Below are 115,343 nucleotides of genomic sequence, written 5' to 3' on the forward strand. Positions count from 1 at the left end.
AGCGCCTGCCTGCCGGCGAGGCAGGATCTTAATTCTTTATCGGACACTAATAATTTATAATAGAACATATGGCGTTGTTGCTATTGAATATCTGCTGCTGAGATGATTTGAATTCCTAAATATTCCATCTTCTTTTTTAATTCTTTAAATCCTTCTAAATCTAAAGGTTGGGAGGCATCTTCAATAAAAAAACAGGCGAACCCTTCTTTAAAGGCGTCATGAGTGGAAAAATACACACAAATATCGGCGGCAAGTCCACACAAAAATAATTGAGACACTCCTTTCTCTTTTAAATAGCCCGACAATCCCGTGGATTTTAAGTGGCCATTGTCATAAAAACCACTATAACTATCGATATTCTTATCCGTACCTTTTCTAAAAATAGCTTCCCATTTTGTAGTATTAAGATCGGGATGAAACTCAGCGCCTCCCGTACCTTGTACGCAGTGATCAGGCCATAAGGTTTGTGGTTTTCCATATAGCTCAATCTCTTCAAAGGTTGATTTTCCAGCATGATTGGAAGCTAAACTGATATGATCTTGAGGGTGCCAATCTTGCGTTGCAACCACCAAATCAAACTTAGATTGAATGCTATTAATCACCGGAACGATCTTACTGCCTTCAGGCACCGGAAGCGATCCTCCTGGCATAAAATCATTTTGTACATCAATAATAAGAAGGGTTTTCATCTCTGTTTAGAATTTGTGTTTTAAGACTAGTTTATCACGTTCTTGTTTCAACTGAGAACTGAGACCTATTTTATAAATATGCGGATTTTGAAATCTTTTGTACTCTTCGGGAAGTTTCTCTAACCGCGATTTTGAATATTCAGCAATTTCGGTCACCGTTCGAGGCGGGCTGACCTTCTTACCGCTTGTCATAACATCTTGAAGCAACGCTTCGTAATCAAAACCCCTTAAGCTCATACTTTTTGTAGCATCAAACGGATGCTCCATGTGCTCTACGGCATCTTCAGTAAACATAGCCACAGCATCTGCACCGTAGAACATCCCTTGTTTGTCCAACATCCGGTAGACCTGTTTTTTATAAGGCAACGACACTTTAATGATGTTTTCAGAGAGTTTTATGCGTGGGTCGCCATTAAATTCAGATAATTTATACACGCCACCCAATGCGGCATCAGGTTTACCTGTTACTAAATTGGTTCCTACTCCAAAAATATCAATTGGAGCACCTTGGTCTTTAAGACTTTTTATAACAAATTCATCCAATTGATTTGAGGCCACAATTTTAACATAACCCAAATTAGCATCATCCAAAATTTTTCTGGTTTGTTTTGCCAAATAGGCCAAATCGCCACTGTCCAATCGAACCCCCATCAACTGCTCTCCCGCGTTTTCCATTTCTTTGGCCACGATAATAGCATTTTGCAGGCCGCTTCTTAGTGTATTATAGGTGTCTATCAGAAGTACACAATTTTTTGGTCGCACCTTGGCAAAATCTCGGAAAGCCTGTAACTCATCACCATAACTTTGTATAAATGAATGCGCCATGGTACCAGAAACAGGAATATTAAAATCTTCGCCTGCCTTAACGTTACTTGTCCCATCAAAACCTCCAATAACTGCCGCTCTTGACGCATAATACCCTCCCGTTGCATGGGCTCTTCTCAGACCCATATCCAATAGCGTAGCCTCTTTAGCACTGCGTCTTACCCTGTTGGCCTTTGTAGCAATGAGTGTTTGAAAGTTTAAAAGATTGAGAAGCATTGTTTCAATGATTTGTGCTTCTATAATATTAGCCTCAACTTGTAAAATAGGACGGTTAGGAAATACCACATCACCTTCCTTACTGGATCGAATATTCCCGTTAAAGCGGAAATCTCTTAGATACTCTAAAAATTCTTTTTCAAAGCCCTGTTGTTCTAAAAAGACCAAATCAGAAGCTGAGAACTCGAGTGTTTCAAGAATATCCAGCACATCTTCTAGTCCTGCAAAAATGGCATATCCCCCATTAAATGGATTACTTCGGTAGTAATAATCGAAGACCGCTCGTCCGTCAGGTTTCGTCTTAAAATACACTTGGGCCATGGTAAGTTGATAAAGGTCTGTATAAGCTGCTGTAATCTTCAAGAGTGTCTCAGTTTTAGTTAATACTATCGAATTGTAAATATATCCAAAAATTAATTGTGAACATGGGCTCAGGCGTTCAAATACGTTGTCCAGAATCAGGAATGCCAGCTATCAAGAATTGGTAGTATATTCAGCATCGAATACCATAAGGCTCCGAAATATAGAAGTTTCTTTAGAGCTTCATTTCAAGTTTAACAATTTTTTTCAATCAAGGTATGGTTGCCCTAAAATTGGTTTTAAAAATCTAAAAAACGACAACACAGAGATTCCTTTCTGTGGAACTGCGTATTTTAGAATCATTCTAAATGATTCCCTAGTGCCAATTTAAAATGTTCCAATTCTCCGTTCACACCAAGGCCTTCATACCATACACGTTGATTTTTAAACAGTTACAATGCCTTTTAATCGTCCATAGCTATAGACTCTTAAATATTTCTTAATATTCAGAACAATGGATTAATTTTTAAAGTCATATCTTTTATTAAAATATGACAATTGTCAGTTTCCAACACTGATCTATGTTTTATTTTTAACCTACAATTCACAAGGAATATGAAGTTTAACTATAAAATACTTCCAGAAAAAGGCTCGTCGTGGCGCACGTTTGCCGTTTTTGCGATTGCCGCTGTAATAGGTATGGGGTTCTTCTTAGTACGGGAAGCTGAAGTGGTTTCTTACTTATCAGATAATCCTCAGGCCTGTGTAAATTGTCATGTTATGACGCCCGTGTATAACAGTTGGATGCATAGCTCACACAGAGAATGGGTGTCTTGCAATGGCTGCCATGTACCTCAAGACAATGTGTTCAATTCTTATTACTTTAAGGCTAAAGATGGTTTATACCACTCGGCGGTTTTTACTGCCAGACTTGAACCAGATGTGATTACCATGCGTGAAGCCTCAGAAGAAGTGGTTCAAAACAATTGTATTAGATGCCACGTACAACAGGTTACAGAAGTAAAATATGATGGTTGGATTGATAACCATAAAGAAAACCGTACTGACAGAGCCTGTTGGTCTTGTCATAAAGAAGTACCGCACGGTCGCATACACGGCTTGTCAACAGTAAAGTATAATATTGCCCCATTACCAACCGATCAGGATGAAACGGTAATACCGGAATGGTTGGCCAAAGAAATTGAAGCACAATAAACCGCAACAACTATGAAAAATAAAGTTCTCTTCGTCGTCACAATTATAGTCGTCTTTTTATTAGGACTACTGGCATCAAGTATTATTAATCGAAAAAGTGAGGCCAAATACAAGTATGTGCCTAACGTTTTAATTGGTGAAAATGAACCAAGAAATGCAGAATGGGGTAAAAACTACCCAAGAGAATATCAATCTTATCTTCAAACTGCTGACACCTCGGTTACCACTTACCAAGGCGGCTCTTCCATGCGCGATATGCTAGAGGAAGATCCCAGATTGGTCGTGCTCTGGGCAGGATACGGCTTTTCAAAAGACTATTCTCAAGGACGTGGACATTATTACGCCATCGATGATATTCATAATTCATTACGCACTGGTGGACCTGAAGAGAAAGAAGACGGTCCGATGCCGGCCACCTGCTGGACCTGTAAAGGACCAGATGTACCACGGTTGATGGAGGAAAAAGGTGTTGCCGAATTTTACAGTGGTACCTGGGCAGAAAACGTCTCCGAGGTGGTCAACCCTATAGGTTGTGCAGATTGTCATGACCCAAATAATATGAAGCTACGTATTACCAGACCAGCTTTAGTTGAAGCTTTTCAGGCAATGGGAAAAGACATTACTCAAGCCACGCATCAAGAAATGCGTTCTTTGGTTTGTGCACAATGCCATGTGGAATATTATTTTGACAAGAACAAACCAGGTAGTGAAGGCACACAGTACCTCACGTTTCCTTGGGAAAACGGATTCACATCTGAAGACATGGAAAAATATTATGACGATATTGAATTTTCAGATTGGACCCACACTATCAGTAAGGCGCCAATGCTAAAAGCACAGCATCCAGATTACGAAACGTACCTGACTGGCGTACATGCTGATCGTGGGGTGTCTTGTGCAGATTGCCATATGCCATATAAGAGTGAAGGCGGACAAAAATTTACCGATCACCACTTACAATCGCCTTTAAATAATGTAGCCAATTCTTGTCAGGTATGCCACAGAGAGGAATCTGATAAGCTTATCGAGAATGTCTATGACAGACAGCGTAAAGCCACTGAAAACCGAATTAAGTTGGAGGATCTTTTGGTAAAAGCCCATATTGAAGCCGGAAAAGCTTGGGAATTGGGTGCTACCGAGGCACAAATGAAAGACATTTTAATGAGCATTAGACATGCACAATGGCGTTGGGATTACACAGCAGCATCTCATGGTGCTTCATTCCACTCTCCGGTAGAAGTGGGTAGAGTGTTGGGTAGCGGACTTGCAGAAGCGCAAGAAGCACGTGTAAAGTTGGTACGTTTGTTAGCGAACTTGGGATATACTGATGCGGTACCAATGCCAGACATTTCTTCTAAAGAAAAAGCTCAAAAATTTATTGGTCTCGACATGGAGAAATTAATAAATGAAAAAGAGAAGTTCAAAACCAATGCCATGCCAAAATGGCTTGAAGAGGCTAAAGCTCGGGAAGGTAAAATGGACTCAAAAAAAGTAGTTAGCAACAACAACTAATAGTGTGTATCGAACACAGTTAAAACCAAATTAACGGCCTACTTAAGCTGGATTACACCCTATGAAATCTATTTACCGCCTATTTTCGTCATCTGTATTAGCCCTAATTTTACTTTTAATCTTTGCGGTAGCCATGGCTACCGCAACTTTTGTGGAAAATGATTTTGGCACAGATACCGCCTGGATAAAAATATATGATGCGCTCTGGTTTGAATTGGTCATGGTTGGCCTGGCGCTTTCATTTTTAGCAAACACCTTTAAGTACAATTTATGGCGCAAAGAAAAATGGGCTGTACTTCTCTTTCACCTCTCATTTATCATCATTATAATTGGTGCTGGAATTACAAGATATGATTCCTACGGAGGGATTATGCGTATTAGGGAAGGCGAAAGTTCAAATACTATAATTTCAGATAAAAACTATCTACAAGTTCATATTTCCAACGGTTCGAAAACGAGGCACCTAGAAAAGAAAAAGGAATTTTCTCCTTTAAACGATAATAATTTCTCTATAGAAACAGATTTAGAAGGCACGCCCATTACAATTTCCTTAAAAGAGTTTGTGGCTGACGCCTTACCTGAAATTGTTGACGATGGCAAGAAAGGCTCCCCGTTATTACAAATGGTCACTACCTCGGGGAACGGTAGGGAAACCCTTTTTTTAAGTAAAGGTGAAATAGAAGCTATTGGCCCGCACAAACATAAAATAGGATTTGAAGCTCAAGAAGAAGGGATCATCAATATAATTGAAGACAACGGAACGTTTAAAATATTCTCGCCTCACCAACTTGATTTCTTTGTGATGGCCGATCAGAAAGCGGGTGTATTGAAGGGAGATTCGCTTCAACCAATGCTCCTTAAAACCTTATATAGACAAGGCGACTTATCTTTTGTGCCCATATCATTCCACGAGAATGGCAGCATGAAATTAGTCAGTACTTCTGAAAAACCCCATGATAATGATCCTACAAAAGATGATGCCGTAGTGCTTAATGTGACCGTTGGCGATAAAACAGAAGAGGTGATGCTACTTTATCGGAAAGGTTTTTTACCAACTACACATGCCATTACTGTAGATAACATCAATCTGAGTTTTTCTTATGGTGCCATGCCTATAGAAATTCCGTTTGCGGTAAAATTAAATGACTTTCAACTGGAACGTTATCCCGGATCTGAGAGTCCCTCTTCCTATGCCAGCGAAGTTATGGTTTTAGATGGCGAAACGAAGATGCCATTTCGTATCTATATGAATAACGTTTTAGATTATGGCGGCTTCAGATTCTATCAAGCGAGCTATGACACGGACGAAAAAGGCACCCTACTGGCCGTTAATCACGATGTATTAGGCACTGTTACCACCTATATTGGTTATTTTCTCTTGATGGTTGGGATGTTTTTTACCCTCTTCGGAAAAAGTACGCGCTTTACAATAATCAGTAAAAAGCTAAAGAAAATTAAACAACACACCGCGTTATTTATTTTGGGAGTATTGAGTTCTATTGGAACGTTTGCCCAACGACCAATGCAAAATGATTCGATTCCTTCAGTAACTGAATTGGTGATCAATCAACATATAGACAAACAACACTCTGACTTGTTTGGGCGTATTTTAGTTCAGGATATTGATGGAAGGATCAAGCCCATCAACACCCTAGCTTCTGAGTTTTTAAGAAAAATTTACGGCAAAACCACCTATAGCTATCCATCAGAAGAAGGTAAACTAAGTATGGACGCCAATCAGGCATTTTTAGCCATGCATGTGTCTCCTGGAGCTTGGCAGAAAATACCAGTCATTAAAATAGACGCCATAAAGGGTGGCAACTATTTTAAACCTCTCAAAATCACCGAAGATGGCTATATTTCTTTCGATCATTTAATTAATCCTGATGGCGATTATGTACTGGCAAAATTAGCTGAGGATGCCCACGCTAAAAAACCGGCGGAGCAAAATGAATTTGACAAAGAAGTCATCAAAGTTGATGAACGCTTTAATATTTTATTCAATATTTTCTCTGGTAATTATTTGAAAATTTTTCCAAACAGTTTAGATGAAAAAGATACTTGGTTTAGCTATACCCATCACTTTGATGATTTTCCCCCAGAGGATGGTCTATTTGTACAGAATATTACCCGAACGTATTTTAATGATATCGCTTCCAAAAACTGGGCCAGTGCCAATGACAAACTGAGTTACATTGACACCTACCAAAGTACACTGGGCAAAGATATTATTCCAACAGAACGGCGCGTGGAAGCGGAACTGTGGTATAACCAAATGAATCTTAATTTCTGGTTGTTCCAAACCTTTTTCACCATTGGTCTCATCATGTTGGTGTTGGCGCTTTCAAAGATATTCGTTCAGAAGAAATTTATAGATATCCTATGGAATATACTCATAGTAGTGGTATTGATCAGTTTCTTGATCTTTACAGGAAATATTCTACTCCGTTGGTATATTGCGCAGCACCCACCCTGGAGCAACGGTTATGAAATGATGGTTTTTGTGGCATGGGTGCTAATGTTGTGTGGATTATTAACGTTCAGAAAATCTGATTTTTCTTTACCCTTAGCCACGCTGTTTTCCGGGTCGCTCCTCTTTGTAAGTTATTTAGATTGGTTAAATCCGGAAATCACCAACCTTATGCCCGTATTAAAGTCGTCATTTTGGCTAAAGGTACATGTGGCAACCATTGTGAGTAGTTATGCGCCCTTGGCGTTATCTGCAGTATTGGGATTTATGGCTTTGGTTTTAATGATTATAAAAACAAAAAGCACAGCCTATAAAATTGATATTCGGATAAAAGAACTCACGTATATCAATGAGATTTCAATGACCATAGGATTGTTTGTGTTAACCATAGGCACCTTTTTAGGAGGGGTCTGGGCCAACGAATCTTGGGGCCGCTATTGGGCATGGGATCCTAAAGAAACTTGGGCATTAATTTCAATTATTGTATATGCCATTGTGCTGCATTTAAGGCTTGTACCCGCACTTAACAGTCGCTTTACACTCAACGTTGCCAGTGTGTTTGCGTTTGCCTCCATAATTATGACGTCTTTTGGAGTCAACTATTACCTGACGGGCCTACACAGTTATGCCGCTGGTGATCCTGTACCGGTACCAAACTTTATTTATATCCTAACGGCTATTGTAGTGGTTGTAGCCCTCATTGCCCTAATACGAGTTGAGAAATTCAAAAAGCGAACTCGCTAAAATGGTACTGGGAAGTTTCTGAATGGGCACTTACATTATAAAACATTAGTGTCCGGTAAAAATATATATTAATTAACAAACTCCTTTAGATCAAGAGACATTAGGAGATTTTCGAAATGACACCTTACTTTTTAAAATCTTTTTCTACCGAGAGTGATTGGATGATTTGAATTTAAATGATCGTTGTTTGTCAGTTAGTTGCAAGCAAGTCTTTATTCTTGATTCTAACAGCGCAGCGATCTTGATTCTTTATCGGACAACAATGATTATAAAACAAAAAAAGACCTTAGTTGACATTTTAGGAAATGTGCTACTAAGGTCTTTTTTACTGTAAAATTAAGCTTCTGTTAAGCTTCGTTTTGTTTTTCTATACACATAGTTAGGATAAATGCTGCGTTTCGCAAAACGGTTTAGTTTATCGCTATTGATCATTTTAATATACACTTGTTTGGTCACCCCAAAATACTCGTAAGTGGTGCCATCTTGAAATGTGATTTCTAGCAATAGCCCTTTGTGCGTATAATCGGCAATACCTGAATTGGTAATCGTTTCAGTATAATTGTCCAAATTAGCGGCAATAGTTTCAGGTGCAATACTCACTAAAAAATGGTAACCATCAATAATTTTGCGACTTTGAGATTCGGCTTCTTCCTGTAAAGCATCACCATTTTGAAATTTATCAGGATGCCATTCCTTAACCAAATCACGGTAACTCTTTTTTAAAGTCTTTAATTCAACTTCAGTTTCTACTCCAAAGAGTTTTTTGTATTCATTTATGCGCTTCATTTCAATTTTTATTTGAGGGCGCAAAAGTACGTGATATTATGGTAGGATTTACTGAAAACTGCAAATAGTTGTCTTACAGGCAAAACGCCGTCTCGTTTAAATAAAGAGTTTTTTGAAACCAACTATCCTCGAGGCAGAGCCATAGAGGTATTTCGCTGGTTTCATTTTGACCTGAAAAAGGTCAAAAACCAAAATACTGTATTTAGATTCCCGTTTTCACGGGAACGACTCCCGATATTATCGGGATCAACGGAAACCCCGAGGCAGAGCCTCGAGGAATTCTTTACGAGTAAAAAATCAGTTGTTCCTAGATTAACATTTCTGTCCACAGCAACGTATTGACCTATAGAGCTTCTTCCTGACCTTCCTCTTAGATCAGTCGCGCAGCAGGAAACTATTACTGCATTATCACCTCGCTAAATTTTGCATTGACCACAATAGACTTGCCACTTGCCACATCTCCGGTTGAGAAGCTAGATATGGTGGCGTTTTTATTTTTAGGATGCTTCAATTTAGACCTACTACCTTTATAGTAGAGATTGAAGTCTGTTTTTGGGAGTACCAATAGAGCGTCACTATTTTCGAGACTAATATTCAAATTGGTAAAGGTATCAGCAATCTTGTTGATTTCTAGAGTCCCAAAACTTCCTTCTATAATGGCATTCCCAGAAATAGTGTTCATACTAATATTTGAAGAATTGGCGCTTAAAACCATCCTATTGATGTGTTCTATTTGAGCTTTGTCCACATAGTTCAAATTCAATTCGCCCAGACTCCACTGGTTGATCAATACTGGAGAATAAGAAACATTGATGGAAGTCTGCCTTCCATCAATGTGTTCTGCTGTGAGTGCCGCATGTGAAATATCAGCTTTTAAATTCGTTATGACCGAGCTTAATTTAAGTTCGCCATGCCGGACGTTCAATTTTAATTGTGCCTTTTTGGGCATCTTAATCTGAATGGTCCTTTTGACCTTGGTCCCAGCTTTGCTCTCAATAGATTTGACAATAACCGCCTTACGTTTTTCCAAAACCTCTTGCCTATCCTTTAATTGCCCCTGTCTGTGTTGTTGCATTTCCTGACGCGCCTCAGTCTCAACTTGCATCTTTTCAACATCTTCTTGCATTGACTTAGAGTGTTCCTGCATTATTTTGGCTTGGTCCTCCATGCGTTTTCCGTACGCTTCACCAAACTTCTCACCCCATTCTGCCCATTTCTGTCCAAAATCCTTACCCCATTTTTCTTCAAAGTTTTTACCCCATGCCTCCATCTTTTTTTCATAATCCTTGCCAAATTGTTTGCCATAGGCCTCTCCCCATTTCTCCATGTTTTTGGAATAGGTAGAGAAATCAGTTTTTCCAAATTCACGCGCCCAACCTTTCATTTTCTCTTTGTAGGCTTTTCCGTAGTTTTCCTCATAGGTCTTGCTCCATTTTTCTAAATAAGCTTCACCATCTTTTTTATAGGCTTCATAATCAAAGATGACAGTACCAATACCATCGGGCAATTTTGGCAACTCAGGTAATTTTGGCATTTTTGGGAGATTTGGCAACTCTGGCATTTCTGGCATTTCTGGTAATTGAGGCAGTTCAGCCATTTCCCATTCAAAGTTTCTCAAAACATCAAAAGCAGACGTATCAAAATCAATGGGCCAACTATGTGTTCCTCCTTTTGACGTGATTGTTACTTCATCGCCAGAACCACTGATATCAATATTCCAATTTTTCAAGGCTTTTTGAAGTTCTTCCTTAGATAATTTTTCGCCTTCAATAAACGCGACCACTTCAACTTCTGGTTTATTCCAGGTATCAATTTCAATATTAACATGACTGGTGTTTAAATTGATTATCACCTCTTTATTCGCCTTCACGTTTTTGGATAACTTTTGTAGTTTCTCTTGACCACTACCGTTGACCGTGTTTAAGACCAGTATCAGCAGTGCTATTAATTTTATATGTTTCATATTTTTCTTCTTTTTAATGGTTTTCAGGATGGCTTTTTAAGTGATATTTGCCTCATCAGGATACGTTTTTAATTCTTTTAATTGATCTTTAAAACGATACAGCAAATTGAGTCTTAACTTTAAATTATCAATAAGCGCGTTGACCGTTGGCTCACTAGGTCCCATTTCAGTCAACTCTTCAGACAAACGCAAATATTCTTTGTTCAACTCTTCCAGACGGACAATATAACTATCAAACAGTGCTTTGTTTTCTGGTGTCAATTTTACGTTGGCCAATTCTAAATTGATGTTGGCCATATAATAGTCTTCCACCTTCTTTAAACCGGGCGAAACATCACCCAAAGATTTTATGGCAACTGTAGTATTTGGTGTATCATTAACGGCTTCAGGCTTTTGAAAGAATTGAAACGCACCAAACGTCAACCCCAACAACACCACAATACTGGCTGCAATTTGCATAAAACGGAAACCTTTATTATGCGCATTGGGCATCGCTCCACGCTTCTCAATGGGAAGCTCCTGCTCCAGTTTTCTTAAAAACCGTGCCTCATGACCGGCAGGCATGCGTTTAACATCCTTATTTTGGTCATTTTCAAATAATTCTCTAACGTTCTTTGGCATTGCTTAAGGGTATTAATGATTCTTGTAATTTTAGTTTGGCTCTTGACAACTGCGTACGGGACGCCACTTCTGATATGTTCAAAATCTCTGCTATTTCCTGATGGTCATAACCCTCAATTAAATACAGCACAACTACCAATCGGTACTTTTCTGGCAGTTGGTCTATGGCCTGCTTAACCTTCTCAATGGTTATAGTGTCTTCTATCAACCATTCTTCATCTACCGGCTCAACCACTTTGAGGTGCGCCTCTTCCAAATCTTGCCAATAGTGCTTTTTGGATTTTAGCACATCGATACTTTTATTGATAACGATACGCTTTAACCAAGCTCCAAAAGTCACTTCGCCCTGGTATTGGTGCAACTTGACAAAGGCATTTATAAAAGCTTCCTGTACAACATCTTCAGCTTCCATGGTATTGCCCAAAAATTTATGGGCAACCACATACATACCATCACAATAACAATTGTAAAGTTGTAACTGTGCTTTTCTATTGTTCTGTTTGCATTTTTCAATAAGTTCCGTTTGAAACATGCTTGGTTAGCTTTTGGTTAGTGGTGGTATTCATCTTAAAGACGAGACAAATTATAAGATGTTGCAGAATTTAATCATTTTTTTAAAAAATTATATCAACTTTCCATAAAACAGCGTTAAGAGCTTTATAGAGCAAGCTTTTTGAATTATATTTAACCCAGGTTTAAAATTTAGTATATGAATAGGTTTTTAAAACGCCTTTTAATCATCCTCGCCGTAGTGGCTGTAGCATTGTTTTTATATTCTCATTTTGTGGAAGACATTTTCTCAAAACGACTGAGTCCAAAAGACGCTGTCAAGTTTGAGTTAAATGACACCACATTGGAAGTAATGTATAACCGCCCATTTAAAAAAGGGCGTGAAATTTTTGGCGCTCTAGTGCCTTATGACAAGGTTTGGCGTACCGGTGCCAATGAGGCCACAACGTTTACGACCAATAAAAACTTGTTGGTTGATGGACAAGCTTTGCCAGTGGGAACTTACACCCTGTGGACGGTTCCTAGGGACAGTGTTTGGATTGTCTATTTTAACACCAAAGAGTATCCATGGGGTGTAGATGAGCAAATGCAGCCGATGCGGGAGCCTAGATATGATCTTTTAGAAATTGAAGTACCTGTCATTGCTTTAGAAAATACTGTTGAGCAGTTTACAATTGCTTTTGACAATACCACTGATAATTTAAAATTGACGATGGCATGGGATCACACTAAAGTAGAAGTCCCTATGGAAGTCAGCAAAGTGCAACCAGAATAGCTCAGGACAACTAAATCTAGATTAATTTTTAATCTTTAATTTGAAAAACAGAATAGCTTGACCAATCCGCGTAAATCTTCGGCACTAAAAGAACATGAAGGGGTTTCTGAACCTGAGACCACCAACAAGCGCGCTATTCAAGCTATAAAAACCAAGCGCCAAAGCCAACCCTCAGCCGCTGATTTGGTAAAGGGTATTTTAGCTAAAAATCTTACGGCTTTAAGTAGAGCGATCACTCTGGTAGAAAGTACCAATCCGCAGCATCTTAAAAAAGCCAATACCATCATTCAAGCCTGCTTGCCGTATGCAAACAAATCGGTACGCATTGGTATCACTGGTGTTCCAGGTGTTGGAAAAAGTACATTTATTGAAACTTTTGGTACGTTTTTAACCTCACAAGGAAAAAAAGTGGCTGTTTTGGCTGTAGACCCAAGTAGTACGTTGAGCCATGGTTCTATTTTAGGCGATAAAACCCGGATGGAAGATTTAGTTAAAGACGATAACGCGTTTATCCGACCGTCTCCTTCTGGCACCTCTTTAGGTGGTGTAGCGCGTAAAAGTAGAGAAACCATTATTTTATGTGAAGCCGCTGGTTTTGATACCATCTTGATAGAAACGGTTGGCGTTGGCCAGAGTGAAACGGCAGTGCACAGTATGGTAGACTTCTTTTTGTTGCTTAAATTGACCGGTGCCGGCGATGAATTGCAGGGCATTAAACGCGGTATTATGGAAATGGCGGACGCGATTGTGATTAATAAAGCAGATGGCGACAATCTGAAAAATGCGAAAACTGCTAAAGTTGAATTTAACAGGGCACTCCACCTCTACCCGCCCAAAGAATCCGGTTGGCAACCTAAGGTTTTGCTCGCAAGTGCCTTACAGAACGAAGGCATTCCTGAGGTTTGGCAATTGATTGAAGACTATTTAGATTTATCAAAAACAACCCATTTTTTCGACCATAAACGAAACGAACAGAACAAGTTCTGGTTACTTCAAACCATTGAAGACCGTTTAAAATCGGATTTCTACAATAATCCAGCCATCAAAGCAGAATTGCAAATTCAGTTGCAGCATATTGAAAATGGCACAACCTCGCCGTTCGCTGCCGCAGAAGTCTTATTGGGACTGAAATAAATACTTTTATTCTTTCATATTCAAATTCAAGTTCATATTCAATTTCAATTTCATCCTCCCACGTTAAATACATTGTAAATTTCAACATGCAGCTCCTATAGTTAATTGGAAATGATTAACTTTTCAACAATTAACAAATAACTTCCAGAAGCCCTATGAAATTATTCACCAAAATAAAGTCTGTTATCCAATTGATGAAAGAGGTCGATTTTGAAGACCTGAGCAAAATTTCAGAAAAGATAGACTTACCTAAAATAATGAAAACGGTTGGCGAATTGGATGACAAGCAGCTTGACGGACTCATGAAAATGTTGTCAGAAAAAAGCAAAAAGGGACAGCACCAACTCCCTCCTATTGACGGCGATTTTTATGATTTGGATTTAAAATTGACCCAAGAACAACGCGCCATTCAAATGAAAGTCCGCAATTTTATGGAGGATGAAATAGAACCGATTGCCAATGCATATTGGAATAAAGCACAATTCCCAATGGAGATTATTCCCAAATTGGCTGCCCTCAATATTTGCGGGGTCGCCTATAAAGGTTATGGCTGCCCAGACCTACCATTCCTTATGGAGGGGATTATAGCAGAAGAATTGGCACGTGTAGATGTGTCGATCTCCACATTTTTTGGCGTGCACAGTGGATTGGCTATGGGCTCTATTTACCTGTGCGGAAGCGAAGAACAAAAACAGCAGTGGCTTCCAAAAATGCAAAAAATGGAACTGATAGGTGCTTTTGGTCTGACAGAACCCAATGTGGGGAGTGCTGTTGCCGGTGGCATGGAAACTACCTGCCGGATGGAAGGCGATGTATGGGTATTGAATGGGCAGAAAAAATGGATAGGAAATGCCACGTTTGCTGATGTGACCATTATCTGGGCACGGGAAGAAACCACCAATAAAGTAAAAGGATTCTTAGTGCGTAAAGACACCCCAGGGTTTACAACGGAGAAAATGGAAGATAAGATGGCCCTGAGAACCGTTCAAAATGCTATTATTACACTTAACGATTGTAAAATTGAAGAAAAAGACCGACTTCAAAACGCCAATTCCTTTAGAGACACCGCTAAAGTATTACGCATGACCAGAGCAGGCGTAGCTTGGCAAGCCGTTGGTTGTGCCAGAGGCGCCTATGAAAACGCTTTGAAATACACCAAAAAAAGAGAACAGTTTGGAAAGCCTATTGCGTCATTTCAGCTGGTCCAAAATCATTTAGTGGAAATGCTCTCCAATTTAACAGCAATGAAAACCATGGTTTATAGACTTTCGGAATTACAGGATCAAGGTCTGTTAACCGACGAACACGCATCTTTAGCAAAGGTCTTTTGTTCCTTAAGAACAAGAGATGTGGTGAGTCAGGCGCGTGAAGTGATGGGCGGAAACGGTATTTTACTAGAGTACAACGTCGCGCGCTTTGTTGCAGATGCAGAGGCCATTTACTCATATGAGGGGACTAAGGAAATCAATACTTTAATTGTGGGTCGCGCGATTACGGGATATAGTGCTTTTGTATAAAAATTTAGGTTTCTAAATTCTCTAGCACCATGTTTTGGTCACTTTAATTTTCAGAAAAAAGCATAGTCAATCACGTATTTATCACGCTACCTCGCATAAAAATCCGTCAGGTCGACATTCATAGTATTGATGTTCAACTTGACGGATTTTTTTTATTACAGAAACTAAAGATGCTGCTCTTTCTGAACTAGTACATAGACACTATGCTATGGTCTTTTTAGGAGTGTTCGCATTGAACTTATCAATCAGGAAACCATTCAGCTTATAAAATAGTGTTCCTGTAATCACACCAAATATGGTGCCCAATAACACATCTAACGGATAATGCACGCCAATATAAATACGGCTATAGCCCATTAAGAGCGCCCAGACGATGAGAAAGTATAGCATATACTTAAATCGTTTCTTTAAGGTAAGTCCAATAAAGAAAGCCGCTGCCATAGTGTTGGAAGCATGGCCCGAGAAGAAGCCATATTGACCACCACAATTGGCTTTAACAAGACGCATCCCATCAATCAATTCCGCTAAATGGCAAGGTCTTAATCTATGAAATCCGTCTTTGAAAAGATTGGTCACCTGATCTGTTACCAAAATCATCAACGCCACCAGTACCATAGTAATGATAATTGCCTTGATCTTCATTTGTCTAGAAATTAAATAAAGCAATATGGCATAAAAGGGAATCCAGTTAAATTTGGAGGTATAAGCCAACCAAAACGGATCCCAGGTTGGCGTTCCCAAACTGTTGAGAAATATAAACACTTCAGTGTCTAACTGTAAAATTTGATCAATCATTAGGCATTGTATCTTTCAATTTCACGATCGTAGAAGTCTGTAGCCTGCTGAATCAAATTCTCGGTTTCAGACTTAATTTCCTTTTCGTCCTGATCATCAAACTCTTCCATCCACTCCACCTCATCGTCTTCAAGATTCAATATAAAACGAGGAAAATCAGTATGTATGATGTAAATGGCATCTGGGAAATCTGTATTATCGCCGAGGATGAATTTTGGTAGTTCCATATAAAAATCGTCTTTGTTTTAATTTATGCGTTATCAAAATAATAGAAGTAATAACTTCAAATATACAACTTATGTCGGTACTCTAGAAACGTATTGGCAGCTCTTGCCCTTAACCCTTTCTGCCTTTAGTTTTAAACTATTTAAGGCACCATGGCTACTTCCGATTTAATCAACTTTTTAGTCAAATAATTAAATCTAAAAAACAACAAAATGGCAGCACTTGTAAGGCCGGCAATCAAACCGAGCCAGATGCCCAAACTGCCCCACATGTCTTCCTTACCAAAATAATAACTAACCGGAAACCCAATTCCCCAATAGGAAATAAACGTAATAACGGTAGGGATTTTCACATCCTGTAGACCTCTTAGAGCTCCTAAAGCTACAACCTGCAAACTATCGCTAATCTGAAAAATAGCTGCTGCCAATAGCAAAGTAGAGGCTATAGTAACTACTTCTCTTGTATCCACAGCATTTAACGGATCATCTAAATTGACGTAAATAGTTGGAAGCACTTTATGCAAGAGGATGAATAATAACGCAGAAACCACAGCAAGGATAACGCCTAGAAAAAAGATGGACATAGCAATACGTCGCAATTCAGTAAAATTTTGAAGCCCTTTTTGGTTGCCTACTCTAATCATAGCGGCAACACTCAATCCTGTAGCCACCATAAAGGTCATGGAGGATAAATTTAAAGCAATCTGGTTTGCTGCTTGCGGATTTTGTCCCAATGTTCCACTCAACCAAATGGCTGATGTAAAAATAGCGACTTCAAAAAACATTTGCATCGCACTTGGAAATCCGATATGGATGATTTTTTTGAGCATGGTCGATTCCAATACAAAAATCTTGATATTGGTAACATAGGCTTTCGATCTGTCTCTCGCTCTTAAAAGCCACCATAAGAAAAAGACCATAACGACCCTAGAAATCAATGTTCCTAAGGCTGCCCCAACAAGGCCCATTTCAGGGAATCCAAATTTACCAAATATTAAAAGATAGTTTAATACCACATTAATGACATTGGCCAAAATAGTGGCATACATTGGATATTTTGTTAAGGACAGACCATCACTGAACTGTTTAATAGCTTGAAAGATAATTAGCGGAATTAATGAAAACCCCACTAAATCTAAGTACGGAATTGCCAACTCCACCACATCTTCAGGCTGGTCCATAATATACATTAAGGGTTTGGCCATTAAAAGCATGAGGAATAAAAAGATGCCTAATACGGTGCATAGAAATAAGCCGTGTTTAAATGCCGATTTCCCTTTTGCAAAATTCTTTTCAGTATCGGCCTCGGCCACTAAGGGCGTGATGGCTGTAGAAAACCCAATTCCTAAGGACATGGCTATAAAAACAAAACTGTTTCCTAAAGACACGGCTGCAAGCTCTGTAGCCCCCAGCTGACCCACCATGATATTATCTACCAGACTCACAAAAGTATGACCAAGCATCCCTAGCATAACCGGAGCTGCCAAGTTTAAGTTGTACTTAAATTCTTTAGTATATTGCGATAAAACCACGTTGAAATTTTAAAAGTGCAAAGGTAGTGGATTGCCCAAGTTTATGAATCATTTTCCGATTTAATTTCAACAAAAACACACCGGATAAGTTATCGTTATCAACTTGCGATAAAGGGCAAATGAACAACCTCGACCCAAGGGTACGAGGTATCAAGTAGAAGTTCCTTTTTTATTTCGACGCAGAGCGTCGGGGAATAAAACCCAAGGATCCCGCTAAAAAGCGGGATTAGTTCAACTAACAATTTTTAATTCATTGCTTCGCAACTTTTAAAAATTGAGTTTCACTAATTTAAATCTGATTTAAAGAATACCTCTTTAAAACAACGTGCTTACCTGTTGTTTTGCCGTTTCGTATTCTGCCAGCATATCGTGGACAATCTCGGCAACGGGTTTGATATCATGGATCAGTCCAGCAATCTGACCAATTTCCAATTCGCCTTCTTCCAAATCGCCTTCAAACATGCCCCGTTTTGCTCGTGCCCTTCCCAATAGGCCTTTTAAATCATCAATACTGGGCGCCGTTTTATACAGCTCTACAATATCATTATAAAACTTATTTTTAATCAACCGTACGGGCGCCAATTCTTTAAGAGTCAATTGGGTTGCGCCCTCTTTAGCATTGACAACCTCATCTTTAAACGCTTGATGTGCGGAACTCTCTTTACTCGCAACAAACCTGCTGCCAACCTGAACACCGTCGGCCCCTAATATCATGGCGGCCAACATGCCCTGCCCAGTAGCAATTCCTCCAGCGGCAATTAGCGGAATGTCTAAAGCCTCTCGTACCATAGGAATTAATGCTAAGGTAGTACTCTCTTCTCTACCATTATGCCCTCCGGCTTCAAAACCTTCTGCCACAACAGCAGCGACACCTGCCTCTTGTGCTTTTAAAGCAAACTTTACACTGCTCACCACATGCACTACGGTTACCCCACGTTCTTTAAGCCATGCGGTCCATGTTTTGGGATTTCCTGCAGATGTGAAGACTATTTTAACCTCTTCCTCTACAATAATATCCATGATTTCCTCAATATTCGGGTACAACATAGGCACATTGACCCCAAACGGTTTGTCGGTGGCCTGTTTACATTTTTGAATGTGTTCGCGCAGCACATCAGGATACATTGATCCTGCACCGATAAGTCCTAAAATACCTGCATTACTTGAAGCAGACGCTAATTTCCATCCACTGTTCCAGATCATTCCTGCTTGAATAATTGGGTATTGGATATTGAAAAGGGTTGTAATTTTATTTGACATTTAGAATTTTATAAATTGAAAATTGAAAGCTGTGGTCTTTGAATCGATCTTAAGCAGATATATTCCTGAAACCAACGCTGAGACATCTATTTTTGAGTAGGCATCTTTATACATCTGCTCGATTATTTTTTTGCCAAGAACATCATAAACACGAAGTGTACGATCTTCATTGCTAGACGGTAATTTCAGGTGAAGTTCGTGCGCAACAGGATTGGGGTACACTTTAAACGTATTGAATTTGGCGTTCTTGGTTGACAACGTCAAAGCTAAAGCTGCCTCAAAATCAGGAATACCAAACCCCAATAAATAATCTGGTGTATCATATTGAGATGCAGACATCCGAACGTATTGTTTAATTTGTTCTGCACTTGCTGTAGGCATTGCCTGCCATAAGCTGGCTATGGCACCCGCCACAATGGGGGCACTAAAAGAGGTGCCATTATTATTGACAATAGAATCCGTTTCATCAATAACAAAAGATCCTAACCCTTGGGCGACGACGTCTGGTTTCTGGGTGGGCTGAAAATTACTTCCACGCGAACTGAATGACGCATAAAGACCATCCCCATTTACCGCACCAACTGTAAATACACCTTTGGCATCTGCAGGGGCGGTGACAATTCCCCATGGTGTGTTTCCAGAATTACCGGCCGAATTCACCACTAAAATTCCTTTCTGGGATGCAATAGTAGCGCCTCTGCTGATAAACGTCGTAGTCCCATCCATTTCTGACGGTGTATAATTGTAGTTGGGGTTGTCAAAAGTATTATACCCCAAAGAGGAAGTGATGATATGCACCCCTAAGCTATCTGCCCGTTCAGCGGCTTCAACCCAGTAGCTTTCTTCAATGGGATTTTCAATTTCTGACTCCTCTGTTCGGAATAGATAATAGGAGGCATCAGGAGCCGTACCCACAAATTTATTTTCTATATATCCAGCCATCGTACTCAACACACGGGTTCCGTGGGAGCTGCCTGAATAGTCATAAATAGCTGAAGTTCTATTGACAAAATCATAACCATCCAACAAGTTTTGGTCAGTTCTCAATCTCTCAAAAGAAGCCATTGTGGCTACGTTTGGAAAGCCAGAATCAAACACTGCTATTATAATGCCATGACCTGTAAAATCTTCAATGTGAAGCGCACCTACATGAATCATATCTGTTTGATTTTGGGCACTTCCATATTCAAAATCTTCTAAATTTGCTTCAATAGTAAACTTGTTATCTTGCAGAGTTGGTCTTGATAAATCGGGAAGGTTCTTATCAGCAAAATCGATCGTTCGCACAAACTCCAAATTAAAAAGCGACTTAATAGCGGCAACACCTCCTCTAACATGAAGGGCGTTCATCCATTTGGATTTAGCAAATACAGTTATATTATTTACCGTTTTTACTGCGGAAATATAAGTAGGGTTGACCGGTACATCTCGGGCATCAATGCTAATACTGTGAAGTTTTTTCCTGTCAATGGCTGATTGGGAAAGTATGAAAATCGGATTTTCAAGAGAAGTTTCAACGTTTTCCTTATCCGCAAAATAAACCCAAGCATCTTGTTGACAAAAGGCAGCCTGAGAAATGCAGCATAAGAAGAACAGAATGAATTTCATGAAATACAGCAAGAATTTAGTAAAATCAGTACTGCAATTTAAGAAATAACTCCCGAACCTACTAATTCATCATCAAGATACCAAGCTGCGAATTGCCCTTCTGTAATGGCCGATTGCAACTCTTCAAAAACCACATATAGTCCATTTTCTAGCTGATGTAAAATGGCCTTTTGAAGGGGTTGGCGGTATCTGATTCGTGCGTTGACCTTCATAGTTTGACCCACTTCTAATTTTAAATCCTCACGGATCCAATGCACCTCATCATTAGACACAAAAAGTGCTCTTTTAAGCAATCCGGGATGCTCTTTACCTTGACCGGTATAAATGACGTTCTCTTCAACATCAGTATCAATGACAAACAAGGGTTCAGCCGTACCTCCAACGGCAAGCCCTTTACGCTGACCTTTAGTAAAATAATGGGCACCTTGATGTGTCCCAACAATTTTACCGTCAGTAACATTATAATCGATTTTACGCGTCAGATAGGCTAATTTTTCTTTCTCAGAAGTGAATTCAGGTTGTGAGTCCTGATACAACACTTGCTCTGCTGGGATTTCTACAATGACGCCTTCTTTTGGCTGTAACTTTTGTTGTAAAAATTCAGGCAATCGCACTTTACCAATAAAGCAAAGCCCTTGGGAATCTTTTTTATCTGCAGTAACCAAATCGAGATCAGCAGCGATTTTGCGCACTTCTGGCTTTGTCAATTCGCCAATGGGGAACAGTGCTTTTGACAATTGATCTTGGGATAATTGACACAAGAAATAGGATTGATCTTTGTTAGTGTCTACTCCTGCGAGTAGTTGAAAAACATCTTGACCATCTTTTTGAAGCACGCCTTTACGGCAATAATGGCCCGTAGCCACATAATCGGCACCCAAGTGGAGCGCAATTTTCATAAACACATCAAACTTGATTTCTCTATTACAAAGCACATCCGGATTTGGCGTTCTCCCCTTTTGATATTCATCAAACATATAATCGACAATGCGCTCCTTGTATTGCTCGCTTAAATCGACCGTTTGAAAGGGAATGCCTAATTTATCGGCCACCAGCATAGCATCATTACTATCATCCAACCACGGGCATTCATCAGAAATGGTCACCGAATCATCATGCCAATTTTTCATAAACAGACCAATGACCTCATACCCTTGCTCTTTTAACAAATACGCGGCAACACTTGAATCTACACCTCCCGAAAGTCCTACGATTACTCTTTTCATTTTGCAAAATTACGAAGATTATTGGGAATGAAAATGAAAATGAAGTTGAAGTTGAGTTGATTGCCCGACCGTAGCTTTAGCGAAGGCAGGAATTTACCTGCCCGTAGTGACCTGCTGATTTGGATGTTTTTTTTGCAGACTGATTGTTTATTAAATAGTGGTGTCTGAAATCCTAAGAATAATAGGAACAAAGGATACCTATTTACGAACCAAGGTCCCGCAGATCTCGCCAATTTACGCAGATTTCTAATTGTATAGAAACTACAACTTGAAACAAAACAAACAATAGAAACAACAGAAACCTATTTACAAGCTTAACTCCCACAGATGTCGCCAATCTACGCAGATCTCTAATGTATAGCGACTCCAACTTGAAACAAAAAAAACAATAGAAACAACAGAAACAACAGAAACAACAGAAACCTATTGAAAAACTAAGTCCCCCGCAGATGTCGCCAATTTACGCAGATCTCTAATGTATAGCGACTCCAACTTGAAACAACAGAAACAACAGAAACAATAAAAACAATAAAAACAATTTACTAAAGACTGAAAACTGCCAACTAAAAAACCCCCATTTCCCCTACTGTTTCATCGGATTCTTACTATAAACTGTATAATCCTTTTCTTCGGTCAAGATGCCATTGTCGTAAAATTTCCAAATGCCGTATTTTTGATCTTTTCTATAAGCGCCTTCAGCAAGTAGTTGCCCATCGCCATTATAATATTTTGACATGCCATCGAGCCTATCATCTTTATAGGTAAACTCTTTAATGACCACACCTTTATCAGAAAATATTTTGGAGATGCCCTCTATTCTTCCGTTGTTGTAAGTGGAATGTTCGGCCATTTGCCCGGTTTCGTAATACACCATTCTTTCGCCTTCAAGTTGTCCATTGGTGTTGTAATGTTCAACGGTCATGACCGCTTTAGTCTTATTATGATAATACACCCACTTCCCTACAAAAAGCGTATCGACCATATGGCCCTCACTAATTAATTTTCCCTTTGATGAAAAAAACTTGACACTAATATCACCGTTATCAAGATTAAATTCTCTGGTAGCGCTCAGCACACTTTTATTTTTATCGAGCTTGTAAAACTTAAATTGGCCTACTTCTTTCCCGTGTTGAAAGGTGCCTTCATATCTTGGTTGATCTAAACCTTCATAATTCTTTTTCCATATGCCATGGCGCTCTCCTTTAGCATCATATTGGTTGACCTTCTCTTGGGCATGGACAGCAGTTAAAAACAGGGTTAAAACTACCGTAAAAAGTATATTTTGATTACTCATTATATGTTTTCATTAAAGAGGTTCAGTCACGTTATGTCGAACAAATAAACTCAAAAAATTGAAACTTATTTCAAAAACTTATAACATTTTGCAATGCCTGGTATTTAGGATTGGGTTTCAACTTATTAGGGATGGTTTTTATGACCTCTCATTAGAAGTTAAAAAAAATGCCTCTAAAGACTTTAGAGACATTTTTTAGTGTACTTAAAAAGCTAATCTAACGCTTTCCTTGTTTTTTCTGTTGTTGTTCAGCTTGTTCCATCATTTCTTTCATTTTCTTTTGGAACTTACTTTCTTTTTTAGGTTTTGCTTTACTCACCTGAATACGTGCATGGATTTTATCTTCGTCTAAGATAAAATTTTTGATCACCAACATGATTCCGATACTAATTAAGTTAGAAATAAAGTAATACAAACTCAATCCAGAAGCATAGTTATTAAAAAAGAATAACATCATTATAGGAGAGAAGTAAATCATATACTTCATCATTTTTGCCATATCTGGCATCCCTTCTTGAGTTGGTTGTGACGCCATTTGTTGCCCTGTGGTCATCTTCATGTAAAAGAAAATTGCTATGGACGCCAATATTGGGAACAAACTTACGTGGTCTCCATAAAACGGAATCTTGAACGGTAAATTGGCTATGGTATCATAAGACGATAAATCATCTGCCCAAAGGAAACTTTTTTGACGAATATCAAAGGCCGATGGGAAGAACTGGAAGAGTGCATAAAACACTGGTAACTGAATCAGCGCCGGCAAGCATCCACTGAGCGGACTCGCGCCTGCCTTAGATTGTAAGGCCATGGTTTCTTGCTGAACTTTCAGCTTGTTGTCTTTATACTTTTCACGAATAGCATCCAATTCTGGTTTAATAATTTTAAGCTTCGCTTGAGACAGGAACTGTTTGTACTGTACAAATGACAGACACAATTTGATTAACACCGTCATGACCACAATCGCGATTCCGTAAGGCATAAAAGACCCTAAAAATGCAAATAATGGGATAAATAAGTAACGGTTAATCCAGCCAAAAATACCCCAACCCAATGGCAGTATTTCATCTAGATTCCTGTCATATGCATTTAAAATTTTATAATCACTTGGACCATAATACAAATCCATGTTTCTATTCAATTCACCACCTTGCAGTGCCAATGGCAGTTTAGTAGTAAACGCTTTGGTGAAAACCGTATCTATATCTTCGTCTTGAACTAAATTTTTAGAAGTAAACAAGCCTTCCTTAAACGGTTGATCTGCTAAAAGAATTGAGGTAAAGAAATGCTGTTTATTAGCCACCCAGGTTACATCTTCGGCGGTATCATCAGTAAAATCCTGTTGCCCTAAATAATCGTCTTTTCCGCCTTCATATTCAAAAAGCAGCTCCGTATATCTATTTTCATAGCTGATACTTTTAGCGTGACGATAGGTTTTGATATTCCAATCTAAATTGACTTGTTGAGAACTGTTGATCACATCAGATAACCCTTGTGAGCGTACATTAAACGCAAACATGTAATCATTTGGCTTCAACTCATAACGGTACTCTAAAAACTTGCTTTCAGAAACTTTAAGCTTCATCGAAACCACTGTGTTTTCGCCATTTTGGGTTATTGTTGGCTCAAAATATAGGTCTTTGGTATTTAGATTTCTATTGTCTGTTGTAGAAAATGAGATATTAAAGTTGGCATTGCCATCTTTAATAATATAGATTGGCACAGAATCAGAAGTCACAAACTTTTTAAGTTTTACTTCAGATAAGTACCCTCCCTTATTACTGAACTTTAACTGGAATAAATCGGTTTCAACCAAGGTTTCAGTATCAGTAGCAGAAGGCAAGGTAGACGCATAGGCAAAAGCACCCAATCTATTTTTTAAAGCCTCTAATTTAAGAGAATCTAATGCTGTGGTATTGGAGTAATCCTCAGCCTTGGTGACAAATGTATCCTTCTCGACCTTTTGCTGTTTCTCTGCGGCTATCTGAGCTTGTTTGGCTTGCTCTTCAGCTGCAATTTCCTCAGGAGTTGGTTTGTTCTGCCACAGCATGAACAACAATATTCCGAAAATAAGAACAAATCCTACAATAGAATTGAAATCAAATTTTTTTTCTTCCATTTAATTTGTGTTCAGACCTGACGGGTTGGTAAAACTTTAAAGGCCTTTTTTAAGTTGGTAATTAATTTTGTTTTTTGATAAGATTTTTTATCACAAAAATGCATCCAAGATTACTTTTGTGCCATACTGACACGATTTTCATCTTGCTTATAATTAACTGCTGCCTTTACAAAAGCCACAAATAATGGATGCGGATTGGCAACGGTACTCTTATATTCTGGATGGTACTGTACACCTACAAACCAATTATGCGATGGAATTTCTACAATTTCCACCAAGCCGGTGTCAGGGTTTAATCCCGTTGCTTTCATTCCAGCCTCTTCAATTTGCTGTTTATAGGCGTTGTTAAATTCGTAACGATGGCGATGGCGCTCCATGATATCAGATTTCTGATACACCTCTTTAGCGATGCTGCCGTCTTCTAAATGACAGGCCCAAGCCCCAAGACGCATAGTGCCACCTTTCTCTGTGATGTTTTTTTGCGATTCCATTAAGTCAATAACAGGATCAGACGTATGCGGATTCATTTCTGTTGAATTGGCATTTTTTAATCCCAATACATTACGCGCGTACTCTATAACAGCCATTTGCATCCCTAAACAAATGCCCAAAAACGGAATATTATGTTCTCTTACGTACTTAACCGCTTCAATCTTTCCATCAATACCGCGTTCACCAAATCCTGGAGCCACGAGCACACCATCTAAATGTGCTAATTTTTGTGATGCATTTTCTATGGTTAGGTGTTCAGAATGGATAGGCTCTACAATTACTTTAACTTCATTCTCCGCCCCTGCATGTATAAACGATTCTAATATAGATTTGTAGGAATCCTGTAGCTCAACGTATTTTCCAATCAATCCTATAGTAACTTCACTCTTAGGATTTTTATGGCGTTTTAAAAATTGGTTCCACTGGGTTAAATCTGGAGCATCACTTTGAAGGTCCAATTTTTTAAGAACGACTTTGTCCAAACCTTGCTCTAACATTAAATTAGGCACATCATAAATTGTAGAGGCATCAATAGATTGAATGACAGCTTCTTCGCGAACATTACAAAACAATGCCAATTTACGACGCAGATCCAGTGGCAACTCGTGTTCTGTGCGACACACCAAAATATCTGCCATTACCCCGCTTTCCATCAATGTTTTCACACTGTGCTGGGTGGGTTTTGTTTTCAATTCTCCTGCTGCAGATAAATACGGCACTAGGGTTAAATGGATCACGATGGCATTATGCTCGCCCAAATCCCATTTTAACTGACGTACCGCTTCTATATATGGTAAAGACTCAATATCTCCAACGGTTCCTCCTATTTCAGTAATGACAATATCAAAATCGCCAGACTTTCCAAGAATTTGCACTCTGTGCTTAATTTCGTCCGTAATATGAGGAATAACCTGAACGGTTTTACCCAAAAACTCTCCACGGCGCTCCTTTTCAATAACACTTTGATAGATGCGCCCAGTAGTAACGTTGTTGGATTGACTGGTAGTTACATTCAAGAAACGCTCATAGTGGCCCAAATCCAAATCTGTTTCAGCACCATCATCCGTCACGTAGCATTCCCCATGTTCATAAGGATTCATTGTACCTGGATCAACGTTAATGTATGGATCTAATTTTTGAATTGTTGTTCTGTAGCCTTGAGCTTGAAGTAATTTTGCCAAAGAAGCTGCTATAATGCCCTTCCCTAAGGAAGACGTTACTCCTCCTGTGACGAATATGTATTTTGTAGTAGTTGTCATGTTGCGCTGTTAAACGCAGGCAAATTTACAAAATTTAAATAGTTATTGTAGCATCTAATTTTAGTTATTTATGAAGACAGACAATAGCCATCACAACACCTTAAACTACTCACAAACAACCATTTAAAAACACCTCGTTATTTTACTAAACTATTACAATTCAAATTTTTAAAAACAAAAAACCTGCTCCTCAGCCAAAACTGTTGAAGCAGGTCATTTTTTGATTGGTTTAATATTAGTCTATCTTTTTAGCATCTGTCTTGATCTTCAGATTATCAAAATCGCCACCATTGACCACGGTCCAATTCTCATAGTTTTTAAAGTATTTTTTAATAACCTTATTCACATCTTCAACCGTTAGTTTTTTAACTTGGTTTTCAACATTTTTCTGAAACATCATGTCTCGGTCATAATACAAGTTGTTGTTGATGACTCTTGCCAACTCATTATCCTTTGCTCTCGATACATTTTGCTCCTGAACCCAACCGTTGACGGCATTTTTAAGCTCTTCTTCAGTAATGCCTTCAGTAATATAATGGGCTATTTCTTCTTTAAAACCTTGCTGTACCTTAGCTGCATTTTCTGGAGCATAAATGGCATAAATGTACATGGACGAATTTTTATCTTCCTGATTATCATCCACTCCAACATTACCCCCAGCACCATAGCTTACCCCGTCCTTTTGACGTAGGCGTCCTGCAATACGAGAGTTTAGAAACCCACCACCAAAAATTTCTCCAGCTATTTGTAAAGCGGCATAGTCTTCGTCATACTGGCTGCCTTCAAAGGAAATCACCCCTAAAGTGAAGGCATTCTTTTTATCTGGGGTTATGATTTTTTCATTGGCAGGCTTGCTGTTCTGAAATTTATCACTGATTTCAGTATACGATTTATCCGATTTGAAATCGGCATACGTATTATCAATATAGGTTTTAACAGCCTCCTCATCCATATTACCAATAGCCACCAAGGATGCACTGTTGTTAACACCATAAAAATCGTTATGGTAGGCTTTTAAATCTGCGACATTTATAGATTTTATAGCCTCAATTTCTTCCTCTAGTGTTCTATTATATAAAGGATGACCTTTTTTATAGCGATTATTGAGTAACCTTACCTGTCTCGATACAACAGATTGTGGTTCCGTTTTACTTTCTTCTAGACTTGCCAGGTCTTGTGTCTTCAACTTTTCCAACTCTGTGGCATCAAACGTCGGGTTTTTCAACATATCTGTCATTAAAGCAAGAGTTTCCATCAGGTTGTCTTCTGTGCTATTTATAGAAGCAGTAACACGTCCGTTAGAACCGTTAAAGAATACTGACGATTTTAAGGCGCTCAACTTATCTTCAATATCTTGTCTGGACATGGTGGTGGTGCCTTTATTGAGCATTCTGGCCGTATATCTTGCTGTAAGCCCCTTATTCATCAATTGATCCACATTTCCTGTACGCAAATTAAAGGTGAGGTTGACTGTTTTACCACGGTTATCTTTTTTGATAAGACCATACTCAATGCCACTACTCTCCAATGTTCCAGAGTTTAAGGTGTTTTGAATATTTTCATAGGACACATCAAAAGCTTCACCAGCATCTAAAGCTTCTTTACCTTTATAATTGGCTACCAAGGTTTCTAAGTTTTCAGTATGCGGAATCCCGATGCGCACAGGATTTTTTGTTGGCACAAAATTCCCAACCGTTCTATTGGAAGGAATCATATACTTTTTAACAGCCTCATTGACCTTATTAACCGTCATATCTTCAATACGGTCTCTAAAAATAAATGCCAATCGCCAATCGCCAGCCCCAATAAACTCACTCATATAAGTGCCCAAATACGAGGAATTCCGAAACACCTGATCCATTTGCTTCAACATATTTGCCTTGGCTCGATTCAATTCGGCTTCGGTAATTGGTGCATCTGCCAGGCTATCTAAGGTGGTCAATAAAGTTGTTTCTGCTTCAGCCAACGACTTATCAGATGGCACATCTACATTAATATATAAAAAAGAAGGTTCTTTGGTAAACGGTGTAAAAGACCAAATACCAGACGCTTTTTTGCCATCTACCAGGGCTTTATACAATCTGCCGGAAGGCTCATCCGTCAACACTTGTTCAGCAATCGTCAATGCAGCCGCATCCTCATGAGACCCTGCAGGTACATGATACAATGCAGATACAATTTGCAAGTCGCCCACACGATTTAAGGTCACGCGTTTTTCGCCATCTTGTTCCGGCTCAATCGTTGGTACATCTTTTAATTTTTCTTCTGGATTTTTAATCGGTCCAAATTTCTTCTCTATTAAAGCTAAGGTTTTTTCAGTATCAAATTTTCCCGTCACCATTAAAATAGCATTGTCAGGTCGGTAATACTTTTTATAAAATGCCTGTAAATTTTCAATAGGCACCCGTTCAATATCAGATTTATTTCCAATAGTAGATTGGCCGTAGTTGTGCCATAGATAGGCAGAACTGATCACTTTTTGCATCAAAACACGGGTAGGTGAATTTTCGCCACTCTCAAACTCATTTCGAACGACTGAAAATTCAGATTCCAAGTCCTTTTTCGCAATAAAGGAATTAACCATTCGATCCGATTCCAAGTCTAACGCCCAATCCAAATTTTCATCTGTAGCATTAAACGTTTCGAAATAATTGGTACGATCATACCATGTGGTTCCATTGGGGCGTGCACCGTGAGAGGATAGTTCTTCTGGAATATTGGGATGGTTTGGTGTGCCTTTAAACACCATGTGCTCCAACAAATGCGCCATGCCTTTTTCGCCATAGCCTTCATGACGACTACCCACCATATAGGTTATGTTTACAGTAATAGTTTGTGCAGAATTATCAGGAAACAAAAGTACTTTTAAACCGTTGTCCAAACTGTATTCTGTAATACCTTCTACGCTTGCACCTTTTTTAAGTTGCGCCTCTGCGCTGATGGAAAGGGCAAGACAAAACAATATTGTTACTGCAATTTTGAATAATGGATTATTTTTTTTCATAACAGGATTGTAATTGATTGACTTTAAAGGTATAATAAAAAAAACAAACCTCTATTTGGTGAATCAAAAAATTTAGTCCTAATGTATTCTATAAGAAATGTGATCAATTGATCAAGTATTAAGAATAATTTGACTTTTTAAAATGACCATCGTAAGATTTAATCCGTAATTTTAAATTCACTTTTTTACTAAAAACAGCATCATGTATACTCAAAAAATGCTCCGGGACGGCGCTTTAAACGGAAAAACGATAGTTGTCACCGGTGGCGGCAGTGGATTAGGAAAGGCCATGTCTAAATACTTTCTGGAATTGGGCGCCAATGTTGTCATTACCTCACGCAATCTTGACAAGCTCAAGGCTACGGCTGAAGCGTTGGAACAGGAAACTAAAGGCACCTGTTTGCCCCTGCAATGTGACGTCAGGAATTACAACGAAGTTGAGGCCATGCTCAAAGGCGCAGTGGAAAACTTTGGAAAAGTGGATGTACTCCTCAATAATGCTGCGGGAAATTTCATTTCTCCTACGGAGCGACTTTCTGCCAATGCGTTCGACACTATTATTGATATTGTATTAAAAGGCACCAAGAACTGCACTTTAGCTTTTGGAAAACATTGGATTGACACCAAACAGACCAACACCTCTGTACTCAATATTGTTACTACGTATGCCTGGACGGGTTCCGCTTATGTGGTGCCAAGCGCCACCGCCAAGGCAGGTGTGTTGGCCATGACACGCAGTCTGGCGGTAGAATGGGCCAAATACGGGATGCGTTTTAATGCCATTGCACCGGGGCCGTTCCCCACCAAAGGTGCTTGGGACCGACTTTTACCGGGAGATTTAAAGGACAAGTTTGATATGGCGAAAAAAGTGCCTTTAAACCGCGTGGGAGACCACCAGGAGTTGGCCAATTTGGCAGCGTATTTGGTGTCTGATTTTTCGGCTTATGTGAATGGCGAAGTGATTACCATTGACGGTGGCGAATGGCTTAAAGGCGCAGGACAATTTAATTTATTAGAAGCAATACCTGAAGAAATATGGGATCAGTTGGAAGCCATGATTAGAGCAAAAAAAAGTAAAAGTTAAAAAGTTATAACAGAAACACAATTAAGTTTAACAGCCTAAAACACACGGAACCACCCTATAATCGCTCTTTGTTTTCAGCACATCACCCCCACTAACATACTGATCATAAAGCAAGAGCATATTTATTGTGGAGGAGAGACAATCTTTAAGTTTGCGCCCCGTTTGTTAACAAGTAACATTTTTTAAACTCGCAAATAATTGTATTTTTACCGAGACTAAAACCAGATCATTTAATGGGTAAAATCATTGCAATAGCCAATCAAAAAGGAGGCGTTGGTAAAACAACGACGTCAGTAAATTTAGCTGCTTCCTTAGGTGCATTAGAAAAAAAAGTATTATTAATAGATGCAGATCCACAGGCCAACGCATCATCTGGCTTAGGGATTGATGTAGAAGGTGTCGAAGTTGGTTCTTATCAACTTATTGAACATTCTGCAACGGCAGAAGATTGTATCATTCCTACAAACGCGCCTCATGTGGATATTATTCCGGCGCACATTGATTTGGTCGCTATTGAGATTGAATTGGTTGATAAGGATGAACGGGAGTATATGCTCAAAAAAGCCATCCATCACCTCAAAGAGAAATATGATTATATTTTAATTGACTGTGCGCCTTCTTTAGGGCTTTTGACCTTGAATGCGCTTACTGCAGCCGACTCGGTTATCATCCCGATACAATGTGAATATTTTGCATTGGAAGGTTTGGGTAAGTTATTGAACACTATTAAAAGTGTGCAACGCATCCACAACGAACACTTAGATATTGAAGGGATGTTACTGACCATGTATGATGCGCGTTTACGCTTGTCAAACCAAGTTGTGGAAGAAGTGCAAAAGCATTTCAGCGACATGGTTTTTGATACCATCATTCAGCGTAATGTACGTTTGGGAGAAGCCCCAAGTTTTGGCGAAAGCATCATCAATTATGATGTGAGCAGCAGAGGCGCTACCAATTATTTAAGTCTGGCAAAGGAAATTATTAAAAAGAACCATTAATGGCGAAGGCAACCCAAAAACAAGCTTTAGGTAGAGGATTATCAGCACTTTTAAAAGATCCGTCAAACGATATTAAGTCGGTTCAGGATAAAAATGCCGATAAAGTGATTGGTAATATTGTGGAATTAGAATTGGAAGCTATTGAAATCAATCCGTTTCAGCCCCGAACCAATTTTAATGAAGAAACACTTCGTGAGTTGGCATCTTCCATCAAGGAACTCGGTGTGATTCAGCCCATAACGGTTAGAAAACTCGACTTTAACAAGTACCAATTGGTCTCTGGTGAGCGTCGTTTTAGAGCTTCCAAACTTATTGGCTTGTCAACCATTCCTGCCTATATCAGAATTGCTAATGATCAGGAATCTCTTGAAATGGCTTTGGTTGAAAACATCCAACGCCAAGATTTAGATCCTATTGAAATTGCCTTGTCCTACCAGCGTCTGATTGATGAAATTCAGCTCACCCAAGAACAGATGAGTGAGCGCGTGGGCAAAAAACGCTCTACCATTGCAAACTATCTCAGACTTTTAAAATTAGATCCTATCATCCAAACGGGTATGCGGGATGGTTTTATATCAATGGGTCACGGCCGTGCCATTATTAACATTGAAGATCAATCGCATCAGCTTGATATATATGAAAAAATTCTTTCTGATAAATTATCGGTGAGAGATACAGAGGCTTTAGTTAAAAACTACCATCATAAAGGCGATGTGCAAATTTCTGAAAAACCAGAGATTCCAAAATTTATTAAAAACAGCGTCAAGGAGTTTTCAGAATATTTTGGACAAAAAATTAGCGTTAAAGTGAGCAAGAACGGAAAAGGAACGATTAGTATTCCATTCCATTCTGAGGAAGATTTTAACCGCATCAAAAAACTTGTTCAAAGTGCTAAATAAACGCATTTATATACCTCTTGTTATTTTATGTTTTGTTTCTGTCTTCGGATTTTCACAAACCGAAACGGATTCTATTCCAACGGTAATAGACAGCGTTCCAAACACTATTTCAAATGAAGTTGTTATTGACAGCATCGTTAGGAAACCTTTAAATATTCTAGCCCCTTCAAAAGCTGCATTCTACTCTGCTATTCTCCCGGGATTAGGTCAGGCCTACAACAAAAAATACTGGAAAATCCCCATAGTATACGCTGCAATTGGCACAGGTATCTATGTGTATTTAGATAATGATAAAACATATAAGCGCTACCGCGACATTTATAAACGCCGATTAGCGGGTTTTACTGATGACGAATTTTATGGAGATGGCCCTACCCCAAAAGTGTCTAACGAAGGACTTATTCGTGCACAAAATACGTTGCGTCGTAATAAGGAGTTGTCACTGTTGATTACCTTTGGATTATACGCCCTTAACATCATCGATGCCAATGTAGATGCACATTTGTTGCAGTATAATTTAGATGAAAATCTGGCTTTAAAACCTCATTTTCAATATAACGAACAGGAAAATTCCACCGACTTAGGTGTGACTCTAAATTTTAAATTTTAAACATGAAAATAGCGCTCTTAGGGTATGGAAAGATGGGCAAAACCATCGAAAAGATAGCCATTGAACGGCATCATGACATCGTTTTAAAAGTTGATGCAGACACACAGGATTATGCTCTTGATGGCATTGATGTAGCCATTGATTTTAGTACTCCAGATGCCGCAGTAGATAATATCTTAAAATGTTTTGGTCACAACGTTCCTGTTATTTCGGGAACTACGGGCTGGTTGCAGCATTATAATGAGGTTCTCGCTTTATGTAAAGAAAGGGAAGGCACGTTTTTGTATGCTTCCAATTTTAGTTTAGGGGTCAATATTTTTTTTGAATTGAACAAGACACTTTCAAAATTGATGGCTATGCTACCCGAATACGCTATTAGCATGGAAGAGATCCATCATACCCAAAAATTGGATGCACCTAGTGGTACCGCCATTTCTTTGGCAGAAGATATTATTAAAAACTCAAAATACGGCACGTGGACGTTGGATGCTGCAAAACCTAAAGAATTGCATATTGATGCCAAGCGGATTGAAAATGTTCCCGGAACCCATGAAGTAACCTACACCTCAACTGTAGACACAATTTCCATTAAACACACCGCCCACAGCCGTGAAGGATTTGCCTTAGGCGCCGTGATTGCTGCGGAATGGATTGCTGGAAAAAAGGGGGTGTTTTCAATGAAGGATGTGTTAAACATTGGTTAACTTACTGCCGATTTTTAAATGGCGATTTATCATTTACAATATATTTGTTAAACCAGGCTTGGAGCCTGATTTACACTAAAAAACTAAAGCTTATCAGATGACATTTACAGAATGGTTTATATTCTTTTTCGTGATACAGGTAATACACGGACTTGGCACATGGAAATTATACATAAAAGCAGGCAGACAAGCTTGGGAGGCATTTGTTCCCGTTTATAATGCAGTGGTTTTAATGAAAATCATCAACAGACCTTGGTGGTGGACCATTTTACTGTTTGTGCCTATTGTCAATTTGATTATGTTTCCAGTTATTTGGGTAGAAACTGCTAGAAGCTTCGGAAAGAACACCACTACAGATACTGTTTTAGCACTGATTACTTTAGGGTTTTACAACTATTTCCTGAACTATTTTACGGATGTTGTCCACGTTAAAGACAGAAGTCTGCATCCAAAGTCGGCAGCTGGAGATTGGATCAGTTCCATCCTATTTGCCATTGTTGCCGCAACCATTGTCCATACCTATTTTATTCAACCGTTTACGATTCCGACCTCTTCATTAGAAAAAACCTTATTGGTGGGCGACTTTTTATTCGTGAGTAAATTCCATTATGGTGCAAGACTTCCAATGACTACCGTGGCAGCACCTATGGTTCATGATACTATTCCTATTTTAAATGTCAAATCATATCTTTCAAAACCAGAGCTCCCTTATATGAGACTTCCTGGTTTTCAAAACATAAAACGGAATGATATTGTAGTGTTTAACTGGCCAGTAGACACGATGTTAGACATGCGCCATACGGACAAGCATTACTACAAACCCATCGATAAGAAAACCAATTACGTAAAACGTGCCGTTGGGATACCTGGAGATTCGCTCTCTATAAAAGATGGCTATGTGTATATTAATGGAAAACAAAATGTACTTAATGATCGTGCACGGATTCAGTTTTCATATGATATCACTTTTAAAGGTCAGATTGCCTCCAATGCGCAAGTTTATGAAATCCTCAAGCGATTTGATATGACCGATGGTTTAGGTTACGATCAACAAAACGAAAAATGGATCATTCCTGCCGCCACGGAAGAAGCGGTGGCAAGAGCAAAAAACCATCCTAATATTGCGTCCATTGAAATCAGAAAAGATTCTTTAGGCAATCGTGATGCAGGTATTTTCCCAATGAATTCAGCCTACAATTGGAACAATGATTATTTTGGCTCATTATACATCCCCGAAAAAGGAAAGACCATCACCTTAACCCCTGAAAACTTACCGTTATACAAACGGGTCATTACAGCTTATGAAGGCCGTGAGCTTTCAGTAAACGGCAATCAAATCAGCATTGATGGCCAGATCACCAACCAGTATACCTTTAAACAAGATTATTATTGGATGATGGGAGACAACCGTCACAACTCACAAGATTCTCGTGTTTGGGGATTTGTACCGTTTGACCACGTCGTGGGTAAACCTGTACTGGTTTGGATGAGTTGGGATGGGAAGAGCCCACGCTGGGAACGCTTTTTTACAACTGTTGGTGGTAATGGCAAACTGGTATCTTACTTTATTCCTTTTCTTGTGTTATTAGGTCTTGTATTTGGCTTTAATGCTTGGCGCAAACGAAGAGCTAAATAAGGTGCAGTTTTACTATGGACATTTTACTTCATCCTACTTATTTTCCGAGCATTGCCCAATGTGTCGCCATGGTGCAAGCGCAGAAAGTAAGCTTTGAAGTCTGTGACAATTATCAGAAACAAACCTATAGAAATCGCATGAATATTTATGGTGCCCAGGGCAAAATGCCCCTTACCGTTCCTGTAATCTATTCGCAAAAAAACCGACAACGTTACAAAGACATACGCATCTCCAACAATGAAAACTGGCAGGATCTACACTGGAAATCGATTCAGTCAGCCTACAGCAGTTCGCCTTTTTTTGAGTTTTATGAACATGATTTGATCCACCTTTTTCAAGAAGAAGCCACGCACTTGATGGCCTTTAATTTCAAATGTTTGGAGGTCCTTTTGGAATGTCTTCAGCACGATTTAAAGTATGATAACACCACTGAATTTGAACTCAATCCGCAAGATAAAACAGATTATCGCTATTTGGTCGATCATCGAAAAGAGACCGAACAGATTTTAAAACCGTATGTTCAAGTATTTGATGACAAGCATGGCTTTACCCCAAACTTGAGCGTTCTCGATTTGATATTTAACGAAGGTCCTAATGCGCTGTTATATTTGGAACAACAACACTTACCAAACTAATGTTACAATCCTTTATACATTACGGAATTCATTTTGCAGTACCATTGGTGGTGGCTTACTTATTTTTCAAATCCCAATGGAAACGCGTATTTTTAATCATGATTGCTACCATGATTATTGATTTAGACCATCTTTTGGCAGTGCCTCTTTTTGATCCTGGACGCTGTAGCATTAATTTCCATCCGCTGCATACGTATTATGCAATGGTAGTTTATGTGGGATTTCTATTTTTTAAGAAAACCAGAATTATAGGTATTGGCTTGGTCATCCATATGATTGCTGATGCGACGGACTGTTTGATGATGTAGGCCGGAGGATTGTTGATTGGGGATTGTTGATTGTTGATTGTTGATTGAAGACTTGAAACTGAACACCGAACACCGAACACCGAATGCTGAATGCTGAATACCGAATACCGAATGCTGAATACTGAGTATTGCCTACTACCTGCTGCCTACTACCTACTGCCTACTACCTGCCTCACCTTTACCCTGCTCATAATCGGAAAATGATCCGACAGCCTGACATCATAGGTTTTAAAAGCGTTAATATCAAAATTAGTATCAACCATAATAAAATCAATCCGAACTGGAAAGAATTTAAAATTAAACGAGCGTCCAAAACCGTTACCCGCTTCTACAAAGGCATCACTTAAATCGTCGCCTTTTATTTTATTGTACACATAAGAATAGGCCGTATTGTTTAAATCGCCACAAACAATAATTTTATAGGTACAAGTGGCCTTATGTTCCAGAAACAAGTCCGTTTGTGCCTGTTGCAACCTGAACGTATTCCCAACCCGTTTAAAAAGATTTTCAGAGGTTTCATTCTTCAAGGGATCCGAGCTTGCATCAATTTTTAGGGATTGCAAGTGTACATTGTAAACTCTGATGGTGTCCTTACCCTTTACCACATCCACAAAAATAGCATTGTTATAAGTGTTCGGAAACTCGATAGAGCCTTTATTAATAATGGGAAATTTAGAAAATATGGCCTGTCCGTTCTTTATTTTATCCCCAGAAAGCGCCTCATACTTATAATATCCTTTAAGGGACAGATCATCATCAGGACGGTATTCTTGCATGCTGATAATATCCGGGTTTTTATCGGTTATAAACTTACTTATTTCCGAAGTGACATTGATATCCGGAATCCATTTAAACAGATTGAACAATCGCACATTATAATTCATGACGGCGATATTATCCGGATCTTCCACGTTTTTGGAAGCTGAAATTTTATATAACGATGTGATGTAATTGAAGCCTATTAACAGCACAATGAGAGATAGTAAAAGCTGCTTCTTAACTTTTAAAAGCCAATAGATCACAAATAATAGATTGACAAGGATGAGAAATGGCACCGTCAAACTCAAAACGGACACAAAAGCGGAGCGTTCTGGCTCTATATAGGGCAAAACATAAGACAGCAATAGTGTGGTTGCTGCAACAGAATTTAAGAAAAACACAAACTTGTCAAGGAGATTGAGTTTTTTCATCAGTCTTAATCTTTAGCTTTAAATAAAAAAGCTTTCTCCTCTTTTGTCAGACTTTCATAGCCACTTTTGCTTATTTTATCTAAGATAAGATCGATTTGCTTTTGCTTATTAAACTCACTAAACTCAGATTTATTATGACCTGCAACAGGATTTGATTTTCGTTTGTGCACCGTTTTTAAACGTGATTTTTTGCCTTTCTCAAAAAGGTTAGAAAACCAATCCATTACTTTTTCGAATCCTTTTCCAATATCATTTCCCTTAATCAACTGTTTGGCATAAAGATAACCCAATGCTACCCCGCCTAAATGCGCTATAGTCCCGCCTTGGTTCATTCCAAATAGGCCAATAACATCAAAAGCAACAAGCGCGATTCCCAAATGCCATAATTTGATATTAAACATAAAAATTTTCACCTGTGTATTCGGCATATACGCGCACAGGAAAATTAGTAATGCCCTCACCCCCGCAGAAGCACCAACCAAAGCTCCAGCCGGTTTTAAAAAGTTAGCTGGCAATACATTATAGGCAAACATAAAGAAGAGTCCACCGACAATAATGCCCAAGAAATAGACTTTCAATGTGAGTTTGGCACTAAATAAGTTGAGCATCATTTGAGACACAAAAAACAGCACCATCATATTGAACAGCAAATGAAACAGTCCATAGTGGGTAAAGCCATAAGTGATAATACTCCAGGGCTTAAAGATAAACTCCCCCAGGTCTTTTGGCAACTCTAACCAATACAAGCTGCCGCCTGATTTTACAATCAGCGATAGCAACAAGCCCATCAAAAAAACAACCACATTAAGAGCAATTATTTTTTCGAGTACATTGAGGTTTCTCAATTTATCCTGAACATCTTTATGTAATGCGGTCATCTGTCCCAACGGTTTTTATCGAATTGTGTTTTTTTCCAATACCACATCATTAAAAATCCAGTCAACGCGCCACCAAGATGGGCAGCATAAGCGGTATTACTTGGACTAAAGAACGACGATCCTGTTAACGCGGAGATTAAATCCAAGGCGATAATGGCAGGAATAAAATATTTGGCTTTTATGGGAATTGGCAAAAATATAAGCATCAATTTTGATTCAGGATACAACATTCCAAATGCCACCAAAACTCCAAAAATTGCTCCAGAAGCCCCTACCATTGAGGAGTTAAAAATATTGAACATGCTTTGCAATTGGTCTCTCTGTACGGCATTAACGCCTTCCATAACCTTACCCGTGCTGAGGGTTTCATGAATTTGAGAAGACGTATAGCCTGCTGATAGAATATCAGCCTCCAGTGGTAAATACTGCATATAATAGACGCCCAACATCACTAAAGCCGCTCCCAATCCTGCGGAAATATAGAAAAAGATAAACTTTTTAGCTCCAAACACTTGTTCTACTGCGGTGCCAAACATCCATAAAGCCAGCATATTGAACGCAATGTGCATCAAATTACCATGCATGAACATATGGGTGATGATTTGCCAAGGCTGAAATAAATCGTTTTTAGGAAAATATAGGGCAAACCAGTTATAAAATACGCCATTTTGTATGGTAAGTGTACCAATAAACATCACCACATTTATTATGAGCAAATGCTTAACGGTATCTGTAATTCCTCTCATTCTTCTTTTGTCTTAACGTTAATATAATTACATAAATTTCCTGTCAACCTCATCAATCGTTATTGTAATAAACGTCGCGCGATTGGTAGGTGAAACAGAAGGCTCCTTGCAGGCAAAAAGACTATTTACTAAGTGCTCTTGCTCTAAATTTGATAAGGATTGCCCTGTTTTTATGGCCAAACTTTTTGCCATGGATTTTGCCAGGAGATCTGTGGCGCTAAAGTGACTGTCAGGCACTTCCTGCTCAACATCACTAATCAGTTGTTCCAAAATTATGGATACTTCACTATCCGGGACGTTTATAGGCAGCCCGGTAATTTCTACCTGTCCTTCAGCAATAGCAGAAAACACAAAGCCCGTCGCTTCTAAATCGCTCTGCAATTGTTTTAAAATAGTCAATTCTGCACCTGTAAAATGTAAGTGTAACGGAAATAACAACTGCTGACTTACAGCTTCCTTAACGGTCACACTTTTTAAAAGCCCTTCGTATAAAACGCGCTGATGCGCACGATGTTGATCTATCATCAACATTCCCGATTTGATAGTGCTAATAATATATTTATTCTGAAATTGATAAGTGCTTTGGGCATTGTCCTGCTGCAATTGATTACCAAATAGCGATGCATTTTCTGGCTCACTTTCAAATTCTACTTGACTGAAATCCTGTGAGTCGCGTGTGCCTTTAGACTCTAACCCCACATACAAACTGTCCCAACTATTGGGCGTTTGTTTTTTAAATGATGACGTTTGTTTACCAGAAGAGCGTTCTTCCCTAAACGGATTATAATCACGGTCTACTTCTACCGTTGGGGTTTCAGCACCTTTATCTTTATAATTGTACGGGGTATCCAAATTGGTATCATAGTCAAAATCCAACACAGGCGCAATGTTAAACTGTCCCAAACTATGTTTTACCGAAGATCTCAAAATAGCATACAGCGTATGCTCATCATCAAACTTAATCTCCGTTTTTGTTGGATGGATGTTAATATCAATCGATTTTGGATCGACCGTTAAATTTAAAAAATAGATGGGATGATTGCCATCTTTAACCAATCCGTCAAAAGCCGCGTTGATAGCGTGATTGAGATACGGACTTTTGATAAATCTGTTATTGACGAAAAAGAATTGTTCTGATTTGGTCTTCTTTGCAAATTGCGGTTTCCCAACAAAGCCTGAAATTTTTAATACCTCAGTCGTCTCTTCCACAGGAACTAATTTTTCATTCGTTTTAGTACCGAAAATATGGACCACACGTTGGCGGTAATTGCTTTCGTGTAAATTGAAGAGCTCGCTCCCATTGTGGTACATGGCAAACGCTATAGTAGGATGTGCCAAAGCCACCCGATGAAATTCATCAATAATGTGGCGCAACTCCACCGTATTGGATTTTAAAAAATTACGGCGGGCAGGAATATTAAAAAATAAATGTTTTACAGCTATGGACGTCCCTGTTGGGGTTACTGTAACTTCCTGGGTTTTAATTTCACTACCCTCAATGGCTATTAGCGTGCCAAGTTCTTCAGATTCCTGTTTGGATTTTAATTCTACGTGCGCAATGGCGGCAATACTAGCCAATGCCTCGCCTCTAAAGCCTTTTGTATTTAAACTGAACAAGTCATCTGCCGAGCGGATTTTTGACGTTGCGTGACGCTCAAAACTCAATCGTGCATCCGTAGGGCTCATGCCCTTACCGTTATCAATAACCTGAACAAGGGTTTTTCCCGAGTCTTTAATGATTAATTTTATAGCGGTTGCATCAGCGTCAATGGCATTTTCAAGCAATTCCTTGACCACAGAAGCGGGACGCTGTACGACCTCTCCTGCTGCAATTTGGTTAGCAACATGATCTGGTAAAAGTTGAATGATATCTGACATTAGCCTTTTGGAAAGAATATGGACAAATCAAAGCCTATAATTAAGAGGAAAATAAATATTAAAATTCCAACAATTATAAGTGTGCGTTTGTTTGCGGATTTATCAGGCGTGTTTTTATAGTCGTCCCAAGCATTTTCAAATTTCCCTTTCAAACCAACTTTTCCGATGGTTTTTCTTTGATCATCAAACTTATGCTTAATCTCAAAAGGGTTTCCCTCACCTTTATAGTGCTGCGGTATATAGTTAAATTTTTTGTTTTGACGTGTTTTAAAGATGCCCATAATTTCTAAATTTCGTAGTTACTCAAAATATACCAAGCACCAATTACCATACCTAAAATGATTAAGAGAATGAGTAATGTTGGCGTCTTTTTTTTGCGCTGATTTTTTTGGCGCCAATGGGGCTCAAATTCATAGGATGCGTCCTTATGACGATCTTTGAGATGCCTTGGCGTGTAACTGAAACGTTTAGGTTGCCGTTGTTTAAATAAACTCACTGTTGAACGCTTTGCCTTTGTGAACTTCAAATGTACTCAAAATACGAGGAAAAACGATGCTTAAACTACTAAAAATTGTTAACAAGAAGGAAGGAAGTTTGGAGTTTGGAGTTCGGAGTTAGGTGAAGGACAGATAACGGGTGACCGAGGACGGCTGCATCAGAATCGTGGTGAATATTACTATAGCACAGAGTCACACAGCACATCAAAACTAAAGATTTGCCCATTTACAAATTCGTAGCTATAAAAAAAAACTACTTGTTGAAGACTGTCAACTGAAAACTGCCAACTGAAAACTGCCAACTGAAGACTGCCAACTGAATCACGCCTTCTGACGCAACACCGCCATTTTAATAGCCGCTACTGCAGCTTCAACGCCTTTATTGCCGTGTTTCCCACCGGATCTATCGATAGACTGTTGCATGGTGTTATCAGTCAACACACAAAAGATTACTGGGGTGTCATGTATCACATTCAAATCTTTGATCCCATTGGCAACGGCTTCACATACAAAATCAAAATGTTTGGTCTCCCCTTGAATCAAACAACCTATAGCAATAACTGCATCAACCTGATGTTCCTGCATTTTTTTGCTACCATAGATAAGCTCATAACTACCTGGCACATGCCAGATGAATATATTTTCAGACAATGCACCATGTTCTACCAAGGTACTGAGGGCACCTTCATAAAGATTATCTGTAATATTACTATTCCATTCTGAAACAACAATCCCAAACCGAAGGTCCTTCGCATTTGGGATTGTGTTTTTATCGTAATCTGATAAATTTTGATTTTTAGTTGCCATGTCTTACAAACTTGCTTGTGCCTGTCCTATGAACACTTCAATATTAGTTGCCTCATTAGACATTGGGTACGTCTCTTTTATAGTATTGAAATGGTCAAGTGCCTTTTCTCTTTTACCTAAAGTCAATGCCACATTTCCTGCTTTAAACAAATACATTGGTGTAGTGTACTCGTTTTTATTTAAACTCGCCGCTTTTTCATAATAGGTCAACGCGTCTTCAGGTTGGTTTAGCTGAACAAAAGCATCGCCAATTCTTCCTTTTGCAATAGGTGCCAATATTTTATCATCGCCAGAAAAATCACCCAAATATTTTACAGTATTTTGGTAATCGTTCAAATTGTAATACGCCATCCCGGCATAATAGGTAGCTAAATTAGCCGCAGGCGTCCCACCGTATTCGTTGATAATATCCAACATACCATATTTTCCTTCACCACCGTTTAAGGATAAAGTATATAAAGAATCTTTTGCATTGGTATCATTAACGGCTTGTTCAAAGTATTGTTGTGCTTTAAACATCTCGTTCATTGCTTCACTAGCCTTCGGTTCAGCCACAAATTTGTTGTAACCTAAATACCCCAAGACAACAACAGCAATCACTGCCACAGCCCCAATAATGTACTTTTGGTTCTGTACAGCCCATTCTTCCGTTTTAGAAGCAGACTCATCCAGAGTGTTAAATACCTCCGCCGTTGTTGAGTTATCCTCTAGAGCTTCGGTTTTTTCAGCTTCTGTTTTTGGTTTGTATCCTCTTTTCTTATAAGTTGCCATATCGTCGTAATTTGTGGATCGCAAAATTAAAATTTTAATTGGTATAAAAAAGGTAAATTATTTGTTATTTTTCAATAATTTGCACATCCTTTCGCAAGTTGACTAAAATCTTAATGAACAACCTCGACCCANNGCGTCGGGGAATAAAACCCAAGGATCCCGCTAAAAAGCGGGATTAGTTCAACTAACAATTTTTAATTCATTGCTTCGCAACTTTTAAAAATTGAGTTTCACTAATTTAAAAGCGAATTTTTTACATGGTTTTAAACACACTTTCCTTACTAAATTACAAGAATTTTGACAGTCAAGATTTTACTTTTGACCAAAAAATAAATTGTTTTGTGGGTGCCAATGGCATAGGAAAAACCAATGTTTTGGACGCCATTTACAACCTGTCTTTTGGGAAAAGTTATTTTAACCCTATCGCCACACAAAACATCCGTCATGGCGAGGAATTCTTTGTGGTGGAGGGGCTATTTGAAAAAGATGAGCGAGACGAGAAAATCATCGTCTCGCTAAAAAAAGGTCAGAAAAAGATGATCAAGCGCAATGGAAAAGCCTACGACAAATTCAGTGATCATATTGGTTTTATCCCCTTGGTAATTATTTCTCCGGCAGATAGAGACTTGATTATTGAAGGCAGTGAAACCAGAAGAAAATTTATTGATAGCGTCATCTCTCAAAGTGACAAAAATTACCTCAACCAACTCATCAACTACAACAAAGTGCTTCAACAACGCAATGCATTATTGAAGTATTTTGCGTTGAACAACACTTTTAATGCCCAAACCTTAGAAGTTTATAACGAACAATTGCAGGTGTATGGCTCTGAAATTTTCTCGACCAGAAAGGCGTTTTTAGAAACGTTTATCCCTATTTTTAAAGCGCGTTATAACGCGATCAGTAATCAACAGGAGCCGGTGCATTTAAGTTATAAAAGTGACCTGTTTGAAGACGATCTGAATTCACTGTTGAAATTAAATATCAATAAAGACAAAGCGCTGCACTACACCTCTGTGGGCATCCATAAAGACGATTTGAATTTTGAAATTGACGGGTTCCCAATTAAGAAATTTGGAAGTCAAGGCCAGCAGAAATCATTTTTAATTGCTTTAAAACTGGCCCAATTTGATTTTATAAAAGCGCAAAGTGGCGTCTCTCCTATTTTGCTTTTGGATGATATTTTTGATAAATTAGATGAGAATCGTGTGGCTCAAATAATTGAGTTGGTTGATAATGAGAATTTTGGACAGCTTTTTATTAGTGACACCCATGCTGACCGGACCGAAAACATTATTAAACAGGTACATCAATCGTATAAAATATTTAAACTTTGAAAAAATTACTACTCTATAGTGCCCTATTTTTAGTGATGGCATGCAGCAAAGACCCAGAAAGTTTTATTCCCCATGTAAGCGGCTATTGGGAAATATACGAAGTGACTTTGGCAGATGGCTCTAAAAGGGAATACACCTATAATGACACTGTTGATTATTTAAGCGTTACAGATAGTTTGACGGGGTTTAGAAAAAAAATGAAGCCCAGTTTTGATGGCACCTATACCACTTCAGAAGATGCCGAAAGCCTAACATTAAAAATCGAAAGTGATAGTCTGCATATTTATTATACCACACCTTACGCGACATGGAAAGAAACGGTTTTAAATGCAACAGAAGATGAACTTTTGATTGTAAACCAACAAAATGTACGCTACCTTTATAAGCGCTTTATACCTATAACTGTCGAAAAATAGTTAAGTATAAAATCTAGATTATCCCACAGCCTATCATTAAGAACAGTGTTTTGGTGGGAAAGAGAAGACAATCTATCCCAATATCACATCAAAAATTAATTAAACGCCCTCTAAACAATCCCAATGGCCAAACGCAATAAAGATAATCTCTCCATTAGTGATCTCTTAAAGGAATTTGTTGACAGTAATAAGCTGCAACCAGGCTTGGACAAAGTAAATGTTAAAGATGCTTGGGCAGAAATGATGGGCAACGGCGTTAACAATTACACCACGGCTATTCAATTGGAGCGCGACACGCTTTATGTACAATTAAGCTCTAGTGTATTACGAGAAGAATTGAGTTATGGTAAAGAAAAGATCATTAGCATGCTCAACGAATCCTTGGGGAAGGACGTCATTAAAAAGTTGGTTCTGAGGTAAAATCAGCCTGGAAATTGGCAAGATGTTCAAGAACTACTGTATTTATTATTGCATTGCACCTCAAATGCGGGTGGTAAATCTCAACTAAGGTGAGATAAACACCTAAAAAAACATACATAACCCTGTCATTTAAAAATATTTATGGCCTAAAATGTAGTTTGTATACTTTTTGGCATTATCTTTGAACAATTATATACAATTAATTTAATATTTATTACAATGAGTAAAGGAACAGTAAAATTTTTCAACGATGCTAAAGGCTTCGGTTTTATCGTAGAAGAAGGAAACAACAAAGAACATTTTGTTCACATTTCAGGATTAATCGACGAAGTTCGTGAAGGCGACGAAGTTGAATTCGATCTTACAGAAGGAAAAAAAGGATTAAACGCAGTTAACGTAAAAGTTATCTAATATATAAGCTTTTTTAAATGTAAAGGCCCGCAACACTGTTGCGGGCCTTTTTGCTTTTAATTAATGTCAACAAAAAAGCCTAGAATTAAATAGTTCTAGGCCCTTCATGCTTTTTGCTTCGCTTCATTGAACTGGATACAAACATTAAACTATTAAAAAGTCTGATATCTACTATCTAAAAGCGCAGCGGTCTCATATCTTTTACTAAAACATATCTCTTCCTGCAAAATGAAAAGCACTTTCAATAGCTGCATTTTCATCACTGTCACTTCCATGAACGGCGTTTTCACCAATAGAAGCTGCATATAGCTTACGGATTGTTCCTTCAGCTGCGTCAGCAGGATTTGTAGCACCAATTAAAGTTCTAAAATCTTCAACTGCATTTTCTTTTTCCAACACAGCAGCCACAATTGGTCCGCGAGTCATATACTCTACCAACTCACCGTAAAAAGGTCTTTCGCTGTGTACCGCATAAAATTCCTGTGCGTCAGCAGTAGTCATGTGCGTTAATTTTAATGCTACAATTTTAAAGCCTGAAGCACTGATTTTCTCTAAGATTGCCCCAATGTGTCCTTTCTCGACTGCATCTGGCTTAAGCATTGTAAATGTTCTGTTAGTTGCCATATTTGTAAGTTATTTAATTCTGATTTATATTAATTTTTAATTGTTGCGCGCTCCAATTTTGAATGCTTAGTGTAATTTACATTTTGTAAAGCACTGATAAATTTCGTGCAAAAGTACGGCATTTATCAGAAAAAACCATATTATGGATCTTAAAAAATTGTATCTTCGCACGCTATGACTGAACACGATATTACAGAAATAAAGGCCTTATTATCTACGCCAAAACACATTGTTATTGTGCCACATAAAAACCCTGACGGAGACGCCATGGGGTCTACTTTGGGGCTGTTACACTATCTTACAAAGTACAATCATAAAGCCACAGTAATCGTACCCAATGATTATCCTGACTTTTTAAAATGGCTCCCAGGTGACGATCAAGTTATCATTTATGAATCTGATAGGATGAATGCTGAAAGTCTGATAGCACAAGCGGATATTATTTTTACGCTCGATTTTAATGCGCTGCACCGCTCAGGAAATATGGAGACGCCATTGGAGGATTCTAAGGCAATTAAAATCATGATTGACCATCATCAACAACCAGACGGCTACGCCAAGTACAAGTTTAGTGATGTTGCCATGAGCTCTACCTGCGAAATGATATATCATTTTATTAACATGCTTGACGATGCGGCCGATATTGAACATCATATCGCCACCTGTCTTTATGCTGGTATTTTGACCGACACGGGTTCTTTCAGGTTTCCATCTTCTACGAGTACAACACATATTGTAGCTGCGGAATTGATTGACAAAGGCGCTGACCATTCTGAAATCTATAATGCAATTTACGACACCAATAGTTTTGAACGTCTACAATTGTTAGGAGTCGCACTCAAAAATTTAAAGATTCTTCCAGAATATAGAACAGCCTACATTACCTTAACTCAAGAGGAGTTGAATGCTGCCAACTTTAAGAAAGGCGATACGGAGGGATTTGTAAACTATGGCCTATCAATCAAAAATATTATTTTTGCTATCATCTTTATTGAGCATAAACAAGAGGGGATTATTAAGATTTCCTTGCGGAGCAAAGGTGATTTTTCCGTCAATGAATTCTCTCGAGAAAACTTTGGAGGTGGTGGCCATACCAACGCTGCAGGAGGTAAAAGCGACCTTAGTTTAAATGAAACAGTTGAAAAATTTATTAGTATATTGCCAAGCTATAAACACACCTTAAATTTATGAAAAGAGCCCTTCTTCTCATTACGCTCTTAGCGCTTGGCATCAGTAGCTGTAAGTCTCCCGAAGCCAGAAGACCTATATCCCAAAAAACAGGTTCTTTTATAAAAATATCCGCAGAGCGCAATAAAAAATTAAACGCAGAAGAGACTGCAAGAATTCAAAATATAATTCAATCTGACACCACTAAAACATATATTGCTTCAGAAAGCGGGTTTTGGTACTATTACAATACTAAAGTTGAAAAAGACACCATTACACCAGCGTTTGGAGACATCGTTAACTTTGATTATGATGTAAAAGATTTTAATGGTAATGACATTTATTCTGATAAAGACATCCGTCCGCGTGATTATGCGATGGACCAAGAACAACTATTTACAGGACTCCGAGAAGGGTTAAAACTCATGAAACCAGGTGAAACTGTCACCTTTTTATTTCCTTCTCAAAAAGCTTACGGTTACTATGGTGACAAGAACAAAATTGGCACAAACACTCCCGTTATTTGCGAAGTGACCGTAAATTCAATAATTCAAAACCAAAACGATTAAAACTATGCGATTGATTAAAAAGGCTTTTGGCCTGTTACTACTAATGCTTCTTGTTACCGCAACAGCTTGCAAGGACAAATATCCAGATTTAGAAGACGGATTGTACACTGAAATTATCACCAACCAAGGCACGATGGTGCTCCGATTGGAATACCAGAAAGCACCGGTTACCGTAGCCAATTTTATTTCTTTAGCCGAAGGGACCAACACCCTTGTAGACAGTGCTTATATCGGTAAAAAATATTATAACGGCTTGACGTTCCATAGAATTATTGACGAATTTATGATTCAAGGTGGCGATCCTACAGGCGTTGGAAGCGGTAGCCCTGGCTATAAATTTAACAATGAAATTTCTGAAGATTTAAAGCACGATAAAGTCGGCACCCTGTCCATGGCCAACTCTGGCCCTAACACCAACGGGAGCCAGTTTTTTATCACAGAAGGTGCAACCCCTAACTTAGATGGTGGTTATAATGTTTTTGGATATATAGTGATGGGAGAAGATGTTTTACACACCTTAGCCGGCGTCGAAACTGCACCTGGAGACAAACCAATTGATCCTGTGATTATGGAAGAAGTCAACATCATCAGAAAAGGAAAAGAGGCTAAAAACTTTGATGCCCCAGTTATTTTTAAAGAGCATTTTGCGAAAGCTGAAGATGAAGAAAAAGAGCGTCTTGCTAAAGCTGAAGCAGATCAAAAGATTAAAGAAGAAAAAAGTGCTAGCGCTGCTGCAGATATGAAACCTGCATTAGATACTTATGAAGGCAAATCAAAAACTTTAGCCTCAGGTTTAAAAATGTTCAACATAACGAAAGGCACAGGCGACAAACCAAAAACTGGCGACACTGCGAAACTTTATTATGAAGGCTACTTTACTGACGGTCGTTTATTTGACAGTAATGTTAAGAGCATCGAAGAAAACTACGGCATGTACAATGAGCAAAAGGATCAGGCAGAGATGTATAACCCAATGCCGACTAAAATCGGTCCTGATGCCCCAATGATCGCTGGTTTTAGAGAAGCAGCTTCACAAATGCGTGTGGGGGATAAATCGTACTTCTTTTTACCATCCCATTTGGCTTACGGAGAACGCGGAAACCGGGTTATTCCACCAGGAACAGATTTGATCTTTATTATTGAAATGGTTGGAGTCGAAAAATAGTTTAAAAGAACTTATACATTCTTATATTAAGATTCATGAGTGTCCGGTAAAACAAGTAAAAAGTTTACAAAGCCCATTAAAGTAAGACCTGATAAGCGATATTAAAAATGGTACCTTGCTTTTTGAAACCAATTTCATTTAGAGTGATTGGGCAAATTTAATTTAGAATAACGACTGTTTATCAGTCAGTTATATTCAAATCTCTGTTCTTTTCCCGATAGCTATCGGGACTATAAGCACAGCGATCTTTATTCTTTATCGGACAATAATGATTAAGATTATAAAACAATAAATAATGTAGCTTAAAATATCTAACCGCCCGGATTTTTCAGGGCGGTTTTTTTGCTTATACCAGACACGCCTTTAGTTTATCTCTCCTTCCTATCTTCTCTTATTATTGGACGTTTTACGGATGCTATTAACACCATGCCCCATCTGCTCCATTATTATATCTTTCTTAAAATATCATCGTATCGTTATAGATTAAGATACTTGATAAGTTCCGGGAGTGTTCAACCCATTATTACAAAAAACTTCCTGTTCTGGAGACAGAAACGGCTATATAACTAATTACCTTAGAATACATAGTAGCCATTATCTTAGTATTTAAGAACAATCTTCTTATTATAAGTTCCAGTATCTGTTTGGATTTTTATCACATAACTACCTTCAGGTAAATTCTTAACAGGAATTTTCATCTCATTGGACAATGTTATATTGGTCGCATTCCATGCTTGAACCGTTTGTCCGATGATGTTGACTAAATACACCTGTTTTACATTAATCCCACTTGGGGTTTGTATAAAGATTTCATCTGTGTTCTGTAAAAATTTCACTACGACATTTTTGAAATCTTCATCAATTATTGACAAGGTCTTATCGTCTTTAAAGACAAGGAAGAAGCGCTTATCATAGTTTCCTGCGTCTAGGGAGATAGCAAAACTGGTAGTGTTGATTTGGTGATAAGTCCCCAATACTGAATCATAAATGTAAACGTCTATAGCTTCACTGAAATTTTCCAATTCAGTTAATTTAATTTCTATAGCACCATCTTTTGACAACTGCATAGCAAAAGGAAATTTCTTGGTCTCCTCAAAATCACCTACTCCCTGAATGATGTATTTAGACTCATTAATCGACCACGATAAATCACTAGAGATAGCATCTCTATTTACAGCATCATATCCATAATCCACCCCATCTGTAGCTAAATAATTTGGAACAAACCCTAATAACAATGGTCGAACTGTTCCTTCTGGAGATTTAAATTCTAAACGTATACGTTTAATTGAATCTTTCTGAGGATTATTAGTTCTATAGTTTGCAGCACTGGTATTACCATCAGCACCTCTTAAAAATAGGGAGCTGCCACTACCTTCTCGATTGAAAACGCGCTGACTATTTTTAAAAATGAGTGTTCCTCCTGTCGTCGTATTCGCAGTTACAAAAAATCCTTGTCCTACGGGTATAAATTGACCAGGTTGTTTGGATCCTGCTCCGCCCTCAATGACTACCCCATCAGAAGTTATGAGTGGAGTAACTGCTGTTAATCCACCACTTAAGTTATAAGTAGCATAGCCGCCTTGATACTCCCTCAAAATATGCGTATTATTAACTCCAAAGTGATCCCAAAACTGTATAGACCCATCTATAAGACTACTTGCATTATCCATAATAAAGGCTTTAGCATCAATGGCAGAAGGATATGGGTTGCCAACCAAAGCATCATTACCGGGAGAGATCGGATTTGTAATAGTACCATTGTTAGGTTTACCAACAAATACATAGTTTTGAGTGGCAGTTGATGCTCCGCTTCCTTTCATTGTATAGCCTAGCCCAATGTTAATGGCGGTATTCTCGTTAATTCTTTCCCATGAGGCATAGGTATTTGATTTTTTATTGGTATATGTAGTCAACCAACGTGTGCTCAAGTTAATTGGAGGTCCTGGTGCCCCATTATGACCACTTATCCAAGTGATTGGGACCGGAGCTGAAGAATTCGTTCCGTCACGAAGCACACCTGAAAGTGTATAATTGCCCGCACTACTGCCTTGCGCAACTACAGGAGATCCCCAATAATTATAGTTAAATAGGTTGCCAGTACCTTGTTGGTCACGTTTTAATTTCCCAGTACTAGCGGCATCTAAAAGACCACCCTCATCCTGTACGAGTTGTGACTCTCCAACAAGATCAATAGTACCATCCAATTTTAAATAATGGGTCACACGTAGTCCGTTACCATCATTAGTTTCGTTATCAGAACCAGCACCCTTGATGGTCAATTTATTACTATTTACCAATAAGCCCAAAAGTGTCAAATCTCTAGTGTTCGAAATTATGTCGTGATCGGTAGAAACAATATTCCAATCTATTCGAGTTGAATTATCAATACCGACGCTATTTGGAGTATCCCATACGTCAAAATTAGTCCAAGTATTGTCCGCGTCCCAAGTTTGACCGCTTACTCTTGAAGTGTACGGTAATGGTGCTGTATTTGGCTGATTAGTGGTCATGTTTCTTAATCTTCCAGCTACGGTTCCTGCAAGCGAAATTAAGCCCGCACAGTCAAAATTCATACGATAGTACCCATCTAAATCTGTCCAGTTAAGTCCTGAAATAGGGAAAGGTATCACTTCACCAGCCACGGCAGTACCATCAATTTTAATTTTCTGATTCATCATTTGACGCAACTGCACTTGAGTAATTTTTTTATTCCAAAGGCGTACCTCATCAATCCAACCGTTAAAATAATTCATAGGTTTATTTGGTGGGCTTCCTGCTTGATCCATGGCACCCAATAGGAATTTTGAATTGTTGGTTATAGGAGCTACACCAGTAGTTGTTTTCACTAAAATTCCGTCTATATATAATTCATAGTTGCCACCTCCAAAAGCGACCGCTACATGGTACCATCTGCTTGTAGTTAAAAGATATGGAGAGGTGATACTCTCTGAGCCATTACAATTGAAGGATAATGCAGCACCATTTAAACTTAAATCATAGCCGGTAGCATTATTGTTTACATTCCGTTTGGATAAAATAGTTTGATTGCCAACAATTGAATTTGGTTTCACCCAAGCTTCAAAGCTAAAGTTAGCACCACGATTAAAAGCATCACCAAATGTGATGTAATCATCCGTACCATCAAAATCTACCTTGTTACAATCTTCCAATACTACAGTTATATTACTACTGCACTTATCAACAGTCCAAGTTAAGATATAAGTTCCAGCAGGACCAGTAAACGTCGCTCGTGGGTCATCATTTTTAGAGAAAATAGGCGTGATGCCACATATTGCTGTATTTGGAGATACAGACCATATGCCTCCAACACCAGTACCTGGTTTAGCAAAATTTAGTGTTGAATCAGTATTAACATAGGCTCCATTAGCAATATTGTCTGCAGCTGTGAGCGTATTATCATAAGCATTAAGTGCGACTGTAGATTCTCCACATTTACCAGATGCCGGCGTAAAATTTTGGCCTGCATAGGCATAGTTAACGTTAACTGAAATATCTACAGAATTTTGGTCTGTTATGGCATAATTACATCCGTTTAAATAGGATGTTACAGTGTATGTATGCACTCCAGGAAATTTAGGAGTTTGTACATATGATGCTTGGTTACTTACTTCCACTCCTGCTTCATTAGTCCATACAATATTTTCATTTATAGGTCTGTCCGGAATTCTTATATTATCTATAGCCCAAGAACTAGCATTGCTACTGCTATAATTAAATCTGAGTCTTAAATTGGTTTGCCCTATATATGGACTTAAATCAATTTCCATATTTGGAAAGGCATTATAAGGAGACAGTGTAGACGGTCCTGTAAAAGTTGCAAGCACTGTGGTATAGTTAATACCCCCGTTCATAGAAATCTCTACTTTTGCAGTTGCTCCTGCCAGTAAATTATAGGCATGATTAAATCGAAGTTTGGCAGTATTCAAACCTAAAAGATTAAAAATTGGTGTTTCCAAAACTGAACGTTCATTAGAGTAACCACTAACATTACCACTAGTGATAGCGAATTTTCCCGTGGCTAAATAATTAATCCCCGAGTACGTTCCACCATTTGAAGCACTTAGTCTAAAACCATCAGTTTTAGTACTACTACTACCTGCATTTAAGCAATTGTCACAACCATCAGCCTTCCAACCCTTAGGATTGGAGTTTTCAAATGCACCTCCTTCTTCTATTAGGCTTCCTGTTGCATAACCGCTAGTAGCATTAAATGTTACGGTCTCACCCAAACAAATGGTCTCTTCAGACACACTAACTGGGTTTGGTTTAATATCATTAGGAATTACACTTATTACAGCAATACTTGAAGGCGTTTCGCTACAATTTCCACTTTTTATGATGGCTCTATATATTCTTGTAGCATTTACATTATCATAGCCCTGAGAATCAGTGGTATTTGCTATATCAATCCAAACCGCTCCAGAATTTGTACTGTATTGCCATTTTACAATTGTACCTGTATACCCACTTAAAATTAATGGCGGGTTTGAATTTGAGTCATAGCACACGAGTTTTGTTCTATCCGTAGTACCTTGAATATTTATGACACCTCCATTAGAAGCTTCATAAATAGTTACGGTTTCCGTGTGCACTACGTCTATACAACCTCCCGAAGCAGGAATAGTATTTGTGATGGTGTACGTTCCTGCAGCACTGGTAGCAAGGTCAATTGCTCCTGTAGTGGCATTTAATCCTAAGGCCAAATTGGCTGGCGAGGAGGTGTAAGTGTACGTACCAGCAACACCGCCACTAGCATATGATAATATAGGGTTTACACCAGTTTTACAATATTCAGACATCTCATAATTAAAAACTGCAACTGGTAGGGCACCAATGGTAACATTAAACGTTTCACTTACAACTGTTGTGGCACAACCAGCTGGAATATTGGCTGTATACGTCACTTGATATACCCCTACATCACTACTATTTGGACTAATTGTGATGACATTGTTCATGAGACTTACGTCTAAATTAGAATTTGGTGTAACTGCTAAAGAGCCACTAAGATCATTATCTACAACAATTGTGCGTGTATAATCAGTAGTATCCGTTTCGCAATATTGCGCAACGCTAGTATCAAATGTTGTGATTACAGGCAAGGCATTGATTGTTATTTTAAAAGACTCTTGAACTTCACCACAACCACCTGCAACCGCAGTAAAGGTATAAAGCAGATCATAAGTACCGGCTACACTTGCAGAGACATCAATTTCACCTGTTGCTGCATTTGTAAAGACGACTCCATCTGGGGTAGAGGTGAAAGTTCCACCTGAATCACCTGAAATTATTGCGATCGGATCCGTACCATTATTACAAAATACAGATTCTGAATAAGTGAAATTGGCATCTGGCTTGGCTTCGATGATAATTTCGAACGACTCATTGACAACTGTTGAACAACCATCAGGATTAATAGCTGTGTAGGTAATTGTATACGTATCAGGAGCCACACCATTTGGAGAGAACTTGCCGGTTGTACTATCGATAGATAAACCCGAACTTGCCGAATAAGTTCCTCCAAAGCCATTTGAAACCGTAATTGTTGGTGTATATGTAGCCACGTCCGACTCACAATATCCTGAATCAGTATAGCTAAAGGCAGTGATTACAGGCAATGGGTTTATAGTCACAACTGTAGTTGCTGAATCATCTGCTGGACATCCACCAGAAGCCGGGATAGTATACGTTACTGTATAAGTCCCTGGATCGCTATTTGACGGATCAATATCTCCGTTGGTTTTAAGATCAAGATTAGGTCCACCAGAAGTTGCCACCGCAGCAAAAGTCCCAATAGTATAGGCATGTGTACCTGTTAGTGTAACAGATTTTAGTGTGGTATCATTTGAACATAATGGAGAGGTATAACTAATTGTTGCAGTCGGTATTTGTGTCACCGTTAAAGAGGCAATAGTCGTATTGGCCTCTGAACAAGTGCCGCCATCACTAAGTATTTGTAATGCATAGTCTCCCGCATCACCAGCAGCAATGTTTTGAATTTCTAAAGTAAAAGTATTTAATGTTCCGGCCGTCGTAAATGTTGGTGTACCTCCACTAAAATTGGCGCCATCTTTTTTCCATTGGTGAGATCCGATAGAGCCCGTCGCTTCAACTGTAAAGGTGACAGTATTACCAACGCAATCAGTAACTTCTATTGGTTGTGTGGTGATATCTATATCCTTGTTCACTATTAAGACCGCCACTTCTGACGTTACAGGATCACATGTACTATTTCCGCTAACAATAACATAATAATTTCCAGCATGAGCTGTACTCGTATTTGTAAAATTCAAGGTATTGCTGGTTGCCCCTGCAATTTGCGGCGGACTATTAAGTACTGCCACCCCACTTCCTGGATTGCCTTTATACCATTGATAGGTAAGATCGTCACCGGATGCGACAACACTGAGGGCCGCAGGCTGCGTGGCACATACCCCTAAATTTTCAGTGTTTTCATTTATAAATGGTTTCTTGGAAATGGCGATAATAATCGTTTCACTTACGGCACCACAAGGACCAGCTGCATCAGGATCATTTGTTGTAAAGGTTAAGGTCACAGTACCATTATTAATATCTGAAGTGCTTGGCGTATAGGTTGTGGATGTCGCAGAAGCATTTGCAAAACCACCATTATTATTGGAGCTTGAAGTCCAAGTACCCGAAGTTGCACTACCATTACTCAAATCTGCAACAATTGTAGATGATTCATCTGAACAGATATCAGTATCCCCGGTTACTACTAAGTTTACCGCTTCATTAATAGTGACAACAATTGCGTCTGAAACATCCAGACAAGGACCGGTACCATCTGGATCATTAGAACTAAAAGTTAATGTCACAGTGCCATTTTGCACATCATTCGCACTAGGTGTGTATGTTGTAGAAGCTGCTGTAGTATTTCCAAAACCGCCATTATTATTGGAACTTGAGGTCCATGTGCCAGATGTTGCACTGCCACCAAAACTACCGTTAAGCGTGACATTTTCTCCTTCACAAATAATTGCAGTTGCTGGTCCCGCATCTATAGTGGCAGCCTTGTTTACTAGTATATTTGTAGTCTTTTCAACTGGGATACAAGTACCGTTTGAACTTGATGTTAATTTTAAAACTACTTCCCCGTTATAATTAGTGGCTGGTAAATACGTCACATTTTCTGGATTAGCAGAAAATCCAGATGCTGGACTTAAGCTACCACCACCAGAAACGATGGACCATTGCGCAGTTGCTCCCGAAGGGCCACCGACGGATGCGCCAGATAAAGTTATTGCAGTTGGACTTGCAGATTGGCAAACGGGACCGTAGGTGCCAGTAACTAGCGTAGGTAATTCATCAATATTAAAAACCCTAGTGTCAGAGATAGTTGCGCAAGCTCCGGGAGCATTTGTGGTAAGGGTTAAGGTAACTTGACCAGTGTAATTAGCCTGTGGTGTATAGGTAACAGTTGACGGCGTATTGGTTTGAGCAGTGCTACTTAAGCTACCACCTCCGTTTGTGATGGACCATGCAGCCGTAGCATTCCCGTTGCCACCCCCAACACTCGCACCATTAAGCGTAACTGCCGTTGGTATATCAGATTGGCAAATGTTGCCTTGTGTACCTGCAACTACTGTTGGAGCTTCATTTATGATGATCGTCCTGTTAGCATTGACACTAGGACATTTTCCAGGTGCATTGGTTGATAAGCGTAAAACGACGTCACCTTTATAGTTAACTGCTGGGGTGTAGGTCACAGCGGCAGGAGTTGAGGTCATTCCTGAAGATGATAATGAACCTCCGCCCGAGATAATAATCCATTCACCTTGCGCTCCAGTCCCAACACTAGCACCAGATAATGGTATTGGAGTTGGACTTGTTGACTGGCAAACCGTGATGGCTAGACCAGGCGTGACCGTATTGAGCGGGTTTACAACAATTGTGGCTGTAGGTTTTGTCGTAAATGTATTTATACAAGGAGAGTTATTTATATAGGCTACACTTTGAATAATAACATCTGTAGTCATGGTTAATGCAGCTGTAGTAAAATTAGCTGTTGCAGTAGTGCCATTGCCAGCACCCAGTGCTATGGTTTGGTTAGGATTGGTTCCAACTTTAAAGGTGATGGTGGTGTTGGGTGTACCACTAAATATTACTGATCCAGTAGACCCAGTACAAATAGCACCGTTACTTGCAACGGATGCTGTTGGTGTATCCCGGACATATATTTTCATATCATCTTTTGCCCCTTGACCACAATTATTCGTTCCTGATGGTTTTATCGTTTGAATAGTAATAGTAATTTCAGTAAATGCTAAATTGGGCGGTAGCTTATACCAAGCATCTAACCAATCGCCACTATTGCCAGAAGAGAATTTTATGAATTCTCCTCCAGCACCATTATCACTCCACCACCATTCACCCTTTTTATCCTGTCCATAATTTTTTACGTCGGCTACAGTAACCGAACCAGCTAATCTAATTCGAGTGTTACTATCTCGATTAATTGCACATATATATTGGTCTGGTCCAGCATTAGCTGCTACACTACCAATTTTTATAGCTTGAAATGCAGCGTCACTCGGACCGCATGAATTAATAGCTGTAACTGAAACAATTCCAGCCGATGCATTTGACGCGACATTAACAGTCACTTTATGGCTATCTGCGCCACTTGTAATTGAAAAACCACTTGGGAAAGTCCAATTATAAGTTTGCACATTTGGATCTGCTGTAACTTCGTATGTTTCTGTACTAGTAGGGCAAATTATAAATGATGATGATAATATATCCAGATTTGTTGGAATAGCTGGCACACCATTAAATATTCTAATAGTTCCTGCTTGAACTGCCGCGCTCCCAGCCCCGCATCCCGTTGGAGTTACTGTAAAATTATAAGTACCTATAGTGGCCGCACTGGTTGTAGTTCCTGTTACTGTATAGATTTTTGTAGCAGCGTTATAAGATCCTGATAAGGTAATTCCTGTCCCTGGAGAAGCTGTAACAGTTGCACCAGCTGCAGTACCTCCATTTGTTATCTTAAAAGTCATTGCAGGAATCGTACTTCCCGCACAAATATTCGGATTTTTGTTCCCTGAATCTAAAGCTATGCTAACCGTGTCGCTTACGGTAATCACTACAGGGTTTACCGTATAACATCCCGCTGTATTTGCACTTCTTATATAATAGGTACTAGAGTTAGTAGGATTTACAGTTGCAGCAATAGCATTTGTGCCGCTATTCGCATTCGCTAAACTGCTAAAAAAAGTCAGTCCATTACCTGTATTGTTAGAGACCGTAGTACTCAAATCAATTGAATCCCCATTACAAATCTCGGTAGGCATTACGTCAAATGTTGGCAAAGAATCAACAGAAATAAGGATAGATGCGGTACTATAACATCCATTTGTAAGCTTACTTCTTACATAATACCTAGTTTCAGAAGCGGGACTTACACTAGCATTTATTGCGCTAGTTCCATCGTCGGCATTAGATTGGGTTGAATGAAAAGTTACGGTGTTACCATTAGTATTCGTAACCAGACTATTAAGATTAATTGATGTTTGGCTGCTTGCACAAACCGAACCATCTGCTACCGTCAATGTAGGCAGTGCATTTACTGAAATTACAATTTCTCCTACCTTAAAGCATCCTGTTCCGAGTTGTGTTCTTACCCAATAAGACATTTGAGTTGTAGGACTAACGGATGGCGCCATAGCAGAAGTTGCATCTGTCGCATTGGCTTCACTACTATAAAAGGTTGTTGTGCCATTGGTTGTGACTAACGTATTTAAATCTACAGAGGTCTGTCCGCTGGCACAAACAGCACCATTATTGATGGTAAGCGATGGTAAAGGATTGACCGTTACAGTCACTGAATTTGTGTTATAACATCCAGTTCCGGAATCCTCAGCCCGAACATAATAAGACGTAGTCGTAGTTGGTGATACATCTTTAGAAATAGTAGCAGTTTTATTCTTTGCATTCGCTAGCGATGTATAATACGTGAGGTTTGGCCCAGTAAAAATAGTGGACAGGTCAAAAGTATCCCCATTACAAATAGATGGGTTAGAGCCTACAGCAATAGTAGGTAAAGGATTTACGGCTACGTTAAGTTGTGAAGTAACATAGCAACCCGTATTAAATCTACTACGAACATAATAGGTCTTGTCTGCAGATGGACTCACCACATTTGCTATTGCACTACTGCCATTATCCGCATTTGCTGCTGTATCATGAAAGGTTACTGTTGCACCTGCATCGCTGGTAACTAAAGTATTTAAATTTATAGAGGTCTGATTACTGGCACACACTACGCCATTAGTAACAGTTAGAGTTGGCTTAGGGTTTACCGTAGTAACATTGACCGATTTTATAACTGTAGTTGGATTTACACAATTGGCAGTTGATGTCACCTTTAATTCAATAGTATTTGCACCTGCAACAGTTAACGCATTTGTAGTTAAGGTAGCAGTATTTGAAATTACTGCACCCCCATTTAATCGCCACTCATAGGTTGCAGTCCCAAAATTTTGAGGACTTCCAATAGTGAAAGTCGCATTTTCACCTATACATATATTTGATGGTGTAATGATGTTAAAATTGACGCTTTTTACTGGATTAACTGAAATTGTAGATGAATATTCCTTTTTTGGAGCACAAGAGCCACTTCCAAAAGTCATGACTAATTTTACAACATCATTGGGAGCTGTCCAACTATTGTAGCTAAAAGTCAACCCAGAACCTAATGAAACACCATCATTAACAAACCATTCATAGCTGGCAGAATCTGCACCAGGATTATTTGGTTGCGCTGTAAAATTTAAGGTATCAAAATCACAGACCGTAGTCTTATTTTCCGCTATTGAATATGTAACTGTGGCACTTGTAGTATATGGTTGAACGTTTACTGTGGCATTACTATTAGCAGATTGACCATTGGCATCAGTTACAGTCAGCACTACAGTATTAGCTCCAACATTTGAACAAGTAAACGCGGTAATATTTGTATCGAATGTCAAACCACCACACGCATCAGAAGACCCGTTGTTGACTGCATCTTTAGCAATTGTAGCATTGCCAGTAGCATCTAGATTTACTGTAACAATTTGCGTAGTTACCTGAGGAGGGATATTATCAACCACAGTAACTTGAAAGATACAAGTCTTTCCAGTCGGTACAGCACTCGCCTCACGTTCTTCATAAATTACTTCAGTAGTTCCAACAGGAAATAAATCGCCTTTCCCGAGCGCTGTAGTTAAAACCATTGCACCACCAGAAATATCTGTAGTTGGCAATGGAAAATCTACAATAGCACCACAAAATCCTGGATCTACAGATACCGATAAATCAATAGGACACGTAATTACTTCACGTAATTCAATTTCTATACCATCCAATTTGCCTTCTCGAGGACCATTAACCAAACGTTCATTAAACACCCGCTTTGATGCCGTAAACCCACTTAAGTTTAGGGCCTCAAAATGCCCGTGATACTCAAAATTGAGATTATAGCTTATTGGAACGCTACTTATAATGGAGTTTAAATTATATAAATTTGAATTCCCTAACGACACCTGAGTCACCAAAAAGAGTAATGTAAATCGAAAAATTTGAGAGTAGTATCTTTTCATATCCTAGAGTTATGGGAATGATATTAATCTTCATCATAATCATACCATGCCGTTATATTGCACAATCATGATATGCGAAAAAAAATGAATTGTTAGTGGGCCGTTAATGGGGGGGGGATATACTAAAGCTACGACAACTTATTTAGGATAGAGAATTTTGTCGATAAAGTGCATTTTAAAACTATAAAATCCATATTTTAATTTCCTGACGCCCAACGAATTAATTTTATATCTCGGTATTTAACGTCTTTACATACTGACCCTATAAAAAATAAAAGAGAGTCTGTGCTAAGTAAAACTTAGTCTATACAACTTCATGAAATGTTAATTTTCCTATTTTTTTTGAATTAGGATTAAAAAAAGCTCCATATATAATTCCAGAAATTGTTGTCCGATTAAAATTTACTGAATCTTCTAAAAAGATACAGTTATTCCTTATTATTATAAATCTCAAGACCTGTCTTTTCAATGTTTTACGGTTTATGTCTTGATTCCCTGCCTGCCGTTCTTTAGGGAGGGTCTTGATTCTTTCACCAGACAACAATGAATTCCAATACTTTATACTGAAGAAATTTGCGTAGGCTAAAAGAAAAACCGTTTCTAATATCAAGTTAGAAACGGTTTTTGACCTTTGTATTATAAGATATGTTTAGGTTAACGACTTAATATTTTACGATTACCTTTTTGTTAAAAGTTCCTGTAGTCGTTTGAATTTTCACAATATAATTACCGTCAGGCAAGTATTTAACTGGAATTTTCATGTCGTTAGATAGGGTGGTGTTAGTAGCATTCCAAGCTTGAACAGTTTGCCCTATAATATTGACCAAAGACACTTGTTGCACCTCAATGTCATTAGGAGTTTTAATGTAAATTTCATCAGTATTTTGTAAATACTTTACAACCACATTTTTGAATTCTTCATCAATTATAGATAAGGATTTCTCCTCACTAAACGCTAAATAGAAACGGTTATCATAGTTTCCTGCGTCCAATGAAATGGTAAAATTGGTACTATTAATTTGATGATAAGTTCCCAATACAGAATCATAAATATAAACGTCAATTGTCTCAGTGAAATTTTCTAATTCAGTTAATTTAATTTCCGCAGCGCCGTTTTTACCCAAATGCAGGGCAAAAGGATATCGCTTAGTCTCATCAAAGTTGCCTACGCCCTGAATAATATATTTAGACTTATTAATCATCCAAGATAAATCACTTGGATAATTGTCTTTATTTAAAGCATCATACCCATAATCCACGCCATCGGTCGCTAAATCATTTGGTACAAAACCCAGTAACAATGGTCTGACGGTATTCTCTGGTGATATAAAATCCAAGCGTATGCGTTTAATATCATTTTCCTTAGTGTTGGTAGTTCTTTGTTGATTATCAACTGAACTGCCTTTAACACCTTTGAAAAAAACAGAGCTGTTGGCTTCCTCCCGTTTAAAGATACGTTGACTATTTTTAAATATAATCTCGCCTTCACGAGTTCCTGCCGTTATAAAAAATCCTTGTCCAACTGGAAGATAGCGTCCCGGTATTCGGGTACCTTTCCCTCCGATAATTGTAATATTATCAGATGTCACATTAGGACTTACAGCTACTTGACCTCCAGTTTTATTGTATGTAGCATACCCCCCTTTATAAGCTCGCAGTACATGTGTGTTATTTGAATCAAAATGTTCCCAAAATGTTAGGGAACCTTCAGAAAGACTGCTCATATTATCGTCAATAAAAGCATCAGCATCAATTGCAGACGGATATGGATTGCCAACCAAAGCATCATTACCTTTAGAAATTTTTGTTATGATGGTACCAGTGTTGGGTCTCCCTATAAATACATAATTTTGAGTTGGAGAATCAGCGCCGCTGCCTTTCATTGTATACCCCAAACCAGTATTTATGGAGGTATTTTCATTTATTCTATCCCAAGATGCATAGGTGTTTGATAGCTTATTAGTATAGGTAGTTAACCAACGTGAGCTTATCTGCAACGGTGGTCCCGGCTTACCATCAAGACCGTTTATCCATGTAATCTCACGCGGATTACTAGAACTTGTTCCATCGCGGAGCACACTTGAAATAGTGAAGCTACCGGCATTACTACCTTGAGGTACAACTGGAGAGCCCCAGTAATTATAATTATAGTAATTACCCGTGCCTTGTTGGTCACGTTCAATATAACCATTACTTGCATTATCAAAAATACTCTCACTGCTCTGATAAGTTACGTCAGGGGTATTACTATCGTTATCATGATTATAATAATACCGTTTTTGTACGAGTTGCGACTCGCCCACCAAATCAATTTTACCGTTAAGTTTCAAATAATGAGTCACCCATAATCCGGTTCCGGCATTGTTTTCATCCTGAGTACCCTGACCAGTTATTATAAGCTCTTTGCTATCTACCAGGAGACCTAATAGTGTGACATCTTTAGCATCTGAACTAATTGTGTGGTTTGTTCTCACAATATTCCAGTCAATAGGGCTGCCGTTAATACCATTGCTGTTGGGAACATCCCAAACAGTTGGATGTTTCCAAGTCGCTTTTGCTGACCATAGCCCATTGGCAATAGACTCATAGGGCAGAGGTGCTGTTTGATGTTGATTAGACAAAATGTTTTTTAGCTTCCCTTTTATGGCACTTGAAGAAGATTTTATATATCCACACGCTATTTTAGTAGGGTCCATTTGAAAATACGCAGTGAGGTTTGACCATGATAATCCAGAGATGTCCCTCGGAATCGTTTCGCCCTGCACATTTCCTGCAACCGTTGGACTCGAAATAATTTTCTGATTCATCATTTGACGTAACTGATCTGCAACAAGCCCAACATTCCAGATTCTCACTTCATCTATCCAACCCTTAAAATGTTGTTTAGTAATATTGGAAGTGCCCATCGCCCCCAACATCGCTTTAAATGAATTTGATACTGGAAGACTACCAGTATTTGAATTAATTTCAACTCCATCAATATACAAGCTATAACGTGATAATGTGTATGCTACTGCTATATGATACCAGCGATCCGTACCAATCTTATAAGATTTGGAATCTATTGTTCCTGATTCGTTCATGTTAAATGAGACTATCCCTTCCTTTATACTCAAATCATATCCAGAATTACTCCCTATGCCATTTTGTTTTGAAAAAATGGTTTGTATTCCGGAAATTGAATGAGGTTTTACCCAAGCCTCAATACTAAAGTTGCCATTACTCAAATTGAACGTGTCATTTCCAAACTCTACGAAATCATTTGTACCATCAAAATCAATCTGGTTGCAACTTGTTGTAGTTACTACAATATCATCCGTACAGCCAGCAACAGTCCACGTTAAGGTGTAGGTACCTGCGTCAGCTGCAAAAATTGCATCAGGATCATTTAGTGGATTGGGATATTTTGTTGGATTATTTGTACTAAAAACACCTGGACCACATGTATTGCCAGGGTCTGTGATTACTCCCCATGTCCCTATTTCCCCTGTACCTTTATCATCACAATTGATACAGTTGGCAGAAGCCACAAAAGCTTTTTTGACTATATTTTCTGTAGCGGTCTTAGTATTATCATAAGCATTTAACTGAATGTTATTTTGGCCACAAGTTTCACTAGAATAAATGACATCTTCTCCAGCATATGCATGGGAAACAGCAATCTCAATCAAAGCTGTACCCTCTTCATCATAAGTTCTACAATCACTGATTAAGGCGGTGCCCCCATATTGGTGAACTCCTGGTGCATCTGGTGTAAAGCTAAATTCCACTTCAGTTTCCCCTACTATAATTGGATCCTCATCAGGATCTCCAATACCATCTGTCCATTCAATATCAGTTGCAACTTTCACCTCTTTGTTTACCAAAATATTATCCATTGCCCATGCACTTATTTCATTGGTCCCCGTAAACGACCATCTGATTCTTACCTGGGTTTGATTTAAATATGCTGAGAGATCGATAGACGTATTATCAGTTTGAAAATTATATTCTGATGCCGTTGAACCCACATAAGATTCAGCAGTCCCCGCTGTAAACCAATTAATGGGTGCGGCTCCTGGAGCATGCATTAATCTAAGGGAGGAATACGTTAGCCCCCCATCAGTTGATATTTCAATTTCTGCATAGTCACCACTTGAAAAATTATACGCTTGGTCAAAATCAAGACTTGCTGATGCCGCATTAGACAGGTCAATAATTGGGGTTTCTAATGTAGTTGGAATTTTTCCTTTGTACTTATGATCAGAATAATCACCATTAGCTATGGCAAATTTACCTTCGTTACTGCAGTAGTCTATTCCCCCATCTTTAAGCTTACCACAATTAGTACCTGACCAATTGCTAGTTTTACCTGAATTTCCTCCAGCCGTAAAACCATTTTTGGAATCATCAACTATCCAGTCATGTTGCTGCCCTTGATTAAATTCTCCTGATGACCTTGGTATCGTTTCTTGGGTTGCCGTATAATTGGTCATTGCAAGGAGACTAACTTTCTCTCCCAAACAATAAAATTCATCGTCATCCAAATTTATAATTGTAGGGGCTGAGCCAGCCGGCAACGCCCTGATAAAAAACTGGTTAGAATAGGCTATACAGGTGCCTTTTTGAATCAACACTCTATAATAAGTAGATATCAAAGCGCCAATAGCAAACGAAGCCGTTTGCTTGGTAGTCGTATTTGAAATGACTTCCCATGTTCCATGATTTACCGCAAATTTTTCCCATTGCACTATGGTTCCATCTCTACCCGTTAAATTCATAGCCACACTAATGGCCTCTCCACAAGAAGAAATATCTACGCCATTGGAAAAAACAGTTGATTTAAAGGTTCCATTTAAAGTTCCTCCATTTATTGGAAGAGGATTAAGCGTGATATCTTGTGGTTGAATCGTAATGTTACCATGGCTGTCTACAAACTCCCATTCAATAGTTTCTGTTCCACTAAAGGAAAAAGGAAATATAAAATCCGCACCCAATGTCCCTACAATTGTACCATCACAAACATCATCAGCTGTAGGACGTATTAAATAATCGATGTCTGGAATCTGACACCCATTAAATACTTGATGTTCTAATATAGATATATTAGGTACAGGAGCACTATCCGTAATAGTGATGTTCTGTTCCACTATAATGGAATTATCAGCGCCATCTTTAAATTCCCAAAATATGGTTTCTGTTCCTACTTTATTGAATGTTAAACTAGACAGATTTGTTGTTCCAGTAATGGTTCCATCACAATTATCTATTGTTGTTGGCGGTGTTACAGTTAAAGAACATTCCCCATTTAGATCTTGCAAAATTGGTGTAACTGGTTTTTCTGTATCACTAATAGTTACTGTTTTAGATTTTGTAACTGATGTAACGCCGTCAGTCACAGTATAGGTAATTGTTGTCACTCCTTTATTGAAAGTTCTAGTTCCAACTTGGCCAGCAGTGGCGGCGAGTGTTGTTGCTCCAGTTAAGGTAAAAGAAATGTTAGCAGGACAGTTGTCACTAAAAATAGCATCTGTAACCTGGATTGAAGCATCGCAGGTTGTTGAACTCGTGTTTGCGGTAATATTTGAACCAGCAGTTAATGAAGGGGCTGTATTATCTACAACGGTCACCGTTTTAGAACCCTTCACTGTAAGGTTTGCACCATCAGTTACAGTATATTCAATAGTAGTAACTCCTTTATTAAATAATCTGGTTCCCACTTGACCATCGGTGACAGTAAGTGTTGTAGCACCAGTTAAGGTATAAGAAATAGCAGGAGTATCTGTACATTTATCACTAAAAACTGCATGTGGAACATTAACAGAAATGTCGCAAGTTGTAGTGCTCGTGCTAACGGTTATATCTGAACCTGCGGTCAAAGTTGGTGGTGTGGTATCTTGTACTGTAATAGTCTGCACATATGAGGCTACATTCGAATTGGCATCGGTTGCAGTCCAGGTTCTGGTGATGGTCTTGTTGTTGCCAACACCGTTAACTACAGCATCTGAATAAGCGATTGTAGGCGTTGCACAATTATCTGTTGCAACTGCGGGGCCGTTTGTATCTGCAGGCAAAGAACTTGCAGAACATTCGATGGTAATATTGGCCGGCGATGTTGTAAATACAGGTTTTGTCGTATCGGTAACTGTGATGGTCTGCACATATGAAGCTACATTGGAATTGGCATCGGTTGCAGTCCAGGTTCTGGTGATGGTCTTGTTATTGCCAACACCGTTAACTACAGCATCTGAATAAGCGATTGTAGGCGTTGCACAATTATCTGTTGCAACTGCGGGGCCGTTTGTATCTGCAGGCAAAGAACTTGCAGAACATTCAATGGTTAAACTGGCAGGCGATGTCGTAAATACAGGTTTTGTCGTATCGGTTACTGTAATGGTCTGCACGTAGGATTCTACATTCGAATTGGCATCCGTTGCAGTCCAGGTTCTGGTGATGGTCTTATTGTTGCCAGTGCCATTGACAACAGCATCTGAATAAGCGATTGTAGGAGTTGCACAATTATCTGTTGCAGCTGCGGGGCCGTTTGTATCTGCAGGCAAAGAACTTGCAGAACATTCAATGGTTAAACTGGCAGGCGATGTCGTAAATACAGGTTTTGTTGTATCGGTAACTGTGATGGTCTGCACATATGAAGCTACATTGGAATTGGCATCGGTTGCAGTCCAGGTTCTGGTAATGGTCTTGTTATTGCCAACACCGTTAACTACAGCATCTGAATAAGCGATTGTAGGGGTGGCACAATTATCTGTTGCAACTGCGGGGCCGTTTGTATCTGCAGGCAAAGAACTTGCAGAACATTCAATGGTTAAACTGGCAGGCGATGTCGTAAATACAGGTTTTGTCGTATCGGTTACTGTGATGGTCTGCACGTATGAGGCTACATTGGAATTGGTATCGGTTGCAGTCCAGCTTCTGGTGATGGTCTTGTTGTTGCCAGTGCCATTGACAACAGCATCTGAATAAGCGATTGTAGGAGTTGCACAATTATCTGTTGCAGCTGCGGGGCCGTTTGTATCTGCAGGCAAGGAACTTGCAGAACATTCAATGGTTAAACTAGCAGGCGATGTTGTAAATACAGGTTTTGTCGTATCGGTTACTGTAATGGTCTGCACGTATGAGGCTACATTGGAATTGGCATCGGTTGCAGTCCAGCTTCTGGTGATGGTCTTGTTGTTGCCGGTGCCATTGACAACAGTATCAGAATAATCGATTGTAGGAGTTGCACAATTATCTGTTGCAACTGCGGGGCCGTTGGTGTCTGAAGGCAAAGAACTTGCAGAACATTCAATGGTTAAACTGGCAGGCGACGTCGTAAATACAGGTTTCTTTGTATCTGTAACCGTTATGGTCTGCACATATGAAGCTACATTGGAATTGGCATCGGTTGCCGACCAGGTTCTGGTGATGGTCTTGTTGTTGCCAGTGCCATTGACAACAGCATCTGAATAAGCGATTGTAGGCGTTGCACAATTATCTGTTGCAACTGCGGGGCCGTTTGTATCTGCTGGCAAGGAACTTGCAGAACATTCAATGGTTAAACTGGCAGGCGATGTTGTAAATACAGGTTTTGTCGTATCGGTTACTGTAATGGTCTGCACATAGGATTCTATATTCGAATTGGTATCGGTTGCTGTCCAGGTTCTGGTGATGGTCTTGTTGTTGCCCGTTCCGTTGACAACAGTATCAGAATAATCGATTGTAGGGGTGGCACAGTTGTCCGTTGCAACTGCGGAGCCGTTGGTGTCTGCAGGCAAAGAACTTGCAGAACATTCAATGGTTAAATTGGTAGGCGATGTCGTAAATACAGGTTTTGTCGTATCGGTTACTGTAATGGTCTGCACGTAGGATTCTACATTCGAATTGGCATCCGTTGCAGTCCAGGTTCTGGTAATGGTCTTGTTGTTGCCAGTGCCATTGACAACAGTATCAGAATAATCGATTGTAGGAGTTGCACAATTATCTGTTGCAACTGCGGGGCCGTTGGTGTCTGAAGGCAAAGAACTTGCAGAACATTCGATGGTAATATTGGCCGGCGATGTTGTAAATACAGGTTTTGTCGTATCGGTAACTGTGATGGTCTGCACATATGAGGCTACATTGGAATTGGTGTCGGTTGCAGTCCAGGTTCTGGTGATGGTCTTATTGTTGCCAGTGCCATTGACAACAGCATCTGAATAAGCGATTGTAGGAGTTGCACAATTATCTGTTGCAGCTGCGGGGCCGTTTGTATCTGCAGGCAAGGAACTTGCAGAACATTCAATGGTTAAACTGGCAGGCGATGTTGTAAATACAGGTTTTGTCGTATCGGTTACTGTAATGGTCTGCACATAGGATTCTATATTCGAATTGGCATCCGTTGCAGTCCAGGTTCTGGTGATGGTCTTATTGTTGCCAGTGCCATTGACAACAGCATCTGAATAAGCGATTGTAGGAGTTGCACAATTATCTGTTGCAGCTGCGGGGCCGTTTGTATCTGCAGGCAAAGAACTTGCAGAACATTCAATGGTTAAATTGGTAGGCGATGTCGTAAATACAGGTTTTGTTGTATCGGTAACTGTAATTATTTGTTCACAAGAAGTAGTGTTATTATGACTATCCGTAGCTGTCCATGTTCGCGTAATTACAGAATTGTTGCCTGCTCCAGTCACTACGGAATCGGTATAATCTATAATAATGTTGCCAGAAGAAGAACAGTTATCAATAGCAGTTGCAGTTCCTGTATGGGTTGGCAGAATGCTAGCGTCACATTCAATAGAACGGTTGTCAGGACAGGTAATCGTTGGGGGTAACTTATCCAAGACAGTTACGCTGGCTTGGCACGAATCTGTACTACCCCCATTGTCATTATCTGTAACAGTTAGTGTAACAGTAACCGGAATGCCTACATCAGAGCAGTCAAAACTTGTAATGTCTGTATCAAAAGTTAAGGACCCCATACCACTACTACCATTATTTACTGCGTCCTCCGCAATAATCGCCGATCCATTCGCATCAAGATATACTTCGATGTTTTTACACACGGCCACTGCGACCCACTCTCGATCATAACTTTGTCCCACAGACCATAAATTATGTAACGACCCACTACTATAATCCTTTGTCCACAGTCTCTCTAAAAGATCATTTTGATCAACTTTAACTTTTCTCACCTCAGTTCGCTCCACAAACAAAGCTGTCGACCCCATAAACCCACTTAAGTTCAACACATCAAAATTTCCTTTATAATCAAAACTTAGATCATAGGTTTCTGAGACTTCATTGACTATTAAAAAGTTTTTACTGAAAACAGAATTTCCTAATGCCACATGACTCACCCACAAGAATAATACAGCTTTAAAAAATATAGCGTAATAGTTTTTCATATTGTAGAATCAGGGTAAATGCCAATATTTTTTTAAAAATCAAGTTTAAAAAAAATTAAAAAATCTAAAATCTTAATTGACTGTTTATGAGGGAGACACAAAATTAAGCTAACTTTCTTTCATAACAAAAAAAAACACCGATAAAGTGCAATAAAAGCCTTTAAAATGTATTTTGTCGATGCTTTATTCGCACGATTATACCATTTAACGAAAATAACATCTACTTCATCTTATTTTCTTTACCACAATAACATAAAAAAAGAGGCTATAATTGCTATAGCCTCTCTCCTCAAATTTACTCAAATAATTGTCCTTTATTTTTTAGGAATATTTCTCAAAATTTCTAATACATACTTCCAATATTTTTGTGCTGAAGAAATCTGTGCACGCTCATCAGGTGAATGGGCACCTTTTATGTTTGGACCAAAGCTAATCATATCCATTTCCGGATAATTCTGACCTAAAATTCCGCATTCTAATCCGGCATGACAGGCCGCGACGTGAGCGTCTTTACCGTTCATTTCAGTATATAATTTTGAGAGTACTTTTAAGATAGCCGAGTCCATATTAGGCTTCCAACCTGGGTAATCGCCCGAAAATTCCACCTCACATCCGGTCAATTCAAAGGTAGCACGAAGCATGTTCGCTAAATCCCATTTTGAGGTCTCTACTGAAGACCGTGTTAAACAGCCAATCTTAATGTCGCCATCTTTTACGATGACGCGGGCAATATTATTGGACGTTTCTACCAGATCAGGAATATCGGGACTCATACGATACACCCCATTACAAGCGGCATAAAGTGCTCTGGTCAAGCCTTCTTGAACCCCTAAATCCATCATTAGTTTTGGAGTGTCAACCTTTGTAATTTCAATGGTTAAATTCGGCTCAATAGTTTTATATTCGGTGGTGATATCGTTGATCATCTCCTCCATTTCAGTGGCAAATGCTTCCTCGTTCATCGTATCAATCGCCACGATCGCATTACTTTCTCTAGGAATCGCGTTACGGAGACTTCCGCCGTCAATTTCAGAAATACGCAATCCGAAGTTTTCAAAGCCGTCAAAAAGCAAACGGGTCATCAATTTATTGGCATTCCCAAAGCCTTTATGGATGTCCATTCCAGAATGTCCACCTTGCAGTCCTTTCACCGTAATCTTATAACCTGTTTTAAACTCAGGGGTTTCTTCTTCAGTATAGGTTCTGGTAGCGGTTACATCAATACCACCGGCACAACCTACTCCAATTTCATCATCTTCTTCGGTATCCAAATTCAGCAGAATATCGCCTTCCAATAAGCCGCCTTCCAAACCTTTCGCTCCCGTCATTCCTGTTTCTTCATCAATAGTAAATAAAGCTTCAATAGCAGGATGTGGAATAGTTTTACTTTCCAAAATAGCCATAATGGTAGCAACGCCCAAGCCGTTATCAGCACCCAAAGTGGTCCCCTTGGCACGCACCCAATCGCCATCTACATACATCTCGATGCCTTGGGTATCAAAATTAAAGGTGGTGTCGTTGTTTTTTTGGTGCACCATATCTAAATGCGATTGCATCACCACCGTCTTACGATCTTCCATCCCCGCAGTTGCCGGTTTTTTGATGATCACATTGCCTACCTTATCCTCAAAAGTTTCGAGGTCTAATTTCTCACCGAATTCTTTCATAAATGCAATAACCCGTTCCTCCTTTTTTGAGGGCCGTGGTACAGCATTTAAATCGGCAAATTTATTCCAAAGCTCTTGAGGCTCTAATTGTCTTATTTCTGTATTCATAGTGTGTTTTTTGTTGTTCTACAAAGGTACGGATTCGTGTATGTTATATAAAACTATTTTCTATTTTTGAAGGATGCGCAAACACACCAAACTTATTATTGCCCTTTCCTTGCCTTTACAAATCGTGCTCATTAAGGTATTGGCAAACTTTCCTGAAGTTGTTGAACGGTATTATAGCAACGGAATTTACAAATGGATTTCTAAAGCGATGCATGTGGTATTGGGATGGATTCCATTTTCGGTTGGGGATATTTTTTATACAATGGCGGCGGTCTATAGTATACGATGGATTTATAAGAATCGCAAGCGACTGAGGACCGATACCAAAAATTATATGTTAGATATTCTATCGACAGTTTCATTAGGATATTTCGCCTTTCATATACTTTGGGCTTTTAATTATTACAGACTACCGTTGCACCAATCGCTTAAAATAGAGAACGAATACTCTACCGAACAATTGATCCGGATAACCCAAGATTTAATTACAAAAACGAATGTCATCCACGGCATTATTAAGGCACACGACACCAGCATGGTGATCATGCCCTACACCAAAAAAGAACTTATTGCTTTGGCTCCAAAAGGATATGCCCAACTGTCTAAAGAATATCCAAATCTTGCTTACGGCACTAGCAGTTTAAAGCGTTCAATATATAGTCTCCCTTTAACTTACATGGGGTTTAGTGGCTATTTGAATCCGTTCACCAATGAAGCGCAAATTGACGGACTCATACCTGCCTACAAATATCCCACCACGACCAGCCATGAAATTGCGCATCAATTGGGATATGCGGCAGAAAATGAAGCTAACTTTATTGGAGCGATGGCCGCTATGAAACACGAAAACATCTACTTTAATTATTCAGGATACTCATTTGCTTTGAGGCACTGTTTAAATGATATTTATTTGAGGGATCCGATTACCTATGAAGCGCTTATAATGACCGTTAATATTGGCGTGCTTAAAAACTATGAAGAAACACGCCTCTTTTGGCAGTCTTATGAAAACGTGTCTGAAACCTTTTTCAAAAACACCTACAGCGGTTTTTTGATGGCTAATAATCAAAAAGGTGGCATCGAGAGTTACAGTTATATCGTGGCACTATTGGTCAACTATTTTGATAAGCGCCCATTGTAAACGTTAAAAATATCTTAATAACATTCCAAACTCTTCATAATATTTATCTTTAGAATTCAGTTTGCTAACTAATTTTAACCGTATGATTAAAACACTATTAACCATCATGACCTTCATGTGCAGTTTTTCAATGCTCGCACAAGATTATTTCCCCAAAAATGACGGGGTTTCTACAAAAAACACCAATTACACTGCAATTACAAATGCCAAAATCTATGTAACGCCCACTCAAGTTGTTGAGAAGGGGACCTTGCTTATTAAAGATGGCAAGGTAATCTCGACTGGGACTTCGGTGAACATTCCAAAGAATGCCACTCAAATTGATGCTACTGGAAAAAGCATCTACCCTTCTTTTATCGATATGTATTCTGATTTTGGTATTGAAAAACCAAAACGACAAGGCAGTGGCAGAAGTTCGCAATATGATCCATCTCGCACTGGATTTTATTGGAATGACCACGTCATGCCAGAAAATAACGCCATTGACCAATTTCAATATGATTCTAAAAAAGCGGAAGACCTGATTAAAGCCGGGTTTGGCGTTGTCAATACGCACATTCAGGACGGGATTGTTCGTGGTACCGGAACTTTGGTCGCCCTTAATTCTGATGGCGATAATTCCATGCGAATCATTGATGCTAAATCGGCACAATACCTTTCTTTTAGCAAAAGTGTTAAATCCAATCAGTCCTACCCGTCTTCAATTATGGGAAGTATGGCACTTTTGAGACAGTTATATAATGATGCGGATTGGTATGCCAAAGGTAATTCAGAAACTAAAGACTTATCTATTGAAGCCTTAAACAACAACAAATCGATGGTGCAAATTTTTGAAGCCGGCAGCAGGGCCAATGATTTGCGTGCGGATAAAGTAGGAGATCTTTTCAACATCCAATACATTATTTTGGGTGGTGGTGACGAATATGAGCGTCTTGACGAAATAAAAGCGATGAACGCACCGATGATTATTCCAATCAATTTCCCTGAGGCCTATGATGTTGAAAATGCTTTTTTAGCCTCTACCCTATCTATACAAGATATGAGAGCTTGGACTCAGAAACCACGCAATCCAAAATTGTTGGCTGAAAAAAACATTCCGTTTGCTTTGACGACACACGATTTAAAATCGGCTAAAGACTTCAAATCGAATTTGCTGAAAGCTATTGAAGCAGGCCTATCTAAAGAAAAAGCATTGGAAGCCTTAACAACTGTTCCGGCGCAACTCTTAGGGAAATCTGACCAAATTGGATCTTTAAAAAATGGGGCCTATGCCAACTTTCTGATCACTTCGGGAGACATTTTTGATAAAAAAACAACTTTATATGAAAACTGGGTCCAAGGTTATAAAAACACCATTGAAGATAGAAACACCGTAGATATTACCGGTACTTACGCTTTTACTTTAGCGGGTGACACTTATGAAATGATCCTTTCTGGTGAATTAACAAAATTAAAATCGGAAATCACCGCTAACAACAACAAACGAGGTTCAAAAATATCTTATGTTGAAGATTGGGTAAATATTGCGTTTACTACTCAAGACAGCACAAAAAAGGAATTTGTTAGAGTTATAGCTACTGTTGATGCCAACAAAAACCTAAACGGCAAAGCAATCCTTCCTACGGGGAGTGAAATGAGCTTCTTCGCAAAACAAACAGAATCGAAAAAAGAAATTGATTCCAAAAAAGATGATGATGATGATGATGACGATAAAACAGAGGTCACTGCTGCTGTATCACCTATCACATTCCCTAATAACGGCTATGGTTTTGAAACCTTGCCAGAAGCGGAGACTTTATTATTTACCAACGCTACAGTGTGGACCAACGAAAAAGACGGTATTTTAGAAAACACGGATGTCCTGATTAAAAATGGCAAAATTGCCAAAATAGGTAAAAATCTATCGGAAGGAGGCGCCACAGTTATTGATGCTACCGGTAAACATTTAACCTCTGGTGTCATTGATGAGCATTCTCATATCGCTGCAGCTTCGGTTAATGAAGGCGGACAAAATTCGTCAGCAGAAGTGACTATTGAAGATGTGCTTGATGATACAGACGTCAATTTATACCGAAACTTGGCGGGTGGGGTCACTTCAATCCAAATCTTACATGGTTCAGCAAATCCAATTGGTGGGCGCTCGGCCATTATCAAACCAAAATGGGGACATGCGGCTAAAGATTTAATTATTGACAACAGTCCGAAGTTTATAAAATTCGCCTTAGGTGAAAATGTCAAGCAATCCAATTGGGAGGGTACCCGTTTTCCACAAACCAGAATGGGTGTAGAACAGGTGTATGTCGATTATTTTACCCGAGCAAAAGCTTACGAAGCCCTAAAGAAAAGCGGCAATCCTTACCGACAAGATACAGAAATGGAAACTTTGGTAGAAATATTAAACGGTGAGCGTTTTATTTCCTGCCACTCGTATGTACAAAGTGAAATCAATATGTTTTTGAAAGTGGCTGAACAATTTGACTTCAGAATCAACACATTTACCCATATATTAGAAGGTTATAAACTGGCGGACAAAATGGTAGAACACGGCGTTGGTGGGTCTACATTTAGCGACTGGTGGTCTTACAAATATGAAGTGAATGATGCCATTCCTTACAATGCCGCCATTATGCACGATGCAGGCGTTACTGTGGCCATTAATAGTGATGATGCTGAAATGAGCCGTCGTTTGAATCAAGAAGCGGCTAAAACCATTAAATATGGAGGTGTGAGTGAAGAAGAGGCTTGGAAGTTTGTCACCTTGAATCCAGCTAAACTATTGCATATTGATGATCGTGTGGGCAGTATTAAAGTTGGGAAAGATGCGGACGTCGTATTATGGACAGACCATCCGCTTTCGGTGTATGCAAAAGCAGAAAAGACCATTATTGAAGGGGTTACTTATTTCGATTTGAAACGTGATGAAATGATCAGAACTCAAATTAAAAAAGAGAAAAATCAACTGATCAACGATATGTTGCAAGCCAAGAACAAAGGTTTAAAAACACAGCCAATTAAGAAAAAAGAGAAAGAATTATTGCATTGTGATTCGGAATAGATTCAGTTGGCGGTCTTCAGTAATAAAAAAGTTATTCGTGAATTTGTTGCTCAAAAAAAACATATTTAAATATTCATAAGATTCCCTCTTTCGAGGGAATACAAATAGATTTCAAATGACAAAAAACATATCTATCATACTCCTAGCACTGTGTACCTGTGTTGGGTTTGCACAACAAACACCCGCATCCACGCAATCTAAAGCAATTGCTATTACTGGTGCAACCGCTCACTTAGGCAATGGTGAGGTGATTGAAAATAGCCTAATCATTTTTAAGGATGGTAAATTAACCACAGTTTCAAAATCGACGCAAATGGACCTTTCTGCAATGGAAGTCCTTAAAGCTGATGGGAAACATGTATATCCAGGATTTATTGTGCCGTCTTCTACGCTTGGATTAGTAGAGATTGACGCTGTAAAAGCAACCACTGACGATAGCGAAATTGGAGAAATGAATCCGCACATTAGAAGCATCATCGCCTATAATGCCGAATCTAAGGTCATCGAATCCATGCGTCCTAATGGCGTTCTTTTAGGCCAAATTGCGCCACAAGGGGGTCGTATTTCAGGAACCTCATCAGTGGTACAATTTGATGCATGGAATTTTGAAGATGCTACCGTAAAAGTAAACGATGGTATTTATATGAATTGGCCAAATAGTTTTAGCCGTGGCAAATGGTGGCTTGGTGAAGATCCGGCATTGAAAATCAATGATAAATATACTGAACAGGTAGATCAGGTAGTGTCATTTTTTAATGAGACCAAAGCTTATGCGGCCGGAAATCAACCAATCATTAATTTACCATATGCTGCCACTCAAGGTTTGTTTGATGGTTCTAAAAAATTGTTCATCAATGTGGATGATGAAAAAGGAATTACAGACGCTATTCATTTTGCAAAGAACAATAAAGTGCAACATCTTGTTATTGTTGGCGGTAGCGAAGCTTATAAAGTAGCGGATTTGTTGAAACAAAATAATATTCCGGTCATTTTACAACGTGTGCATTCTTTACCGAGTAAAGATGATGATGACTATGACATGTCTTATAAACTTGCCAAACTATTGGTAGATAAAGGGGTGATGGTGGCTTTAAATGCTAACGGACAAATGGAACGTATGAACTCTAGAAACTTACCGTTTTATGCTGGCACCACTGTAGCTCACGGCTTGGATAAAGAAGAAGCTTTAAAGCTTATTACCTCTAATACCGCAAAAATTTTGGGGATTGATAAAGATTACGGAACTTTAGAAACTGGCAAAAGCGCTACACTTTTTATAAGTGAAGGTGATGCTTTAGACATGCGCACCAACATCTTAACTCATGCTTTTATTGACGGACGTTCTGTAAGTTTAGAAACACATCAAACGGAATTGTACCAACGTTATGACAACAAATTCAAAACTCAGGGTACTCAGCGAGCAGAGAGTAGAGAGTAGAGAGTAGAGAGTAGAGAAAGATTATACTCTCAAATCTCTAATAAAAAAAATCTGTCCAAAGAGCAAACGTTAAGATTAAAACTTAATGTTTCGCTATGGACAGATTTTTTTATTTCAGTTAATAGTGGGATTTAGAAGAAGATATTAAGTAATTCCTATCCTAATTTCTCTTATCTCTACTCTCTTTTCTCATTTCTTAATACTCTGTACTCTGTACTTTGTTCTACCTAAACATCTCTCAATCTAAAAACCTACTGAATCAGCTCTGCTCCTTCTGGTCTGCTGTATACTCTAGCATCCATTTTAACCGTAGTCAACATCGGACTTACAAATTTCACTTCATTCTTCACTGTTGTCGGTTTGTTGTTTTCATAATTATACCACACCATGGTTTCGGGCAATAATATGCCTTCTACCTCTTGCCAGTTGTCATACTTGATAAAATGGTAGTCCTTCGCTTTTTCATTTTTGCCAAACGTCACCGTGTAGGCTAACCAAGTCATTTTATTGGTGTCGGCATCGTAGTACAAGATGTATTCATCATCCGGAGATGCCCCAACGCCACTTTCATAAGAGATTTTGATCCCAGGATAAGTCTTCCCTTCAAACACCAAAGGTTCAGCGTCAGCATACATAATGCCATCATCAGCCATCACAAAAGGCATCGCATAAAAATAGAACATCAAATTATAGTAAAACTTCGGATTGCCTTCATATTTACTATTTTCCCTATTTTTTAACCAAAGCACCTCGCCATCAAAACCAATGGTATATTTGGGCATTTCGATGAGCGAATACCGCTCTTTCAAATCGGTAGTCGTGATTTCATAACCGGCTGGTTTTTCAACCGAAAATTCCAAAGTGGCCATCTCATTCCAAGTGTCGAGTCCGCCATGGGCATCAAACACCTTCGTCATATTTTCAGGATAGACGCTGGTGGTCATATCCATTTCTTCTTCCGTATACGGTTCAGTCTCAGGTTTTGTTTCGGTGGATTTATCCTTACAAGACACTATAACTGCAAGAAACAGTGATAAATACAAGATTCTTTTCATAAATTAATGTTATTTAAAAACGTAAAGGGTCGACATTATACGACGGATAAAAATACACAAAAAAAGATGAATATTGTTTTAGAGCAAATGCATTACCTATCTTTACATACCATCCTGCTCATCCGCTCAGGCGAATTCCCCTAATAGTTATTCATTTCAGATTACATATCCGAAATTATTTGTGTCCATTTGTGAAATTAGTGTCCAAGAAAAGATATTGATATTGGTAAGAATTCCATTCAATTCCCTCCGAATACAGTAATTCTTAGCTCTTATTAAGTAAATTTGTGCTAGCCAAATACTACTAATCTGTGAATAAAGAAATAACAAGTGTCCAAAACACGTATATCAAAGCATTGGTTCAGCTAAAAGAAAAATCCAGAGACCGTAAAAAATCAGGGTTGTTTTTGATTGAAGGCGCGCGCGAAATTAGCTTGGCTATAAAGGGAAACTATCAGATTGACACTGTACTGTATTTGCCTGAACTATTTTCTGAAGAAGAGCTAAATAGCTTAGACATACAATCAAATTCGAGAATAGAAATTTCCAAAGAGGTGTACCAAAAATTGGCGCATAGAGATACTACCGAAGGTATTATTGCAGTGGCGAAAACGAAAACGCATGATTTAAAGGCTATCAAATTTAAATCGGATCAGCCCTTAATCCTAGTTGCGGAAGCTCCTGAAAAGCCGGGTAATATCGGTGCAATTTTAAGAACAGCAGACGCTGCCAACGTGGATGCGGTAATTATCGCCAACCCTAAAACCGATTTATACAATCCAAATATCATCCGCAGCAGTGTAGGCTGTGTGTTTACCAATCAAATTGCTACAGGATCAACCGAAGACATTATTTCGTTTCTAAAAGAACAACATATCGTCATCTACTGTGCCGCGTTACAAGCATCTGAAATTTATACAACGCAAGATTTCACCACAGCTAGTGCAATTGTAATGGGAACGGAAGCGACAGGGTTGAGTAATGCCTGGTTACAACAATCCACCCAAAACATCATCATCCCTATGCAGGGCGAAATTGACAGCATGAATGTATCGGTAGCTGCAGGAATCCTTATTTTTGAGGCTAAAAGACAACGAAATTTTAAGTAGGAATACTGCCCACTGAAGACTGCCTACTGAGAACTGAAAACTGAGAACTGAAGACTAAAAACCATGACTGCTACTACCCTTTTCTATATCATCATCGCCGTAATCATCCTCGATTTTATAGTCGATAAAATTTTGGATGCATTAAACGCCAAACATTATAATGATCCAATTCCTGCAGAATTAACCGATGTTTATGATCAAGATGCCTATCAAAAGTCGCAACGCTATAAAACCACCAATTATAAATTTGGTTTAATAACCTCAACCTTTTCCTTAGTATTGACCTTGACATTTTTAATGTTGGATGGGTTTGAATTTGTAGACAATATTGCACGAAGTTATAGTAGTAACAGCATTGTTATTGCGTTGATTTTCTTTGGAATTATCATGCTGGCAAGTGACCTCCTCACTACTCCGTTTGCCTATTATCAAACCTTTGTGATTGAAGAACGTTTTGGATTTAACAAAACCACTACAGCTACTTTTATTTTAGATAAATTAAAAGGATTGGCGATGATGGGCATAGTTGGCGGCGGACTTCTAGCCTTGATTATTTGGTTTTACGAAGTGACCGGCACTTATTTTTGGCTCTATGCTTGGGCGCTTGTGGCAGTATTCAGCATATTCGTCAATATGTTTTATGCGCGACTCATCGTCCCGTTATTTAATAAGCAAACTCCATTGGAAGCGGGCCCTTTGAGAGAAAAAATTTCAGCCTATGCCAATTCTGTAGGCTTTAATCTGGATAAGATTTTTGTGATTGATGGTTCTAAAAGAAGCACCAAAGCCAATGCCTATTTTTCAGGGTTTGGAAGCGAAAAACGCGTAACGCTTTACGACACCTTGGTCAATGATTTGGAAGACGAAGAAATTGTGGCCGTTTTAGCGCATGAAGTTGGGCATTATAAAAAGAAACATATTGTTTTCAATCTGATAGCGTCGTTGCTCCTTACAGGATTAACGCTGTTTATTTTATCCATTTTTATTTCAAATCCCTTATTATCCAACGCCCTTGGGGTGGCCATTCCGAGTTTTCATGTGGGCTTGATTGCGTTTGGATTGCTCTACGCGCCTATTTCAGAACTGACCGGATTTGTGATGAACCATTTCTCTCGCAAGTTTGAATACCAGGCGGATGATTATGCTAAAAACACCTATAAAGCAGAACCCTTAGTGAGCTCCTTAAAAAAACTCTCAAAAAACAGTTTGAGCAACTTAACCCCACATCCTGCGTATGTGTGGGTACATTATTCGCATCCGACCTTATTGGAGCGGGTTAGGAATTTGATGCGTTAACACCGCCAACAAACTACATTAACCGAAAATACCTGGAATGTATACTTTTAAATTGATAACGTCAGTAACAGCAGAACATACTAAGAATATATTTTGATCTTATTTCGTGACTGTTGGCACTTTCACAAACCCTTTAAAGTAGCCTGAAAACCACATTAAAATTGTGCAGGAAAAATTACGTGCCTATTTAAAAAGTGATGGATAAAATAACTACATTGGTACTACAACACCTAAGTTGGCTAACTTATAGTTTATATGCACATGAAGCATTTTTTGATTTTAATTTTTGCTTTGGTTTTAACATCTTGCGGAACACCTAAACATTTAACAAATTCAGTGGCATCAAGTGAGATTACAGCACTTAGTTACTTCGAGCCAATTGCCTACATTCAATATATTGAGAAAGGTAATAAAACAACACTCAGCGACTCTATATCTGCGATCACAAAAGCAAAATTGGATTCGCTATTCACCAAAAACGCTTCCAATTTACGCCTAACCGATAAAATTGTAATTAAGGATGCTGCGCTCAGTACAAGAGTGGAAAATGAACTGGGCTATTTAGTGCAATTGATTGGACAGCAAAGAAATTTGAAAGGAATTCCGCTCACACCGGCAATTGATTCAATTTTAAAGATCAACAATCAGCGATTTTCACTTTCTACAGTTGCCACAGGATTTGGAAGGAGAAAAGGAAATTATGGCGGACAAGTAGCAAAGGGAGTTGCTGTTGGCATTTTGACGTTGGGGATGGCTGTTCCATCGCCAATTAAATCAAATTTAACACTGCATGCGTTTATATTCGACTCGGAAAAAAATGAAATTGTATTCTATAACAAATTATTACCTAATAAAGTAAAAGAACCGACTGATTCAAAGTTTATTGAAACTCAGCTCACATCACTTTTCGAAGGCTATTTTTACGATAAAAAATAATTGCGGTGGTATTGTTGTTGCTCTCAACGATGTTTGCAACTGTTTTGTTTTCCTCGGACACTTTTTTCGCCATTGTTGGTGTATTTTTATCAACAGTTTTATCCTGCGCCATTGTTGGTGTTTTTCACCAACAATTCTATTAAGCTATACAAATAATTTCATAAGACCTTTTCATCGCATATCCAACACATACAACTTCCGAGAAATCCTGCGCCGTTGTTGGTGTTTTTTACCAACAATTTTATTAAACTATACATATCATTTCTCAAGACTTTTCATCGCATATCCAACACATTTATCTTACGGTATACCTTGATTTTATAACCTTCCGCATATATTTATCTCTAAAGAATAAAATAACTTCGCCACTGTTGGTGTTTCCTTAGTTAGCCACTGTTGGTGTTTTCCACCAACAGTTTCCTACAACTCCTTTGCCATTGTTGGTGTTTTCCACCAACAGTTTCCTACATCTATTTTCATATTTACTACCATCTCATATAACTTAGAATTCCAGTCAAAATATTTGCATTTGTGGAAACCTAAATGGTCAATTGGTATTAATCTTGAGCAAGAGATGCATTCTTTGAGCAAGAAACATATAATCACACAACCCCAATTTCCAAAAGTTTCGTAACTTAAACAATCATTTTAAAATTAAAATTTATGAAAAATCTAATAGTAGTATTGTTTATAATGGGTTTTACGTCTGCCATAGGCCAAACCGAGATCCCATCTACAAAAAGTCAAATTAAAACAGCACTCTACGCCTGTCCTGAAATGTACCAAGAAGGTGCCAAAGTTTTGGGCTACAATCAGAAAGGGGAGCTCGTCACGCTACGGGAAGGCAATAACAGCATGATTTGTTTAGCCAACGATCCCAAGAGAGATGGCGTGAGCGTATCTTGTTATAGTGACAAACTAGAAGCCTACATGGCAAGAGGTCGTGAATTGGTGGCAAGTGGAAAAGGTGAAGTAGAAAAACGGGATCTGCGCAAAAAAGAAATCGATGCTGGAACTTTGATGATGCCTAAAGAACCGGCTGCTGCATATATGGTGACTGCAAAGAAAGAAGATCATGATATTGAAAGTGGCGAATTAAAGCTTAGTAAAATGAGATACGTTTTGTACAAACCCTATATGAGTGGCGCTGAAACTGGCCTACCTACCAAACCTAGCGCCCCCGGAATGCCTTGGTTAATGGATGCTGACACTCACCGTTCTCATATTATGATTACGCCAGCGAGTGGCAACTAAGTTTGAATAAAAAATAAGCGACTGTCAGCGCGGGTGGCATGCTATTAAGCATATCAATGGCATAAAATCAATTACGCACACATGAAATATATCTCAATTTTAGCCTTAATAACACTCTTGACGAGTTGCGGCACGCGTTTTCAAAGTAAAGAGTTTACCCAAGAAGGGCGTTTTACCAAAGGCATTGAAGGGCCAGCCACAGATTATGAAGGCAATATTTACGCAGTTAATTTTAAAGAACAGGGCACCATTGGAAAAGTGACTCCAATGGGTGAAAGTTCCGTATTTGTAACATTGCCTAATGGCAGTATCGGAAACGGTATTCGGTTTGGAGAACAGCACCAAATGTTTGTGGCGGACTACGTGAATCACAATATTTTAGAAATTGATTTAAGATCCAAAAATATTTCAATATTTGCGCATGAACCAACCGCCAACCAGCCCAACGACCTCGCAATTTCTCCTGACAAGACCATTTATGCCAGTGATCCCAATTGGGCGGAGAATACGGGAAAACTCTGGAAAGTGACCAAGGAAAAGGGCTTTGAATTGTTAGAAAAAAATATGGGCACTACTAATGGTATTGAAGTAAGTCCTGATGGTGAAAAGTTATACGTCAATGAATCCGTGCAACGTAAAATTTGGGTCTACGATATTCTTGCAGATGGTTCCATAAACAATAAGACCGAATTGATATCATTTGCGGATTTTGGATTGGATGGGATGCGTTGTGATCCTGATGGAAACCTTTATGTTTGCCGTTATGACAAAGGCACTGTGATAGTCTTGTCTCCAACTGGAGTGGTACTAAAAGAATACCAATTAAAAGGACAAAAACCCTCCAATCTTACCTTTAGCAATGATTACAAAAAGGTTTATGTTACCCTTGCAGATAAAGGCAATATTGAAGTTATTCATCTATAATTTATTAATTAATCCTATCAGCTCTTGTATACTCAAGTTAAAACCAAATTAATAGGCTTTTAAAATGGTAATGCAATAGTTTCTGGATCAACAAAATCCTTGGTATAGGGATTTTCAAGAAAGCTAAGTGGCGGTCTTTGTGGTTGAAGAATGTCTTCTTTTGAAATACCATAAACCTGCCAATAATTGGAAAGCAATTGAGAAAATATATCCTCATTCCAAAATCCGAAAAAGGCATCTTTCGGAGCTGCATCAACTGCGATGCTCAAGTTATGGCCTTGATTGGTTACAGTGAATTTAGGTGCGTATTGTAAAATATAATCTGAATAATGAAATCTGGCGTACAATTCTTCAAACTGCGCTGGATGCAAGACGTGCCCTTCTATTTTCTGCAGAATTTCTTTTTGCTTCTCCTTTATAACGCCATTATCTTGTAAACAGGCAATAAAACCAAACCCGTTTACACCGAACGAAAACATTAAATTAATGGCATCATCGCGATAGCTGAAAATATCCGCGGAGTATTTTAATGGAAATACCACAATACTCCATGGTTTTTTACCCACAAAAGAAATCGGTTCTATGATCGATTGCAACATGAGGTGAAAATTACCAAAGCGTTCTTTAAGGGCTGGTGAAAGTTCAAATGCTTTACGTTTTTTAAGCAATCGGTCTCTTTCGTAAATCATTTCGTAGTACAACAATCCATAGACCATTCTACCCGTCCATTGAAAAATCAAAACTTCATCAAGTGCGGCCATTCCTTCATAACCGTTTTTATAAGCTTCCTGAATTTTCACATCTAAGGCATCAAACGCTTGTTTGACTTCGGGAGAACAGGGCACTTCAAGATCTTGGTAATGATAAGACTTGGCCTTATCCATCATCTCAACTCGTTCTTCTCCAAATTTAAAATGCGCCATCAACCATTCTGGAAAAACAGTCATCTTTTCATTGGTTAAAGCTCCGGAAAGAAAGCAGAAGTGTTCGTCAAAAATTAAATCTTTAAAAGGGTTAAAAAGCTCTTGGGACATAAATAGTCGGAAAAATTAAGTTGATATCTTGTGCAAAGTTAGCCATAAACTCTCGCTTACTTATCGGAAGTTAAAGAGAAATTTTTTGAGAAATAAAATAAAAACACCACTTTAAAAGCAGAACACGCTTGGCACTAAACTCTCCCTAGCAGCTTGGATATTGCATAATTTGAGAACCGATAGCTTAACGCAACTTTTCACTCAAATATTTCCAATACCGCTTCGGAACGTGTTGTACGTTGAGTTTCATATTTTTACGTGAGGCAATATTGGTGCTTTCAAAATAATCTTGCCATAGGGTTTGAAATTCTAATTCTGATGCTATAAAGTAATCGCTTTTGGTTTTGGTGGCATCGAATCCTTCGGGCAATGACAATTGCATCACCTCTACTTTATCTAAATCATAATACAAACCGTACCCACGCTTCATATCATAAATAATCCACTTTTGATCGGCATACCGATTTTTAAAATGCTTGGAAATGAGCGGTAAAACATCAAAATCAGGTTCGATCGTGGCAAAATAGATCCCGTCATTGGTCAGTCGGAATCTGACAAAGGCTTCCATTCTATGCTTTTCCCGCCCTACGCTTTTAGCAATCTGTGATATTTTCAAAACGGTTTCATTAGAGAAATCTGAATCGATTAGGAGAGCACTTTCAAAAGCTAGCTGAATGTAATCTAGTAAGAGCGCCTCAACTTGCCATTGCCCACTTAAAAATGCCGCATACAACCTCGAGCTTCCGCGCGCACTCGTTTTACTTTTGATGCCTTTCCAAACCCGATCGGCTTTGTTTAAGTCGGTAGTGATTTCAAGTGTATTACCAAAGAGCGATTCTTGGACGCTTTCTGGTCTTTGAAAAATGACTGTTTGCAATTTGAGTTCATACACATCAAAGACACCCGTCAGAAAACCATCAAACGTGCCATCATAAATAAGTGTATGTTCTTCTGAGACTAACATCTATTCAAATAGGTTCAATTGCGGACTCAAGATTTTCTGATATTTACTGGTTGTATTTTGCAAAATGATTGATTTTAATTGAGGCCCCGTCAAATCGCGACGTTCAAAATCTCTTGAATCGCACACCAAAAAGTATTTCGCCCTATTTAAAGCGACCCCCATGCGTTTGAGATGATCCCAATTTAACTTCCGAAACTGTCGCGCTTGTATAATTTTATAAACGGATTTCATCCCCAATCCGGGAATGCGTGCCAACATCAATTGATCTGCTTTATTGACATCTACAGGAAAATGCTCCATATTCCTGAGTGCCCATCCTAATTTGGGATCGACGTCTAAATCGAGATTTTGGTGGTCGTTATTCAGAATTTCGTGGACTTCAAATCCGTAAAACCGCATCAGCCAATCGGTTTGATACAATCGGTTTTCACGCAACATAGGCACATCGGTACCTATTTGAGGTAAGCGCGAATCATAACTAATAGGAATATACCCCGAATAATATACCCGTTTTAAATTGAATTTCTTATAAAAATAATTGGACGTCCACATGATTTGCTGATCACTTTCGCCGCTCGCCCCAATAATCATTTGTGTACTTTGACCTGCTGGTGCAAATTTTGGGGTACTTTTTATAATTTTCTTCTCCGATTGGTATTGGATGATTTCATTCTTAACTTTCACCATCGGCTTTATAAAATCTTCGCGATTCTTTTCTGGGGCCAAGAGTTTTAAGCCTTCCCTTGTAGGAATTTCGATATTTACACTCAATCTGTCGGCATATAATCCAGCCTCTTTCATCAACTCATCAGAGGCTCCCGGAATGGATTTTAAATGGATATAACCGTTAAAATTTTCTTCCAACCGCAATTTTTTCGCCACCGCTACCAAACGTTCCATCGTATAATCGGCACTTTTAAAAATACCGGAACTCAAAAACAAGCCTTCAATATAATTCCGACGGTAGAAATTGATGGTCAAATCCACCACTTCCTGAACCTGAAATGCCGCCCGTTTAATGTCATTACTTTTACGGGTCACACAATACGCGCAATCAAAAATGCAGTAATTGGTCAGCAATATTTTTAACAAGGATACACAACGTCCATCTTCAGTATACGAGTGGCAGATGCCCATACCTGTAGCATCACCAAGCCCCTTACTGGCATTGCTGCGCTTACTTCCGCTTGATGCACAAGACACATCGTATTTAGCCGCATCGGCAAGGATCTTCAATTTTTCCTGGGTACGTTCAAAGGACATAAAGCGAAGCTAGAATTTAAATATTTTAGAAATTTTGAATAAAATTAAACTGAATGCGTCACTTTATTTAACAATATAGATCGAAAGGTTAACCTAAAAACTTCAGCTTCTGATAAATCACAAATCTTTGGAGAGCTGACTCAAATTTATTAAAAAATATTGCCCATTCCCTTTCTTTGTCTTACTTTTATTTTATGACAGAAGTTGATATAGAAAAGGAAAATGCTGCCATTGCAAAAGCCTATAAACAGTTGCTTAAGGTAAGTTACCAAACGCTAAGTGCGGCTGATAAAAAACTGATACGAAAAGCTTTTGATGTAGCTGTGGAAGCTCACAAAGACCAGCGCCGTAAATCAGGTGAAGCATATATATTCCACCCCATTGCGGTAGCAAAAATTGTGGCGCAAGAAATTGGGTTGGACGCTACGTGTATTGCGGCGGCATTATTACATGATGTGGTTGAGGACAACCCTGACTATACTCATGATTTTATTGAAGAAACCTTTGGGAAAACTGTGTCCCGAATTGTAGATGGATTGACCAAAATATCATCCTTAAGCAAGGAAACAGATGTCTCTACGCAGGCAGAGAATTTCAGAAAAATGCTCTTGACGCTCAATGATGATGTACGCGTTATTATCATTAAAATTGCAGACCGTCTTCATAACATGCAGACCATGGACTCCATGCGTGCGGATAAGCAGGAAAAGATAGCGTCTGAAACCCTATACATCTACGCGCCTTTAGCCCACAGGATTGGACTTTACAATATTAAAAGTGAGCTTGAAGATTTAGGGTTAAAATATACAGAACCTGAAGTCTACCAAGAAATTCACAACAAAATAAGAGAAAGTAAGGAAGAGCAAGATATTTATATCAAAGCATTTTCTCAAGTTATTGTAGATTCCTTAGACAAAGAAGGTCTGAGTTACAGTATTAAAGGCCGACCAAAATCCATCTATTCCATCCGAAGAAAAATGCTCAAACAAGGCGTTTCCTTTGATGAAGTGTATGATAAGTTTGCGGTAAGAATCATCTATAAATCTGATTTTGACAATGAAAAATTTCTGGCTTGGAAAATCTATTCAATTGTAACGGATCATTTTATTCCCAACCCAATTCGTTTACGGGATTGGATATCATCTCCAAAATCTACAGGATACGAAGCCTTACACATTACGGTGATGGGGCCAAAGGGTCGCTGGGTAGAAGTTCAGATTAGAAGTGAGCGGATGAATGAAATTGCTGAAAAAGGCTACGCAGCGCACTACAAATACAAACAAGGCAACGCTGAAGATGCCTTAGATACTTGGATTGACAAGCTTCAGGAAGCTTTGGAAAGCAACGAAACCAATGCTGTGGATTTTGTAGAGCAGTTTAAGCTGAACCTATATTCTAAAGAAATTTACGTCTTCTCTCCCAAAGGCGATTTAAAATCATTGCCAAAAGGGGCCACGCCTCTCGATTTTGCGTTTAGTATCCATACAGAAATTGGCATGAAAACCAGAGGTGCAAAAGTGAACGGTAAACTGGTACCGCTAAGTCACGAACTACAAAGTGGTGACCAAGTAGAAATTTTGACTTCAGAAAACATAAGACCAAATAGAAACTGGCTGGATTATGCTACTACGGCCAGAGCCAGAAGTAAAATAAAATCGTCTTTAAAGGATGAAAAGAAAGTGGTTGCTGAAGAAGGAAAGGAGATTTTAAGACGTAAATTAAAGCAACTCAAGATTATCCTGGACGAAAAATCGATCAATGAAATGGTCTTGTTTTTTAAGCTAAAAACCAGTTTAGATCTGTTTTATAGAGTTGGTATTGGCTCTATTGACAATCCTATGCTTAAAGATTTTGCCTCCTCACGCAGCAATGCGTTTATGAGTTACATCAAAAGTAAGATCCGCAAGCCAACGGTGGTCCAAAATATTGATAAAGATGAAATTACCGCCAAATATGACATGTTGGTGTTTGGCAAGGAGGAGGAGAAATTGGATTATAAACTTTCTGCCTGTTGCAACCCAATTCCAGGAGACGACGTGTTCGGGTTTTTAACGATTAATGAGGGCATAAAAATCCATAAAAAAAACTGTCCGAATGCGCTGAGTCTGCAGTCTAATTATGCCTACAGGATTATGCAAGCCAAATGGATTGATTCTTCCCAACAAGAATTTGCCGCCCAAATAACCTTGTCGGGTATTGATAATATGGGCTTGGTCAATAACATCACCAGAGTTATTTCTTCCAATATGCATGTCAACATGAAAAGCATTAGTTTTCAAAGTGATGACGGCATATTTTCAGGTAAAATCAACGTTATCGTGAAAAACAGTACGATGCTTAAAAAACTCATGGAGAATCTAAAAAAAATTAACGGGATTGATAAGGTCGCAAGAGTTTAAATAGTGTAAATTTGCCAACGTAAATTATGAGTGCAAAAACAAAACATACCAATCAGGAAATAGTTAAAAACGTGTTCACCACATTTTTGGAAAGTAAAGGGCACCGAAAAACCCCTGAGCGCTATGCTATTCTACAAGAAATTTATGATAGTGAAGAACATTTTGATATAGAATCTCTCTATATTAAAATGAAAAACAAAAACTATCGGGTGAGTCGTGCAACGCTTTACAATACCATTGAATTGTTATTGGATTGTGCCTTGGTTCGCAAGCATCAGTTTGGTCAAAATCAGGCACATTACGAAAAGTCTTATTTTGATAAACAACACGACCATGTCATTTTAACAGATACTGGAGAAGTTATCGAATTCTGCGATCCCAGGATCCAATCTATCAAAAAAACGATTGAAGAAGTATTTGACATCTCTATCACCAACCACTCACTTTACTTTTACGGAACAAAGAACGAACAACCTAAAGAATCTTAAAAATGGCAGTAGATTTACTACTAGGATTACAATGGGGCGACGAAGGCAAAGGAAAAATTGTCGATGTCTTGACCTCTAATTACAATATTATTGCACGCTTCCAAGGAGGGCCAAATGCTGGACACACCTTGGTGTTTAACGGCAAAAAGCACGTGCTCCACACCATTCCATCAGGAATCTTCCACGAGGGTACGTTTAATTTAGTTGGCAATGGTGTCGTAATTGATCCTGTCATTTTCAATAAGGAACTCGACAAACTTGAAGAACAAGGCGTTGATTTCAGAAAATCACTATTGATTTCACGTAAGGCACATATTATTTTACCAACCCATCGATTGCTTGATGCGGCGAGTGAAGCCTCCAAAGGGAAAGCTAAAATTGGCTCTACCCTTAAAGGCATAGGCCCAACCTATATGGACAAAACAGGCAGAAATGGTATTAGAGTTGGCGATGTAGAAATGGCCGATTGGAAAGATAAGTACCGTGCGCTCGCTGATAAGCATGAAGCCATGATTGCCTTTTATAATGTAGATCTGCAGTATGATTTGCAGGAACTTGAAACTGAGTTTTTTAAATCGGTTGAAGTATTAAAATCATTGATATTTATAGATTCAGAAGAATATTTGCACCAAGCTCAAAAAGAAGGCAAAACAATTTTGGCTGAAGGTGCACAAGGTTCTTTATTAGATATTGATTTTGGAACCTATCCTTTTGTAACGTCTTCAAACACCACTGCTGCTGGAGCTTGCACAGGATTAGGGATTGCACCTAATAAAATTGGCGAAGTCTATGGTATTTTTAAAGCTTACACCACCAGAGTAGGTTCAGGACCTTTCCCTACTGAGTTATTTGACGAAGTTGGAGAGACTATGGGCCGTGTGGGTAATGAATTTGGTGCTACAACTGGACGCTCACGTCGTTGTGGATGGTTAGATTTAGTAGCCTTACGCTATGCTTGCCAAGTGAATGGCGTTACTAAATTGATCATGATGAAAGGCGATGTACTTTCTGGCTTTAAAACCCTAAAAGTATGTACCTCTTACAACTATAAAGGCGAAGAAATTCAGCATTTCCCTTACAATGTTGAGCCAGAGAACCTGACGCCAATCTATACTGATTTTAAAGGATGGAATGAGGATTTGACGGGGATGACGGATGCTGCAGACATGCCACAAGCTTTGGTAGAGTATATTGAGTTTTTGGAAAAAGAACTTGAAATTCCAATTACCATTGTCTCTGTTGGACCGGATAGAAAACAAACCATTATAAGATAATTTTTAAAACAAACCTGTCTCACAAAGGTCAGACAGGTTTGTTTTAAATAATATTCATTACATAAATGAGCGTACTTCCTAATCACTATAGCGATGTCTGCACATAAATTTATGTTAATGGAAAATAATGCTTAAATTAAAGAGTTACTTTTGAAAATCAGTTGTCACACATTGAGAGCATTACACCTTTTTATAACCTTGTTAAGTTTTGGTCTTTCTGTTACCGCACAAACAGAAAAGCTCAAGAAAATTCGGGTGGAATATGCAGGTTTTGTTGATTCTGACAGTTTAAGAGGCCCTGGGGTTTCGGTTTTTACAAGAGATGACACCCAACAAGTCCACTTTACCCATGAGGGTATCAATCTGTATTGCGATCAGGCCATATATTACGAAAAGGAAGATTTTATTGAAGCCTACAGCAATGTGGTCATGCAGCAAGGCGACACGATCAATATGACTGCCAAGTATGCCGAATATAGCGGTAAGACGCAATTGGCTTTTGCCAGTGGCGATGTTGTGCTCACAGAACCAAAATCGGTTTTAACTACAGACACCCTTCATTTTGACCGTATCAAACAACAAGCCTATTATCGGAATAAAGGCAAGGTTGTTCGAGATTCTTCAGGTACTATTACCAGTCAGATTGGCCGGTATTACATGAACACTAAAAAATACCAGTTTGTACAGGATGTCGTTTTGGTAAACCCGGAATATACCCTGAACACCACCCACCTCGATTTTTATACAGAAACTGGACATGCCTATCTTTATGGGCCTTCCACTATTGTGGGCGAAGCCAATACCATTTATGCTGAACGCGGTTTTTACAATACCAATAACGATACAGGGTATTTTGTGAAAAACTCCAAAATCAACTATCAGAATCGTGTTTTTGAAGGTGACAGCATGTATTTTGATAGGAAAATCAATTTTGCCTCAGCTACCAACAACATCAAAGTTACGGACACCATTAATAACAGTATTGCCCGTGGACATTATGCTGAAATATGGCGCGCTAAAGATTCTGTCTTTATCACCAAACGCGCTTTGGCAATCACGGTTCAGGAGACCGATTCCATTTATATGCACAGCGATACCTTGATGGTCACAGGAAAACCCGAGCATCGCATTACTAGAGCCTATTATAATGCCAAAATATTTAAGAGCGATTTGAGCGGCAAGGCTGATTCCATACATGCCGATCATAAAGCTGGACTCACGCAACTTATCAACTTAAAGCGTTTTTCAACCACTGATGCCTTTACCACCAGACGCAGACCCATCTTGTGGAATTTGGACAATCAAATGACTGGAGACACCATTCACCTGATATCAAATCCCAAAACCGAACAATTGGATTCTCTAAAAGTATTTGAGAATGCCTTTTTGATTAGCAAAGACACACTTGGTACCGGCTTTAATCAGATCAAAGGCTTACGGCTTATCGGTCTCTTTGAAGACAATGAGCTTTATAACGTAGACATTATTAAAAACGCTGAAGTCATCAATTATTCTAGAGACGACAATCAGGAACTCATTGGCATCAACAAGTCCAAATCCGGAAAAATCAACCTTAAAATTGAGAAAGACTATAAGATCATCACCTTAATTGACCAGGTAGATGGTGACATTTATCCCGAATCCAAATTCCCCGAAAATGCACGAAAACTGAGAGGTTTTGACTGGCGCGAAGAAGAACGGCCAAAAAGTGTCGAGGATTTATTTAGCGATGACCCACCCTTAGTGTTGCCGGTAATCAAAGGTTTAGGTGAGTATGTGCCGCAAGAAGAATTTTTTGATGACGCCTTGCTGAAACGTGTGGAAGATGCAAAACCCATCGGTACTAAAAAGGACGATGCCCAAAAAGCATCGCGCAACATTCCGAAGGAAGCGCTTAAAAAAGCAGATTCTTCAAAAGTAAAACCGTTGCAGCAAACTCAGAAAAAGGAAAACTAATATGACTAGCGATTTCTTACAATACCAAGCACAGACTACACCACATCCTTTGGCAATGGAAGTTTCCCACGCTGAAGGCTGTTATGTTTATGACACCAACAATAAAGCCTATCTCGATTTTGTTGCTGGTGTTTCAGCCTGTAGTCTGGGCCATCGCCATCCTAAAGTGGTCAAAGCAATAAAAGATCAGTTGGATAAATACATGCACGTTATGGTGTATGGAGAATATATTCAGGAACCAGCAGTAGAACTCGCTAAGATTTTGGCGCAACATTTACCAAAATCTTTAGACTGTACCTATCTGGTTAATTCTGGCACGGAAGCCATTGAAGGCGCTTTAAAATTAGCGCGACGTGCAACTGGCAGAAGTCAGATTGTATCTACCCACAACGCTTATCACGGCAACACGATGGGCTCTATGAGTGTGATGGGTTACGAAGAGCGCAAACAAGCCTTTAGACCTTTAATTCCAGACGTCCATTTTATTACCTTTAACAAGACTGAAGATTTAAACCAGATTACGCATAAAACGGCTGCGGTCATCTTAGAAACCATTCAAGGTGGTGCTGGTTTTATAGAGCCACATTCCAACTATTTGACTAAGGTCAGAACGCGTTGTGATGAAGTGGGTGCGTTATTGATTTTGGATGAAATTCAACCTGGCGTAGGGCGTACAGGAAAATTATTTGGCTTTGAGCATTACAACTGTATTCCTGATATTTTAGTCACTGGAAAAGGCCTTGGTGGCGGAATGCCAATTGGTGCTTTTACAGCGTCAAAATCAATGATGCAAACTTTACAGGATCGTCCAAAACTAGGACACATTACCACCTTTGGTGGGCATCCAGTTATTGCAGCGGCTGCACTGGCAACCGTAAAGGAAATTACAGAAAGCAATTTAATGGCAGAAGCCCTAGAAAAAGAACAAATTTTCAGAAAACATCTCATTCACCCATTTATTACAGAAATTAGAGGTCGCGGATTAATGTTGGCGGCATTAACAGCATCTGCAGAGACAACAAACGAACTGATTTTGAAGGCACAAGGCAAAGGTTTAATACTTTTCTGGTTGCTTTTTGAACCAAAAGCCATTCGTTTAACACCGCCTTTAACCATAACTAACGATGAAATCATAAAAGGTTGCCAAATTATCATTGAAATTTTAGATGAAATTTCGGCCAAATTTTAGAGTTCAGTAAGGCCTACAACGCACTGTAACATAGGCTTTCACCCCAACCATTAAATAGACAAGAGTAGTGCTGTTAATTAATTTGTTGAAAACATTCGGCTTAATAATCACATTTCTCTCCTGATAACGTTACATTTATTTCAACGAACAATACAAGTGCTTATGGAGTTCAGTCAACATGACGACGACAATAATTATTCGCTAACAAAATTTGAATCGATGTTAAAAACCAACAATGTGTTGTTTTTTGATTCCAATGAGTTTGAAAATATCATCCAATTCTATTTTGAAAATGGCCGCATTGCACTCGCAAAAAAAGCTGTCAAATTAGGACTGGAGCAGCACCCTTCATCCATAGTTTTAAAACTTTTTCAAGTAGAAATTTACATCTTGGAAGACAAGTTGCCACAGGCAGAAAAACTGTTGGATGAATTGTATATTTTAGAACCTTCCAACGAAGAAATCTATATTCAAAAAGCAAGTATTTTATCGAAACGTGATGAGCATGAAAAAGCCATTGACACATTAAAAATCGCCCTAGAATTATCTGATTTAGAGGAAGAAGACGCCGATTTATATGCACTGATTGGCATGGAATACCTTTTTATGGACCAATTTGAAAACGCCAAAACATATTTTATCAAGTGTTTGGAGTTGGACATGGAAGACTATTCGGCTTTGTATAATATTATTTACTGTTTTGAATTTTTAGACCTGCATGAAGAGGCCATTGATTTCCTTAACCGTTATTTAGATAAAAATCCTTATTGTGAAGTGGCGTGGCATCAATTGGGAAAACAATATTCTTCCTTAAAAGACTATCCAAAAGCCTTAGCTGCATTTGAATTTGCCATAATTTCTGACGATACTTTTGTGGGCGCCTATCTCGAAAAAGGGAAGGTGTTGGAAAAAATGAAAAAGTACGAAGAGGCCATTGAAAACTATAACATCACCTTGGCATTAGATGAACCAACCTCGTTTGCGTTATTGAGAATTGGCAACTGTTATGAAAAATTAGGCTCGGATGACTTGGCCGTGCAATATTATTTTAAGACCGTCCATGAAGACCCATTGTTAGACAAAGGTTGGATTTCCATTACCCGTTTTTATAACAAAAAGAAAGATTACCACAAGGCTCTGTATTATATCAATAAAGCTATTAATATTGATGCGGACAATGTGAGGTATTGGAAACTTTACGCACAAATCAACCACCGTCTAAACTTTATTGAAGAAGCAGAACGTGGCTACAAAAAGACATTAGACCTCGGTAATTATGAATTGGATACATGGCTTGCAAGAACTGATGCCCTTATTGGCCTAGGTGAGTATGAAGCTTCTGCCCTTAACCTGATTCAAGCAGCAGAATTTTACCCAGAAACAGCGGAGATTGAATACCGTTTGGCCGGCATTTATTTTACGTTATTCGAAAATGAAAAAGGACAATACCATCTTAAAAACGGATTGCTCCTTAATGAAGATTACCATTTTATTCTTCAGGAATTATTCCCTTTAATTGCTGACCATCAAATGGTGGTCAATATTATTTCAGGTTCCAAAAAAACCTCCAAGTAAATTTATATATCTTTACGGCTTTTATATGTAAAATCAACAATGCAAAGACGCTTTTCAGATTACCTATTCATATCACTTAAAGGAATTGCAATGGGAGCAGCAGATGCCGTTCCTGGAGTTTCAGGAGGTACCATAGCTTTTATTTCTGGTATTTACGAAGAATTGATTACGACTATCAGTGGCGTCAATTTAGACTTATTAAAAACCTTCAGAAAAAGTGGATTTTCTGCTTTTTGGAGCCAACTTAACGGCAACTTTTTATTGGCTCTGCTTACCGGAATAATTATCAGTTTTGTGTCGTTTATGAGACTTGCTAAATTCCTGATTGAACATCATCCCATATTGATATGGTCTTTCTTTTTTGGACTCATCGTGGCGAGTATCTTTTTTGTAGGCAAACAAATTAAAACTTGGAATTTAGGCACTATCGTGGCTTTAATCATTGGATCGCTAGCTGCATTTTACATCACGACACTGCCCTCTATGGCAAATAATGACAGCTCCATATTCTTGTTTTTTGCGGGAGCTGTGGCAATTTGTGCCATGATTTTACCTGGAATTTCAGGGTCTTTTATTTTGGTGATCTTGGGCGCTTATAAAACGCTTAGTGATGCATTACACGCTTTTGATTTTAAAAAAATAGCCATTTTCGCTGTTGGCGCGGTGATTGGGTTATTAAGTTTTAGTAGAGTATTAAAATGGTTGTTTAACCACTATAAAAATACGACGCTGGCAGTGCTTACCGGATTTATTTTTGGATCATTGAACAAGATTTGGCCATGGAAAGAGACCTTGACCGTTTTAGAAAAGTCGACTGGCAACACTGCTCCCATCCAAAATGTAACAGATTTTGGAACTCTTGAAGTCTACCAAGGACAGATTAATGATTTTGAGACCTTTAAGATGATCTCAGAAAAGAGTGTATGGCCGCTTCACTATTCAGAAATCAATAACGGCGTAGACCCGCAAATAACCTGGGCTATTGGATTGATGATTGTGGGATTTTTAACTATCTTCATTCTTGAAAAAGTAGGCTCCAAAACTCCATAAATGCAAAGCACCAGAACCTTTACAGATAAACTTTTTTTAGTTATAAAGGGCTTGGCTATGGGTGCTGCAAATAAGGTCCCTGGGGTTTCAGGTGGAGTTGTTGCGTTTGTGGCGGGATTTTATGAAGAGTTTATTTACTCACTTCAGAAAGTAAACAAAACAGCCTTTAAATTACTTTTTAACGCTCGTTTCAAAAGTTTTTTCCATTATATAAACGGACGATTTTTGGGTTTGCTTTTCTTAGGAATGATTATCAGCTATTTTAGCATCTCCAAAATTCTAGATTATTTTCTTGTCCATTCTGAGCTTTATGTATGGAGCCTTTTCTTCGGATTGATTATCGGTTCCATTTATTACATTAACAAAGATTTCAACGACTGGAACTACAAAACCATCGTCGCGCTTGTTATAGGTATTGTTTTGGGTGTTGGAATCAGTTTCCTTGACCCTGCCAAAGAAAACGATAATCTATTTTTTGTGTTTTTCTGTGGCATCATCAGCGTTTCAGGCATGACCCTACCAGGTTTTTCTGGTTCTTTTATTCTCATCCTATTAGGAAACTATGTACTCTTATTGGTAGATTCTGTCAACGCTCTTTCAGATACTTTTTATGAAATTATCGTGGGTGATTTTAGCGTGTTCCACAACTCAGAGCGCATTACCTTACTCAAAGTTTTAATCGTTTTTACATTAGGTTCTGTAACCGGATTGGTAACGTTTTCACACATGTTGAGCTACATTCTTAAACATTACAAAAGCATTACCACCGCCTCTATTATTGGCTTTATTGTGGGCTCTCTAGGTGTTGTTTGGCCTTGGAAAAAAACCATCTATAGACTCGCAGATGATGGGGGATTTATCTTTGACTCCGCAGGCAAGAAAGTAGTTTCCAATTACGAACGCTTTATACCGAGTTTGCATAGTGAAACCTATTTGGCAATAGTATATATTGGAGTTGGTATTATAATTGTTTTAGCATTAGAATGGTATGGAAACAAAACTAGAAAAATCAATGTCTAGATTTGGGCTGGTGGGTAAAAATATTGAATATTCATTTTCAAAAGCCCATTTTACGACCAAGTTTGAGAATGAACAGCTCCCGTATTCTTACGAGAACTTTGACATTGATACTATTTTAAAATTTCCAGAAATTTTAGAACAAGGAGATCTGATGGGCCTCAACGTTACGATTCCCTATAAAGAACAAGTCATTCCTTATTTAGATTCACTTCATGAAACAGCATCAGAAATAGGTGCCGTTAACACCATAAAAATCTACGCGTCCGGAAAAACAAAAGGCTTTAACACAGATTATTACGGATTTACAGAATCCATCCAACCGTTGTTAAAACCTCATCATGTTAAGGCATTGATTTTAGGTACAGGTGGCGCCTCTAAAGCTATTGCTTATGCTTTAAAAAAGTTAGAGATCAGCTTTGAGTATGTCTCTCGAAGCCCAAATGCTAAGGCAAAATTTTTATATACTGATCTCACAGAAGCTATTATCAGAGACCATAAAATCATTATCAACTGTACGCCAGTGGGCACCCATCCCAACGTCAATCAATGTCCTGATATCCCGTATGATGCAATTACCAAAGTGCATTTGCTTTATGATTTGATTTATAATCCTATTCAAACAAAATTTTTGATCTGCGGCGAAATTAAAGGTGCCACTATTTGCAACGGCTCAAAAATGCTGGAATATCAAGCTGAAAAAGCATGGGAGATTTGGAGCAAGTAGGCTAAATGGCCTAAAAGCAACTTTCTCTTTTGTAATCTAAGGGGTTGTTAGTATATTTACTTCCAACAACATGAACTTTAAACATTACGACGATGTCAGAGAAAGATAACCTGCATGATGCAGATGGAAACGAGGATTTAAAAAGCAAGGCTATCACTACTGAATACACAGTTGCTGAAAACCAAAACACACCAGAAGATACCCCTTCAAACGAAACAACTGAAGCATCAGATGCTATCAAAAGTGAAGCCACTGAAACCCCAAAAGACGAAGAGCAAGCAGATCAACCTGTAGAAGATAACACAACAGCAACGGCTAATTCAGAAGACACAGCAGCTAACAAGAAAGACGCACATGTGGATGAAATTGAAAAATCCAATGCTGAAGATGCTGAAGACGAAGGCAATAATGAGCGCCATACTTTAGAGGATAAAGACTACCACTCCATGACTATGGAGCAGTTGGCAGATGAATTTGAAACCTTACTAAAGAACAAAAAAGTTCAGACTATAAAGTCTCATATAGACGAGATTAAAACCGAATTCAACTCTAAGTTTTCAGAAATTCTAGAAGAAAAGAAAGAGGAATTCTTAAGCGAAGGCGGAAGTGAGATTGATTTCTTTTATTCCAGCCCGCTAAAAAAGCGCTTCAATGCGCTTTATAAAGATTACAAAAACAATCTTAACGCATATTACAAGACTTTAGAGACCAATCTGAAGTCTAATTTAGAGAACAGATTACGCATTATTGAGGATATTAAAGGCCTGATTAATGTTGAAGAAAACATCAACACCACCTATAAACTTTTTAAGGATTTACAGGAAGAATGGCGTACTGCTGGTCCAATACCAAGAGACAAATACAATAATGCATGGAATACGTACCACCATCATGTAGAGATTTTCTATGACTTTTTGCATCTCAATCGCGATTTGCGCGATATGGATTTCAAACACAATCTCGATCAGAAATTAAAAATCATCGACCGTGCTGAGGAATTGGCCCAAGATGACAATTCAAACCGAGCTTTTAGGGAGTTGCAGGTACTCCATAAAATGTGGAAGGAAGACTTAGGCCCTGTTGATAAAGAACATAGAGAGGCTATTTGGGAGCGTTTTAGCAACGCAACCAAAACCATACATGATAAAAGACAAGCCTATTACGCTGACGTTGATAAAGCCCACGAAGCCAATCTGGAGAAAAAAGAAGCCATCATTGCTAAAATTGAAGAGATAGCTAAGGATGAACTCAATTCTCATCAGGCGTGGCAAAATAAAATTAAGGTTATTGAAGGCTTGCGTACTGAATTTTTTAACGCTGGCAAGGTACCTATTAAAGTAAATGAAGCCACATGGGCAAAATTTAAAGCTGCTGTAAGAACTTTTAACAAAAAGAAAAATTCGTTTTATAAAGGTTTAAAAAAGGATCAATATACCAATTTACAGAAGAAATTGGATTTGATCAAAATTGCTGAAGAGCACAAGGATAGTGATGATTTTGATACTGTTACACCATTGATGAAGAAAATTCAGAATGAATGGAAAGAGATTGGACACGTGCCAAGGAAGGACAGTGACAAGATATGGAAACGATTTAAAGCTGCGTGTAACCATTATTTTGACAAGCTGAATGCTGAACGCAACGCTGCAAATAAAGGCGAAGTAGAAGCTTTTGAAAAGAAATCGAAATTACTTGATAATTTAAAAGAATTATCACTAAGCGGTACGCCTGAGGAAGATTTAGAGACCATTAAGAAAAAAACTGAAGAGTGGAATGCTTTAGGACCAGTACCGCAAAATAAACGTTTCATTGAAGGTAAATTCAATAAAGCAGTAGATAGCTTATTCAATAATTTAAAAATGGATAAGTCTGAAGTAGAAATGATCAAGTTTGAAAACAAACTGGAGCATTTATCTCAACCGGACGATACGCGATTGCTAGACAATGAACACCATTTTATTCGTAAAAAAATTGATGAAGTGCGTGGGGAGATTAACCAATTGGAAAATAATCTTCAATTTTTCTCCAATATTGATAAAACCAATCCTTTGGTCAAAGATGTATTGAACAATATAGAAAACCACAAGGAAAACTTAGCTGTTTGGGAAGAAAAATTCAAGAAGCTGAAAGAACTGTATTAATAGTAAAGTATAGACTAATTAAAAAGTCTCAATTTTTCAAGAAGAAAAATTGGGCCTTTTTTTTATGACATCAAAGTTATGAATCAAAGTTATGAATGAACAACCTCGACCCAAGGGTANNTTGCTTCGCAACTTTTAAAAATTGAGTTTCACTAATTTAAAAAGACGAAATGGCCTAAAAATCAAATCCTATCTGTGAAAACAGATAGGATTTTGACCCCTAACTAAACTAAATTTTTAATCTTAATTAATACCGCTTAAAATATAACTAAGACTACCTACTTATGATTATGAAACTAATTAAAGTTTCATTGTATCATATATACGAATACAATCCCGTCTTGGATTACGAGATGACATAAAAAATCAAACTTTTTTTGCTTCTTCCCAAAATACATCCATTTCTTTCAATGTCATCTCTGATAGAGGCAGGTTGATTTCCCGAGACTTAGCCTCTAAATACTGAAATCTTTTGATGAATTTCTTATTGGTGCGTTCCAATGCGTTCTCGGGATTTATTTTTAAAAACCGCGCATAATTAATGATAGAAAAAAGCACATCACCCAATTCACTTTCCATTTTATCGGCATCGCCTTTAGCGATTTCAACTTTTAATTCGGCGAGCTCCTCCTCCACTTTCTCGTACACCTGTTCTGGATGGTCCCAATCAAAACCAATCCCGGCAACTTTATCTTGTATGCGATTGGCCTTTACCATTGCGGGCAAACTATTTGGCACGCCTTGAAGCACACTTGTTTTTCCTTTCTCTCTTAATTTAATCTGTTCCCAGTTGCGTTTCACATCTTCTTCATTTTCTACCTTTACGTCTCCATATATATGTGGGTGGCGTTCCACTAGTTTATCACAAATACTGTTACACACATCTGCAATATCAAAATCTTTTGTTTCACTCCCAATGCGCGAATAAAAAACGATATGTAAGAGCACATCGCCTAATTCTTTTTTAACCTCATCTAAATCTTTATCCAAAATTGCATCGCCCAACTCATAAACCTCTTCAATGGTTAAATGCCTGAGCGTTTCCATGGTCTGTTTCTTATCCCATGGGCATTGCTCGCGCAATTCGTCCATAATAGTTAGAAGTCGGTCAAAGGCTTGGAGCTGTTCTTGTCTACGTGTCATGTGGTTGCTTTTCTAAATTTTAAAATTACGAAAACGAATGTTGTTTGCTAGTTTATACATGAGAATCTTACGCTGGGAAAAGAGACCCTGATGGCCGACAGGCAGGCGCTGCGCTGCTAGAATCAAGAACCAAGACTAATTCACGGTCAGTAATGGCGATCCACTTAAAATTGGAAAATTCAAGGCATGATTTTATATAAAATGAAACCCCACAATTTTCAAAAGAAATCGCGGGGTTTTTATGTGTCCTGAACCAAATCTCGATTCTTGATTCTAATATCTTAATTCTAATTAAGTTTTTCTAGCGCTTGTATTTTTAGTAGATCCACCTTTTTTTGACGCCGAAGCTTTAGTCCCTACATTTTTAGAGGTATTAGGTTTAGCCGTCGTTTTAGATTGGGCTTCTTCAACTTTAGCAGCTGTTGACTTATCCTCGTTTTCTTTATCCAGTGCAGACAACAAGTCATTAGATTGCAAAATATTATACCATTGGATGACTTTCTTAATGTCACTTGGGTATACACGGTCTTCATCATAATCAGGTAATACTTCAAAGAAATACTCTTCTAGCTTATCTTTAGAATCTTTATGACTGATTGTCGTTTGCTTGCCATCTTCCTTTTCACGTACCTTTTTGAACACCTCGCGTAATGGCACTTCTTCAGTAAGCGTATACATAGCAATTTCACTCAAAACACTTACATTACTATGAATATCAACGGTAATACGTTTATTATCAAGCAACGATTCTGCAACAAAACCGCTACGTGTTTGGGTTACAATTTTAAATAGCCCTGGTTTCCCTGAAATGGATAAAATCTTATCTAAACTCATATTCTTTATATGCTTTTTATTTTGACGGAGACAAATATATACCTTTGCCTTTAGGATTGTAAAAAATTAACGTTTCTTTTTCATCGCAGGAAAACGCATCTTGTAATCGACGCTAATATTTCCTTTTGAAATATTATTCAATCTACTTTTGATTAAACGCTTCTTTAGAGTTGATAACTTATCGGTAAATAAGATACCATCAATATGATCATATTCATGCTGAATCACTCTGGCGACAAGTCCGTCAATTTCTTCAACATGCGTTTTAAAATCTTCATCTTGATATTGGATCTTGATTTTAGGTTTTCTAAACACATCTTCCCTAACCTCCGGAATACTCAAACAGCCTTCATTAAAAGCCCATTCATCCCCAGTTTCTTCAATGATTTCTGCATTTATAAACGTACGCTTAAACCCTTCTAATTGCGCTTTCTCTTCAGCGGTCAAATCTTCATCTTCGGAAAAAGGAGTCGTATCTATGACAAACAAACGAATGGCCAAGCCCACTTGTGGCGCAGCTAAACCAACCCCATAAGCATCATACATGGTTTCATACATATTGGCAATGAGTTCCTTCAATTTTGGATATTCGGCCGAAATATTTTCGCCTTCCTTTCTTAAAACAGGATCGCCATAGGCAACAATAGGTAAAATCATTGTTCTTTAAATTTAAGAGTGCAAAAATACAACACTTATTTAGGATTTTAGAAACTTCAGTTAAAATTGTTGCGCAGCACTTACTGATTGTACAAATAACTTTGAAGGATAATGGTCGCACTAATTTCGTCCACCAAGGCTTTATTTTTGCGTTGCCCTTTTTTGAGTCCGCTGTCAATCATGGTTTGAAAGGCCATTTTTGAAGTAAAGCGCTCGTCGACGCGCTTAACTGGCATTGTAGGAATGACTTTAGCTAGTTTTGTCAAAAAAGACTGAATGGATTCCTCACTTTCAGAAACCTCGTTATTCATCTGCTTTGGTTCTCCAACTAGAAACAATTCAACATTCTCCTTGGCTATATAGTCCTTTAAAAAAGGTAAAAGTTCTTTAGTGGCAACCGTTGTCAATCCGGAAGCGATGATTTGAAGTTCGTCAGTAACCGCAATACCAGTGCGTTTTGTGCCGTAATCTATTGCTAAAATTCTTGCCATACCACTTCCTGCGTAGGCAGGATTCTCATTTTAAATTCTTAATATGCAAAGTTACGTGAATTAAATTTCTGACTGAAGAGATTCATTGTAAATCATTATTGTGCGCTAAAGAATTAAGATCCTGCCTCGCCGGCAGGCAGGCGCTNNAAACAAGGTGTCATTTTTAAGTTTTTGAACCAGATCATACTTTAAGGGGGTTTGCAAACTTTTCGCCTGTTTTACCGGACACTGATGATTGGAAATTAGTAATTCAGAAATTGTCTTACTAAGACCTCCAATGAAGTGACAGAGCTACACACAAAATATTGATATCATCATTAGTAACAGCGTTCAAAAAAAGCAATTGATAAAGTTGCACCAAGAAATTTTCCAAAATGAATTATAGCTTTATATTTGTGTAAATTAAAATTTAGATATGGAACAACTACAACAAAATATAGAGAATGCTTGGGAAAATCGCGAATTACTTTCGGATAAAGTCACCATAGAAAGTATTAGAAGCGTTATTGATTTACTCGATGAAGGCACCCTGAGAGTGGCTGAACCTACCACTGATGGTTGGCAGGTAAATGAATGGGTGAAAAAAGCAGTAGTACTGTATTTCCCGATTCAAAAAATGGAAACCTTTGAAGTAGGTATTTTTGAATATCACGACAAAATCCCTTTAAAACGTGGGTATGCAGATAAAGGCATCCGTGTGGTACCTCATGCTGTTGCGAGACATGGTGCCTATATTAGTAGAGGCACGATTTTGATGCCCAGTTATGTAAACATTGGTGCTTATGTAGATGAAGGTACGATGGTGGATACTTGGGCAACGGTGGGCAGTTGTGCGCAGATTGGAAAAAACGTGCATTTATCAGGTGGTGTTGGCATTGGTGGGGTTTTAGAGCCTTTACAAGCCGCTCCGGTAATCATAGAAGACAATGCCTTTATTGGCAGCAGATGCATTGTAGTGGAAGGTGTAAGAGTGGAAAGAGAAGCGGTTTTAGGTGCAAATGTATGTTTAACGGCCTCTACAAAAATTATTGATGTAACCGGTGATCAACCTGTAGAAATGAAGGGTATTGTACCAGCACGCTCCGTAGTGATTCCGGGAAGTTATGCAAAAGAATTTCCAGCAGGAACCTACAATGTGCCTTGCGCATTGATTATCGGAAAACGCAAAGAAAGCACCAACAAAAAAACGTCTTTAAATGATGCGTTGCGGGAATATAATGTGGCTGTTTAATGAAAGTTTTAATCATACAAAAGAAAATGATTGGCGATGTGTTAGCAAGCAGTATTCTGTTTGAAGCATTGAAAGCAAAATATCCTGATGCAGTTTTGCATTATGTTATAAATTCGCATACATTTCCTGTTGTTGAGCACAACCCTTATATTGACAAACTTGTTTTCTTTACTCCAGAAATGAAACACAATAAAGGGCCTTTATGGCATTTTATAAAATCAATTCGCAAGGAACAATATGACGTAGTTGTTGATGTTTATTCTAAACCCTTAAGCATTCTTATGACACTATTTTCTGGCGCAAAAACCAGAATATCTAAATACAAGTATTATACGTACTTCATCTATAACCATCCAATTATATACGCAAATAAGGCTAGAACCAATGCTAGTTTAGCAATAGAAAATCGTTTGAAGTTACTTGAACCATTAGGAATTGAGGGTACCATTATCAAGCCGAAAATATATTTGACGCAAGAAGAAATTGAAGTTTCAAATGCATTTTTAAAACAGTATCATTTAAATCTTTCTAAACCCCTATTTATGATTAGTGTTTTAGGGAGTGATCCTAATAAAACCTATCCTTTTCCATACATGGCGGAAGTAATTGATACGATTGTTGCCCAAACCCAAGGTCAGGTCTTATTCAATTATATACCAAAGCAAATTAACGAAGCAAAAGCAATTTATGACCTCTGTAAGAAAGAGACTCAAAATCAAATTTATTTTGATGTGTATGGAGAGAATTTGAGAATGTTTTTGGCCATTACAAAACATTGCACTGCGCTAATAGGCAATGAAGGCGGCGCCGTAAACATGGCTAAAGCATTGGATATCCCCACATTTACTATTTTCTCCCCTGGGCTCAGTAAAGAAAATTGGAACATGTTTGAAGATGGAAAAAACCACGTTTCGGTACATCTCCAGGATTATATCAACTATTCTAAAAACACCTTAGATGATGCTAAAAAAAATCCACAACCGTATTATTTAAAATTCAAGCCTGAATACATCATTCCAACATTAACTGTTTTTCTAAAAGCATTTCCCAATGGCTTATAAATTTCTCATATACATATCTTACAGTTATGCAGTGCCCGTCGGAATTCCGTTGGAGGAAGAGATCATCAATCGTGGCCATACCATCAAGTGGTTTAGTGATTTAGAAAACGGGAAACAGAGTCTCAAAGGTAAAAGCAACCTATTAAATACAATTGAAGATGTTGTTGCCTATAAACCTGAGATAGTTCTCGGGGCTACTGACGATGTACCTGATTTTATTACGGGATTAAAAGTTCAAATATTTCATGGATTTTTTGCAAAAAAAAGACCATTAAAAAACGGTGAATTCTATCATTTTAGAATCCGTGGATTTTTCGACCTTTATTGTACACAGGGCCCGAGCACTACAAATGTATTCACCAAGCTTTCAAAAGAACTTAAATATTTTGAAGTCATTGAAACAGGATGGAGCAAGGCAGACCCTATGTTTCCTCTAGAAAAAAGTAGTGATTCAACACCCTCTAAAACAGACCAACGCCCTACTATAATGATTGCTTCAACCTTTACCGAACGTTTAAGCTTGGCATACAACGATGCCGTTTTCAACGAAATTAAACGACTTTCTAATTCCAACACCTATAAGTTTATCATGGTGTTACATCCCAAATTACCATTGCATATCATAGAAAAGTGGCAATTTTTAACCAATGCCAATTTTAATTTTTTTAATACGACTGATTTAATCCCCTTGTTTTTAAAAGCTGATATTCTTTTTGCCGACACCACCTCAGCAATTCAAGAATTTGTGCTTCAAAAAAAACCTGTTGTTACCTTTAAACATAGAGTACACGAAGATTTTTTAATAGATATTGATGATCCCCAAGAAATTGAAACGGCCTTTTCAACAGCTTTAAATCCGTCAGAAGACTTACTTGAAAGAATAGACACCTATATTGAAAACCTGCATCCTTATGTTGATGGAAAATCAAGTAAACGTGTCATTGATGCTTGTATATCGTTTTTGCACAAAGACAGAAGTTACCTTAATAACAAACCGTTCAATTTAATTCGCAAATATAAAATAAGAAAACGTTTGGCGTATTTTACGCTAAAAAGTTATAATGAACAATACGCCATTGAAAGGCAAGAACATGAATAAACTTTCTGTAATAATTCCCACTGGAAATGAATCTTATAACATTGCAGAGGTCATTGCTTCTGTTAATTTTGCAGATGAAATTTTAGTAGTTGACAGCTTTAGTACTGATGGAACTTATGAAAAAGCTTTAAAGCTGGCCACTAAGGTTATTCGAAGAGACTACATTTATTCTGCTTCTCAAAAAAACTGGGCCATTCCACAAGCTAAGCACGAATGGATTTTATTAGTTGATGCTGATGAACGTGTAACTCCGGAGTTGCAAAAGGAAATCATTGAAACACTGGAAAATCCAAAACCGGATGTTGTCGCATATTGGATTGGAAGAAACAACCATTTTATGGGAGAACGTGTTCATTATAGTGGCTGGAGAAATGACAAAGTAATTCGATTATTTAAACGAGATTTCTGTACATATGAAGATAAACATGTTCATGCAGAAATCATTGCCAATGGAACTGTAAGTAGTTTACATCACAAACTTTATCACAACACTTACACAACATTCGACAACTATGTAGAAAAAATTAATCGCTATGCAAATTGGCAAGCTGAGGATTACAACAAAAAAACCGGCAAACTCACAGCCTATCACTTTGTTATCAAACCTTTTTATGGGTTTTTTAAACATTACATTTTACAAAGCGGGTTTAGAGATGGGTTTGTTGGCTTAACTATTGGGTATATTCAAGGTTATACCGTCTTTATGCGCTATGTAAAATTATGGTTACTTAGAAAAGGTAGAAAATAAATTATATCTTCAGCTTTTGTTTCAATCGTTTCTTCCTGTGATATTTTTCCTGAAAAGCCTCAGTCTCACGCCACATTGCATTAAAAACCGTATCATAAGGTTTACCAATGCATTTTGCGTATTCGTCGCTCATCACCTCTACCATAGATTTATGCTTTGTTAACCGTGCGAAGTTTTTTATTCTGGTCTCAAAATCCAAACTTCCAAATTGCATCCGATTTAAATCTACCAAATAAAAATCATAATCCTCACCGTTTTTATTAATAAGGGTGTTCCCAGGAGAATGGTCCAAAAACTTGACCCCCTTTTCGTGCAGTTGGTATGTAAATCTCGTAAAGGCGCGTAGAATGGTTTCGTAATTGGGATAATCAAAATCTGTTGTAAGTTCCCTATAGGTCAAATCGCAATCCAACTGTTCACTTATATAGTAACTTTTCTTAAATAGAAATAGTGTATGAAATTCGTAATATGCTATGGGTTGCGGTGTACGAATTCCTAATGTGAGCAATTTATTAGCATACTCATAAGAGCGTTGTGCTTTACTTTTTCTAAAAAATCGATACGCAATTTGATTAACAAGATTGGGTACACGAAAGGACTTCACATTAATGGTAAAATCATTTAGCATAAATAATTTTAAGGTATTTCGTTTTTGATTCCCGTAGTCTTCGCCTTTGGTTGCAAAATCATGAATGATGTCGTCAAAAAAATCTGTTTCTAATATATGAGCGCTATGTACTGACCTCTTTCTTTTCATACTTTTTTCACCTTAAATACTGCCTTAATTTTCAATTATTTATGATTAAACACTAGGATAATATCAGTTCTGTTTATTTTTTAGAACATGCTTCAAAAATATAAAATTATAACTGTATATCCGTTTTTACTCATAACCACGTAATATTGGCAATTACAAGCCTATCGAAGATCTTCTCCCCAAAATATCTTCGATTGAGCTTGTAAACAAACTCGTTCAGATATAACTGTAGGTATTTCCTCTTTATCTTGTGATGATTGCCCACAACATTGCGCTTGGCATTGCTGATTGTTATGTGGACCCACCTCAAGGTCCCCTTTGTTGTTTCTCCGCTCGATCTCTCGCTGATGTGCAGTTCCACGTAATCGGCAATGTTGACATATGATGTGCTCTGGTCGGTAAAGACAATGGTCTGTTCTTGGGCAATCGAATCGCGTTCTGGAGTGTTCGGTCTGTACCATCCGCTTTATGGTCCTCCAACACTTTGGCCTTGAAATAACGGCATGGCGCTCAACCTTTCCAGTGTCCAGATCTTCAAGGACCGCGCTCTCTGCCATCACGATCACATTGGATTTTGTCTTGCTTCCCCGTCCCGGTTTTTGTGTCCTGTGCTCATTTTCGGAAGCTTCTATGGTGAAATAGCCCTCATCCATTTCGATCATTCCCTCCAAGGCATATCTGTCATCTCTCTTTCCCATTGCCCTGCGCAGTTTATAGACCATCGCCCAAACAGGCTCGTAACGTTTTAGGCCCAACTGGCGCTGGATCTCCTTGGAGGAAAAGCCCTTTTTGGTGGCCGTCAGCAGGAACATGGCCTTGTACCAGGTCAGAAAGGACAGGTTTGAACTCTGCATGATCGTGCCGCTGCGCAAAGAAGTCCTGCTCCGGCATTTTTTACATTCGTAGCTCCACTAGCTCTTTATCCAATAATGCTCCGTATGCGAGCACTTCTTGCAGGCGACTCCTATCTCGTTCTTCCTTAAAATGCGTGCGGCATGCCTTTTCACTGCTGAATTCGGCCGAAAAACTAAAAATATTCATACCTTTATTTTTTGTCTAAAATACTCAAAATTTGCGATTATTCGTGATTGGGGATATACAAAATTATAACTTGTTTTTTTGTAATATGATCCTGCATCTAAAAAAAAACATAAATTTACCTTTCAAAATATCAATATGTCGACTTATCCTACGTGCTCTCTTGTTACTCCTACTTATAATTGGCCTGAAGCTCTAGAACTTTTGCTTTTAAGCGTGAAAGAACAATCACATTTACCAAATGAAGTTATTATTGCAGACGATGGTTCCAGAAAAGAAACTCAGGAATTGATCAAAAAAATTCAGCAAGATTTCCCTGTTCCTTTGATTCATGTTTGGCATGAGGACAACAAAAACCAAAAGCCGGCCATTATGAATAAAGCTATTGCCAAATCAAAATATGATTATATCATTGAAATTGATGGTGACATTATAATGCACAAGGATTTTGTAAAAGATCATCTGGAAATGTCACAAAAAAATATGTTTTTGTATGGCAGTAGGGTAAACATTCAAAAAGGTTTTTTAGATGATTTATTTAGCGAAAAACAGATTTCATTTCATTTTCTTTCAAAAGGAATAAAAAAAAGAGGTAGAACACTCCGTATTCCCTTCTTATCCAATATTTATACTGAAGAGACAGAAAGATCTTCAAAACTAAGAGGCTGCAATATGTCCTTTTGGAAAAATGATTTTATTAAAATTAACGGTTTTAATGAAGACCTTGTTGGCTGGGGTATTGATGATAGTGAAATGATTCAGAGACTTTTAAATATTGGTGTGAAAGGCAAACGTTTAAAGTTTAGAGGTATTGTCTACCATATCTATCATAAAGAACAAAATAAAAGCCATATTAATATTAACAAAATTATTGAAGAAGAAACCACTAATAAAAAGATAACTTTTATTATAAATGGGATTAATCAATACTTAACTAAGAAACTTTGATACTTCAATAATTATTAACTGATTATAATGCTGCGCAGTACCCCATCAATTTTATCGCTCCTTTTCATTAATAAGTAACTATTATTGACGTGATTTTTCATACGGAATTAAGAAATGCTCCTGTAATTTTCTAAAGTTTGTTCTGCTAATTGTTTGGTTGTAAACTTTTGAAACAACAATTCATAAGACTTCTCTGCAAAAACTTTTTGCAATTCCTTGTCTTCAGACAAATATTTTAAATTTTCAGCTAATTTCTTGTAGTCTTTAACATCCGCTAAAAGTCCATTCTCATTATGCTTTATAGCCTCCGTTGTTACGCCAATTTTAGTCGTAACTACAGGCACTTTTCTATACATAGAATCCAATATAGAGGTAGGGCCACCTTCGCGTTCGGAGGTTATTATAAAAATGTCCATTTGAGGAAGTAAATCCATAGCATACTCCTGAAAACCAGTCGTAACAAAATAGGGTTCAAGACCATACTCTTTAATTAAAGGCATAAAATCGGCAGTATGCTTTCCTTCCTTGCCTATTTGAATAAAGCACACATTCTTAACATTCAACTCATGGACTAATTCATTAGCGGTTTTAACTAAAGTAACTAAATCCTTTGCTTTTGCATGATTAGCGATGTTACCTATTATAATACTGGAGTCTGGAATAGAAAATTCCTTTCGCAAACTTACTGTACTCCTTTTCTCTGAACGTTCCACTTTTATGCCATCGTAAACCACACATAATTTATGATGATTTTTTGGTTTTAGTACTTTTTTAAAAGCGACTTCAACAGCCTTCGATACACAAATAATTTTTTTTATGCCTCTGTAATTATATTTCAGAAAACTTAAAAAGCTAACACTTCCGCTAATCCCTTTTTTAGAAAAAACAGTCGGTATTTTCAATCCAAATAAAACATCAGAAATGACATAAGCTGTTACCGAATTGCTTGTGTGTAAATGTAAAATATCCGGCTGATGCTCTTTCACGTAATTCCTTAAAGACTTCGCATAATTTAATGAAAGTGCTTTTGCCTTTGGCATACTTAGGTATGGAATTGTATTTTGAATTGCTCTTTCTTCAATTGCCGAATTTTCAAAACAAAATATGACGTTTTCAATATGTAATTTATTTAACCCATAAATCAAATCGAACAATTGTTGCTCATTTCCACCCCAAACACTTGCGCCCGAAACATGTAAAATTTTCATATATAAAATTTAGACACAAATATATAAGAAATATTCTTTCAAGATATTTAAGACCGAAATAATGAATTAGATTACTTTATTCTACTTTTGCAAAACCATTCATTACTACGTCATGCATAAAGAAATTTCAAACGCCTTGCAGGTTTTAAAAGAAGGCGGTCTTATCCTCTACCCTACGGACACGGTTTGGGGAATAGGCTGTGATGCCACCAACCCGGAAGCCGTTAAAAAAGTATTCGAACTAAAAGAGCGCCAAGATAGTAAAGCTCTAATTTGTTTGGTAGCCGATGACAGGATGTTGGGAAGGTATGTAAAGGAAATTCCGAAAGTAGCCTATGATTTATTTGATGTATCCGAAGACCCCATTACCATTATTTATGACGATGCTCAAAATTTAGCTGCTAACTTAATAGCTGAAGACAATTCCATTGCAATTAGAATTCCTGACGACGATTTTTGCTTTCAGCTCATCAGACGCTTCGGCAAACCTATAGTTTCAACCTCAGCGAATCTAAGCAGTCAGCCCACTCCAAAATCATTTAAAGAAATAGCACCTCTAATTTTAAAAGGTGTAGACTATGTCGTAAATTTGAATCGCGAAAAAATTTGTACCAAACCCTCGTCTATTATTAAGTTGAGCGCTAATGGGAAAGTGAAAATTATCAGATAATAACATAACCGCAAATTCGCAAATTATTTTTTGTTAAAATGGAAGAGGACTATATATTTAAGAAAGAAAATTATCAAATAGTTGGTATTCTTTTTGAGGTCCATAAAAATCTCGGTAAAGGTTTTTCAGAAATTGTATACAAGGATGCATTAGAGTATGAATTCAACAACAATAATATTCCATTTATACGCGAAAAAGAATTTAAAGTAAAGTATAAAGACACTTTTCTAAAACACAAATTTTATGCGGACTTTGTTGTATATAATAATATCATATTGGAAATAAAAACAGTTGAGTGCTTTAATGCAAGCCATTATAATCAATGTATTAATTATTTGAAAATATCTGGTTATAAACTAGCAATCTTAGCCAATTTCAACTTAATTTCCTTGGAGTACAAACGCATTATAGATTCAAAGAAAAAATAATTTGCGAATTTGCGGTAAAAAATATCATATTGGAAATAGAAACAGTTGAGTGCTTTAATGCAAGCCACTATAATCAATGTATTAATTATTTGAAAATATCTGGTTATAAACTAGCAGTCTTAGCCAATTTCAACTTAATTTCCTTGGAGTACAAACGCATTATAGATTCAAAGAAAAAATAATTTGCGAATTTGCGGTAAAAAATATCATATTGGAAATAGAAACAGTTGAGTGCTTTAATGCAAGCCACTGTAATCAATGTATTAATTATTTGAAAATATCTGGTTATAAACTAGCAGTCTTAGCCAATTTCAACTTAATTTCCTTGGAGTACAAACGCATTATAGATTCAAAGAAAAAATAATTTGCGAATTTGCGGTAAAAAATATCATATTGGAAATAAAACAGTTGAGTGCTTTAATGCAAGCCATTATAATCAATGTATTAATTATTTGAAAATATCTGGTTATAAACTAGCAGTCTTAGCCAATTTCAACTTAATTTCCTTGGAGTACAAACGCATTATAGATTCAAAGAAAAAATAATTTGCGAATTTGCGGTAAAAAACATGAATAACAATAACGCCTTAAAACACCCAATCTTCAAAATCATCTCCCAATCGGCAGCCGAGCTAAAAATTGACGCCTATGTTATTGGTGGCTTTGTTAGGGATTATATTTTAGAACGCGGACAGCATAAAGATATTGATATTGTTGCGATTGGTAGCGGAATCGCCTTGGCCAAACAAGTGGCTAAAAATATTCCCAATCATCCTAAAGTTCAAGTCTTCAAAACCTATGGTACTGCAATGCTAAAATACGAAGACATAGAAATTGAATTTGTGGGCGCCCGTAAGGAATCCTATACCGAAGAAAGTAGGAACCCCATAGTAGAAAATGGGACGCTGGAGGATGACCAAAACAGACGGGATTTCACCATAAACGCCATGGCTTTGGATTTAAGCGCTTCCAATTTTGGAACCTTGCTAGATCCGTTTGAGGGCATTAAAGATTTGGATGCCAAAATCATCAGAACACCTTTAGATCCTGACATCACGTACAGCGATGACCCCTTGCGAATGATGCGTGCCATCCGTTTTGCAACCCAGCTCAATTTTACTATAGAACCAACCTCACTTGAA

87 protein-coding genes and 2 pseudogenes (1 of these 89 running past the window's edge) are annotated in these 115,343 nt (G+C 38.3%); 50 read left to right on the forward strand and 39 right to left on the reverse strand.

What is annotated here, in order from left to right; all coding sequences use genetic code 11:
- Positions 1-80 precede the first annotated feature (80 nt).
- Positions 81-689, reverse strand: a complete 609-nt coding sequence (gene pncA / locus JEM65_RS01185; RefSeq protein WP_199596721.1) for a bifunctional nicotinamidase/pyrazinamidase — start codon at positions 687-689, stop codon at positions 81-83.
- Positions 690-695: 6 nt separating this feature from the next.
- Positions 696-2,051: a nicotinate phosphoribosyltransferase gene (locus tag JEM65_RS01190; RefSeq protein WP_199596876.1), complete on the reverse strand. Its 1,356-nt coding sequence runs from the start codon at positions 2,049-2,051 to the stop codon at positions 696-698.
- A gap of 594 nt (positions 2,052-2,645) precedes the next feature.
- Between JEM65_RS01190 and nrfH the strand changes: the two genes are divergently transcribed.
- From nrfH to ccsA, 3 genes are all read left to right on the forward strand, one after another.
- Positions 2,646-3,245: a cytochrome c nitrite reductase small subunit gene (gene nrfH, locus JEM65_RS01195; protein WP_199596722.1), complete on the forward strand. Its 600-nt coding sequence runs from the start codon at positions 2,646-2,648 to the stop codon at positions 3,243-3,245.
- Positions 3,246-3,257: 12 nt separating this feature from the next.
- A complete protein-coding gene (gene nrfA / locus JEM65_RS01200) occupies positions 3,258-4,757 on the forward strand; it encodes an ammonia-forming cytochrome c nitrite reductase (RefSeq protein WP_199596723.1) in 1,500 nt (499 codons plus the stop codon).
- Positions 4,758-4,818: 61 nt separating this feature from the next.
- Positions 4,819-7,971 (forward strand): cytochrome c biogenesis protein, encoded by a 3,153-nt coding sequence (gene ccsA, locus JEM65_RS01205; protein WP_233530476.1) that lies wholly within the window; start codon positions 4,819-4,821, stop codon positions 7,969-7,971.
- 336 nt (positions 7,972-8,307) lie between these two features.
- On the opposite strand, the gene JEM65_RS01210 is transcribed toward ccsA, so the two are convergent.
- From JEM65_RS01210 to JEM65_RS01225, 4 genes are all read right to left on the reverse strand, one after another.
- Positions 8,308-8,757 carry a KTSC domain-containing protein gene (locus JEM65_RS01210; RefSeq protein WP_199596724.1) on the reverse strand — a complete coding sequence of 150 codons (450 nt, stop codon included), beginning with the start codon at positions 8,755-8,757 and terminating at the stop codon, positions 8,308-8,310.
- Positions 8,758-9,154: 397 nt separating this feature from the next.
- Positions 9,155-10,720 carry a hypothetical protein gene (locus JEM65_RS01215; RefSeq protein ID WP_199596725.1) on the reverse strand — a complete coding sequence of 522 codons (1,566 nt, stop codon included), beginning with the start codon at positions 10,718-10,720 and terminating at the stop codon, positions 9,155-9,157.
- A 36-nt stretch (positions 10,721-10,756) separates the two neighbouring features.
- Positions 10,757-11,341: a hypothetical protein gene (locus JEM65_RS01220; RefSeq protein ID WP_199596726.1), complete on the reverse strand. Its 585-nt coding sequence runs from the start codon at positions 11,339-11,341 to the stop codon at positions 10,757-10,759.
- The gene (locus JEM65_RS01225; RefSeq protein ID WP_199596727.1) at positions 11,325-11,873 is read right to left on the reverse strand and encodes an RNA polymerase sigma factor; all 549 of its coding nucleotides are present in this window, start codon (positions 11,871-11,873) and stop codon (positions 11,325-11,327) included. The genes JEM65_RS01220 and JEM65_RS01225 overlap by 17 nt, the downstream gene beginning before the upstream one ends.
- Before the next feature lie 177 nt (positions 11,874-12,050).
- Between JEM65_RS01225 and JEM65_RS01230 the strand changes: the two genes are divergently transcribed.
- The 3 genes from JEM65_RS01230 (at position 12,051) to JEM65_RS01240 (ending at position 15,277) form a co-directional block, all read left to right on the forward strand.
- The gene (locus JEM65_RS01230; RefSeq protein ID WP_199596728.1) at positions 12,051-12,626 is read left to right on the forward strand and encodes a DUF2911 domain-containing protein; all 576 of its coding nucleotides are present in this window, start codon (positions 12,051-12,053) and stop codon (positions 12,624-12,626) included.
- Between the two features lie 57 nt (positions 12,627-12,683).
- The gene (gene meaB / locus JEM65_RS01235; RefSeq protein ID WP_199596729.1) at positions 12,684-13,760 is read left to right on the forward strand and encodes a methylmalonyl Co-A mutase-associated GTPase MeaB; all 1,077 of its coding nucleotides are present in this window, start codon (positions 12,684-12,686) and stop codon (positions 13,758-13,760) included.
- A 155-nt stretch (positions 13,761-13,915) separates the two neighbouring features.
- Entirely contained in the window at positions 13,916-15,277 is a 1,362-nt protein-coding gene (locus JEM65_RS01240) for an acyl-CoA dehydrogenase family protein (RefSeq protein ID WP_199596730.1), read from the forward strand.
- A gap of 201 nt (positions 15,278-15,478) precedes the next feature.
- Here the strand turns inward: JEM65_RS01240 and JEM65_RS01245 are convergent, their stop codons facing one another.
- The 10 genes from JEM65_RS01245 to JEM65_RS01290 form a co-directional block, all read right to left on the reverse strand.
- Positions 15,479-16,072: a phosphatase PAP2 family protein gene (locus tag JEM65_RS01245; protein WP_199596731.1), complete on the reverse strand. Its 594-nt coding sequence runs from the start codon at positions 16,070-16,072 to the stop codon at positions 15,479-15,481.
- Positions 16,072-16,299: a hypothetical protein gene (locus JEM65_RS01250; RefSeq protein ID WP_199596732.1), complete on the reverse strand. Its 228-nt coding sequence runs from the start codon at positions 16,297-16,299 to the stop codon at positions 16,072-16,074. Before JEM65_RS01250 ends, JEM65_RS01245 begins: the two co-directional genes overlap by 1 nt.
- Before the next feature lie 140 nt (positions 16,300-16,439).
- Positions 16,440-17,828: an MATE family efflux transporter gene (locus JEM65_RS01255; RefSeq protein WP_199596733.1), complete on the reverse strand. Its 1,389-nt coding sequence runs from the start codon at positions 17,826-17,828 to the stop codon at positions 16,440-16,442.
- A 315-nt stretch (positions 17,829-18,143) separates the two neighbouring features.
- Positions 18,144-19,088: an NAD(P)H-dependent flavin oxidoreductase gene (locus JEM65_RS01260; RefSeq protein WP_199596734.1), complete on the reverse strand. Its 945-nt coding sequence runs from the start codon at positions 19,086-19,088 to the stop codon at positions 18,144-18,146.
- Positions 19,089-20,696 carry a S8 family serine peptidase gene (locus JEM65_RS01265; RefSeq protein ID WP_199596735.1) on the reverse strand — a complete coding sequence of 536 codons (1,608 nt, stop codon included), beginning with the start codon at positions 20,694-20,696 and terminating at the stop codon, positions 19,089-19,091.
- 38 nt (positions 20,697-20,734) lie between these two features.
- Positions 20,735-21,922 (reverse strand): tRNA 2-thiouridine(34) synthase MnmA, encoded by a 1,188-nt coding sequence (gene mnmA / locus JEM65_RS01270; RefSeq protein ID WP_199596736.1) that lies wholly within the window; start codon positions 21,920-21,922, stop codon positions 20,735-20,737.
- 583 nt (positions 21,923-22,505) lie between these two features.
- Positions 22,506-23,216: a toxin-antitoxin system YwqK family antitoxin gene (locus JEM65_RS01275; RefSeq protein WP_199596737.1), complete on the reverse strand. Its 711-nt coding sequence runs from the start codon at positions 23,214-23,216 to the stop codon at positions 22,506-22,508.
- A gap of 217 nt (positions 23,217-23,433) precedes the next feature.
- Positions 23,434-25,332 carry a membrane protein insertase YidC gene (gene yidC / locus JEM65_RS01280; protein ID WP_199596738.1) on the reverse strand — a complete coding sequence of 633 codons (1,899 nt, stop codon included), beginning with the start codon at positions 25,330-25,332 and terminating at the stop codon, positions 23,434-23,436.
- Positions 25,333-25,442: 110 nt separating this feature from the next.
- On the reverse strand, positions 25,443-27,083 hold the full coding sequence (locus JEM65_RS01285) for a CTP synthase (RefSeq protein ID WP_199596739.1): 1,641 nt from the start codon (positions 27,081-27,083) through the stop codon (positions 25,443-25,445).
- A 235-nt stretch (positions 27,084-27,318) separates the two neighbouring features.
- Positions 27,319-30,087, reverse strand: a complete 2,769-nt coding sequence (locus tag JEM65_RS01290; protein WP_199596740.1) for a M16 family metallopeptidase — start codon at positions 30,085-30,087, stop codon at positions 27,319-27,321.
- Between the two features lie 199 nt (positions 30,088-30,286).
- Between JEM65_RS01290 and JEM65_RS01295 the strand changes: the two genes are divergently transcribed.
- From JEM65_RS01295 to JEM65_RS01330, 8 genes are all read left to right on the forward strand, one after another.
- Positions 30,287-31,171: an SDR family oxidoreductase gene (locus JEM65_RS01295; RefSeq protein WP_199596878.1), complete on the forward strand. Its 885-nt coding sequence runs from the start codon at positions 30,287-30,289 to the stop codon at positions 31,169-31,171.
- Between the two features lie 233 nt (positions 31,172-31,404).
- Complete coding sequence (locus JEM65_RS01300) at positions 31,405-32,169, forward strand: ParA family protein (RefSeq protein ID WP_199596741.1); 765 nt, start codon at positions 31,405-31,407, stop codon at positions 32,167-32,169.
- Complete coding sequence (locus JEM65_RS01305) at positions 32,169-33,068, forward strand: ParB/RepB/Spo0J family partition protein (RefSeq protein ID WP_199596742.1); 900 nt, start codon at positions 32,169-32,171, stop codon at positions 33,066-33,068. The genes JEM65_RS01300 and JEM65_RS01305 overlap by 1 nt, the downstream gene beginning before the upstream one ends.
- Positions 33,058-33,678: a DUF5683 domain-containing protein gene (locus tag JEM65_RS01310; protein WP_199596743.1), complete on the forward strand. Its 621-nt coding sequence runs from the start codon at positions 33,058-33,060 to the stop codon at positions 33,676-33,678. Before JEM65_RS01305 ends, JEM65_RS01310 begins: the two co-directional genes overlap by 11 nt.
- A 2-nt stretch (positions 33,679-33,680) precedes the next feature.
- Positions 33,681-34,382, forward strand: coding sequence for a 4-hydroxy-tetrahydrodipicolinate reductase (gene dapB, locus JEM65_RS01315; RefSeq protein WP_199596744.1), 702 nt, complete (start codon positions 33,681-33,683; stop codon positions 34,380-34,382).
- A gap of 97 nt (positions 34,383-34,479) precedes the next feature.
- Complete coding sequence (gene lepB, locus JEM65_RS01320; RefSeq protein WP_199596745.1) at positions 34,480-36,018, forward strand: signal peptidase I; 1,539 nt, start codon at positions 34,480-34,482, stop codon at positions 36,016-36,018.
- Between the two features lie 14 nt (positions 36,019-36,032).
- Positions 36,033-36,653 carry a WbqC family protein gene (locus JEM65_RS01325; RefSeq protein ID WP_199596746.1) on the forward strand — a complete coding sequence of 207 codons (621 nt, stop codon included), beginning with the start codon at positions 36,033-36,035 and terminating at the stop codon, positions 36,651-36,653.
- On the forward strand, positions 36,653-36,961 hold the full coding sequence (locus JEM65_RS01330; protein ID WP_199596747.1) for a DUF6122 family protein: 309 nt from the start codon (positions 36,653-36,655) through the stop codon (positions 36,959-36,961). Before JEM65_RS01325 ends, JEM65_RS01330 begins: the two co-directional genes overlap by 1 nt.
- A 149-nt stretch (positions 36,962-37,110) precedes the next feature.
- Here JEM65_RS01330 and JEM65_RS01335 read toward each other — a convergent pair whose 3' ends face one another.
- The 8 genes from JEM65_RS01335 to JEM65_RS01370 form a co-directional block, all read right to left on the reverse strand.
- On the reverse strand, positions 37,111-38,151 hold the full coding sequence (locus tag JEM65_RS01335; RefSeq protein WP_199596748.1) for an endonuclease/exonuclease/phosphatase family protein: 1,041 nt from the start codon (positions 38,149-38,151) through the stop codon (positions 37,111-37,113).
- A gap of 5 nt (positions 38,152-38,156) precedes the next feature.
- A complete protein-coding gene (locus JEM65_RS01340) occupies positions 38,157-39,029 on the reverse strand; it encodes a rhomboid family intramembrane serine protease (RefSeq protein ID WP_199596749.1) in 873 nt (290 codons plus the stop codon).
- Positions 39,026-39,775 (reverse strand): rhomboid family intramembrane serine protease, encoded by a 750-nt coding sequence (locus JEM65_RS01345; protein ID WP_199596750.1) that lies wholly within the window; start codon positions 39,773-39,775, stop codon positions 39,026-39,028. The genes JEM65_RS01340 and JEM65_RS01345 overlap by 4 nt, the downstream gene beginning before the upstream one ends.
- A 27-nt stretch (positions 39,776-39,802) precedes the next feature.
- Entirely contained in the window at positions 39,803-41,653 is a 1,851-nt protein-coding gene (gene mutL / locus JEM65_RS01350; protein WP_199596751.1) for a DNA mismatch repair endonuclease MutL, read from the reverse strand.
- Entirely contained in the window at positions 41,653-41,934 is a 282-nt protein-coding gene (locus JEM65_RS01355; protein ID WP_199596752.1) for a riboflavin synthase subunit beta, read from the reverse strand. Before JEM65_RS01355 ends, mutL begins: the two co-directional genes overlap by 1 nt.
- Positions 41,935-41,939: 5 nt before the next feature.
- Positions 41,940-42,149: a hypothetical protein gene (locus JEM65_RS01360; RefSeq protein WP_199596753.1), complete on the reverse strand. Its 210-nt coding sequence runs from the start codon at positions 42,147-42,149 to the stop codon at positions 41,940-41,942.
- A gap of 322 nt (positions 42,150-42,471) precedes the next feature.
- Positions 42,472-42,957 carry a 6,7-dimethyl-8-ribityllumazine synthase gene (gene ribH, locus JEM65_RS01365; RefSeq protein ID WP_199596754.1) on the reverse strand — a complete coding sequence of 162 codons (486 nt, stop codon included), beginning with the start codon at positions 42,955-42,957 and terminating at the stop codon, positions 42,472-42,474.
- A 3-nt stretch (positions 42,958-42,960) separates the two neighbouring features.
- Entirely contained in the window at positions 42,961-43,728 is a 768-nt protein-coding gene (locus JEM65_RS01370) for a tetratricopeptide repeat protein (RefSeq protein WP_199596755.1), read from the reverse strand.
- A gap of 257 nt (positions 43,729-43,985) precedes the next feature.
- Between JEM65_RS01370 and recF the strand changes: the two genes are divergently transcribed.
- The 4 genes from recF (at position 43,986) to JEM65_RS01390 (ending at position 46,312) form a co-directional block, all read left to right on the forward strand.
- Complete coding sequence (recF, locus tag JEM65_RS01375) at positions 43,986-45,065, forward strand: DNA replication/repair protein RecF (protein ID WP_199596756.1); 1,080 nt, start codon at positions 43,986-43,988, stop codon at positions 45,063-45,065.
- Positions 45,062-45,481 carry a lipocalin family protein gene (locus JEM65_RS01380; RefSeq protein WP_233530479.1) on the forward strand — a complete coding sequence of 140 codons (420 nt, stop codon included), beginning with the start codon at positions 45,062-45,064 and terminating at the stop codon, positions 45,479-45,481. The genes recF and JEM65_RS01380 overlap by 4 nt, the downstream gene beginning before the upstream one ends.
- 123 nt (positions 45,482-45,604) lie before the next feature.
- Entirely contained in the window at positions 45,605-45,901 is a 297-nt protein-coding gene (locus tag JEM65_RS01385; RefSeq protein ID WP_199596757.1) for a DUF721 domain-containing protein, read from the forward strand.
- A 219-nt stretch (positions 45,902-46,120) separates the two neighbouring features.
- Complete coding sequence (locus tag JEM65_RS01390; protein WP_066432710.1) at positions 46,121-46,312, forward strand: cold-shock protein; 192 nt, start codon at positions 46,121-46,123, stop codon at positions 46,310-46,312.
- 204 nt (positions 46,313-46,516) lie between these two features.
- Here the strand turns inward: JEM65_RS01390 and JEM65_RS01395 are convergent, their stop codons facing one another.
- The gene (locus JEM65_RS01395; RefSeq protein ID WP_199596758.1) at positions 46,517-46,936 is read right to left on the reverse strand and encodes a nucleoside-diphosphate kinase; all 420 of its coding nucleotides are present in this window, start codon (positions 46,934-46,936) and stop codon (positions 46,517-46,519) included.
- 174 nt (positions 46,937-47,110) lie between these two features.
- Between JEM65_RS01395 and JEM65_RS01400 the strand changes: the two genes are divergently transcribed.
- From JEM65_RS01400 to JEM65_RS01410, 3 genes are read left to right on the forward strand one after another with little or no spacing between them, the layout of a single operon-like run.
- Positions 47,111-48,127, forward strand: coding sequence for a DHH family phosphoesterase (locus tag JEM65_RS01400; protein WP_199596759.1), 1,017 nt, complete (start codon positions 47,111-47,113; stop codon positions 48,125-48,127).
- Positions 48,124-48,672, forward strand: a complete 549-nt coding sequence (gene gldI, locus JEM65_RS01405) for a gliding motility-associated peptidyl-prolyl isomerase GldI (protein ID WP_199596760.1) — start codon at positions 48,124-48,126, stop codon at positions 48,670-48,672. The genes JEM65_RS01400 and gldI overlap by 4 nt, the downstream gene beginning before the upstream one ends.
- Positions 48,673-48,676: 4 nt before the next feature.
- Positions 48,677-49,837, forward strand: coding sequence for a peptidylprolyl isomerase (locus JEM65_RS01410; RefSeq protein WP_199596761.1), 1,161 nt, complete (start codon positions 48,677-48,679; stop codon positions 49,835-49,837).
- A gap of 599 nt (positions 49,838-50,436) precedes the next feature.
- Here the strand turns inward: JEM65_RS01410 and JEM65_RS01415 are convergent.
- The 3 genes from JEM65_RS01415 to JEM65_RS01425 form a co-directional block, all read right to left on the reverse strand.
- Positions 50,437-61,467 carry a LamG-like jellyroll fold domain-containing protein gene (locus JEM65_RS01415; RefSeq protein WP_199596762.1) on the reverse strand — a complete coding sequence of 3,677 codons (11,031 nt, stop codon included), beginning with the start codon at positions 61,465-61,467 and terminating at the stop codon, positions 50,437-50,439.
- 662 nt (positions 61,468-62,129) lie between these two features.
- Complete coding sequence (locus JEM65_RS01420) at positions 62,130-70,829, reverse strand: LamG-like jellyroll fold domain-containing protein (protein ID WP_199596763.1); 8,700 nt, start codon at positions 70,827-70,829, stop codon at positions 62,130-62,132.
- Between the two features lie 314 nt (positions 70,830-71,143).
- Positions 71,144-72,604 carry an aminoacyl-histidine dipeptidase gene (locus JEM65_RS01425; protein WP_199596764.1) on the reverse strand — a complete coding sequence of 487 codons (1,461 nt, stop codon included), beginning with the start codon at positions 72,602-72,604 and terminating at the stop codon, positions 71,144-71,146.
- Between the two features lie 73 nt (positions 72,605-72,677).
- On the opposite strand from JEM65_RS01425, the gene JEM65_RS01430 reads away from it, so the two are divergent.
- The 3 genes from JEM65_RS01430 to JEM65_RS01440 all read left to right on the forward strand — a co-directional run bounded on the left by JEM65_RS01430 (position 72,678) and on the right by JEM65_RS01440 (position 78,238).
- Positions 72,678-73,745, forward strand: a complete 1,068-nt coding sequence (locus JEM65_RS01430) for a DUF3810 domain-containing protein (protein WP_199596765.1) — start codon at positions 72,678-72,680, stop codon at positions 73,743-73,745.
- Positions 73,746-73,827: 82 nt separating this feature from the next.
- Positions 73,828-76,800: an amidohydrolase family protein gene (locus JEM65_RS01435; protein ID WP_199596766.1), complete on the forward strand. Its 2,973-nt coding sequence runs from the start codon at positions 73,828-73,830 to the stop codon at positions 76,798-76,800.
- A 115-nt stretch (positions 76,801-76,915) separates the two neighbouring features.
- Complete coding sequence (locus tag JEM65_RS01440) at positions 76,916-78,238, forward strand: amidohydrolase family protein (RefSeq protein ID WP_199596767.1); 1,323 nt, start codon at positions 76,916-76,918, stop codon at positions 78,236-78,238.
- A gap of 251 nt (positions 78,239-78,489) precedes the next feature.
- Here JEM65_RS01440 and JEM65_RS01445 read toward each other — a convergent pair whose 3' ends face one another.
- Positions 78,490-79,293 (reverse strand): DUF6503 family protein, encoded by an 804-nt coding sequence (locus JEM65_RS01445; protein WP_199596768.1) that lies wholly within the window; start codon positions 79,291-79,293, stop codon positions 78,490-78,492.
- Between the two features lie 311 nt (positions 79,294-79,604).
- On the opposite strand from JEM65_RS01445, the gene JEM65_RS01450 reads away from it, so the two are divergent.
- The 5 genes from JEM65_RS01450 to JEM65_RS01470 all read left to right on the forward strand — a co-directional run bounded on the left by JEM65_RS01450 (position 79,605) and on the right by JEM65_RS01470 (position 84,812).
- Positions 79,605-80,402 carry a TrmH family RNA methyltransferase gene (locus JEM65_RS01450; RefSeq protein ID WP_199596769.1) on the forward strand — a complete coding sequence of 266 codons (798 nt, stop codon included), beginning with the start codon at positions 79,605-79,607 and terminating at the stop codon, positions 80,400-80,402.
- Positions 80,403-80,465: 63 nt separating this feature from the next.
- A complete protein-coding gene (locus tag JEM65_RS01455) occupies positions 80,466-81,698 on the forward strand; it encodes a M48 family metallopeptidase (RefSeq protein WP_199596770.1) in 1,233 nt (410 codons plus the stop codon).
- 273 nt (positions 81,699-81,971) lie between these two features.
- Positions 81,972-82,634: a hypothetical protein gene (locus JEM65_RS01460; protein ID WP_199596771.1), complete on the forward strand. Its 663-nt coding sequence runs from the start codon at positions 81,972-81,974 to the stop codon at positions 82,632-82,634.
- A gap of 663 nt (positions 82,635-83,297) precedes the next feature.
- Positions 83,298-83,888 (forward strand): hypothetical protein, encoded by a 591-nt coding sequence (locus tag JEM65_RS01465; RefSeq protein WP_199596772.1) that lies wholly within the window; start codon positions 83,298-83,300, stop codon positions 83,886-83,888.
- 81 nt (positions 83,889-83,969) lie between these two features.
- Positions 83,970-84,812, forward strand: a complete 843-nt coding sequence (locus JEM65_RS01470; RefSeq protein WP_199596773.1) for an SMP-30/gluconolactonase/LRE family protein — start codon at positions 83,970-83,972, stop codon at positions 84,810-84,812.
- A gap of 59 nt (positions 84,813-84,871) precedes the next feature.
- Here JEM65_RS01470 and JEM65_RS01475 read toward each other — a convergent pair whose 3' ends face one another.
- From JEM65_RS01475 to JEM65_RS01485, 3 genes are all read right to left on the reverse strand, one after another.
- Positions 84,872-85,759, reverse strand: coding sequence for a hypothetical protein (locus JEM65_RS01475; protein WP_233530480.1), 888 nt, complete (start codon positions 85,757-85,759; stop codon positions 84,872-84,874).
- A 271-nt stretch (positions 85,760-86,030) separates the two neighbouring features.
- Complete coding sequence (locus JEM65_RS01480) at positions 86,031-86,810, reverse strand: TIGR03915 family putative DNA repair protein (protein ID WP_199596775.1); 780 nt, start codon at positions 86,808-86,810, stop codon at positions 86,031-86,033.
- Positions 86,811-88,073, reverse strand: a complete 1,263-nt coding sequence (locus JEM65_RS01485; RefSeq protein ID WP_199596776.1) for a putative DNA modification/repair radical SAM protein — start codon at positions 88,071-88,073, stop codon at positions 86,811-86,813.
- A 194-nt stretch (positions 88,074-88,267) separates the two neighbouring features.
- Here JEM65_RS01485 and JEM65_RS01490 point away from each other — a divergent pair, with 194 nt between their 5' ends.
- The 10 genes from JEM65_RS01490 to JEM65_RS01535 all read left to right on the forward strand — a co-directional run bounded on the left by JEM65_RS01490 (position 88,268) and on the right by JEM65_RS01535 (position 101,889).
- On the forward strand, positions 88,268-90,472 hold the full coding sequence (locus JEM65_RS01490; protein ID WP_199596777.1) for a RelA/SpoT family protein: 2,205 nt from the start codon (positions 88,268-88,270) through the stop codon (positions 90,470-90,472).
- Positions 90,473-90,498: 26 nt separating this feature from the next.
- Complete coding sequence (locus JEM65_RS01495) at positions 90,499-90,960, forward strand: Fur family transcriptional regulator (protein ID WP_199596778.1); 462 nt, start codon at positions 90,499-90,501, stop codon at positions 90,958-90,960.
- Between the two features lie 2 nt (positions 90,961-90,962).
- Positions 90,963-92,234: an adenylosuccinate synthase gene (locus JEM65_RS01500; protein WP_199596779.1), complete on the forward strand. Its 1,272-nt coding sequence runs from the start codon at positions 90,963-90,965 to the stop codon at positions 92,232-92,234.
- Positions 92,235-92,405: 171 nt separating this feature from the next.
- A complete protein-coding gene (locus tag JEM65_RS01505) occupies positions 92,406-94,190 on the forward strand; it encodes an OstA-like protein (protein ID WP_199596780.1) in 1,785 nt (594 codons plus the stop codon).
- Between the two features lies 1 nt (position 94,191).
- Entirely contained in the window at positions 94,192-95,379 is a 1,188-nt protein-coding gene (locus tag JEM65_RS01510; protein ID WP_199596781.1) for an aspartate aminotransferase family protein, read from the forward strand.
- Between the two features lie 219 nt (positions 95,380-95,598).
- Entirely contained in the window at positions 95,599-96,954 is a 1,356-nt protein-coding gene (locus JEM65_RS01515; RefSeq protein ID WP_439953499.1) for a tetratricopeptide repeat protein, read from the forward strand.
- Between the two features lie 39 nt (positions 96,955-96,993).
- A complete protein-coding gene (locus JEM65_RS01520; protein ID WP_199596783.1) occupies positions 96,994-98,004 on the forward strand; it encodes a DUF368 domain-containing protein in 1,011 nt (336 codons plus the stop codon).
- Positions 98,005-99,024, forward strand: coding sequence for a DUF368 domain-containing protein (locus JEM65_RS01525; RefSeq protein ID WP_199596784.1), 1,020 nt, complete (start codon positions 98,005-98,007; stop codon positions 99,022-99,024).
- Entirely contained in the window at positions 98,993-99,748 is a 756-nt protein-coding gene (locus tag JEM65_RS01530; RefSeq protein ID WP_233530481.1) for a shikimate dehydrogenase family protein, read from the forward strand. The genes JEM65_RS01525 and JEM65_RS01530 overlap by 32 nt, the downstream gene beginning before the upstream one ends.
- A gap of 92 nt (positions 99,749-99,840) precedes the next feature.
- Positions 99,841-101,889 carry a DUF349 domain-containing protein gene (locus tag JEM65_RS01535; RefSeq protein ID WP_199596785.1) on the forward strand — a complete coding sequence of 683 codons (2,049 nt, stop codon included), beginning with the start codon at positions 99,841-99,843 and terminating at the stop codon, positions 101,887-101,889.
- Positions 101,890-102,255: 366 nt separating this feature from the next.
- Here the strand turns inward: JEM65_RS01535 and mazG are convergent, their stop codons facing one another.
- The 4 genes and pseudogenes from mazG to ruvX all read right to left on the reverse strand — a co-directional run bounded on the left by mazG (position 102,256) and on the right by ruvX (position 105,014).
- Positions 102,256-103,032, reverse strand: a complete 777-nt coding sequence (mazG, locus tag JEM65_RS01540; protein ID WP_199596786.1) for a nucleoside triphosphate pyrophosphohydrolase — start codon at positions 103,030-103,032, stop codon at positions 102,256-102,258.
- 423 nt (positions 103,033-103,455) lie between these two features.
- Positions 103,456-103,866, reverse strand: a pseudogene (locus tag JEM65_RS01545) (DUF5606 family protein); the annotation flags it as partial.
- Between the two features lie 66 nt (positions 103,867-103,932).
- Complete coding sequence (def, locus tag JEM65_RS01550) at positions 103,933-104,523, reverse strand: peptide deformylase (RefSeq protein WP_199596788.1); 591 nt, start codon at positions 104,521-104,523, stop codon at positions 103,933-103,935.
- 80 nt (positions 104,524-104,603) lie between these two features.
- Positions 104,604-105,014, reverse strand: coding sequence for a Holliday junction resolvase RuvX (gene ruvX / locus JEM65_RS01555; RefSeq protein ID WP_199596789.1), 411 nt, complete (start codon positions 105,012-105,014; stop codon positions 104,604-104,606).
- A 415-nt stretch (positions 105,015-105,429) separates the two neighbouring features.
- On the opposite strand from ruvX, the gene JEM65_RS01560 reads away from it, so the two are divergent.
- The 4 genes from JEM65_RS01560 to JEM65_RS01575 are packed head-to-tail and all read left to right on the forward strand — an operon-like array spanning position 105,430 to position 109,153.
- Positions 105,430-106,245: a 2,3,4,5-tetrahydropyridine-2,6-dicarboxylate N-succinyltransferase gene (locus JEM65_RS01560; protein ID WP_199596790.1), complete on the forward strand. Its 816-nt coding sequence runs from the start codon at positions 105,430-105,432 to the stop codon at positions 106,243-106,245.
- Positions 106,245-107,306 (forward strand): glycosyltransferase family 9 protein, encoded by a 1,062-nt coding sequence (locus tag JEM65_RS01565; RefSeq protein ID WP_199596791.1) that lies wholly within the window; start codon positions 106,245-106,247, stop codon positions 107,304-107,306. The genes JEM65_RS01560 and JEM65_RS01565 overlap by 1 nt, the downstream gene beginning before the upstream one ends.
- Positions 107,296-108,405 carry a CDP-glycerol glycerophosphotransferase family protein gene (locus JEM65_RS01570; RefSeq protein WP_199596792.1) on the forward strand — a complete coding sequence of 370 codons (1,110 nt, stop codon included), beginning with the start codon at positions 107,296-107,298 and terminating at the stop codon, positions 108,403-108,405. The genes JEM65_RS01565 and JEM65_RS01570 overlap by 11 nt, the downstream gene beginning before the upstream one ends.
- Entirely contained in the window at positions 108,398-109,153 is a 756-nt protein-coding gene (locus JEM65_RS01575) for a glycosyltransferase family 2 protein (protein ID WP_199596881.1), read from the forward strand. The genes JEM65_RS01570 and JEM65_RS01575 overlap by 8 nt, the downstream gene beginning before the upstream one ends.
- A gap of 1 nt (position 109,154) precedes the next feature.
- Here JEM65_RS01575 and JEM65_RS01580 read toward each other — a convergent pair whose 3' ends face one another.
- Both JEM65_RS01580 and JEM65_RS01585 read right to left on the reverse strand, forming a co-directional pair.
- Entirely contained in the window at positions 109,155-109,910 is a 756-nt protein-coding gene (locus tag JEM65_RS01580) for a lipopolysaccharide kinase InaA family protein (RefSeq protein WP_199596793.1), read from the reverse strand.
- A 130-nt stretch (positions 109,911-110,040) separates the two neighbouring features.
- A pseudogene (locus JEM65_RS01585) lies at positions 110,041-110,951 on the reverse strand (IS1595 family transposase).
- A gap of 135 nt (positions 110,952-111,086) precedes the next feature.
- On the opposite strand from JEM65_RS01585, the gene JEM65_RS01590 reads away from it, so the two are divergent.
- Complete coding sequence (locus JEM65_RS01590; RefSeq protein ID WP_199596794.1) at positions 111,087-111,896, forward strand: glycosyltransferase family 2 protein; 810 nt, start codon at positions 111,087-111,089, stop codon at positions 111,894-111,896.
- Positions 111,897-112,003: 107 nt separating this feature from the next.
- On the opposite strand, the gene JEM65_RS01595 is transcribed toward JEM65_RS01590, so the two are convergent.
- On the reverse strand, positions 112,004-113,104 hold the full coding sequence (locus JEM65_RS01595; RefSeq protein ID WP_199596795.1) for a glycosyltransferase family 4 protein: 1,101 nt from the start codon (positions 113,102-113,104) through the stop codon (positions 112,004-112,006).
- Positions 113,105-113,216: 112 nt separating this feature from the next.
- Here JEM65_RS01595 and JEM65_RS01600 point away from each other — a divergent pair, with 112 nt between their 5' ends.
- The 6 genes in view from JEM65_RS01600 to JEM65_RS01625 are tightly spaced (at most 38 nt apart) and all read left to right on the forward strand, a layout consistent with a single transcriptional unit that may run on beyond the window.
- A complete protein-coding gene (locus tag JEM65_RS01600) occupies positions 113,217-113,774 on the forward strand; it encodes an L-threonylcarbamoyladenylate synthase (protein WP_199596796.1) in 558 nt (185 codons plus the stop codon).
- Positions 113,775-113,812: 38 nt separating this feature from the next.
- A complete protein-coding gene (locus JEM65_RS01605) occupies positions 113,813-114,202 on the forward strand; it encodes a GxxExxY protein (protein ID WP_199596797.1) in 390 nt (129 codons plus the stop codon).
- 29 nt (positions 114,203-114,231) lie between these two features.
- The gene (locus JEM65_RS23045) at positions 114,232-114,384 is read left to right on the forward strand and encodes a GxxExxY protein (RefSeq protein ID WP_368856057.1); all 153 of its coding nucleotides are present in this window, start codon (positions 114,232-114,234) and stop codon (positions 114,382-114,384) included.
- A gap of 29 nt (positions 114,385-114,413) precedes the next feature.
- On the forward strand, positions 114,414-114,566 hold the full coding sequence (locus JEM65_RS01615; RefSeq protein ID WP_233530482.1) for a GxxExxY protein: 153 nt from the start codon (positions 114,414-114,416) through the stop codon (positions 114,564-114,566).
- 1 nt (position 114,567) lies between these two features.
- The gene (locus JEM65_RS01620) at positions 114,568-114,747 is read left to right on the forward strand and encodes a GxxExxY protein (RefSeq protein WP_233530483.1); all 180 of its coding nucleotides are present in this window, start codon (positions 114,568-114,570) and stop codon (positions 114,745-114,747) included.
- Between the two features lie 23 nt (positions 114,748-114,770).
- Positions 114,771-115,343 carry the 5' portion of a CCA tRNA nucleotidyltransferase gene (locus tag JEM65_RS01625; RefSeq protein WP_199596798.1) on the forward strand. 849 nt of this gene lie beyond the right edge of the window, so only the first 573 of its 1,422 coding nucleotides appear in the window; it begins with the start codon at positions 114,771-114,773; the stop codon falls past the right edge of the window.

The sequence above is a fragment of the Gelidibacter salicanalis genome (assembly GCF_016469035.1).
Taxonomy (GTDB): domain Bacteria; phylum Bacteroidota; class Bacteroidia; order Flavobacteriales; family Flavobacteriaceae; genus Gelidibacter; species Gelidibacter salicanalis_A.

What these genes read in the sequence shown, in the direction of transcription:
- yidC (WP_199596738.1), bottom strand. Translation starts at nt 25,332, where the DNA reads ATGGAAGAAAAAAAATTTGATTTCAATTCTATTGTAGGATTTGTTCTT.
- JEM65_RS01595 (WP_199596795.1), bottom strand. Translation starts at nt 113,104, where the DNA reads ATGAAAATTTTACATGTTTCGGGCGCAAGTGTTTGGGGTGGAAATGAG.
- JEM65_RS01590 (WP_199596794.1), top strand. Translation starts at nt 111,087, where the DNA reads ATGTCGACTTATCCTACGTGCTCTCTTGTTACTCCTACTTATAATTGG.
- JEM65_RS01340 (WP_199596749.1), bottom strand. Translation starts at nt 39,029, where the DNA reads ATGACCGCATTACATAAAGATGTTCAGGATAAATTGAGAAACCTCAAT.
- dapB (WP_199596744.1), top strand. Translation starts at nt 33,681, where the DNA reads ATGAAAATAGCGCTCTTAGGGTATGGAAAGATGGGCAAAACCATCGAA.
- JEM65_RS01515 (WP_439953499.1), top strand. Translation starts at nt 95,599, where the DNA reads ATGTTAAAAACCAACAATGTGTTGTTTTTTGATTCCAATGAGTTTGAA.
- JEM65_RS01600 (WP_199596796.1), top strand. Translation starts at nt 113,217, where the DNA reads ATGCATAAAGAAATTTCAAACGCCTTGCAGGTTTTAAAAGAAGGCGGT.
- ribH (WP_199596754.1), bottom strand. Translation starts at nt 42,957, where the DNA reads ATGGCAACTAAAAATCAAAATTTATCAGATTACGATAAAAACACAATC.
- lepB (WP_199596745.1), top strand. Translation starts at nt 34,480, where the DNA reads ATGACATTTACAGAATGGTTTATATTCTTTTTCGTGATACAGGTAATA.
- JEM65_RS01385 (WP_199596757.1), top strand. Translation starts at nt 45,605, where the DNA reads ATGGCCAAACGCAATAAAGATAATCTCTCCATTAGTGATCTCTTAAAG.
- JEM65_RS01335 (WP_199596748.1), bottom strand. Translation starts at nt 38,151, where the DNA reads ATGAAAAAACTCAATCTCCTTGACAAGTTTGTGTTTTTCTTAAATTCT.
- JEM65_RS01390 (WP_066432710.1), top strand. Translation starts at nt 46,121, where the DNA reads ATGAGTAAAGGAACAGTAAAATTTTTCAACGATGCTAAAGGCTTCGGT.
- JEM65_RS01490 (WP_199596777.1), top strand. Translation starts at nt 88,268, where the DNA reads ATGACAGAAGTTGATATAGAAAAGGAAAATGCTGCCATTGCAAAAGCC.
- JEM65_RS01305 (WP_199596742.1), top strand. Translation starts at nt 32,169, where the DNA reads ATGGCGAAGGCAACCCAAAAACAAGCTTTAGGTAGAGGATTATCAGCA.
- JEM65_RS01275 (WP_199596737.1), bottom strand. Translation starts at nt 23,216, where the DNA reads ATGAGTAATCAAAATATACTTTTTACGGTAGTTTTAACCCTGTTTTTA.
- JEM65_RS01435 (WP_199596766.1), top strand. Translation starts at nt 73,828, where the DNA reads ATGATTAAAACACTATTAACCATCATGACCTTCATGTGCAGTTTTTCA.
- JEM65_RS01500 (WP_199596779.1), top strand. Translation starts at nt 90,963, where the DNA reads ATGGCAGTAGATTTACTACTAGGATTACAATGGGGCGACGAAGGCAAA.
- JEM65_RS01240 (WP_199596730.1), top strand. Translation starts at nt 13,916, where the DNA reads ATGAAATTATTCACCAAAATAAAGTCTGTTATCCAATTGATGAAAGAG.
- JEM65_RS01495 (WP_199596778.1), top strand. Translation starts at nt 90,499, where the DNA reads ATGAGTGCAAAAACAAAACATACCAATCAGGAAATAGTTAAAAACGTG.
- JEM65_RS01225 (WP_199596727.1), bottom strand. Translation starts at nt 11,873, where the DNA reads ATGTTTCAAACGGAACTTATTGAAAAATGCAAACAGAACAATAGAAAA.
- JEM65_RS01250 (WP_199596732.1), bottom strand. Translation starts at nt 16,299, where the DNA reads ATGGAACTACCAAAATTCATCCTCGGCGATAATACAGATTTCCCAGAT.
- JEM65_RS01480 (WP_199596775.1), bottom strand. Translation starts at nt 86,810, where the DNA reads ATGTTAGTCTCAGAAGAACATACACTTATTTATGATGGCACGTTTGAT.
- JEM65_RS01345 (WP_199596750.1), bottom strand. Translation starts at nt 39,775, where the DNA reads ATGAGAGGAATTACAGATACCGTTAAGCATTTGCTCATAATAAATGTG.
- JEM65_RS01230 (WP_199596728.1), top strand. Translation starts at nt 12,051, where the DNA reads ATGAATAGGTTTTTAAAACGCCTTTTAATCATCCTCGCCGTAGTGGCT.
- JEM65_RS01290 (WP_199596740.1), bottom strand. Translation starts at nt 30,087, where the DNA reads ATGAAAAAAAATAATCCATTATTCAAAATTGCAGTAACAATATTGTTT.
- JEM65_RS01565 (WP_199596791.1), top strand. Translation starts at nt 106,245, where the DNA reads ATGAAAGTTTTAATCATACAAAAGAAAATGATTGGCGATGTGTTAGCA.
- JEM65_RS01355 (WP_199596752.1), bottom strand. Translation starts at nt 41,934, where the DNA reads ATGGGCATCTTTAAAACACGTCAAAACAAAAAATTTAACTATATACCG.
- JEM65_RS01570 (WP_199596792.1), top strand. Translation starts at nt 107,296, where the DNA reads ATGGCTTATAAATTTCTCATATACATATCTTACAGTTATGCAGTGCCC.
- ruvX (WP_199596789.1), bottom strand. Translation starts at nt 105,014, where the DNA reads ATGGCAAGAATTTTAGCAATAGATTACGGCACAAAACGCACTGGTATT.
- JEM65_RS01510 (WP_199596781.1), top strand. Translation starts at nt 94,192, where the DNA reads ATGACTAGCGATTTCTTACAATACCAAGCACAGACTACACCACATCCT.
- JEM65_RS01285 (WP_199596739.1), bottom strand. Translation starts at nt 27,083, where the DNA reads ATGACAACTACTACAAAATACATATTCGTCACAGGAGGAGTAACGTCT.
- JEM65_RS01400 (WP_199596759.1), top strand. Translation starts at nt 47,111, where the DNA reads ATGACTGAACACGATATTACAGAAATAAAGGCCTTATTATCTACGCCA.
- JEM65_RS01605 (WP_199596797.1), top strand. Translation starts at nt 113,813, where the DNA reads ATGGAAGAGGACTATATATTTAAGAAAGAAAATTATCAAATAGTTGGT.
- JEM65_RS01485 (WP_199596776.1), bottom strand. Translation starts at nt 88,073, where the DNA reads ATGTCCTTTGAACGTACCCAGGAAAAATTGAAGATCCTTGCCGATGCG.
- JEM65_RS01260 (WP_199596734.1), bottom strand. Translation starts at nt 19,088, where the DNA reads ATGTCAAATAAAATTACAACCCTTTTCAATATCCAATACCCAATTATT.
- JEM65_RS01475 (WP_233530480.1), bottom strand. Translation starts at nt 85,759, where the DNA reads ATGACTGTTTTTCCAGAATGGTTGATGGCGCATTTTAAATTTGGAGAA.
- JEM65_RS01245 (WP_199596731.1), bottom strand. Translation starts at nt 16,072, where the DNA reads ATGATTGATCAAATTTTACAGTTAGACACTGAAGTGTTTATATTTCTC.
- JEM65_RS01520 (WP_199596783.1), top strand. Translation starts at nt 96,994, where the DNA reads ATGCAAAGACGCTTTTCAGATTACCTATTCATATCACTTAAAGGAATT.
- JEM65_RS01325 (WP_199596746.1), top strand. Translation starts at nt 36,033, where the DNA reads ATGGACATTTTACTTCATCCTACTTATTTTCCGAGCATTGCCCAATGT.
- JEM65_RS01215 (WP_199596725.1), bottom strand. Translation starts at nt 10,720, where the DNA reads ATGAAACATATAAAATTAATAGCACTGCTGATACTGGTCTTAAACACG.
- JEM65_RS01300 (WP_199596741.1), top strand. Translation starts at nt 31,405, where the DNA reads ATGGGTAAAATCATTGCAATAGCCAATCAAAAAGGAGGCGTTGGTAAA.
- JEM65_RS01410 (WP_199596761.1), top strand. Translation starts at nt 48,677, where the DNA reads ATGCGATTGATTAAAAAGGCTTTTGGCCTGTTACTACTAATGCTTCTT.
- mnmA (WP_199596736.1), bottom strand. Translation starts at nt 21,922, where the DNA reads ATGAAAAGAGTAATCGTAGGACTTTCGGGAGGTGTAGATTCAAGTGTT.
- JEM65_RS01455 (WP_199596770.1), top strand. Translation starts at nt 80,466, where the DNA reads ATGACTGCTACTACCCTTTTCTATATCATCATCGCCGTAATCATCCTC.
- JEM65_RS01265 (WP_199596735.1), bottom strand. Translation starts at nt 20,696, where the DNA reads ATGAAATTCATTCTGTTCTTCTTATGCTGCATTTCTCAGGCTGCCTTT.
- JEM65_RS01370 (WP_199596755.1), bottom strand. Translation starts at nt 43,728, where the DNA reads ATGGCAACTTATAAGAAAAGAGGATACAAACCAAAAACAGAAGCTGAA.
- JEM65_RS01580 (WP_199596793.1), bottom strand. Translation starts at nt 109,910, where the DNA reads ATGAAAAGAAAGAGGTCAGTACATAGCGCTCATATATTAGAAACAGAT.
- JEM65_RS01330 (WP_199596747.1), top strand. Translation starts at nt 36,653, where the DNA reads ATGTTACAATCCTTTATACATTACGGAATTCATTTTGCAGTACCATTG.
- JEM65_RS01470 (WP_199596773.1), top strand. Translation starts at nt 83,970, where the DNA reads ATGAAATATATCTCAATTTTAGCCTTAATAACACTCTTGACGAGTTGC.
- JEM65_RS01535 (WP_199596785.1), top strand. Translation starts at nt 99,841, where the DNA reads ATGTCAGAGAAAGATAACCTGCATGATGCAGATGGAAACGAGGATTTA.
- JEM65_RS01420 (WP_199596763.1), bottom strand. Translation starts at nt 70,829, where the DNA reads ATGAAAAACTATTACGCTATATTTTTTAAAGCTGTATTATTCTTGTGG.
- JEM65_RS01210 (WP_199596724.1), bottom strand. Translation starts at nt 8,757, where the DNA reads ATGAAGCGCATAAATGAATACAAAAAACTCTTTGGAGTAGAAACTGAA.
- JEM65_RS01465 (WP_199596772.1), top strand. Translation starts at nt 83,298, where the DNA reads ATGAAAAATCTAATAGTAGTATTGTTTATAATGGGTTTTACGTCTGCC.
- mazG (WP_199596786.1), bottom strand. Translation starts at nt 103,032, where the DNA reads ATGACACGTAGACAAGAACAGCTCCAAGCCTTTGACCGACTTCTAACT.
- nrfH (WP_199596722.1), top strand. Translation starts at nt 2,646, where the DNA reads ATGAAGTTTAACTATAAAATACTTCCAGAAAAAGGCTCGTCGTGGCGC.
- JEM65_RS01425 (WP_199596764.1), bottom strand. Translation starts at nt 72,604, where the DNA reads ATGAATACAGAAATAAGACAATTAGAGCCTCAAGAGCTTTGGAATAAA.
- mutL (WP_199596751.1), bottom strand. Translation starts at nt 41,653, where the DNA reads ATGTCAGATATCATTCAACTTTTACCAGATCATGTTGCTAACCAAATT.
- def (WP_199596788.1), bottom strand. Translation starts at nt 104,523, where the DNA reads ATGATTTTACCTATTGTTGCCTATGGCGATCCTGTTTTAAGAAAGGAA.
- recF (WP_199596756.1), top strand. Translation starts at nt 43,986, where the DNA reads ATGGTTTTAAACACACTTTCCTTACTAAATTACAAGAATTTTGACAGT.
- JEM65_RS01575 (WP_199596881.1), top strand. Translation starts at nt 108,398, where the DNA reads ATGAATAAACTTTCTGTAATAATTCCCACTGGAAATGAATCTTATAAC.
- JEM65_RS01445 (WP_199596768.1), bottom strand. Translation starts at nt 79,293, where the DNA reads ATGAAAAGAATCTTGTATTTATCACTGTTTCTTGCAGTTATAGTGTCT.
- JEM65_RS01395 (WP_199596758.1), bottom strand. Translation starts at nt 46,936, where the DNA reads ATGGCAACTAACAGAACATTTACAATGCTTAAGCCAGATGCAGTCGAG.
- JEM65_RS01430 (WP_199596765.1), top strand. Translation starts at nt 72,678, where the DNA reads ATGCGCAAACACACCAAACTTATTATTGCCCTTTCCTTGCCTTTACAA.
- JEM65_RS01560 (WP_199596790.1), top strand. Translation starts at nt 105,430, where the DNA reads ATGGAACAACTACAACAAAATATAGAGAATGCTTGGGAAAATCGCGAA.
- pncA (WP_199596721.1), bottom strand. Translation starts at nt 689, where the DNA reads ATGAAAACCCTTCTTATTATTGATGTACAAAATGATTTTATGCCAGGA.
- ccsA (WP_233530476.1), top strand. Translation starts at nt 4,819, where the DNA reads ATGAAATCTATTTACCGCCTATTTTCGTCATCTGTATTAGCCCTAATT.
- JEM65_RS01190 (WP_199596876.1), bottom strand. Translation starts at nt 2,051, where the DNA reads ATGGCCCAAGTGTATTTTAAGACGAAACCTGACGGACGAGCGGTCTTC.
- JEM65_RS01220 (WP_199596726.1), bottom strand. Translation starts at nt 11,341, where the DNA reads ATGCCAAAGAACGTTAGAGAATTATTTGAAAATGACCAAAATAAGGAT.
- JEM65_RS01525 (WP_199596784.1), top strand. Translation starts at nt 98,005, where the DNA reads ATGCAAAGCACCAGAACCTTTACAGATAAACTTTTTTTAGTTATAAAG.
- nrfA (WP_199596723.1), top strand. Translation starts at nt 3,258, where the DNA reads ATGAAAAATAAAGTTCTCTTCGTCGTCACAATTATAGTCGTCTTTTTA.
- gldI (WP_199596760.1), top strand. Translation starts at nt 48,124, where the DNA reads ATGAAAAGAGCCCTTCTTCTCATTACGCTCTTAGCGCTTGGCATCAGT.
- JEM65_RS01440 (WP_199596767.1), top strand. Translation starts at nt 76,916, where the DNA reads ATGACAAAAAACATATCTATCATACTCCTAGCACTGTGTACCTGTGTT.
- JEM65_RS01530 (WP_233530481.1), top strand. Translation starts at nt 98,993, where the DNA reads ATGGAAACAAAACTAGAAAAATCAATGTCTAGATTTGGGCTGGTGGGT.
- JEM65_RS01415 (WP_199596762.1), bottom strand. Translation starts at nt 61,467, where the DNA reads ATGAAAAGATACTACTCTCAAATTTTTCGATTTACATTACTCTTTTTG.